A 115,343-nucleotide genomic window follows, 5' to 3' on the forward strand; every position below is an offset into this window, starting at 1 on the left:
CAGTGAGTGCTAAGATCCATTGTCAAAAGGGAAACAGCCCAGACCATCAGCTAAGGTCCCCAAGTGTGTGTTAAGTGGGAAAGGATGTGGAGTTGCACAGACAACCAGGATGTTGGCTTAGAAGCAGCCACCATTGAAAGAGTGCGTAATAGCTCACTGGTCGAGTGACTCTGCGCCGAAAATGTAACGGGGCTAAACACACCACCGAAGCTATGGCTTGATGCTTGCATCAGGGGTAGGGGAGCGTTGTATAAGGGTTGAAGGTGTACCGTAAGGAGCGCTGGACATTATACAAGTGAGAATGCCGGTATGAGTAACGAAAAGATCAGTGAGAATCTGATCCGCCGAAAGCCTAAGGGTTCCTGAGGAAGGCTCGTCCGCTCAGGGTAAGTCGGGACCTAAGGCGAGGCCGAAAGGCGTAGTCGAAGGACAACAGGTCGAAATTCCTGTACCACCGTAAATCGTTACGAGCGATGGGGGGACGCAGTAGGGTAGTGACGCAGGCTGATGGATGCCTGTCCAAGCAGTAAGGCTGATGTGTAGGCAAATCCGCACATCGTAAGGCTGAGCTGTGATGGGGAGTGAAAATTACAGTAGCGAAGGTCATGATCTCACACTGCCAAGAAAAGCCTCTAGCCAGATGAAGGTGCCCGTACCGCAAACCGACACAGGTAGGCGAGAAGAGAATTCTAAGGCGCGCGGAAGAACTCTCGTTAAGGAACTCGGCAAAATGACCCCGTAACTTCGGGAGAAGGGGTGCCCCGGTAGTGTGAATAGCACGAGGGGGCCGCAGTGAAAAGGCCCAAGCGACTGTTTAGCAAAAACACAGGTCTGTGCGAAGCCGTAAGGCGAAGTATACGGGCTGACGCCTGCCCGGTGCTGGAAGGTTAAGGGGAGCGGTTAGGGAGTAATCCCGAAGCTGTGAACCGAAGCCCCAGTAAACGGCGGCCGTAACTATAACGGTCCTAAGGTAGCGAAATTCCTTGTCAGGTAAATTCTGACCCGCACGAATGGCGTAACGACTTGGGCGCTGTCTCAACGAGAGATCCGGTGAAATTTTAATACCTGTGAAGATGCAGGTTACCCGCGACAAGACGGAAAGACCCCATGGAGCTTTACTGCAGCTTGATATTGAATTTGGGTACGATCTGTACAGGATAGGTGGGAGCCTTTGAAGCATGAGCGCCAGCTTGTGTGGAGGCACCGTTGGGATACCACCCTGATCGTATCTAGGTTCTAACCTGGTGCCCTTAGCGGGTACGGGGACAGTGTCAGGTGGGCAGTTTGACTGGGGCGGTCGCCTCCTAAAGAGTAACGGAGGCGCCCAAAGGTTCCCTCAGAATGGTTGGAAATCATTCGAAGAGTGCAAAGGCATAAGGGAGCTTGACTGCGAGACCTACAAGTCGAGCAGGGACGAAAGTCGGGCTTAGTGATCCGGTGGTACCGCATGGAAGGGCCATCGCTCAACGGATAAAAGCTACCCTGGGGATAACAGGCTTATCTCCCCCAAGAGTCCACATCGACGGGGAGGTTTGGCACCTCGATGTCGGCTCATCGCATCCTGGGGCTGAAGTAGGTCCCAAGGGTTGGGCTGTTCGCCCATTAAAGCGGTACGCGAGCTGGGTTCAGAACGTCGTGAGACAGTTCGGTCCCTATCTGTCGTGGGCGTAGGAAATTTGAGAGGAGCTGTCCTTAGTACGAGAGGACCGGGATGGACGTACCGCTGGTGTACCAGTTGTTCCGCCAGGAGCACCGCTGGGTAGCTATGTACGGACGGGATAAGCGCTGAAAGCATCTAAGCGTGAAGCCCCCCTCAAGATGAGATTTCCCAGTATGTAAGACCCCTTGAAGACGACGAGGTAGATAGGCTGGGGGTGGAAGTGCAGTAATGCATGGAGCTGACCAGTACTAATCGGTCGAGGGCTTATCCAAATAGCAGGTTTTGATCGCAAGTTTCGTTTCGGATCTAGTTTTCAGGGAGCAATCCTTGTTATATTGTTTGATTGACTGTTTGGAGAGATACCCAAGTGGCTATAAGGGGACCCTCTGCTAAGGGGTTAGACTGCGTAAGCGGTGCGAGGGTTCGAATCCCTCTCTCTCCGCCATCTTTATCCTAAGATGGACAAGCAATCAGCGTTTATTAATATGGCGGTGTAGCTCAGCTGGCTAGAGCGTACGGTTCATACCCGTGAGGTCGGGGGTTCGATCCCCTCCGCCGCTACCATATTACCCAGGAGGCTTAGCTCAGCTGGGAGAGCATCTGCCTTACAAGCAGAGGGTCGGGGGTTCGAGCCCCTCAGCCTCCACCATATACGCCGGTGTAGCTCAACTGGTAGAGCAACTGACTTGTAATCAGTAGGTTGGGGGTTCAAGTCCTCTCGCCGGCACCATTAATGCCTGGAACCGTGGTGTAGTTGGCCTAACATGCCTGCCTGTCACGCAGGAGATCGCGGGTTCGAATCCCGTCGGTTCCGCCATTAATCTAAAATTTAATAAGGCTCGGTAGCTCAGTCGGTAGAGCAGAGGACTGAAAATCCTCGTGTCGGCGGTTCGATTCCGTCCCGAGCCACCTTTTAATCCTGGAGGATTAGCGAAGTGGCCAAACGCATCAGACTGTAAATCTGCTCCCGTACGGGTTCGGTGGTTCGAATCCATCATCCTCCACCAGTTTTATGAGTCATTAGCTCAGTTGGTAGAGCACCTGACTTTTAATCAGGGTGTCGAAGGTTCGAGCCCTTCATGACTCATCTTGTTAAAAAGAGCGATTAATCATTAATTTGGTTAATCGCTCTTTTTGTATATTTGAAAATTAAACAGCTGATTACAGATCCGAGGCATCGAAGGCGATGTATTAAAAGATATGATAAAATAATAGAAAAAAGCAAAGTGGTGGCGTTCATTATATGAAGCTCATACTTGGTCTTAAACAACAGATTGAATCCATTATCGGCACTAGCTTGGACGAATACGAGATTACCGTAGAAGAATGGAATCAATCTGCAATGCAGTTAATCGGTTGGAAACAGAATCAAAGTGGTTTACTTGAGATGGAAACTTCCGAGGAAGGACAACCTAATCAGGAGTTTGCTTCTGACGCGATAGCCAGTGTGAAAAGTTTAAATACAGAGGAACGTATCTACTTCAAAGTTAAGTTTAAGGAGAATGAAGGAACTTTAGTATGTTGGGGTTGTTCTGCTAGCTCCATAACCATGGAAACAAGACGCTTAATTGAATTGCTGATTACTAACAGTTCAGACAGAATAGCTGAAGAGCTGCCAGTAAAATATGAGAATAATCGGGAACAGGAACTTGCTGAATTGGGGAAATGGCTTCGTCAGAAGATAGAACACCCGGCGGAGCAGGAATCCATTCCGGAGCACTTTTCATTTCGAGATGAGCTGCATTCTGAAAAGATCCCGTTTCTACTGCAATGTGAGACACCAGACGCCCATCGTATTCGTTCAAAGGAATTGAACAAGTTGCTGGGGAGTTATTTTGGTGAGGACATTATGCTGATTCCTCTTGGAGAGCAGGACTGGCTCTTTCTGAGTGATGAGCAGATTGTAACAGGTGAAGCGGAAGAGGATACTCTCGAAGCAAAAAAGGATTTACTAAATGCTTTTTGTTTGGGTCTATATGAGTTGGTGGCGAGTGAATGGGCAGGAGTGTTTCATTTATCTGCGTCCATGCCGTGTATTCCAGTGCAGGAGTTATCGACAATTACTGCTCTGCTTGAAGAGAGTATTCATTTGGGAAGAGCATTTCACGTGGCTGAGCATATTCACTTACCATGGGAACTGCATCTTGAGCGATTGGTGGCGAGTATTCCTGAACAGCAGCGTCTTCGTTTTATCAAGGAGACAGGTAAGGATACGGCGATTTTTGAGGATAGTGAGACACTTGCGACACTGGAGACCTATTTTAGTCTGGACTGCAATGTCAGTGAGACAGCAAAGCGCCTTTTCATCCACCGCAATACGCTCATATACCGTCTGGACAAGATCAAACAGGAAATTGGTTACGATGTAAGAAGCTTTGAAAGTGCTGTTCTGGTGCGGCTTTTGCTGCTTATGTACAAAGTGACGAAAAAGCTCTGATATTTTTGTGCAGTTTGCGAATAGTCAAACATCACATGGATGGGTTAATATAAAACTACAAAATGTATTCGATTACAAAATGATCTCTGAGGAGGCAACAATCATGGCTGGTGTACGTTTAGAGCATATTTTCAAAAAATACCCGGGTTCTGATAAAGCAACAGTAGTTGATATTAACCTGGACATCAAAGATAAAGAATTCTTGGTACTGGTTGGACCGTCCGGTTGTGGTAAATCAACAACACTGCGTATGATCGCAGGCCTTGAGGAAATTTCTGAAGGTAAACTCTATATCGGTGACCGTGTCGTTAATGATGTTGCTCCTAAAGACCGCGATATCGCGATGGTATTCCAATCCTATGCCTTGTATCCGCATATGAGCGTATATCAAAACATGGCGTTTGGTTTGAAACTGCGTAAAGTGAAAAAAGACGAGATCGACAAACGTGTTCGTGAAGCAGCTAAAATCCTGGATATCGAGCATTTGCTTGAGCGTAAACCTAAGGCATTGTCCGGTGGTCAACGTCAGCGTGTCGCTCTGGGACGTGCGATTGTCCGTGATCCACAAGTCTTCTTGATGGATGAGCCTCTTTCCAACTTGGATGCGAAACTTCGTGGTCAGATGCGTGCGGAAATCACAAAGCTTGCTAAACGTTTGGAAACAACAGTTATCTACGTAACGCATGACCAGATCGAAGCCATGACCATGGGTGATCGGATCGTCGTTATGAAAGATGGTATCATTCAACAAGCAGCTTCTCCTGAAGAGCTGTACAACCACCCGGCTAACCTGTTCGTAGCAGGTTTCATCGGTTCCCCGACAATGAACTTTATCTCGGGTAAACTGGCTGAGCAAGGTGCTAACCTGCACTTCGTAGCTCCAGGCGTGGACGTTGAAATCCCGCAAGGTAAAGCACAAGTGCTGAAATCAAGAGGATACATTGGCAAGGAAGTTATTCTGGGTGTTCGTCCAGAAGACATCCACGAAGAGCCAGTATTCCTGGAAGCATCCCCGAACTCTGTATTCTCTACACACGTAGACGTAACAGAGAACCTGGGTCACGAAATGCTCCTCTACTTGAGCGGTGTGGGTAACGATACGACTATCGCACGTGTAGATGGGCGTTCCAATACTCGTGATGGTTCCACAGTTAAAATGGCAATTGACATGAACAAGGTTCATATCTTTGACAAAGAGACTGAAGTGAACGTTCTCCTTCAAGACTAATCATACTGGGATTCCTCGGATCCGATGGAACATCAGTTAACGCAATCATACATTGTATTCAGAGCCCCTTCCGTTGTTGCTGGAAGGGGCTTTTTTGATTAATGGGCGGCTATGGTCCGCGATTGCATTCAACACTGAATTCATTTAAGATTATTTGAAGGCTGGTTTTGTTTTGTAAAGTCTGTAACCTGAAACAAACAAAATGAATGCGCTAATAATGGAATGGAAAAGACGCAAAAATGCTGATGTACATAGAGAGGCAGCGAATGCTGAAAGGAAGAGACAAATGGCGAAAAAAGTGAAAGTATCTGAATTGGTACAGCAGTTCCAGCTTGAGGTCGTTTCCGGATCTCAAGGTTTGAAGAGAGTAATTACTGTAGATGACTTGAACCGTCCTGGCCTCGAAATGGCCGGTTATTTTGAATACCATCCACAAGAACGGGTACAGCTGCTTGGGAGAACAGAGCTGGCCTTTTTTGCAATGTTACCTGAAGCAGAACGTCGTGACCGGATGCAGCGCTTATGCACAGAGGAAACGCCGTGTATCTTGGTGACTCGTGGACTGGAAGTACCACAGGAACTTATCGAGATCAGTGAGGAGCAGAATCTGGCGGTGCTTCGCAGCAACATGGCAACGACAATTCTGTCCAGCCGTATTACCGGATTCCTGGAGCGCAAGCTTGCGCCAACAGCAACAATTCATGGCGTACTGTGTGATGTGAACGGAGTTGGTATGCTGATTACTGGCAGCAGTGGTATTGGTAAGAGTGAAACGGCACTTGAATTGGTGAAGCGCGGACACCGCCTGATTGCCGATGATGCCGTTGAAATCCGACAAACATCAGACTTCCAGCTGCACGGAACCGCACCAGAGCTTATCCGTCACCTGCTTGAGATTCGTGGAGTCGGGATCATCAACGTAATGACACTATTTGGTGCAGGGGCTGTTCGTAACAATAAACGAATTACCCTGGTAGTGCGTCTTGAGGCTTGGCAGCAGGACAAGCAATATGATCGCCTCGGTCTGGATGAGGAAACAACACGAATCATCGATACGGATGTACCGCTGGTAACCATTCCTGTTCGCCCGGGACGAAACTTGGCTGTTATTATTGAAGTAGCGGCGATGAACTATCGTCTCAAGCAAATGGGACTTAACGCCGCACTGCAATTTACGAACAAGCTGACAGCAACGATTTCGGAAGACATGGAAGACATGGACTAGGATTGTAGAAATATCTATTAGAAATGTAGGAACATGAGTTATACGTTTTTAAAATAAAGTCCAAAACTGGCCTGCTCTACTTCTTAGGGAATATGGAGCAGGTCCCATTTGGTCATGCATACAGATGAGTGAATTTATAGGAGTGTGAATGAATGGATACATTATTACTGTTGAACCCCATTGCGTTCTCCATTGGAGCGTTAAAGGTTCACTGGTATGGGCTTATTCTCGGTACCGCAGCACTCGTAGGTCTGCTGCTGGTTATCCGGGAGGGCAAGCGGTACAACATACCGCAGGAAGTATTTATGGATATGGTCCTGCTGGGTGTACCTTCTGCCATTATCGGAGCTCGTATATACTACGTTGCATTCCGATGGGATGATTATAAGGATAATTTCTGGGATGTCTTTAAGATATGGAATGGTGGTATCGCCATATATGGTGCGCTGATTGGCGCAATCATTTGTGCCGTCATTTTCTTCCGACGCAAAGGGTACAATTTTTGGCGCATGGCTGACATTTGCGCACCTGGACTCATTGTTGGTCAGATGATTGGACGCTGGGGGAACTTTGTAAACCAGGAAGCCTACGGCGGACCTGTGGAAGAGTCCTTTTTACGGGACAAGCTGCATTTGCCAGACTTTATCGTCAATCAGATGAATGTGGAAGGTGTATTCCACCATCCTGCATTTTTGTATGAGTCGTTATGGAGCCTTGTTGGCTTGGTTCTGTTGTTAGTTCTTCGTCGGCAGAAGTTTCTGCGTGCTGGTGAGTTGTTCATGTCCTACTTTATCTGGTACTCCATCGGTCGTTTCTTCATTGAAGCTCTGCGTACAGACAGTCTGGGCTTCCAGGCACCACAATGGCTTGCTTCGCTCGTCAACGGTCTATGGTCTCCAATGACTGCACTGGGCTTCGAACAGGGTTATCTGGATCCAGCCTACGGGAACGTAAGAATCTCGCAATTGCTCGCCATTGGCATCATTATTGCAGCTATCATATTTATCGTAGTGAGAAGAGTAACAGGAAAAGCGGATGCACGTTATAGTGATCCAATTGTATCTTCCAAGGTCTCATCTGAACCAACGGATGATATGCCGCAAGCAGGCCCGGTTGCCAGCAAAGAGAGTAAAGCAAGCCCAAGCCCCGCTAAAGAGGAGACGAAGCAAGCTGAGGACAAAAAGGAGTAATGCAGCATGATTGAAACGGTATTATTTGATCTCGACGGAACGATTATTGATACAAATGAGCTGATTATCAGCTCATTCCTGCATGTCATGGAAGGATGGGAGCATTCTTCTCCGTGGACGCGTGAACAGATCATCCCGCACATGGGAGGCACACTGGAGCAGCAGATGCGTACCTTCTCCGGACAGGAAGAGGTGGCCGAGTATGTCAAAGGGTACCGTGCATATAACGATATCCATCATGAAGCGATGGTAAAACCTTTTCCGCATGTAAATGAGGTTGTTGAGGCTCTGCACCAAGCGGGTATTGTGATGGGAGTAGTGACGACCAAGATTCGCCCATCTACGCTTAAAGTGCTGGAACGTTTTGACCTGATGAAATATATGAAATCCATTGTAACGGTGACCGATGTAACCCATCCGAAACCTCATGCTGAACCTGTACTTAAAGCAATGGAGGAGCTGGGTGCAGATCCGGCCAAAACACTGATGGTTGGAGATAGCCCGGTCGATATTCAATCCGCCCAAAATGCAGGTGCACTTGCGGCAGGCGTTGCCTGGTCTCTTAAGGGAGAGGCAGTGCTGAGTGAATATGGCCCGGATTATATACTGCATGACATGAAGGACTTGCTTGCGCTGACCCGTATTGAAACGGGACGTTCATGAGGAAAGTCACCCGCTATCCGGTAGAGGGCCACAATGCACTCTGGCATATCTACAAGACAGTAAGTCCGTGGAAGGGTGTTCGCAACTTTATATGGATTCAGTTGTCTCGGTACTGTCCGATTCTTCCGGTGAAGAACTGGATCTATCGCCACATGCTCGGTATGAAGGTGGGTAAACATACGGCGTTTGGACTAATGGTTATGGTGGATGTATTCTTCCCCGAGAAGATCACAGTCGGCGAAAATTCAGTCATCGGTTATAACACAACAATTCTCGCGCATGAGTACCTCATTAAAGAGTACAGATTGGGAGAAGTCATTATCGGTGAAAATGTGCTAATCGGTGCTAACACGACAATTCTCCCGGGGGTAACCATCGGGGATGGAGCAGTGGTTGCTGCAGGAGCGGTCGTTCACAAGGATGTAGCCCCAGGAGCTTTTGTCGGGGGGAATCCACTTCGTGAACTATCGCGCAGCGTGGATACCAGTGAAGTGGAGCTTCTCGTGAAAATGGATGAGCGTGTCCATTAGGGTGGCACGAAAGAGTGTAGCAGTGGACACCCGATCTAAGTTATGTGGAGTCGTCCAAAATTACATGATATACAGAGGCACAAGGTAAGTGTGCTTCGATGGGATAAGCTGCTGATGGCAGCTTTTTTCGTATACAGAAGTTGCTGAAAGGACTTGTTTGAACAGAAATAAATGATAAGGCAGAGCCGGTAAGCTAGAGGACGGTATTGTTGACGATGAGGAGTCATTCATGTTATCATATCCCATATACTTTAGTTTGTTAGCACTTTACCATATGAAAGCATTATGGAGTAGTAAGAACTTATCATCAATCAAGAACAGATCAAGAATGCATCAAGAAGGCTGCCCGGCAGCATCTGAACACAGTCCCTTATTTAAGGGTAATAGAAGATGGAATCGGGATTTACGATACATAAATCCTACTTAAGATAAAGCTAAAGCCCATAAACCAAACTACTGACTCGGGGTGAATGATACCAATGTCCAAACCAAAAGGCTTCGAAAAACCGACAGGTTTTCGTGACTATACACCACTTGTGGTAAACAAGCTGAGAACGATTGAACGGAACGTATTGGAATGCATGGAACGCTGGGGTTACCGTCAGATTATAACGCCAACGATTGAATATTACGATACGGTGGGAGTGGCGAGTTCGACATCGGATCGAAAATTGTTCAAACTGCTGAATAGCCGGGGAACTACACTTGTACTGAGATCGGATCTGACGGCACCCATTGCGCGAGTAGTATCTTCTCTATTAAAAGATGAACCGCTCCCGCTGCGTCTGTCCTATCATGCGAATGTGTTTCGTTCCATTGAAGAAGAAGCCGGACGTGAGGCTGAATTCTTTCAGACAGGTGTAGAGCTGGTTGGGGATGACTCACCAGAGGCGGATGCCGAAGTGGTTGCACTTGCGATTGCCTCGCTGCAGGCAGCGGGTGTGTCTTCTTTTAAAATAGCAATGGGACATATGGGATTTCTAAACGGTTTACTGGAGGAAGTCATTCCAGGACAGACCGCACAACAGGCCGCACTCAAAGAAGGGTTGCTCGGACGCGACTATGTTGGATATCGTCAGTCAATCGAGGAGCTTAATCTGGAACCCAAACCGAAAGAACAATTGGAAGCCATTCTGCGGTTGCGTGGCGGGAAAGAAGTATGTGCACATGCAGCAGAACTTAGCTCCAGTGCTGAAGCAGCGCAATCGATTGCTCATTTGTGTGCTGTGTTTGAAGTACTGGAAGCCTACGGTGTATCAGAACATGTACTGATTGACCTGACAATGATCGGAGACTTCTCCTACTATACAGGTATGACCTTCGAAGGGTATGCGGCAGAACTGGGATCACCGGTGTGCAGCGGGGGACGATATGACAATCTGCTGCAGCAGTTTGGCCGCTCGCTTCCGGCAACGGGATTTGCGCTGAAAACGAACCGGATCATCGATGGAGTGCACGGCATTACGATGGAAGAGAACAAACCTGTGCTTATCCAGTATGACAAGGCACGCCGAGCTGAAGCACTAGCGGAAGCCGCCCGTTTACGGAGGGCCGGACAAAACGTGGTGACTAGCCTTTTATCGGATCATGAAATAACAGTACCAGCAGCAGAAGTGGTAGCATCATCCGGTGGTAGCTCAGTACGTTCGGCAAGGGACGTCTACGATCAGGTTATCACCTATCAAGCTGAACAAGGAGGACGCTGAGATGTCGGATATTTTGAAGGTAGCCATGCCCAAGGGCCGGATCTATAAAAAAGCTTCCAAGCTCTTCCGTGAAGCGGGCCTCGATATTCCTGTTGATGTGGACGATACACGCAAATTGGTCATTGAAGTACCCGAAGCAGGAATGGAGTTCATCATGGCGAAGCCTGTAGATGTGCCAACGTATGTGGAATACGGTGTAGCGGATATCGGGATTGTTGGTAAGGACGTACTGCTTGAGGAAAATCGGGATGTCTACGAACTGCTGAATCTGGGGATTGCACAGTGCCGCATGTCGGTTATCGGTCTGCCGGATTGGACACCGGGTATTCAGCAGCGTGTGGCGACGAAATACCCAAGAATTGCCTCTCAATATTTCCGCGAACAGGGTCAGCAGGTGGAAGTCATCAAGTTGAACGGCTCCATTGAACTTGCACCTCTGATCGGGCTAGCTGACCGGATTGTGGATCTGGTGGAGACGGGGCAGACACTGCGTGAGAATGGATTGGTTGAGATGACAGGCATTCTGGATATCACGAGCCGCCTTATCGCGAACCGGGTGAGTTATCGGATGAAAAATGGACGGATTCAGGCATTGTGCGATGCATTGCAGCAGGTCATTCCAACGCCTAATGAATTTACCGCAGGAAGCCTTCAGGGATAAAAGATCGGGCAAAAAGGATTAGAGGAATCAATTAATACTTGTGAATGACAGGATATACAGGGCCAGGGAGGTAGAAGGCATGAAAATTGTACCCGCACGGGAATTTGATCTGAAGCGTGAAGTGGATTACGGTACACCTGAGCAAAATGAAACAGTCCGGCGCATTGTTAGTGACATCCGCCGGGAAGGAGATGCGGCCCTGCTGCGCTATACGGAGGAGCTGGACCGTACGAAACTGACTGCTGCGGGACTGCGCGTGCCGCAGGAAGAGCTTCAGGCAGCCTACGCTGCTGTAGAACCTTCCTTCGTGACGGCGATTCGGCAAGCCGCCGCCAACATTCGAGCGTTTCACGTGAAACAGAAACGTAATTCGTGGATGGATTGGCAGCCGGACGGCAGTCTGCTGGGCCAGGTCATCCGGCCGCTGAAGCGGGTCGGAGTGTATGTACCTGGCGGCAAAGCAGCATATCCTTCGTCGGTGCTGATGAATGTCATTCCGGCACAGGTTGCAGGTGTGCCGGAGATTGTTATGGTGACGCCGCCGGCAACCAACGGCGGCGAGGGAATTGACCCGTACATTCTCGTAGCTGCCGCGGAAGCAGGCGTGAACGAGATGTACCGGGTTGGCGGCGCCCAGGCTATCGCCGCCCTGGCTTACGGCACGGAGAGCATTGCCCCGGTCGACAAGATCTGTGGACCGGGTAATATCTACGTGGCGCTCGCGAAGCGCGAGGTCTACGGCGCGGTCGATATCGACAGCATCGCCGGGCCGAGTGAGATTGTGGTGCTCGCCGATGAAACGGCGAACCCGGTGTATGTCGCCGCAGACTTGCTGTCGCAGGCGGAACATGACGAGATGGCATCGGCCATTCTCGTCACGACCTCGGCCGTGCTGGCGGAAGCCGTGCAGGCCGAAGTGCAGCGCCAGCTTGAGGCGCTGCCCCGGAAGGCGATCGCCGCTGCTTCCGTGGAGCAGTATGGCGCGATTATTGTGGTCGATTCCATGGATGAAGGAATCGACGTGGTAAACCGGCTTGCACCAGAGCATCTGGAGATTCTGGTGCAGGAGCCGATGGCTTATGCCGGCCGGATCGAAAATGCAGGCGCGATCTTCCTCGGCCCGTACAGCTCGGAGCCGGTAGGAGATTATTTTGCCGGACCGAATCATATCATTCCGACAAACGGAACTGCACGGTTCAGTTCTCCAGTAGATGTGGATGACTTTATTAAGAAATCAAGCTTGATATACTACAGCAAGGAAGCGCTGCTTCAAAACGGAGCGGCTATCATAGAACTGGCCCGCCATGAAGGGCTTGAAGGGCACGCCCGTGCAATCGCTGTACGGTTAGAACAGGAAGGGAAGGCGGAATCGGACAATGGATAAGCAAAATAACGGAGTAGAGCTTGAAACTAAAGGTGCTGTGCGCCAGGCAGAGGTTGACCGCAAGACGAATGAAACCAATATTCAATTGGCATTTGCCGTAGATGGTACAGGGCAATCGACGATTGAGACGGACGTCCCTTTCCTCAACCATATGCTCGATCTCTTCACGAAGCACGGACAATTCGATCTGAATGTACAGGCGCGTGGTGACATTGATATTGATGATCACCACACCGTTGAGGATATCGGAATCTGTCTGGGGCAGACCCTTCGCGAGGCGCTCGGAGACAAGCGGGGCATCAAGCGTTATGCGAGTGTATTTGTACCGATGGATGAGGCACTTGCTCAGGTTGTCATTGATGTCAGCAACCGACCTCACTTCGAGTATCGTGCGGAGTATCCATCCCAGCAAGTGGGCAGCTTCTCGACGGAGCTGGTGCATGAATTCCTGTGGAAACTGGCGCTGGAGGCACGGATTACGCTGCACGTTATTGTACACTATGGCCAGAACACACATCATATGATTGAGGCCATATTTAAGGCATTGGGACGTGCACTGGATGAAGCAACGATGATCGATCCACGTGTAACGGGTGTTCCTTCCACGAAGGGAGTGCTGTAGACGATGGCGATTGCAATTGTCGATTACGGTATGGGGAACCTGCACAGCGTCGGCAAAGCGGTCGAACGTCTTGGCTATGAAGCGCTGGTGACAGGTGACAGGGAAACAATTTTACAGGCAGACGGGGTCATCCTTCCTGGCGTTGGTGCATTTGGTGATGCCATGGAGCACCTGCGGGAGAGTGGATTGGACGCTGTTGTAAAAGAAGCGGCAGCTGGAACCAAACCGCTGCTTGGGATCTGTCTGGGCATGCAGCTGCTATTCAGTTCCAGTGAGGAGCATGGGGAGCACACCGGATTGGACATCCTGCCAGGGAAAGTGGTGCGTTTTGCAGCAGGAGAGCTAAAGGTACCTCATATGGGCTGGAATCGCCTGGAGTTCCTTCACCCGGAAAATCCTCTCTTTGAAGGGCTTGAAGCCGGACATGTTTATTTTGTTCATTCCTATCATGCACGTACCGAAGTAGAAAGTGATCTGCTGGCAGTAACGGATTACGGACATCCGGTTACAGCCATTGTGGGAAGAGGAAGCAACTTCGGCATGCAGTTTCACCCGGAGAAGAGCGGTGAACTGGGCATGAAGCTGCTCGGAAACTTCCTGAAGTTGACAGGCAAGCCGAATCAGGGGTAAATCGGATTCCCGAGCAGAAGACCCGTTTAGATTAAAGCTAAGCTATCCAGGATAGGCAGCCCCTATCCTACTTTTAATAAGCAGTCATACTCATATAGATGGATAAAATAATAAAGAACAAATCAGGAGGCCTTGTATGTCATCTTTTATCATATATCCGGCAATTGATATCCGGGACGGCAAATGTGTAAGACTGGTGCAGGGGGACTACAATCAGGAGACGGTATATAATGATGACCCTGTACAGGTTGCCCTCTCCTGGGAGAAGCAAGGTGGTACATACGTTCATCTGGTCGATCTGGATGGTGCAAAAGCGGGTCACCCCGTAAATGACGAACTTATTGGTCGCATTGCATCTGCAGTGAACGTGCCTGTTCAGGTAGGCGGCGGGCTGCGTACCGTAGCTGATGTAGAACGTTTGCTGGGTCTTGGTGTGAGCCGGCTCATTATCGGAACAGCAGCTATTGAAGACCGTGCATTTACCGAAGAAGTGTTAGGACGTTATGGAGATAAAGTGGCGATCGGTATCGATGCCCGAAACGGTTATGTGGCTACTCGCGGCTGGCTGGAAACATCTGAGGTGCAAGCTGAAGTACTGGCGAAGGAACTGGCGGCATTTGGTGCCGAGACGTTTATCTTCACCGACATTTCCCGTGATGGAATGATGCAGGGGCCAAATGTGGAAGCCATTGTATCTCTCGCCAAGGCGAGCGGACGTAATGTTATCGCTTCCGGAGGTGTCAGTGTGATGGATGATCTGCTTCGCCTGAGCCGTCATGCGGATGATGGAATCGGAGGAGCAATCGTTGGTAAGGCGCTGTATACCGGCAGTATCGATCTGTCCGAAGCGGTGCGTGCAGTCAACAAGTAAAGGAACTGGATAGAGAGGAAGAGGAGTATGCTGGCAAAAAGAATTATCCCCTGTCTGGACGTTAAGGATGGCCGGGTTGTCAAAGGCGTTAACTTCGTGAATCTCCGCGATGCGGGTGATCCGGTTGAGCTGGCGGCTCTGTATGACCGTGAAGGTGCAGACGAACTGGTATTTCTCGATATTTCCGCTTCTGTCGAAGGTCGCGAAACGATGGAAGAAGTGGTACGGCAGACCGCTGGCGAAATCGCCATCCCCTTTACTGTTGGTGGTGGCATCTCCAAAGTTGAAGACATGAAGCGCATCCTGCGTGCGGGTGCAGACAAAATCGCAGTCAACACGGCTGCTGTACTGAATCCCCAGCTGATTGCCGACGGTGCTCGCCGCTTTGGTTCCCAATGTATTGTAGTGGCCGTAGACGCCAAGTACAATGAAGCCTGGGGAGAGTGGGAGGTCTACACTCACGGGGGACGGAAACCTTCAGGAATCAAGGCGCTCGAATGGGTGAAACAGGCTGAGGAACTGGGAGCCGGCGAAATTCTGCTAACCAGCATGGATGCGGATGGAACCAAAGATGGATTCGACCTGGAGCTGACTGCTGCTGTATCCGAATCAGTACGAATTCCTGTCATTGCATCAGGTGGTGCGGGTAAGGAATCTCATTTCTATGACGTGTTTACTGCTGGGAAAGCAGATGCAGGACTTGCTGCAACGATATTTCATTATAAAGAGATCGCTGTACCGGCGTTAAAACAACATTTGAGAGAACAAGGGGTGGAGATCCGTGAGTAATGTAAGTAACGAGATCAGGGAGCGCTTATCCCTGGAGCAGGTTGTAGAGCATATCCGCTGGAGTGATGGTCTGGTTCCTGCAATCGTGCAGGATGCCGAGACACGCCAAGTGTTAATGATGGCATATATGAACCGGGAATCATTGAAATTGTCACTGGAATCGGGAGAAACCTGGTTCTGGTCCCGTTCACGCCAAGAGCTGTGGCATAAAGGCGCTACGTCCGGGAACGTGCAGACGATTACTTCACTGAAGTATGATTGTGATGGGGATACGCTGCTGGTAGAGGTTAAACCAAACGGTCCTGCCTGCCATACCGGTGAAGTGACCTGTTTCCATAATGAAATTGTAGGACTGCCTCAGAATTCTACAGAACAATCCGGAAATGAAACAAACGCAGACGCTCCGGGATCAAGAGCCGAAGGCCGCTTTGACGTACTTGCTGAGCTTGAATCCGTTATTGCTCAACGTGAAGTGGAACGTCCGGAAGGTGCATATACCACGTATCTGTTTGATAAGGGCGTTGATAAAATATTGAAAAAAATCGGCGAAGAAGCGTCCGAAACGATCATCGCCGCCAAAAATAAAGATAATGACGAGCTTCGACTTGAGGTCAGTGACCTGATGTATCACCTGCTCGTTCTACTGCAAGAGCGCAAACTGCCGCTGGACGACATTATGGCTGAGCTGAGCCGCCGTCATGAACGGCCACGCCGCGATTAGGGGGTGCTCTAATGCGTATTGACTATCACACTCACCATGAGCGCTGCGGTCATGCTGTCGGCAAGCTTGAGGCTTATGTACAGCGGGGCGTGGAGATTGGACTGTCCCAGATTGGACTGTCTGATCACATGCCTTTGCTGCATGTAGATCCAGCGAGTTATTATCCCGAAATGGCCATGCCCATGGAGGAGCTGCCTCGCTATGTGGAAGAATGCTTCTCGCTGAAAGAGCGGTACCGCGGACAGATCGAGGTGCGTGTTGGCCTTGAAGGGGATTATATCGAAGGATGGGAGTCCGAAATCCGGTCAATCATTGAACGTTATCCTTGGGATTACATCATCGGTTCGGTTCATTTCCTTGGGGAATGGGATATCACCGACTTCCGTCAGACCCATCACTGGGAAGGCAAAGATATTTTAGAGGTATACCGTCAATATTATGATGCGGTAAGTAAAGCAGCTGCTACAGGTATGTACGATATTATGGGGCACACTGACGTTATTAAGCGTTTTGGCTTCAATCCTTCACCGGAGCAGACGGAAGAGCGTATTGCACTGGAGAATGCTGCTCTGCAAGCTATTGCGAAGAGTGGCTGTGCTATGGAGCTTAATGCGTCGGGATTGTCGAAGCCTTGTGCTGAGATGTTCCCTAGTCGGCGGATGCTAACAGAAGCCATTAAGCTGGGTATCCCGCTCACCCTTGGTTCTGATGCCCACGACCCACTTAAACTGGGTGAACATTTGCCTGAAGCCGAGCAGCTTCTGCAGGAGCTGGGTTGTACGGAGGTAGCTGTTTTTGAAGGCCGTCGCCGCTCTTTCGTTCCTTTAAATGTATAAGGCAGTGGGGTATAATGAGGTTAGGAAATAACCTTGTTCAATAAGGGATTATATAGGGAATCTAACCCTCGGGAGGGGCATTATGCAACATTCGTTACGTATTTTTTCCGGTTCATCGAACCCCAAGCTGGCAGAACAGGTATGTGACAAGCTGGGTGTACAGTTGGGCAAAATTAAGCTGTCCCGGTTCAAGAGCGGAGAAATATACGTTCATTACGAAGAAACCATCCGTAACTGTGATGTGTTTCTGGTCCAGTCACTGTCTCATCCGATTAACGAGCTGTTTGTCGAACTGCTCGTGATGATTGATGCAGCCAAACGGGCTTCTGCCCGCACAGTGAACATTATCGTTCCCTATTACGGATATGCCCGTCAGGAGCGCAAGTCTGCACCACGTGAGCCGATCTCGGCTAAGATGGTGGCAGATGTCCTGACGACAGCCGGTGCAAACCGGGTAGTTACGATTGATTTGCATGCAGCAGCGATCCAGGGCTTCTTCAACATTCCTGTCGATCATATGACATCGCTTGATCTGATAAGCGAGTACCTGCTCAGCAAAGGCATTGAAAATCCGGTGGTCGTATCCCCGGATGCAGGACGGGCATCCATGGCGGAGAAGCTGGCCAATCGGTTGGACTCACCTTTTGCCATTATGATCAAAAAGCGGCCGAGCCACAATGAATCCATCATTACACATGTGATTGGAGATGTGGAAGGACGCACGCCCATTATTATTGAGGATCTAATTGATACAGGGACGACGATTTTGAATGTGGTGGAAGGCTTGAAAGAACGCGGGTCCAAAAATGTGTATGTGTGTGCGACACACGGTCTATTCTCAGGTAATGCGCTAACCAAGCTTAATCATCCATCCATAGCCGAAGTGGTTGTCACCGATTCCATTGCGTTGCCTGATGACCATCCGGAGTGCTTCAAAGTTCTGCCTGTTGCGCCAATGCTGGCAAGAGCCGTTCGCATTATTGTGGATGGAGGCTCCATGGCGACATTGTTTAAAGATTCGGGAATCTGAAGTGTTCATGGAGATTTGCTGATCCGTGTTTGAGTAGTTAGCTGCTCAGCACGGTTTTTTGTTTTTTATCTAAATTATATATGAACTGCTTGATGCTATAATTCCCTGCTTGGCTGCTCTGAAGCTTGTGCTATAATAACATCAAATTGCATCTATCGAACTTATTTGGAGTTACCCAATTACGCCACAACCAGAGGAAGAACGAATGAAAATGTGATAAATAGGAGAACCACAGCTGATGTACATAGCTCAGTGGAGTGAGGAGTGGGGTCTATTGTCCCGTACTTGGTATTATCGGTTACTCTTTTCGTATTTCCCTATTTTTTTTCTTACCGTGACCATACTCATTTTTATTGCTTTTGTGTTCATTAACGATATCTCCAGAGAAGAAACGAGAAAAGCGGACCGTATATCCGCCAGTTATCTGGTAGATAACCTCGATCGTACTATTCGTGATATTGAACTGTCGGTGACGGAGGCCGTACAGAGTGAGCAGGCGTATAAGCTCTACTTCAATAATCCAGGTCAGGCAAGCAAAGAAACCGTCTATACCATTGCGCAGAGTTTGCGTGAACTGACGAATTCCTCTTCATGGATTCAATCGATTTATTTATATGACAAAAAGAATGATAGCGCTTTAACTTCAAGCGGAGCACGAGAAATAGAAGGTTTTGCAGATCAATACTGGATTGAACAGATCATGTCTGGTTCCCTTGCTCCCGGGTGGCAGCCCGTCCGCGTATATGATGTGGAGTCGGTTCAGCGTACCCCAATCCGGGTGCTCACGGTTAATAAAGACATGCCGTTACCCTTTGGTACCGATGGTGTATTGGTCATTAACATCAAGATGAGCAGTATTGAGCAGAGCATCGACAGCATGGTGAATGGACAACTTTCCTTCATGACTGTTACGGATCAGAAGGGTCAGGTTGTATATAATGCCCACTCCGACAGTGAAGGCGCTCATGGGGGACAACCATTAAATACACTTCACCTCGAAAGGCTTGGTTGGACGCTCCATAGTGGTATTAAGGCAGGCAATCTCTTTGGCTGGGTATCGGTCATTTCTTATGTATGGGTGTTTATTGCTGCCCTGACCGTTGTCTGTGCCATCATCTATATTGTCTATATTACTCGCCGCAATTATAAGCCTATTCAGATTATCATGAACCGAATTGAGGCCCATCAAATTAGAGCATTGGAGCAATCAGGGTCAAGTGTGGACGAAATGAAGCTGATTGATGGCGTGCTGGAAAATCTGATTAATCACATGATGGATTATGACGAGAAAAGCAGGGAAAATGCGCTGCTGCAGCGGAGCAAGCTATTCAACGATCTATTGCAAGGTGACAATCTGGATCGTGTCACGGAACGATTAAAGGAGCTATCACCGTTAACGGATACGGATCAGTCATCACACTTTACCGTTGTACTGGGAGAAATCAATCGATATGAGAAGGGATTCCAGGAACGATATACGCGCGGTGAGCAGAACACGCTAAAATTCGCTCTGATGAACGTCTTGCAGGAGCTCACTCGTAACACAGGAATGCAATGCTGGATGGAGTGGGTGAGTGCGGACCGAATTGCGATCCTGTTCCAGTCCCTGGAACCAAGTGAAGATATGACTGACCGAATCTATGCAGTTGCAGAAGAGTTCAGGTCTTGGGTGGAACAGAATCTCCGTATCTCGCTTAGCTTCGGAATCGGGCCGATCGCCAGGGGCGTAGGAGCCATCCGTGACTCATATACAGCAGCAGAAGCCGTAATGCAGCGCAAGCTCCTGATGAATGGAGATGTGGTTCTGGCCGGGGCTGGTGAAACCTCTCAGCAGTTGCTGGAAACCTACACCTACTTGCAGATGATCGCCGATTTTGTGAAGCGATTCCGAATGTCGAGCGGCCAGTGGCGTGACCTGCTTGAGGAGATTTTTACTGCCTTTGAGCACAACATGCTGCCTGATGACGATATTCTCTCTCTTCTAGAGGCCATGCTGCAGATGCTTCGCCGCGAAGTAGCCATGATGTCAGAGGAGCTACAGGAGAAATTATCCGAAGAGAACTTGCATAAGTGGTTAAAATCGATGCAGGAAGCGAAGACACTTGAGGATGTTAAATCCATGCTGTTTGATGATCTGACCGAACTGTTCCGAACCTATGTATCGGTGACCGAAACCAAGAGTTACAGAGCATTGGTCAATGAGATGAAAACATACATTGAAGAACAGTTTGCGAATCCGGATCTTTCGCTGAAGCATCTGAGTGATCGATTCCAGGTTTCGGGCAAGCATGCAAGTTATTTATTCAAAACAGAGTTTAACATGAAGTTTGTGGATTTCCTGACCGAGCTGCGGATGAAGGAAGTCGAACGACTTCTGGTCCATACCGATCTTTCGTTGCAGGACATTGCTCTGAAAGTTGGGTATGCCAACGGAATTACCCTTGGACGTGTGTTCAAACGGGTAACAGGGATTACACCAGGTGATTATCGCCGTTTGAAGCGTGAGCATCCCGCGGGCAAGCATGAAGGGAAAGAGTCGAGCGGCTGACTACATCAGGACATGTACAGGGCGGAATTCGTGCAGGCGCTCTCCGTCAGGAGAGCATCATGCATGAATTCGCCCTATTGCTGTTGCAGCATAATGATCCGACTGACAGAGGGGGCAGGTTATCGTGTGACGGACTCACATGATTCCGGTTTATTGCGCTCATGCGAATATAGGCAGTGCATGAAAATGGTTTATCGTGTTTTGAAAGCAGGTCGGTTGGGCGGTAATAACACTGTGCAGCATGAATGGAATACATGGGTCAAGGAACCAATGAAAATGGTCAGTGTACGAAAATCGTCGCTGGGATAAACCATTCTCCTTATGTAAGCGTTTGCGAAACGAGTTTGTTGCCAATGTCAGGAATGATGTGGAATACTCTGGGCAGGATTTAACCATTCACACAAGGGCAAAGGAGATGACACAAATGACAGGAAAAGCAACCAAAGGGAGTCTAAAGAAATGGGTAGGACTTGCGCTTACGATGGTAATGGGTGTTTCCTTGCTAGCTGGCTGTTCATCCGCATCAGAACAAGGCGGAGCAGATGGCAATGCGTCAGGTAATGGCGAGCGTGTCACCTTGAAAGTGGAAGTGTTTGATCGCGGTAACAGTCCTTCACCTTACACCATTACGAACAACTACTTATCAAAGCTGGTGCAGGAAAAATTCGGTGACCCGAATAACATTGATGTTCAATTCGTACCAATTCAGCGCTCGGAAGAAGTGACAAAGCTGAATGTTCTCATGGCCAGCAATACCGATGTTCCCGATATTGTTTTTGTATATGACTCAAGTGTGTTTTACCGCTATGCCCAGCAGGGCGGGTTGACCGATGTCGGTGAACTGCTGGATCAGTATGGACCGAACCTGAAGAAGTTCCTGGGCGAGGATACATTAAAGTTTGGACAGCTGGAAGGCCAGCAGTTCGCTATACCGGGTAAACGTGCAATTACAGGGCGGTACAGCTCGTACATTCGTCAGGACTGGCTGGATAAACTGGGATTGCCATTGCCATCAACGACCGATGAGCTGTACACCACTTTGAAGGCGTTTAAAGAGAAGGACCCTGGTCAGCTTGGCAGCAAAAACATTCCAATGGGAATGGCGCTGGCTCCAGCTCAATTTGAAACATTGATCTATTCCTTTATCAAGCCGGTTAGTGGTGATCTGACATACGCTCAGCGTTTTGAGCTGCCACTGCATGAGGGTTTCAAGGATGCCATGAAGTTCATGAACAAGCTGTACAACGAGGGCTTAATCAGCAAAGACTTCAGTCTGGATGAAGATAAAACCCAACTGGCCAAGGACGTGCAGAACGGTAACATCGGCTACTGGTCTGAAGATGTGGATGCCATCTTCTACGCGGATGGAACACTGGACAATCTGCGCAAAAATGTAGAGGGAAGCAACCTGGTTCCAGTCGATGCTTATACCAATGCGAATGTAGACAACAAACATATTAAGTCTCGTTACGGCTCCAACGGTATGTACATTATGATTCCTAAAAGCAGCAAACGCGCTGTGGAAGCCATTAAATATTTGGACTGGATGGCTTCAGACAATAACCTGTCGGATATCCTCAATGGGGTTGAAGGTGAGAACTATGAACTGGTTGATGGACTTCCCGTTGTCAAAGAGGATGCTACGCAGGAAGCCAAGGATCGTCTTTTCAATGCAGGGGATATGGCCATCATTTCGAACGGCAAAAATGTGGGTGACCAGGCCATGAATGAAAAAGCTTGGGTCATGGGATTCCCTCAGAACAATCAGGAAATGTTGAAGCAGTCCATTGATATTGCCAATACGGACACGGTAGGACCTATTATCTTCGATAAACCGATCGAGGCAGAAATGAAGTACGGCACAGCGCTCAAAGATAAGCTCAATGTCATTATCGTCAAAACAGCAATGGCGAAACCGGAAGAATTCGAAGCGGTATACGAACGGGAAATGAATGATTACATGTCACTCGGCGGCGAAGCACTGAAGAAAGAACTTGAACAGGCTGTTCAGGAGCTTGCTGCCAAATAAGAAAAATGATCCTCGCAAGTGGTACAGAGCTTACTGGAGAGAGCGGATAAACTTTGAAGTGACCTGTGCCGTCACCTGAGGCGGCACAGTTTATCTTCACGGATTGGAGGAGACAGACATGACCCCCTACTTGAAGAGGTATTGGCAATTATACGCGTTGATTTCCCTGCCCCTTATTTACTTCGTGATTTTCCGTTACGGACCAATGTATGGCGTACAGATCGCATTTAAGGATTTTAACCTGTTTCAGGGTATTGGCGGCAGCGAATGGATTGGCTTTGATGCCTTCCGCGAGGTATTTGGGATGCGGGACTTCTACACCACGCTGCGAAATACCTTTATGCTCAACTTTCTGGATCTGATTGTATCTTTCCCTGCTCCAATTATCTTGGCAATCATGCTCTATGAAATTCGGTTTAAATGGTTCAAAAAACTGTCGCAGACCATCCTGTATATCCCTCACTTCATTTCATGGGTGATTATCGGGGGGATTGTATACCAGCTGTTTGGCAACCAATCAGGTATGGTAAACGGTGTGCTCGAGAGTATGGGGCTGAACCCCATCCCATTTCTAACGGAGAAGAATCCGTGGCTTGTAACCTACCTGTTTACGGGCGTCTGGCAAAGTGCCGGGTGGGGAACCATCCTGTATCTGGCTGCACTGACGGGTGTGAACAAGGAGTTGTTTGAAGCGGCTGAGATCGATGGCGCAACACGTCTCAAAAAGATCTGGCATATTACATTGCCGAGCATCAAGCCGACCATTGTAACCCTGCTTATTCTGAATCTGGGGCACATGGTCACGATTGGGTTCGATCGTCCTTACATTATCGGGAACACAGCGGTGCGTGAATATTCAGATGTTCTAAGCACCTTCGTATACCGGATGGGTTTGGAATCCGGGCAGTATACACTGGCAACCGTAGTCGGACTGTTCCAGGCCGTCGTGGGTCTTATTTTCGTGCTGGGCTCCAACTACATTTCGAAAAAGGTAACTGGTGAAGGGATTTTGTAAAGGAAAAGAACGTACGCGAGCCTGTTATTCTGTAGACCATCAGTAAAGGAGTTGTGCGCTTATGAGTGACCGCACCTCAAATCGGATTTTTGATATCGTTAATATCTCCTTTGTAACCCTGTTTGTCGTGTTCTGCCTGGCTCCTTTTCTGCACACGATTGCCATATCGTTTAGCTCCAACCGAGCGATAACATCAGGAGAAGTGACGCTGTTTCCGAAGGAGTTTAATTGGGATGCATACGTCCAGGTCTTCTCTGACCATTCCATGCTCTATTCACTTGGTTACACTGCGCTTTTGACGATTGCGACTACGGTATTATGCATGCTGTTTACTGTTGCTGCAGCGTACCCGTTGACCAAGAAAAAAATGAAGGGCCGCAAGCTCTTCATGTACGTCATCATCATTACGATGTTCTTCAGTGGCGGGATCATTCCGGAATACTTGCTGATTCGTGATCTGCATTTGCTGAATTCGGTCTGGGCATTGATATTGCCTGGCTTGGTCAGTCCATTTAACCTGATTATCCTGATCTCCTTCTTCAATGGCATCCCGGAAAGTCTGGAGGAGTCGGCTGAGATCGATGGAAGCTCACATCTTCATACGTTGTTGAAAATTATTCTTCCACTCTCGCTGCCAGTAATGGCAACCCTGTCTCTCTTCTATGCGGTGGGACGCTGGAACGGATTCCAGGATTCCCTGATGTACATTAACGATCCACAGCTGTATCCGCTGCAGCTCAAGCTGTTCCAAATGGTACAGAACAATATGGTGAGTGAACTGACACAGATGGAGGGTGCAAACCGCGCACCGCTCACGCCGGAAAGTCTGAAGGCTGCCACCGTTATATTCGCTACCGTTCCCATCCTGCTTGTCTATCCTTGGCTGCAGAAATATTTCGTTAGTGGTGCCATGCTTGGGGCTGTAAAAGGTTGATTTGAAGCCATACCCATTATATGTGGGAAAAGGTTGCAACAGAGAAAGGAAGAGTGAGCTTATATGCAGCAAAATGACAAGGGTGAGTATTCATTCTCAACATGTTGGAACATCAAGCGTCATCAAGTGGGCGAGGCCATGATCGAGGAGATTCGCGAGCTGGGCTTCCGCCGTGTGGAGCTTAACTACAATGTGACGAAGGAAATGCTGACGTCCATTGAGCCTATGATTGAGGGCGGAGAGATTGGCATTTCCAGTGTGCATAATACGTTTCCTCATGTGCCGGACCCGGATTATGGTACAGACTCGGTATTGCTCGGATTCGAGGACGAAACGAAGCGTCAAAAAGCCATCCAGCTGCTTGTCGGTTCCGCAGAATATGCCCATCGTTACGGTGCTGAGGCTGTTGTTGTACACCCGGGAGAGGTACCTATCCCGGAGAGTGTCAGCAAGGAGCTTGCACAGCTGTATCACGACGAGGGGAAGGATTCACCTAAGTATCGCAGCAAATGGGAGGAATTTGTTGAACGGCGGCAGGCACTGAGCACAGGTTACGTCCAACAGATCATTCGTAGCCTGGATGAAGTCTGCAATCAGGCAGCAGCCAAAGGCCTCCATGTCCGGTTCGGCATCGAAACCCGCTCCAGACCACAGCAGATTCCTACGCTGGCAGAAGCCAAGACAATTATTGAGGCTCTACAAGGGGCTCCGGTTGGCATCTGGTATGATACCGGGCATGCCATCATGATGGATCGCCTGGGGCTCTACGACAGCGTGGGTGAGATGCAAGGGCTGATGGATGATATCGTAGGCGTTCATATTCATGAGACGCTTGGCCTTTCGGACCACTGGTGCCCTTATGTGCACAGTCAAGATATGCTTTTCTATGATGCATACCTCCCGATGATCCGCCGGGCAAGGGTCAAGGTCTATGAACTGAAATCAGCTTGTACACCGGATGAAATTCACGAGAGTCACGAACTGCTTATGAAGAAGATGGATACGGCAAGGGAGGGACGATGATGTTGGAAACAGACCGCGCGCTGGATGATTGCGCTGCGGCTGTTTCTTTGGCAATCCAGCCCAGCCACGAGCAAATACTCAGTTTGGAGGGAATGGCACATGTACAAGCAACTGGTGGATAGCAATGACAAGGCAGTGGAGAGAGGCTTGTCCCGGCAGGTGCTTGATCCAAATAGCCGATACTACGGTGGAACAATCGATCCCTACACAGGTATCGCCTGGGTTAATCATACGACCGGAACCCCTACGGATATGTGTTACTGGGGGGCAGCGCTTGCTAACCCCGATTCAATCTATTATCGGAATGAAGAGCTGTTACATCGCCTTCTACTGGCAACGGAGTTTGTGCTCCGTAACCAGCATGAAGACGGCTCCATATCTCCGGGATGGACCAACTATCATTCACCGCCAGACACAGCATTTGTCATTGTGGGGTATGCTCAGTTGTACCAGCTGCTTCAACAGCAGGAATGGGAGAAGCTCCAGCCTGTGCTGGAAAACATGCGATTGTTTTTGGAACGAACTGTACCCGTCATGCTTACAGGAGGTTGCCATACGCCGAACCATCGCTGGGTGCTATGCGCGGCTCTTGGTTTCCTGCATCAGCTGTTTGATCTGGAAGAGGCAGTGAAGCGTGCAGAGCAGTGGCTCGCTGAAGGAATGGATATAACTCCAGATGGGGAGTGGACAGAACGCAGCAACGGAATCTATAACGCAGTTAGCGACATGATGCTAATCCATGCGGCTCGCTTGTTGAATCGTCCTGAACTGCTTGAGCCCGTCAGACTTAATCTGCGCATGATGGTGTACCTGGTACATCCGACAGGTGAGATTGTTACGGATTACTCGGGTCGTCAGGATCTGGGCAGTATGCATGACTTGTCCCCTTATTACCTGCCATATGCCATTCTTGCCCGGATGGACCATGATCCGCTCTTGGCCAACATGGCGAAATGGGCAGGCGATTCACTAACAGACCCTGGCGTCTGTTCGGTCAATTCGCTCATTCGGTTATTGCTGGAGCCGGAGCTGCAGGAGATATATGAGGTGGAAGACGAACTGCCTAAGCAGTATGAGATCATGTTGAATGAACACTTTGCGCGTGAGGGTTATTTACAACAAATGGCGTCAGCAGGACATTATGGGCATATTTCTCATAGCCGGATGCATACGGACTTTGGTGCGCCTGTTGCCCGTATAAGGGATCATGCGACAAGCATAACCATAATGACGGAAGTGCCGTCCTTTTTCGCTCTTCGTCATGGCTCGGTGCGTCTGCTGGCCGTGCAACTGGCCTCCTACTTCAATCCCGGCTATGTGCCAATGCAGAAGATGGACCGATTGCCCGCAGGATATCGTCTGAGGGGTGAGCAGAAGAAAGGCTATTATGCTCCTATTCCTGCAGATCAGCTGCCCGAGACTGTGAAAACTTCCACTAGCCCATGGTATGTGTTACCTCATCAGAACCGAGAACTTACCCATGAACAGACATTCCGTACGCAGGCGGAGGTTGTACAGACAGAGAAGGGGTGGAAGCTGGAACTGTCAGGCACCGAGCCAGAGGAGATCATGATGCAGTTGTCCTTCGTATTCGGAGATGAGGGAGAGCTGTCTTCCGGCGAACTGCTGGAGACGGATGGAGGTCACTATCTGTGGAAGGGCGGAACGCTTCGCTATTCCTGTGGAGAGGACTGGGTCGAGCTGGCCGGAGGCGAGATGGGCCATCTGGCAGCTACCGTACGCGAGGCGAGGTTACCAGACAGGTGCAAGGTTGTGCTGGTCAACTTCATGACACCGTACAGGAAGACGATCCATATCTCCCTATCGTCATTGATGGTGTGATGAAGTTTTAAACTATCGGATCTTTTTCTGGTACGTATGATTAATGTATAAGGTTAAATATATTTGAAAAAGGGCGTTAACCAGCAGCTTATTCAAATTGAACGTCAAGGAGTGAGCTATATGTACGTTAAAGGGGCATTTGGATGATATGTATTCGAAATATATCGTATAGCGTTCATTGAGAGCGTTAACCCTAAGACCCCAATCGATTCATAACGTGAAAGATTTGACAGTAGAAAACGAGTCTGTGCAGAAAGAGGCTATTCAGAGAATTAAAACAAAGCTTCAGTTCAAGTCATAACTCACTATATGCCGAGCCCTGGAGCTCGGCATAATTTTTTTTATAATGATTTCGGGAAATGTTATGAGAGCTGGCTAACTGGCCTGTTAGAAGAATAGCCATAGTGATACTTAGACTGCTAATAGAAGAGAGAATAACTGAACATTTGAGACGAAAAGTTATATACATCATCGGCTGGTAGGAGGTGAGGGGGATACTATTTAGAGAAAAAGATCTGAATGAGGACAATTTACCTAAGCAAGCCATGTTCAATCTGGATATACAAAATTTTTTAAATTGGTAATTTTTATGTGGGATGTGTTACTAAGAGGTTTTTACTTATTTTCATAATAAAACCATTATTCTGTATTTTTTTGAAACTTTTATGTTTTGTAAGCGTTAATATAGTATATATTCCCAAATTTAGGCTTTTTGGAGGGGCTGACTTGCTGGGAAAATATAAAAATTGGAGGTATTTCTTTGGAAAAAATAAAAAAGTTGTTGATAGTTGTCCCCTTGTGTCTTGCTTTACTAATGGTCCCTTTTTATTCAACTGCGAGTGCTGCCGTTGATACTAGTTCCACATCTAAAAATATTATTCAATGGGGATTAGATGGAGGGCTTTCATTTACTGTGCTTGTCACAGTATCTTCGTCATTAACATACTCATCCACGGTTCAGTCAGGTTCGAAGTTGTATACTTATTCAGAATCAAATGCAAGTGTATCTTCTCCAAGTAGCTACGGTCTAACTGGATGTTCAACAACATTGGCAATAAGAAAGTCAACTAATTTTGGTTCTCAAACAATTAGTCTACCTATTCAAGGGAGCTATGTAGTTTCACCCGGAACAGCTATACTAGGCTACAAATCTAATGGATGGTCATATACTACTGATTCCCCATTTTCGGTGAACGTCGAAAATTACGGTGTTGCAACACCAAATATTGGTAAGTGTACCGGTGGTGGAAGTGTTTCCGATTCATTTAAAATATCACATTAGGAGGTGCTACTTTTGAAAAAAAAGTATATATCAATTATGATGGGTGTATTTGCTGCTTTACTATTGACAGGTTCAGTTATATATTCTCAGTCAGCTATTCCAAAAGAACAAATTAAAGAAGGATTTGATGAGATTCAATTAAGTCTTGAGGAAGGAAAATTAAATCGTAATTTAACAGCTGAAACTCCGTTGGTTGTGGGAGATGGAATCGAAATCACAAGGGATAGATTTGTTTTTTACAAGAAGAGTTCTGAGTTAATCAGTAGTCTTCAAAACAATAATAATCTAATGAAGCAAGCTTCCCAAAGTGATGATGATATTATTAATGAACTTATTAAATCAGAACTGACAGTACAAAATGCTAAGAACCTAGGACTTGAAGCAACAGCTCAAGAGATTACTGATGCTATTGCAGTTGAAAAAGCCGCTTTAAACGATCCAAATCTAGATCCAGAGAATTATTTAGTAAAAGAACTTATGTCGAATCGAATTAGAATAACAGGTTTAACTGAAGATGAGTTTTGGAATAGCGAAGAAACAAGATATGGCTATGAAAAAGCTATTTTAATTGGTAAACTTTATGATCAATTAGTAAAAGAGGGAACGCTTAACAATATTGCTGAATTTAATGAATATCAAACAGGGCTTTTAAACGCTTCCCAAGATAAACTTGAAATAAATTATGCTGCTATCAAGTAGTCACTATGAAATAAACGTCATTGCCCAATAACAGGTCAAATTATTTAGTGAACATTGAAGAAAGTTAGATTGCGAACTGGTGTTAGTACTCTGAACTTGCCTTGTCAAGTAGACAGTATTAAAACTGAAGTCACTAAGCAGCCTTAGTTCTGTATTTCATAGGACTAAGGTTGTTTAGTTTTCGTGGTACCTTCGTGATTTTTCTTGAAATTGATGATAAGCGTTTCTTTTAAATCAAATGATTGAAGGTATAGATATTCTGATTTTAAATGCCCGAAGAAACTCCTTGCAGGTATTATCCAAACAACGGTAGCAAAATTCGGAAGGTTCGAGGGATCTCGCTATATAGAAATTATCAGATAAGATGTGGGCCTTATTTATCATAAAACCATATCATTTTGCGGATTTGTTCCTCATGTGGGAGACGTGGTATGCCTCGGTTTCCCTGAAGGTCTCTAATATCTAGAATTTGAGCTAGCGTCTTATAGAGGTATTTAGAACAACCAACTTATTCGCGGCTTGCTTATATCGGAAAGTCTTGTTCGTGACATCAGAAAAACTATGCTTTTCAATTCCGGTGAAAGTGTCTGTTAATACTGCCCATATAAAATCCCCTCAAAATAAACAGAAAGAGTCAGCCTTATCTGTATACCACAAGGGGATTCATTTGTCTGGACTGAAAGTTTTGTGAGTATGATTATGCTCGTGCACCTGTCATTTAGCGCCTTTTAGGTAGTTTCATAATAGAAAAGGATTCCACTACCTTGTTAAAATGCAAAGCTTTGCATTGCCCAGTATATGTTTGCACTATTGTATCTTCAGTTGCTCTATTGCAGTTTCAATTTTTTCATTTAACAAAGGATTATCTTTGGTTTTACTCCAGTAAACTATGAGAACATTTTCTTTCTCATATAGAACGGGGAACGTTGTATCAGCACTTTCCATTTGTTTATTGAATTCTTTTGCCCCTTTTATACGATCCTTTTCAGAATTAAAGATATAAAAGTGTATAAATTCAGGGTCGTTTTGTTCTTCTATCTGTGGCATCTCTACTGAGTATGCATCAGGTATAACATCTTGTAATTTTAAAGGATACCCAGTTATACCATAGGACACTAAATCTAGTTTTTGTGATTCAAGTACTGTTAATACATCATCTAAAGTGAACTTATTTTCTTTAATTTCTAACTCTTTTGAACATCCAGTAAAGGTAATCAAGCATATTAAGATGAGTAGGAGGGGTTTCACTTTTGTAATTATCATACAACTTCTCCTTAAGATAATAATGTTGGGCTTTTAGACTATGTTGTTTTATACGTTAGCTTAATGATGCACAAAGTGGCTGAGGGTCAGTGCTGGATGAATTGTAAATGAGGTGTGAATGAAAAGCACCAAATTACATATTCATGAAATACATGCTCATCTTACCATAATTAGAGAGAGCCAGCTAGTGGCAGGTGAAGAGTGTTCATGAGTACTCTTGAGAAGGGTAACAGAGCATTTTTTTAAACTGTATTTGTGGTGTGATACTCATGTTTGGTTGTTTTTTCTAAGGATAAGATTTGTTATTGAGTTATAGACCCTCATAACATAGATCTGACATCATAAAGGGTTTGTTGGAAGTAAAAGGATAAAAGATGCCATTTCACCCTTCAAGGAGGATGGAATGGCATCTTTTTTATGTGTAATTATTGCATAAAGCTCTTGAAACTACATGTTGAGAAGACCGCCACCAGATGTGGTATACTGGAGAGTATGAATGAAAGCAAAGAGGAGGTGCCTTGGAAGATGAAGGGCAAGCTAGTGCGGGCAGAAGGACCCCTTGCCAATATTATACCGATTCACTTGGATGCTTCTTTCTTTTTCGAGAGAGCTGTCCGCTCGCTGGACCGTAATCATGTTGACAAGGCATTAAAATATTTTCGTAAAGCTGTTGAATATGAACCGGAAAATCCGGTGAACCATTGCAATATGGCGGGTATATTATCTGAGAAGGGAGATTACGAAGCTTCCAATGCCGTTCTGGCGCATGTGCTGGAGGTGGTAGATCCGTCCATGACGGAATGCTACTTCTATATGGCCAACAATTATGCGAATATGGACCGGTTTGAGGAAGCGGAGAAGGCACTTGTTACGTATTTGGAGGAGGACCCACAGGGGCAGTTCATGACGGAAGCCGAAGAGATGATGGAGCTTCTGTATTATGAGCTGGATCGCCCGGCCAAGCTGAACCGGATCAAATCCCGTAAAGGTGTGGTTGAGCACGATCAGGCAAGAGAGCTGCTGGAAGAGGGGAAATTTGCTCAGGCAGCCGAACTTCTGGAGGGCATGTCACCCGACTACCCTGACTATTTGGCAGCCCGGAACAATCTCGCGCTGGCTTATTACTATATGGGACTGTTCCCCAAGGCGAGAGAGACGATTGCCGAAGTGCTGGAGCAGGAGCCGGGAAACCTGCATGCCTTGTGTAATCTCGCGATCTTCCACCAGAACGAGAATCGGGCAGACCAAGTGCTATTATTGATCAAAAAACTACGTGTCATCGTGCCTTACCAGAAGGAGCAGGTGTATAAATTGGCTACCACGATGGGGATTCTTGGGCAGCATGACTCGGCCTATACCCATTTCCGCCGACTCTTGAAGGATGAAGAGACGGCAGCCGATCCGGCGCTTGCTCATTATGCGGCTGTGGCAGCATATAATACGGAGCGTTACGATGTTGCAGAGCGGCTATGGCGCCATGTGTCCAAGCTTGATCCGGGCTCAGAGGTTTCCAAGTTCTATCTGTCTGGCCTTGATGCAGTTAGGGAAGGGGAGCGTGAGCCCGAGAAGCTCAGCTATCACTACCATCTTCCGTTTGACGAGCAATTCAGACAATGGGAGAACTATGGTAACGGTATACCGGAAGAGATGAAAAATGATCCGCTCATCCGTTCATCGTTCTTCTGGGCGCTGCGCCATGGAGATCGTGCAACCAAGCTTCAGGTCATTCATGCCTTGGCCATGATCGGTGATTATGAGGTGCAGCAAGCCCTGCAATCCTTCGTACAAGAGCCTGATGAAGATCAGGATCTGGTTGCTGCGGCTGAATCTGTGCTGAGCGGACTCCAAATGAAAGAGCAGAATCAGGGCAAGAACCATGATCAACAACCGGTATCCGGGATAACAGACCGTCTTCTCCCTAAGATGCAATCAAGCGTAGTGCACGCCAAGTCGGAAACGACTTCGCACTGGCAAGCCGTTGTGGAGCGTGCTCTGCAGATGACAGAAGCGAAAGCGGAGCTGCAGCAGGAGATGGAGCGGATCTGGACCGATTATGTTTCCAGAGTGCATCCGGATGGTCCGGGGATCAAGCAAATTGAAGGCTGGGCTGCGGGGCTTGAATATCTCGCGGCCAAAATCCACAGTCGTCCCGTTACCTATCAGAGTATAGCGGAACGGTACGGCATATCGGCTTCCACCGTTAGCAAATACGCACGGCAGATTGTTCGGGTGTGCGGAAGCATCCCGCCAACCGTGTAGTATACTCCGGGTTACATGTACCATTTTCTTGTTGGCCGTATAGATGAGCAACATGATGCGCTTGGAGACAGTTTGAGAAAGATCGGAATTTCATGAAGGATACAATTGCCTGCAAAACGGGTAAACTTAACGAATAGGCTTCGTCATATCACTCTAGAAGTTTTCCAGTCAACACACTCTCAACCTTATCAAGGAGGCTGTATCTATATGTCTAAATACAGAACGATTGTGATCGGAACCGGGCCTGCAGGTTTGACGGCAGCGATATATCTGGCTCGTGCCAACCTAAACCCTTTGGTCATAGAAGGTCTGCAACCTGGAGGCCAGCTTACAACCACGACAGAGGTTGAAAACTTTCCTGGATTCCCGCAGGGCATCATGGGGCCGGAATTAATGGATAACATGCGGAAGCAAGCAGAGCGCTTTGGAGCGGAATTCAAGAATGGCTGGGTAGAGGAAGTCGACTTCAGCAAGCCGCCATTCAAGGTGAAAGTCGGAGGCATTGGTGAGCTTGAGGCGGAGTCGATTATTATCTCTACCGGTGCTTCTGCCCGCTATCTCGGCATTCCGGGAGAGCAGGAGAATGTGGGACGCGGCGTAAGTACGTGCGCGACATGTGACGGATTCTTTTTCCGTGGCAAGAAAATCATTGTTGTGGGTGGCGGCGATTCCGCGATGGAGGAAGCCAGCTTCCTGACCCGTTTCGCAACAGACGTGACACTGGTTCACCGCCGGGACGAATTGCGGGCATCGAAGATCATGCAGGACCGGGCACGCAGCAATGAGAAGGTGAAATGGGCCCTGAACCGGACACCGCTCGAAGTTGTACCTGAGGCACTGGGTGTCAAGGGATTGAAGGTGCGCAATAATGAGACAGGTCAAGAGGAGCTGCTCGAAGCAGATGGCGTATTTGTAGCGATTGGCCACACGCCTAATACGGGCTTCCTGGGTAATCAGATTGCTCTGGATGACCACGGTTATGTTGTGGTGAAGCCAGGTACCACCGAAACGAACATTCCGGGTGTATTCGCCTGCGGTGACGTTCAGGATACGAAATATCGCCAAGCCATCACGGCTGCGGGCTCAGGCTGTATGGCGGCCATGGATTGTGAGAAGTACCTTGAAGGCAGTATTATCCACGATTGGAGCGAAACGCTGGATAAGTAAGCATGACCAAGGTAGTGCGCTGCATAAACTATAATAAGAGACAACGGGAAGTCTCATCACGTGAGAGAAGCCGGGAGGCTTCTCTTTTTTTGAAACCAAATGGACATGAGATCGTATACATAATGGGCATATTAGCTGCGAGGTGAAGATTTTGGGGGAAATGATTAAAGAGTGGTTAAAAAATGCAACAGTCAGACGCTTTTTGATTCTGCTGCTGTTTTGTTTGGTCCTGTTCAGCATGGGGAGTATGCTGCACATGATCTTGCTGCTATTTCTAGTGACGTATGTCATGAATCGGTTGCAGCAGTTTATTACGGGGAAACTAAATCGGCTATTTCCGATTAATTATAAAGTCGTCGTCATACTGCTCTATCTGATCGTAATTGCAGCCATTGTGCTGGGTATATCCAGATATTCACCGAGAATTGTCAATCAGGTCATTCAGTTAACCAATGAGATTATGACATTCTTCGATACCGCCGAAGGGGATAATCTGGCAGCCAAAGTGGCAAGCTTCCTTCAATCATACGACATCAAGAACTATGCGAACGATGCATTGAAGTATATATTCGCTCTGAGCAAATGGCTCGAGTTTATTCTGCTGGTCATCATACTCAGTCTGTTTTTCCTGCTGCAGAAGCAGGAGATCGTCAAGTTCACATCCAAGTTCAAAACGAGCAAGATCGGTTGGTTCTACAATGAAGTGGCTTATCTTGGGGACAAATTTGTATCGTCTTTTGGTAAAGTGATTGAGGCTCAGCTGATGATCGCCGTATTCAATACGGCTCTGACCATTCTGGGTCTATGGATACTCGGATTCCCGTATCTATTTGCTCTGACGATTCTCGTATTCCTGCTTAGCCTTGTACCGGTAGCGGGCGTTATTATATCATTGGTGCCTCTGTGTCTGATCGGCTATCAAATGGGCGGAATACAGCTGAGCATTATCGTTATCGTCATGATTGTCATCATTCATGCGCTGGAAACGTATTTCCTTAATCCAAAACTGATGGCGCATAAAACAAAGCTGCCGATGTTTTATACGTTTATCGTACTGATTCTGTCACAGCACTTCCTGGGAATCTGGGGCCTCATTATCGGTATTCCGATCTTTGTCTTCCTGCTTGATATCCTGGATGTCAACAAAATGGAGAAGACCGAAGAACCGGTACGTGTGGAAACCAAGCTATAACGATCGGGTCGATGACTTGTACTAGTGAAGATTATACGGTTGAAAAAGGTTAAAACGCCTCCCGTAAGGGGATGCGTTTTTGTTTTGCGCACGGGCCAGAGGCCACATCTTTATATATATCGTTCGCCCGTGGATCGCGTCACTGGATGACGTAAATCTCATTTACAACCAGCCTTTCTCCTCAGCTACACTGACCGCTTCTATCCGATTTTTTGCCCCAAGCTTGTTAAAGGCATCCGACAGGTAATTACGCACGGTGCCGTACGAAAGATGGAGTGAGGTGGCAATATGATTGGCATTCATGCCGGTTGCCGCCAGTTTAAGTACTTCTTTCTCCCGCTCCGTTAAGGGATTAACTTCCTTGGCTGCGCCAAAGACCAGTTCGGGGGACACTTCCCGTCCGCCATTCATGACACGGCGAATGGCTTCCGCCAAACGGTCACTTGGCTCGTCCTTCAGCAGATACCCTTGCACACCGGCCTGAATGGCTCGTTCCAGGAAGCCCGGCCGGGCAAAGGTCGTAAGGATGATAATGCGGCAGTTCAGGCCAAGCTGTTGTATACGTTCTGCGACCTCAAGACCCGTCATGACAGGCATTTCAATATCCATTAAGCATAGGTCAGGTTTAAGAGAAGAGATCTGCTGAAGTGCTTCTTCTCCGTTACCTGCTTCACCGATGACTTCTAAGTCGTCTTCAAGATCAAGCAGTGACGCAAGTGCACCGCGCAGCATGCGCTGGTCTTCGGCAATCATGATTCGAATCATTATTACACTCCTCCTTGGGGTTCACTGGCAATCAGCGGAAAGGAAAAGACGAGAAGGGTTCCTCTTGAATCAGATGTAATCCGTAGAGAACCATCAATCAGTCCCAGGCGTTCGGACATACCCTTCAGTCCGTTGCCTGGACGTTCGGTGGAAGTCATACCATGACCATTATCCCTTACCGTGATCTGAACGCCATCATGTGTTCGTTCTAGATGGATCGTACTCTGCGAGGCATCACTATGTTTCACAACATTGGTTACGGCTTCTAGCATGCAGAGACTGGCCATGTTCTGGGTCAGATCCGGCACATCGTCATAAGGTCCTGGATCACCTGTTATTTGAAGCTCAATGTCTGCACTCTTTAGCATCTCTTGAGCATCGGCCATCGCCTCAGCTATGCTGATCGCCCGCATGTCAGAGACGAGCTGCCTTACTTCGCGCAGCGCTGCTCGAGAGGTGCGTTCGATCTCACGTGCTTCCTGTATGGCACGTTCGGGATTTTTGGTGATCAATTTGGTGACGAGCTCGCTCTTGAGCGTGATCAAAGAGAGTGTATGTCCCATCGTATCATGTAGATCGCGTGCGATACGCATGCGCTCTTCGCGTTTGATTAACTCCTTGATATGCTGGTTGGCCTCATCCAGCTTCGCTTCCAGTTGCTGACGATCCAGCATGGTTCTGATTCCATAAGGAGATACCAGCATAATCAGGTAAAACGGAGTAAAGAACAGGAGTTGCTCCGCAGTAAATTCCGCAATGTTAACAGCAATGGGGAGGGTTTGGACGATGGCAAGAAGCAATAGAAAACGCCGGAACATCCGTCGATCCGTATACCACCCGATAAAATTGGCCGAGAAAAAGCCTAGAAAAAACATGTTCGTATCAATCACAAGACTCAGTATCAGTACGGCAGCCATCTGCAGACCAAGCCAGTAGGAGAATGCGGAGGTCCCAGACGTCATGTATAGCTGCCGGTAGGTCAGGATAAATAGAATGAATACCGTAACACCGATGTACAAATGCAGTCCATGAGCATTCCATAAATAATAAATCGGCATGGCAAGATAGATCATCCAAATGTATGGATAAATTCCGTACCGCTTAGGGAAAAGCTCAAAACGCTGAAGCATGTAGAAGATTAAGCCTCCTTTTGTTTGCTGCGGATATAGGTGGATATTAACATAAATACCGCCAAGTATGCTGCCAAAAGAAGGATATCCCGCAACTCAGGTGTGCCACCAGTTACAATGATCCAGGCTCCATTGCCGAAACTGTAGGAAGGCAGCCAGTGACCGATTTGTGCAAGCCAGCTCGGCATGACGTCCAGTGGCATCCACATCCCCCCAAGCAAAGCGAGTGAAAGATACAGGGCGTTGCTGAGCCCGGTTGCGGTATCGACGCGGCGGAAGGTGCCAATACACGTACCCAGGGCGAGAAAGGGTAGAGAACCAGCCAAAATCCACAGAGCGGAACCGATCCATTCGGAGGCCGAAAGGGACACACCATTAATCAGATAGCCTGCTGCAAAGATGATGAGAATGGAACACAGATGCATGGCTGTCTGACCGATCATTTTGCCGCCAAAATAAATGGAGTCCGGGAGAGGGGTGACGCGCAGATAGGTGACCCAGCCGTGCACTCGTTCCTGAACGAGCCGGATCCCTAGGGTCATAATGGATGAACCCATAACGCTAAAGCAGGTCATGGACATGAGGTAGTGTGCGTTCCACTCCTTCGCATTTACTGCATCTGTGGTAAAAATGCGGGTGTAGAGAACGTAGAAGATCACAGGCATCAGCAGTGACCAAAATACAAAGTAGACATTGCGGGACATGCGAAGCATTTCTACGCGAGATTGAGCAAACAGCATAGACATATCAGTGTTCCTCCTTCATGGTTTCGAGCAAGGTTACATAAGCATCGTCCAGTTGTCCGGTTTCAATACGAATTTCCCTAACCGGCAGCTGGCGCGTAATGATGACACGAATCAGGGCGTCTGTATCCTGAGTATGAAGAATACAGCGGTCTTTGCGATACTCGATTCTTTCCACTCCAGGCAGCTCTTCAATCTGTGTACGGATGTCCGGCAGAGCAGTATCGGGAGTTATAAGTTCGGTATACAGGTGGCCATCTGGCAGCGAGAAGGAAAGCGTCCGTTTGGCGATTCCGTCTTTGATACGATCAGGCGTACCGTCCGCAATGATGGAACCTCCTGCGAACAGGATAATCCGGTCGGCTGCTTCATCGGCTTCCTGCAGGTAATGTGTTGTGAAGAGTATCGTTTTGCCGTGCTGGGCAAGCTGGCGAATCTGCTTCCAAAAGTATCTTCGGGTCTCGGAGTCCAAGCCAACCGTAGGTTCATCGAAGAAGAGCAAGTCTGGGTCACCTGCCATGGCAAGGGCGAAGTTCAGACTGCGCTTTTGACCACCTGACAGCTTCTCAGCCCTTTTGTTCAGATCCTCAGGCTTTAGACCTGTCAAAGCTTCGATCTTGTCCGCATCCAGCGGGGTAGGATAGTAGCTGCGCACCATACGAATGATTTCCCGAACCGTAAGGCCGTCCATGACACTCACGTCCTGGAGCATGACACCGATGCGCTCGCGAACTTGTCTGTGACCTGGCGGCATCCCCAGGACAGTCACTTCTCCTGAGGAGGGAGTGGACAGGCCAAGCATCATGTTCATGGTGGTTGTTTTGCCTGCGCCGTTTGGGCCAAGGATGGCAATGATTGAGCCGCGGTTAATCTTCAGGGAAATAGGGCTGACGGCCAGCTTGCTGCCGAACCGTTTGCTGACTTGTTCAAGCTGTATGATGGTTGAATCGGTATTCATCTGTATTCACGTCCCTTGTCTGTTCTCTAAGATAATTCCATCTTACCGAACGAACTGTGACGGGATTAGTAAGAGTTGTCATGACTTTCAGGTGACAACTGTCATCTTTTACGCATGGAACGAGTGATCATGAAATATCATGAGTTGAGGCTTCCCTTTCTAGTAGGGAAGCGTGAAAGCTTGCGTTTTGGTAGAAGAGAGGAGAGGTTGTATACGTATACATGAAGTGGGTGTGATGTGGTTCACAATCGCGGCGAAGCGTTCTGTATCAATGGTCTTATCGTCTTGACCCAGGCGTATCCTTCAATTATAGTTGGTACGTAGGATTAAACTATTTTAGATAGATAAAGGTGGCTTGCGGCATGTCTGAGAAAATCTACGTTGGGGTCGATCTCGGCGGAACAGCAATCAAGGTCGGTATATGCAATGAACAAGGTCAGCTTATGCATACGTATGAAGGGCCGACAGAAGTGGATAAGGGCGTAGACACGGTCATCGCCAACATCGAGAAGTATGTCCGTCATATCGTGGCAGAATCGCCATATAGCTGGGAGCAGCTTGAAGGTGTAGGAGCTGGGGTAGCCGGGTTCACGAATGTACGCGAGGGTATTATCGTTCTCGCTCCTAACATCGGATTTCGGAATGTAGCCATTCGTTCGGTTCTGGAAGAGCGTCTGGGCAAGCCAGTCAAAATAGATAACGATGCTAACGTTGCTGCACTCGGTGAGGCTTGGGCAGGTGCCGGCAAGGGCGTGGATAATTGCGTATGCTACACGCTGGGTACAGGTGTTGGCGGAGGCTTGATACTGAACGGCAAAATCTATCAGGGCTTTTCCGGCATGGCGGGAGAACTGGGTCATGTCAGTGTTGTGCCTGATCTGGAAGCCATTCAGTGTGGTTGTGGTAAAATGGGATGTGTAGAAACGGTATCGTCCGCAACGGGCATTATCCGTATGGCTAAGGATGCAGTAGAACGCGGAGATCATACGTCACTTGCGCTTGTGGACAAAATTGCAGCCAAGGAAGTATTCGATGCAGCGAAAGCTGGAGATGAAGTGGCTCTGCGCATCGTAAATCGTGCTGCATTCTATTTGGGTAAATCCATGGCGGCTGTAGCTGCAGTCATAAACCCGGAAATGTTCATCATCGGGGGCGGTGTATCCAAAGCCGGTAATATCCTGTTTGACGAAGTACGTGCTGTATTTGCGAAACTGACACCTGAACCGCTGCAGGAGGGTGTTCAGATCCTGGAAGCAACTCTGGGCAACGATGCGGGAATTGTTGGCGCGGCAGGACTTCTCTTGCGTTCTTAGTAACCTCGGAACCATATGATTAGGCAGCAATATGATAAGGAGGGGACATTTATGCTTGAAGGTGAAGTTTCACCGGGCACAGGCGCCACGCTCATTATCATTACGGGCATGTCCGGAGCAGGCAAAACAATTGCGGTACAGAGCCTGGAGGATCTCGGCTTTTTCTGCGTGGATAATCTGCCACCGGTGTTGATTCCGAAATTTGCGGAACTGATTGAACAATCGAACGGCAAGATCGGTAAGGTAGCCCTCGTAATTGACCTGCGGGGACGGGAATTCTTTACGGCTTTATCCGAGTCTTTGAACTATATAAAAGATCATTTTACCATTCATTGCGAAATTTTATTCCTGGATGCAACTGATTCTGTCCTTGTACAGCGCTACAAGGAGAGCAGACGCAGACATCCACTGGCTCCTGAGGGAATGCCGCTTGACGGCATCCGTCTGGAGCGCAAGATGCTGGAGGAGCTTAAGAATTCGGCTACCCAGGTACTGAACACAAGTACGATGAAGCCGGCGCAGCTTAAAGAGCGGATTATTTCTCGGTTTTCTCATTTGGAAAGTCATATGCTGTCGGTGAATATCACGTCGTTTGGATTTAAATATGGCATTCCAATCGATGCGGATTTGGTGTTTGATGTTCGTTTCCTGCCAAATCCGCATTATATTGATCATTTGCGTCCGAATACGGGGCAGAATAGTGATGTATATGAATATGTCATGAAATGGCCTGAGACACAGTCGTTTTTGACCAAACTGCTCGATATGCTGCACTTCCTGATTCCGCAATATCGTAAGGAAGGCAAAAGTCAGGTGATTATCGGGATTGGATGTACCGGCGGCAAGCATCGTTCGGTAGCCATATCCGAATATTTGGGCAAAATGTTGGGAAGCAGCGAAACTGAAGCTGTTACCGTGAGCCATCGCGACGCTGACCGTGATCGTCATTGAAGAGGGTGAAGGGATGAAAGAAGCCGGACCACGAAGAGAACGTCCGAGAATTGTTGTAATGGGCGGCGGAACCGGGTTATCCGTGATGCTGCGCGGTTTGAAAGAGAAGCCGCTGGACATCACGGCCATCGTCACGGTAGCAGATGACGGTGGAAGTTCAGGCATCCTGCGCAACGAACTGCAAATGCCGCCTCCGGGCGACATTCGTAACGTGCTTACGGCGCTGGCTGATGTTGAGCCATTGCTATCGGATATGCTAAAATATCGTTTTAATACAGGCGCGGGGCTTGCAGGCCACAGCCTGGGTAATTTGATTTTGGCTGCAATGACGGATATTTCAGGCGACTTCGTAACCGCAGTGCGGGAACTTAGCCGCGTGTTTGCCGTTCGCGGTGAGGTTTTGCCGGCAGCCGGGCAGGCGGTTGTGCTGCATGCGGAGATGGAGGATGGCTCAATTGTTACAGGCGAGTCCAAGATCCCTGAAGCAGGCGGGCGCATTAAACGCGTTTTCCTTGAACCGGATCACGTGGAGCCGTTGCCAGAGGCTGTGGAGGCTATTCGCCAGGCAGATGCCATCCTGATTGGGCCAGGCAGCTTGTATACGAGCATTCTGCCTAACTTGTTAGTTCCCAAACTGGCAGAGGCTGTCGTCGAGGCAGAGGCCGTGAAGATGTTTATATGCAATGTGATGACACAGCCTGGAGAGACGGATAACTATACGGTGAGTGACCACCTCAAGGCGGTTCATGAGCACGTAGGGCATCAGCTCTTTGACTATGTTATTGTTAATAATGGTGAAATTCCGCTGCAGGTGCAGAATAGGTATGCGGAAAAAGGAGCCAAACCGGTTGTTTTGGATATGGATGTACTTAAAAGTTCCGGCTATCAGGTGGTTGCGGATACTCTGGTTCTGTTTAGAACCTATCTGCGTCATGATGCTGATAAGCTTAGTCACCACATCTATCAACTGGTACAAAATTGGATGTTACGGAAGAGGTGAAGTCCCATGTCGTTTGCAGCACAGACCAAAAAAGAATTAACCATGATTGAGAGTGAACCGTGCTGCGAAAAGGCGGAACTTTCAGCCCTCATCCGTATGCTAGGTGCGGTGCAGTTATCGAATAAAAAAGTGATCTTAGATATTTCGACGGAGAATGCCGCGATCGCAAGACGGGCATACTCTCTGCTTAAAAAGCATTTTCAAGTGCATACGGAATTGCTTGTCCGCAAAAAAATGCGGCTGAAAAAGAACAATGTATATATTGTTCGTATTCCGTCCATGGTACAGGAGATATTAAAGGATCTGTACATTGTATCGGAAGGCTTTTTGTTTACTCCAGGAATTAATCAGGAGCTGTTACGGAAAAACTGTTGTAAACGGGCTTATCTACGCGGCGCGTTTATGGCGGGTGGCTCGGTCAACAACCCTGAAGGATCCTCGTATCACCTGGAGATCGCATCCATGTATGAAGAGCACTGTCAGGCCCTCGTGGACCTGGCTAATGAATTTCATCTCAATGCCCGGTGTATAGAACGTAAAAAAGGATTCATCCTATACATTAAGGAAGGCGAGAAAATTATTGAGCTGCTCAGCATCATTGGTGCGCATCAAGCCTTGTTCAAGTTTGAGGATGTACGGATTATGCGGGATATGCGTAATTCCGTTAACCGGATCGTCAACTGTGAGACAGCTAATCTGAACAAGACGATCGGAGCTGCAGTAAGACAGATTGATAATATCAAGCTGCTGCAAAAGGAAGTCGGTTTGGAGTCTTTGCCTGAGAAGCTGCGTGAAGTCGCAGAGGTTAGACTGGCGCATCCTGACATTAACCTGAAGGAAGTTGGCGAGCTGTTAAAAGGTACCGTCAGCAAATCGGGTGTCAACCATCGGCTTCGCAAGATTGACGAGTTGGCTGAGAAAGTGCGGAATGAACGTCACGGTTAACGGATTTGGACCTGGTTGAATAGTCAGAATTGTTCTGGTTTTTTTTCTTCTAGTGTCCTGCGCGGGTTAATGGTATAATGTTATAAATATAATTGTGTATTTAATGTCTAGATTTCTAATAGGGGGTAAGTTTCCATGACAAAGCACCCGGTAGTTGTCCGTTTGAAAACGGGTCTCCATGCCAGACCTGCGGCACTGTTCGTTCAAGAAGCGAATAAGTACTCATCTGAAGTGTTCGTCGAGAAGGACGACAAAAAAGTTAATGCAAAAAGTATCATGGGGATCATGAGCCTTGCAATCAGTACTGGTACAGAAATCCAAATTAGTGCTGAAGGCGCGGACGCCGAACAGGCTGTAAACGCTTTAGTGAGTTTGGTGAGCAAGGAAGAACTTGAAAACCAATAAGATATGATTAACATGACATGAAGAAGTCCCGCAAGGGGCTTTTTTGCGTTATGGGCATAATCAAGTGCAACATTTTGGAAAATGTCTCCGTCTGTTAAGGTATCAAAATGCTTTGAGATTGAGATCTTAAATATAAGGAGGCTATGCGTAATGGGTAAACATTGGATGAAACCGCTTGGTGCGGTATTGGTGGCAGGAACATTGCTCGTTGGTGGTACAGCGTGGGTGTCGCCGGGGAATTATGCCTATGCTGCAGAAGTACAAGGGGTACAGCAAAATGTGATAAATGTCGTGGGTAAAGGTGAGATTCAGGTAAAGCCGGATATCGCTTATCTATCGATCGGAGTGAATAGCACGGCTGAGACAGCAGCCTCCGCCCAGAAGGCAAATGCCGCAAAAATTCAAAAGGTATCCAACCTGCTGAAGAATACGTGGAAAATCAGTGCAGACGACATTCAGACCAGTCAATTCTATGTACAGCCAAACTATACGTATAGCGATAAAGAAGGTCAGAAAGTTAAAGGCTATACCGCTCATCATACGCTGACGATTACGTACCGCGAAATGGACAAGATTGGTGAACTGCTGGATGCTGCTTCGCAGGCAGGTGCCAACAATATCGAGAATGTACGCTTTACGGTAGAAAATCCGGAAAACTTCGAAGCACAAGTGATCGAGAAGGCAGTAGCTAATGCAGAGGTGAAAGCAGGAGCGATTGCCAAGGCGGTTAAACGTCAATTGGGTGCTGTGTTGTCTGTAACTCAAGGTGATGCCAATGTGCCTGTGCTCTATGCAACAGAAAGTTCGACGGCCAAGGACATGGCAATGTCTGCTGCGGGTACAGAAATTGAAACAGGTCAGGTTAAAGTAAGCACAACGCTTAACATTACGTATGAAATGAAATAACTGTAGACGTAGATGAAGATATGAAGAGACTGTGTCCAATCGGGCAGGGTCTCTTTTGTTATATAGAGGAGCTTTAAAGGAGTTAGGCATTAACATCCCTACTTTAACGAGAATAATGAGGTTGATTTGATGTCTTTTTTGTATATTTGTTCGTGACAAAACCTTTACCAAATGGATTTGGATTGAACAACATTGTAACTGGTGCTGTAAACCTTTCCTGAATTGGGTTAATTATAATATAGAGGTGAGCGTATGAGATAAGCGATCAGGATACATACGCAATAAACCATAGGCAAATTCGAGAGGAGTTTTATATATGACATCATGGAAAAAGTGGACAAGTGCATTACTCGCGGCAGGAATCATTGTAGGTAGTGGGGCGGTATGGCAGGATAACTCCGTGCAGGCAGCTTCGGTTACTTCCAAAGTTACGGCATCCACAGATGTTACATTGAAGTCTGCAGGCAAAACATTGACACAAAAGGGACTTTTACAAGGTGGATCGACGTGGGTATCCCTCACTGCTGTTAAGGATGTGGCTGGTGGTACGTTAACCTATAACGCAAAAACAAAAGAGTACACACTGACTGCAGCGAATAACACGATGAAAATCAGCCTGGCGGATGGTGAACCGTCGCTAAGAGTAAATAATTATTATCCTAACGTTGAAGCGAAGCTGATCAAAGGACGTCTGTACATTCCATTTTCAGCGATGAGAGATTATTTGGGTGTTCAAGGCAGCTGGGATGGTAAAACCAAAACACTGGCACTGAGCAAAGTGAAGCAAAATAGCGTAAAAGTGAAATCAGCAACTGTGAAAGTCGACATCAAAAATGCTGAGGTAGATATTCAATATCCGCAGGTGAGTGGACTTGCTAGCGATGAAGCCGAAGCGGCTATCAACAAAGTATTGAAAGATGAAGTGGATACATTCGTAGCTGCTTTCAAAAAGCAAACGGCAGAATACGGAACGGCAGCAGCAAACCGTCCATATGCATTTGAGAGCACCTATGTGGTGACGTACAACGAAAACGGCGTGCTGGGATTGGTAACTCAGCGTTATGAGGATTATGCCGGAGCACACGGGATGACTACACGGACAGGTCACACCTTTGCACTGGATACAGGTAAAGAGCTAAGTCTTGATGATGTGCTGCAAAACAACAAGACGATGCGCGATACACTTGGCAAAAAGGTTGGTGAACAGCTTAAGGCTCGCGGTGGTTACCTGGACGGCTATAAAGGGCTGAACAAGGATCAGGACTTCTATGTAACGCCTACAGGCGTAGTCGTGTTCTTCCAACTGTATGAGTACACTGCTTATGCAGAGGGTTTCCCGGAATTCCCGTTTACGTACAAAGAGTTACTTCCTAAAGGCACACAGCCATTCAGTGGAATTGCAGCAGAGTAATTATTCGATATCATTCTAAAAAAAGAGCGCCCCTCGTCATGATCATGACAAGGGGCGCTTCTTCGTAGTATGAACAGGTCAATCGGCCAGTTCATATTCTCAATATACAGTTACCTCGGCTTATACGCCTTGGGAGCCAACGTTTTCGATGACTTTATCAATGATACCGTAATCGGCAGCTTCAGCAGCACTCATGAAGTAGTCACGGTCTGTATCTTTCTCGATGCGCTCCAGTGGTTGACCTGTGCGCTCAGCGATGATGCGGTTCAAGGTATCACGCATTTTCAGAATGCGGCGGGCGCGGATTTCGATATCCGAAGCCTGACCTTGTGCGCCGCCCAGCGGCTGGTGAATCATGATCTCACTGTTAGGCAGTGCAAAACGTTTACCTTTTGCACCTGCATTGAGCAAGAATGCGCCCATCGAAGCTGCCATACCTACACAGATGGTAGATACATCAGGTTTGATAAATTGCATTGTATCGTAAATGGCCATACCGGCTGTAATGGATCCGCCTGGGCTGTTGATGTATAGATGAATGTCTTTCTCCGGATCTTCCGCAGCGAGGAACAACATCTGTGCCATGATGGCATTCGCGACAACGTCATTTACATCGCTGCCTAGAAAGATAATACGATCCTTCAGCAATCTGGAATAGATGTCATAGGCGCGCTCACCGCGGTTGCTCTGTTCAACGACCATAGGAATATAACTCACGTGAAAAACCTCCTCGGAAATGTACATGGAATAGTGTATCTATTTAAACTGTTACCGTATTACCCACATCATAAACAATTTCAAACAAAAAGTCAAAGAAAGTCAAACTAACTTTGAAAAAAAAGAAACCTTTACGGTTCCATTGGTTAAAAGGGTTATGAGCTGCTAATCAAGAATGGCGCGCCCGCCAAGAATCGAACTTGGATCTCAGGCTTCGGAGGCCTACGTCATATCCATTGGACCACGGGCGCACGTTGATGTGACAGCAATAATGATTATAGCTCATGGAGTCCTGAATTGCAAGAGATATGATCAAGCTTATGGTTTGGAATGACCTGAAATTGATCATGATGATGAAGAATGGATAAAGAAAGCATTTAAGTAAATGCTAAGAGAAGTTTTGGACAGGTTGCATGAAGCACGATCCTGGAGTCAATAGAAGCGATATATAGATGAGAAATTTGATTTTCTTCTATATATGGTGTAAATGCGGCTGCACTTTCCGGTGGAAGTCGGAGATTGTGAAAATAAGCGCGTACATTGGCCCAAAACGTTGTGAAATAAGGCTTTTGAAACACTTGCATGTCACGTCAGTTTTAGGTAGAATAGACGTGGGACTTAAAAAGTTAACCCGGGACATTTTAGGGCCATGAAAGAGAGCTTGGAACGAGAAGCTTGCGGGAGTGGAAAGCATGCGAACGATTTTAGAAGTGCAAAAGCAGCTTCTGCCTGATCTCATGGATGTCTTGAAGAAGAGGTATACGATTCTGCACCAGATCATGTTATCGGATGTGATCGGGAGAAGGACGTTAGCCAATTCCATGCAGATGACCGAGCGGGTTCTGAGGGCTGAGACCGATTTGTTAAAGGCTCAGGGACTTATTGAAATTGACAGTGCAGGGATGAAGATCAGTGAGGCAGGGCATGATTTGCTGCAGCAGTTAGAGCCAGTAGCCAAAGAGCTGTTCGGATTATCCGAGCTGGAAGAACGCATCAAGCAAGCCTACGGTCTGCAAAAGGTAGTTGTCGTTCCCGGCGATTCGGACATTTCTCCATTTGCCAAACGGGAACTGGGTAAGGCTGGGGCAAAGGCTCTTAGTCAGGTAATGAATGATAACGACGTTGTTGCCGTAACAGGCGGATCAACAACGGCAGGAGTAGCAGAGCAGCTGACTCCGCCAACATCGCTGAAAGGTGTATGGTTCGTACCGGCACGCGGCGGATTGGGAGAAAGCCTCGAAATTCAGGCCAATACGATTGCATCGACAATGGCAAAACGGGTAGGAGCACAATACAAACTCCTGCATGTACCGGATTTGCTTAGTGATCATGCCTATGAATCGTTAATTCAGGACCCTAGCGTCCAGGAGATTCTTCAGCTGATCCGACAGTCACGCATCGTAATTCACGGAATCGGTGATGCCGTGGAGATGGCGCGAAGACGCAAACTTGCAGCGGAGATCATAGAAGAGCTTCAGGAGCAAGGAGCCGTATCTGAATCCTTCGGTTATTATTTTAACGATCAGGGTGAAGTGGTACATACCATGCTCACTCTGGGCATGCGACTTCAGGATATTGAACGGACCGATGTGGTGATCGGAATTGCGGGTGGCAAAAGTAAGGCGGCTGCCATTCATTCCGTACTGCGATTCGGACAGGAAGATATTCTGATTATTGATGAGGCAGCTGCCGAAGTCATCGTTGCCGAAATGGAATAAAGTTTTTCTTTTACCACAACTCTTGTTGTCTTGACGGACTTCACCGTCTGTCTTGAATATATAGCTTCATAAAAAAAATAAATCAAAACTTGGGAGGAACTTACTCATGATTAAAGTAGGTATTAACGGTTTTGGACGTATTGGTCGCTTGGCATTCCGCCGTATTCAAAATGTAGAGGGCATTGAAGTAGTAGCAATCAACGACTTGACTGACGCTAAAATGCTTGCTCATTTGCTTAAATATGATACAACTCAAGGTCGCTTCGATGGCGATGTTGAAGTACACGACGGCTTCTTCAAAGTGAACGGCAAAGAAGTTAAAGTACTGGCTAACCGTAACCCAGAAGAACTTCCTTGGGGCGACCTGGGCGTAGACATCGTTCTGGAATGTACTGGATTCTTCACAACTAAAGAAGCAGCTGAGAAGCACCTTAAAGGCGGCGCTAAAAAAGTTGTTATCTCCGCACCAGCTACTGGCGACATGAAAACCATCGTTTACAACGTAAACCATGAAATCCTCGACGGTACTGAAACTGTAATCTCCGGCGCATCTTGCACAACAAACTGCCTGGCTCCTATGGCAAAAACACTGCAAGACAAATTCGGAATCGTTCAAGGTTTGATGACTACAATTCACGCTTACACTGGCGACCAAAACACATTGGATGCTCCACACCCTAAAGGTGACTTCCGTCGTGCTCGCGCAGCAGCTGAAAACATCATCCCTAACACAACTGGTGCTGCTAAAGCAATCGGTTTGGTTATCCCTGAACTGCAAGGTAAACTCGACGGTGCAGCTCAACGTGTACCAGTAGCTACTGGTTCCCTGACTGAGCTCGTAACTGTTCTTGGACAAAAAGTAACTGCTGATGAAGTTAATGCAGCAATGAAAGAAGCTTCCGATCCACAAACTTTCGGATACACTGAAGACGAAATCGTATCTTCCGATATCCAAGGTATCACTTTCGGTTCCCTGTTTGATGCAACTCAAACTAAAGTTCTGACTGTGGGCGACCAACAACTGGTTAAAACTGTAGCTTGGTATGACAACGAAATGTCCTACACAGCTCAATTGGTTCGCACTTTGGAGCACTTTGCAAAAATGATTAAGTAATATCTGCAATAACATAGAGCGGAAACAGATGCTATTGTTTCCGCTCTTTATCTATCAACATTTTGCAAATTTCTCAAAAACACCAGGGTTGACAGGGGATTTGGGCTCCTGATCGGTCCACCAAATACATGGGTGCGGAGGAAATACAGATGAACAAAAAAAGTGTACGCGATATCGAATTGACAGGAAAACGGGCTTTTGTCCGTGTAGATTTCAATGTGCCGCTCGAAGATGGTAAAATTACAGATGACAAACGTATTCGTGCAACACTGCCAACGATCAACTTCTTGATCGAAAAAGGTGCGAAAGTCATTCTGGCAAGCCACATGGGTCGTCCAAATGGCGAGGTTGTTGAATCCTTGCGTTTGACTCCGGCGGCTGAGCGTTTGTCCGAGCTGCTTGGTAAAAAAGTGGTTAAAGCTGAAGATTCCATCGGTGAAACCGTTAAAGCGCAAGTTGCTGAACTGAACAACGGTGACGTATTGTTGCTTGAAAACGTTCGTTTCCATGCAGGCGAAGAGAAAAACGATCCAGAACTCGCAAAACAATTTGCTGAACTGGCTGACGTTTTCGTTAACGATGCTTTCGGAGCAGCTCACAGAGCACATGCTTCAACAGAAGGTATCGCTCACTTGCTGCCAGCAGTATCCGGTCTTTTGATGGAGAAAGAACTTGAAGTGCTCGGCAAAGCCATTTCCAACCCTGAGCGTCCGTTCACTGCAATCATTGGCGGATCCAAAGTTAAGGACAAAATCGATGTAATCGACAACCTGCTTAACATTGCAGACAACGTAATCATCGGTGGTGGTCTGTCCTACACATTCATGAAGGCTCAAGGCCACGAAGTAGGCCAATCCCTGTTGGATGAGTCCAAACTGGATGTAGCTCTGGGCTTCATCGAAAAAGCAAAAAAACTGGGTAAAAACTTCTATCTGCCAGTAGATATCGTCATTTCTGATGATTTCAGCGCTAACGCAAACACAAAAGTGGTTGAAGTTGGCGACATTCCTGCAGATTGGGAAGGTATCGACATCGGTCCTAAAACACGTGAGATCTATGCTGACGTTGTTAAAAACTCCAAACTTGTAGTATGGAACGGACCAATGGGCGTATTCGAAATCGAGCCTTTCTCCCACGGTACTCGTGCAGTGGCAGAAGCTTGTGCAACAACGGATGCTTACACAGTAATCGGTGGTGGCGACTCCGCAGCAGCAGCTGAGAAGTTCAAACTGGCTGATAAAATGGACCACATCTCCACAGGTGGCGGTGCATCACTGGAATTCATGGAAGGCAAAGTGCTTCCAGGCGTAGTTGCATTGAACGATAAGTAAGTTTTAAGCTATAGCATGAAGGAGTTGAAAACCATGAGAACACCGATTATCGCAGGTAACTGGAAAATGTTCAAAACGGTTTCCGAATCCAATGACTTCATTCAGGAAGTTAAAGGAAAAGCGGAAGTTGAAGGCGTGGAGACTGTAATCTGTGCGCCGTTTACGAATCTGCCTACATTGGTAGAGGCTGTGAAAGGCACAAACATCAAAATTGGTGCTCAAAATCTTCACTTTGAAGACAACGGTGCATTCACTGGTGAAATCAGCGGCGTAATGCTGAAAGACCTGGGCGTGGATTATGTAATCATTGGTCACTCGGAGCGCCGTCAATATTTTGCGGAAACCGATGAGACTGTCAATAAAAAGCTGCATGCAGCATTCCGTCATGGATTGACTCCGATCTTCTGTCTTGGTGAGACACTTGAAGAGCGTGAAGCGAACCAAACAAAAGACGTATGCAAAGTGCAAACGGAAGCTGCTTTTGCAGGTTTGTCTGCAGATCAAGCGGCACAAGTGGTTATCGCTTATGAACCAATCTGGGCGATTGGTACAGGTAAATCCTCCACATCCCAAGATGCGAATGAAGTTATTGCTTACATCCGCAGCCTGGTGAAGGATCTGTACGACGAGAAGGTTGCAAGTGCAGTTCGTATTCAATACGGCGGCAGTGTTAAACCAGAGAACGTAACAGAATACCTCGGACAAAGCGACATCGACGGCGCGCTTGTTGGCGGTGCCAGCTTGCAGCCGGCTTCGTTCATCGCGCTTGTTGAGGGGGCGAAGTAATGACAGCTCCAAAACCTGTAGCACTGATCATCATGGATGGCTTTGGTCTTCGTAACACGGTGGAAGGCAACGCAGTAGCGCAAGCCAAAAAGCCGAACTACGATCGCTTCATGAGCCAATTCCCACACACAACTCTCACTGCTTGCGGTGAAGCTGTAGGTTTGCCAGAAGGGCAAATGGGGAACTCCGAGGTAGGACACCTGAACATTGGTGCCGGCCGGATCGTATACCAGGATTTGACCCGTATCTCCAAATCGATTCGTGACGGAGAGTTCTTCGACAACGAAACACTTGTCAAAGCTGTGCGCGAAGCGAAACAAAACGGTAAAAAGCTTCACCTGTACGGATTGTTGTCTGATGGCGGCGTACATAGTCACATCGACCACTTGTTTGCCATGCTGGATCTGGCCAAAAAAGAAGAAATGAATGACGTTTATATTCATGCCTTCCTGGATGGCCGTGACGTTATGCCGGATAGCGGTAAAGACTTCATGAAGAAGCTGATCGCCAAAATTGAGGAAGTCGGTGTAGGACAAATCGCAACGGTTCAAGGTCGCTACTACGCGATGGACCGTGACAAACGTTGGGAACGTGTTGAGAAATCATATCGTGCCATCGTTTATGGTGATGGACCAAAATACAACGATCCACTCAGAGCGGTTGAAGAATCGTATGAGAAGTCCGTATTTGACGAATTCGTTGAGCCAACGGTTATCGTTAAAGCGGATGGTGAGCCGGTAGGTTTGGTAGAAAGCGGCGACTCCGTAATCTTCCTGAACTTCCGTCCTGACCGTGCGATTCAGCTGTCGCAAGTATTCACGAACAAGGATTTCCGTGGTTTCGACCGCGGTCCGAAATTCCCAGAAGGCTTGCACTTTGTCTGCCTGACGTTGTTCAGTGAAACGGTTGAAGGTTATGTGGCTTACTCGCCTAAAAACCTCGACAATACACTGGGTGAAGTTCTGGTTCAGAACAACAAGAAACAGCTGCGTATTGCTGAAACCGAGAAATACCCGCATGTTACCTTCTTCTTCAGCGGTGGACGTGATGTTGAGCTTCCAGGCGAAACTCGCGTGCTGATCAACTCACCAAAAGTTGCAACGTACGATCTGCAACCGGAGATGAGCGCTTATGAAGTAGCTGACGCATGTGTTCGCGAGATTGAAGCAGACAAACATGATGCGATCATTCTGAACTTCGCCAACCCGGATATGGTTGGACACTCCGGCATGCTGGAGCCTACCATTAAGGCGGTTGAAGTGACAGATGAGTGCATGGGACGTGTTGTTGATGCAGTGCTTGCCAAAGGCGGCGTTGTTCTCATCACAGCCGACCATGGTAACGCTGATATGGTATTCGATGAGCAAGGACGTCCGTTCACTGCTCATACAACGAACCCGGTTCCATTTATCGTTACAGATCCTAACGTAACCTTGCGTGAAGGTGGAATCCTGGCCGATATCGCGCCAACGATTCTGGACTTGATGCAGTTGCCTAAACCGGAAGAAATGACAGGTACTTCTGTTATCGCTACCCGTAAATAATTCGTTTAAATAGGTTGTTGAATAAGACAAAGTGGAACCTGGAACGAAGCAGGCAGAACCAATCTGAAGAAGCAACGCGTTCGCCTTTATCACATGATTCCAACTTATGAAGATAAGTTCATAGGAATCAGGGGATAACAGCGATCGGAAGATGGTACTGCATGCGGAGTGGTCTGGTGGAACTTAATTATTCTGAACGTATTAAAAATAAATTCAAATTTAAAGGAGATTATCACTCATGACTATTATTTCTGACGTGTACGCTCGCGAAGTCCTCGACTCCCGCGGTAACCCTACAGTTGAAGTTGAAGTATACCTGGAGTCCGGCGCAATCGGACGCGCAATCGTTCCATCTGGTGCATCCACTGGTGCCCACGAAGCTGTTGAGCTTCGCGATGGTGACAAATCCCGCTACCTGGGTAAAGGCGTTCTGCAAGCCGTTAAGAACGTAAACGAAACAATCGCTCCAGAAGTAATCGGTATGGACGCTTTGGATCAACTGGGTATCGACAAAATGATGATCGCTTTGGATGGTACGCCAAACAAAGGTAAACTGGGTGCTAACGCAATCCTGGCTGTATCCATGGCTGTAGCTCGCGCAGCTGCTGACGCTCTGGACCTGCCACTGTATGTTTACCTGGGCGGATTCAACGCTAAAGCATTGCCAGTACCAATGATGAACATCATCAACGGTGGTGAGCATGCTGACAACAACATCGATGTTCAAGAGTTCATGGTTCTTCCTGTTGGAGCACCAACATTCAAAGAAGCTCTTCGCGTAGGCGCAGAAATCTTCCACAACCTGAAATCCGTACTGAGCTCCAAAGGCCTGAACACAGCTGTAGGTGACGAAGGTGGTTTCGCACCGAACCTTGGTTCGAACGAAGAAGCAATCACTACAATCATCGAAGCGATTGAAAAAGCAGGATACAAACCAGGTGTTGACGTATTCCTGGGTATGGACGTAGCTTCCACTGAGTTCTACAAAGATGGTAAATACACACTTGCTGGCGAAGGTAAATCTTACACTTCCGCTGAGTATGTTGACCTTCTGGCTTCATGGGTTGAGAAATACCCAATCATCACAATCGAAGACGGTATGTCCGAAGACGACTGGGATGGTTGGAAATTGCTCACTGAAAAATTGGGTGACAAAGTACAACTCGTTGGTGACGACTTGTTCGTAACGAACACGGAGCGTCTGGAAAAAGGTATCAACGAAGGTATTGGTAACTCCATCCTGATCAAAGTTAACCAAATCGGTACGCTGACTGAAACATTCGATGCAATCGAAATGGCTAAACGTGCAGGATACACAGCTGTAATCTCCCACCGTTCCGGTGAGTCCGAAGACAGCACAATCGCTGACATCGCGGTTGCAACAAACGCAGGACAAATCAAAACAGGTGCACCTTCCCGTACAGACCGTATCGCGAAGTACAACCAATTGCTCCGCATCGAGGATCAACTGGGCGAACTGGCACAATACAATGGTCTTAAAGGATTCTACAACCTTAAAAAATAAGCTGTGTTCACAGCTTCCAGGGCAAGCCGGGTAACCGGCTTGTCTTTTTCATTTCTTCATAACATAGACAGTATCATGGATAAGGTTGTAGATTGGGAATAGCTGTGGTACAATTAAAGTAACTGTTTTTATGGTGAGATGTTATGCCCACATGGGTAGGAGGTGGAAAGAATGGATATTGCTTTGAAATTGCTGCTCGTTGTTTTCTCGATCGGTCTAATCACTGTAGTATTGCTGCAGCACGGGAAAAGCGCTGGTTTGGCGGGTGCCATCTCCGGTGGTGCGGAACATCTTTTCGGTAAAACGAAAGCGCGCGGATTGGATCTTTTCCTGCAACGTGCAACCGTTGTACTGGGTGCAGGATTTATGATCTTGGCTATCATTGTTACAGTCATTTCCAAGTAAGGAATGCTGCTGTTATGATTGGTAGATCAAGCATATATGAATGAACGACCTAAGATGATGAACCTTCGTTTCGTGAAGAAACGGAGGTTTTTTAATACATTGGCGCATGTCCAAAGTTTCCCAACTATCTTTTCAACCCATGTAATCTTCGGTTCCCCACTTCCATTTCGTTTTCCTTCCCGTTCCTTAGCCCAGTTGCCTACTTAGTTATTCAATACGAACGAATTTGCTCAATACATTTCATATTTCATCTTTGAACGTAGTTCTTTAAGGAATTTGTTATCCTAAAATCCATTGAAAACGTGTACCTATGACGTGAAGTGGTGCATTGAGTTGAGGTTTGGATTATTTTGCGGGGTACGGATGCGGTGGATTGAATTCGTGTATACTAGGGTATGAGATAGTGAGGGCATGTGTTACGTGGCATACCAATTGTAAGAATCCCGATACATAAAGACAGGATACAAACCAGATTACACTTTTACGTTTCCCGAGGTGAATATTAATGATAACAGAACAACAATTGCTCGACTTCATGCGGGAAACCGCTTATAAACCGATGACCTATCAGGAGCTGGAACAGCACTTCGAGATTGAAGATGCAGCTGATTTCAAAGCCTTTTTGATCATGCTGAATACACTGGAGGAATCCGGCAAGATTCTGCTTACCCGTAACAACAGATACGGCATGCCTGAACGCATGAACCTCGTTCGCGGAAGACTGCAGGCACATGCGAAGGGATTTGCCTTTCTCATCCCTGAGGATAAAGAGCATCCGGATGTCTACATCCATGCCAATGATATGAAGAGCGCGATGAACGGGGACACGGTCCTTGTTAAAGTGACGTCTCAGGGTCCATCCAACGGACGTTTGGAAGGCGAGATCGTTCGCATCGTTACCCGTGCAGTTACCCAAGTGGTTGGTGTGTTCCAGAGCCATGAGGTATATGGCTTCGTCATTCCGGACGATAAGCGGATTAACCGTGATATTTTCATTCCGCGTACGAATTCTGCCGGGGCTGTAGATGGACAAAAAGTCGTTGCCAAAATCGTGAGCTACCCGGAAGGTCGCGCTGCCGCAGAAGGCGAAATTATTGAGATACTTGGACATAAGGATGATCCAGGCATTGATATATTGTCCGTCATTCGCAAGCATCAGCTGCCGGAAGCATTCCCGGATGAAGTGGTGGAAGAAGCAGAACAAGCTCCGGAATCCATTACGGATGAAGAGATCGTGCAGCAGGGTCGCCGTGACTTGCGTGGATTAAACATCGTAACCATCGATGGCGAAGACGCCAAGGATCTGGACGATGCGGTCAATGTGGAGAAGCTGCCGAACGGGAACTACCGTCTGGGTGTCCATATTGCGGATGTCGGCTACTATGTACGTGAGAACTCCAAACTCGATCAGGAAGCATACAACCGCGGATGCAGTGTGTACTTGGTAGACCGTGTTATTCCGATGCTGCCGCATCGTCTATCGAACGGGATCTGCAGCTTGAATCCACAGGTGGATCGCCTTACGCTGTCCTGTGAAATGGAGTTCAACGACCAGATGAAGGTTGTGAAGCACGACATTTTCACGAGTGTAATCAAAACCAAAGAGCGTATGACGTATGCCAACGTTCGTAAAATTCTTGAAGGTGAAGAGCCAGAATTGCTGGAGCGCTACAAGGATCTGGTGGATGACTTCCATCTGATGAAAGAAATTGCCCTCAAGCTTCGCGCCATGCGTATGCGCCGGGGTGCGGTTGACTTTGATTTTGAAGAATCCAAAATCATCGTGGACGAAGAAGGTAAACCGGTTGATATCGTCAAACGCGAGCGTTCCATTGCAGAGCAAATTATTGAAGAATTCATGCTGGCGGCCAATGAGACGGTGGCAGAGCACTTCCACTGGCTGAAGGTTCCGTTTATCTATCGTGTGCATGAAGATCCCGATCAGGAGAAATTGCAAAACTTCCTCGCTTTTGCAGCGAACTTCGGACATCATGTAAAAGGACGCGGCAACGCGATCCATCCACGTGCGCTTCAATCCCTGCTTGAGGATATCAATGGAACGAAGGAACAAACGGTTATCAGTACGATGATGCTGCGTTCCATGAAGCAGGCGAAGTATGATGCTGAAATGTCGGGTCACTTCGGCCTCGCGGCTGAGTTCTACAGTCACTTCACATCACCAATTCGTCGTTACCCCGATCTGGTTATTCACCGTGTCATTCGGGAAGTGATTGAGAACAAGGGTGCGCTGCCTGAGAATCGTCAGGAATACCTGGCGTCACGCATGTCCGATATTGCGCAGCAATCCTCTGAGCGTGAACGTGTGGCGGTTGAAGCCGAGCGGGATACAGAGAAAATGAAGAAAGCCGAGTACATGCTCGATAAGGTCGGCGAAGAATTCGAAGGCATGATCAGCAGTGTAACCAGCTTCGGCATGTTCATTGAACTCGAGAATACGGTAGAAGGCTTGATCCGATTGAGTGCGCTGACGGACGACTATTACCACTTTGACGATCAGCATATGGCTCTCATTGGTGAGCGAACCTCGAAAGTGTTCCGTATCGGAGATGAGGTGAAGATTCGTGTTGCTCGCGTGAGCATGGAAGAATACACGATTGACTTTGAAATGGTGGATATGAAGCCACGCAGCGAACGGCCAGGCGGTTTTGGTGGCGGCAACCGAGGTGCCAGAGGTGGACGTCCTGCTGGTGGTGGTGGCCGGAGTGGCGCCAAAGGCGGTTCTGGTGGATTCAATGGCTCACGTGGAGGCAAAGGCGGCGGCAGCCGCGGTGGAAGAGCATCGGAAGAGAGCAGCAAGGGTGGACGTGGCAGCTTCAGCGGAAAAGGTGGCGGTAAACCGAAAAGTGAACGTCGCACGGGAGATGCAAGTGCACCAGCTGCTGCTCGCGGCAAAGGTACAGGAGCGGTAAGCTTTGGTTTTGGATCAGGTAAAGGTGGATACAGCTCTGTGCCGTCCAGCCAGGACCGCGGCACTGGAGGCCAAGGAACTGATCTGAACAGCGGTAAAGGCCGTGGCGAAGGCAGCTTCAAATCCGGCAAGGGCGGCGGCAAAGGTGGCGGTGGACGCAAAAAGACGTCACCTAGCGGTATCTTTATCGGCGAAGCAGCTACACCTGGAGGTACGCAGGAAGGCGGAGCTCCGCGCCGTAAACGGAAAAAGAACAAAGGTGCTTCCGCTAATGGGACAGCTGCTTTTGTACGGAAGAAGAAAAAGTAATATTCGTTTCGCACAGCATGAAATGTGTGTAATGAGAAGGGGCGGCATATGCTGCCTCTTTCTTGATTTTAACAGCGGTCCTTGCTACAATTAAGGTCTGGCATAGGGTACCTGAGCATCATCGGGTGCGCGGCTATAGAGCATGGTACCGGCTTATTTTACGGAGAAGGAGTGAGGACATGGGCAAGAATGATGGACAGAGTAAAGTGCTCGCACAGAATAAAAAGGCTTCCCATGACTACTTCATTGAAGATACGTATGAAGCGGGCATGGTGCTTACCGGAACGGAGATCAAATCTCTTCGTAACGGCCGTGCGAATATTGGAGATGCGTTTGCCACCATTCGCAACGGTGAAATTCACATTCATAATATGCATATTAGCCCTTTTGAACAAGGGAACCGACATAATCCGCTTGATCCGACGCGTACGCGCAAGCTGCTGCTGCACAAGTCTCAGATTCACAAGCTGCTTGGATTGTCGAAGCAGGAAGGGTACAGCATTGTGCCGCTGAAGATTTATGTGCGTAACGGCTATGCGAAACTGCTGCTGGGCCTGGGTAAAGGTAAGAAGCAGTATGATAAACGTGAGTCCGCAGCGAAGCGGGATGCACAACGTGATATTCAACGGGCAATGCGCGAGAAGCAGAAGATCGCTCGCTGATTGGAATTGTTTCATTGTCGCACGATATGTCATAAGTTAACACTAGATGCGTTAGTAAATGAGAATCTCAAGTTTGTCCCGTGAACGGGTGGAACTTGGGATTTTTGTTTTAATGTGGGCTGCTGTTTGAACATCATTTGGGGAGAACGTTAAGAATTTAAATCTGTAAGCACAGGGTGGCTAAGATAAAGATAGATTGGTTTAGGTGATGCGATATGACGCAGTTGTGGTATCTAAAGTAGCTGCTCTCTGCGTAGCCTGTACAATATGTGGGTAAAATAAAGGAAGTACAGTTGTTCGCAATCTCATGCTGGTAAACTTTACTTCGACCGAGGGACGCGGTATAATATGTAGACGATTGAGCCTCAGATGGTGCATTGGTTAATCTTGCACTGATGCTCAGCCTGCTGGTATGACTTCCAGTAATCTATACTATATCTGCATTCGGTCCTGTGATATGATTATTCATGTAGCAGACAGGAATGCCGAGTTTGAAAGAGCATCTTTTTACCTTGGAGGAAAAAGATGTGCAGCACCTTTGCTCCGTATTCACGGATTAATCCTGGAGCCCTTCTTATATGAGGGGGCGTTTATGGATTCGACGGGGATAGTTCGAGCATGGGTAGCGGGTAGTGGGGACGCGTCCGCTTCATCAACGCTAAAGCCTATTAAACGGCAAACAACAAAACAACTACGCTTTCGCAGCCTAAGAAACTGTGTGCGTGCTTCTAACCTGCATCGCCCATGTGACAGGATTAGGGGCTAACAAGTAGTGGGATACGCTGTCACATCTCCGCCTGGGGTGTGCTGAAGAAGACAATCAGGCTGACCCAACGTATAGCCGGTTACGGGGCGATACTCGGGTGACATCAAAACTGTGACTACACCCGTAGAAGCTTATGTGTCGTTATCTTCGGACAGGGGTTCGACTCCCCTCGCCTCCATTAGAGCGAAACAAGAAAGCCATCAACTAGTTGTTCTGGTTGGTGGTTTTTTATTTTATATTATATTAACCGAAAATGAATGAAAAGGTGGATGAATTCAAGATGTTTGTAGATCGAAAGCAACTCCAAGAGATACTAAAAAAGGCTAATCAACATGCACGGAAGCAAGCCAAAGAATCGGGTGCTTCTATTTATTATATTAAGAATAACAGACGTATACGTGAAGACGCAGAGGGAAATAAATTTGAAATTATTTTTAATTCAACAGGAGAAAGGCAGGAATTTGAATACCATGAGTGATACAAAGCCAATCATGACGATCCTAGGTAGATCAAGTAGACAATCACGACAGGATTAAGGGAATTTAAAAAGTTCCCTAGAATGTACTAAGGAACTAATTTCTCATAAATCCTTGATAACCTCTACATATCGATCAAACTCGGTTTGACTCATTTGATCACTCATCTGCAAAAGGATATTATCTTGAGCATAGGCATGCGAATTAGGCATTAGCGTTGATTTTCCAGTTTCCTCGTAAAAATCCTTCAGTTTCTCAAGATCCGTTTTATTCTCAAACAAGAATAGATAACCACCCTCACCTTCACCCAAGGCCGGAACTAAAAAGGGTTGCTCGTCTATAAGCCCTAGGTTAGCCAATACATGATCTTCACTGAAAGACTCCGTTGGAGCTTCAATCTCAAGTCCAGCCTCTCGGAACTTGGTGACAATATCATCAAGAGTAATCGCAGACTCACACTCACTCGAAGAACAAGCAGCAGTTATACATAGGATTAGGCCCAATAAGAAAACCAAACCGGTATATTTCCTCAAGTCATTCACCCTCCTGTAAAAATATGAAGTATGTATAGTCTACCATAATTGGATTTTATTATTTAGAAAATGGACTGCATATATCTATATCTACTCTAGATTCTTAACTCCGACAAACTAGCATACCTTTTACAAGTGCCTCTTAACTTGAATTTTGCTTCGCACAGAAGAGTCATTTATAATGAAAAGCTAAACTAGACTGCGTTAGGAGGAAACAATGGATTTTATCAAAAAACAACTAGACGGAACGGGCATGAGTGAACAAACCATTGGCATTCTTTCAAACATGATCATGGTTATTTTTATTGCGGTGGTCTCCATCCTGGCCAATTATATTGCCAAAAAAATCGTGCTGAAGACGGTTCATCATATCGTCAATAACAATCGGTACAAATGGGGCCATATCATTGTGGAGAAAAAGCTGTTCCACAAGCTGTCGCATCTCGTGCCAGCCATTATTATCTATTATTCTGCTTATGTCTTTCCATCCTATCAGGCCCTGATTGAGAAGGCTGCAATGACCTACATGATTGTCATCATGATTACGGTCTTCAATGCCTTACTTAATGTATTTGATGACATCTATCGCACGTATGAAGTCTCCAAGATCAGGCCGATCAAAGGGTATATCCAGGTCGCCAAGATTATTCTGTTCATCATCGGGGGCATTATCGTCATCTCAAGCCTTATCGGTCAGAATCCATTAATCATTCTCAGTGGGCTTGGAGCGTTATCAGCGGTGCTGATGCTGGTCTTCAAGGACTCCATTCTGGGCCTTGTGGCAGGCGTTCAATTATCGTCGAATGACATGGTGCGGGTTGGCGACTGGATTGAGATGCCGAAGTATAATGCAGACGGTGACGTCATCGACATCACACTAAATACGGTAAAGGTTATGAATTTCGATAAAACGATCACGATGATTCCGAGTTATGCCTTGATATCGGACTCGTTCAGGAACTGGAGAGGCATGCAGGTATCCGGCGGCAGAAGGATTAAGCGAAGTGTCTTTATCGATACGAGCAGCATTACCTTTTGCACCGAAGAAATGATTAAGGAATTCCAGAAGATCCACTACCTTACGGATTATATCGATACAAAACTAAATGAGATTAACGAGTACAATATGGAGCATCAGATTAATACGGAGAGCAAAGTAAACGGCAGACAGCTCACGAATGTGGGGGTATTCCGGGAATACATCCATCAGTATCTGAAAAATCATCCGAAGATTCATCAGGATATGACGTTGATCGTGAGACAGCTAGCACCGGGAGACAACGGACTGCCACTCGAGATCTATGCATTCAGCAATGATATCACCTGGGGGGTGTATGAGTCGGTGCAGGCCGATATCTTTGACCACATCTTTGCCGTGGCGCCGACGTTTGGTCTTCGTGCTTTCCAAAACCCAACGGGTCACGATATCGTTCAGCTTAAGGAAAGCCCGCAATTTTCACGTGGCTACTAAAATAGGAGTACCAAAGATACTTAGTTCAGCTCATATGCTTAATGAAGGCCTGTACCGTCTGGGACGAATTGATTCATTCGTGCATGGAGGGGTAGAATAAACGAGAGGGACTAACTATTTTCCATTCGTTTTGTATACCTTTTTAGCAAAGGAGAGTCTTCAGATGAATCATCAAATTCCGGAATATACGTTGAATGATGGCTTGAAAGTACCGGCAATCGGGTTTGGTACCTATAGCTTAAAAGGTGCAGAAGGTGTTAAATCCATCGTATCTGCGCTGGATGTGGGTTACCGATTAATTGATACGGCCTATAACTATGAGAACGAGGCGACAGTCGGAAAGGCCATCAAGCAGAGCTCTGTTGCGAGAGAAGAACTGCTGATCTCTTCCAAACTGCCTGGGCGTTATCACGATTATAAGAAGGCAATCGCAGCCATCGAGGAATCGTTATACAGGGCAGACCTGGATTACTATGACCTATATCTGATTCACTGGCCGAATCCGAAGCAGGATAAGTATGTAGAAGCCTGGCAGGCACTCATTGAGGCGAAGAAACGTGGATATATCCGCTCCATCGGAGTTAGTAACTTCCTGCCTGAACATAATGAGCGTCTGATTAAGGAGACTGGGGTAACCCCAAGTCTGAACCAGATCGAGCTGCATCCGTTTTTTGACCAAGCCGAGCAGCGAAAGAAGGATTCGGAGCATGGTATTGTCAATGAATCCTGGAGTCCTATTGGCCGCGGTAATGATGCTGTGCAGGATGTGGTGAAGGATGAGAAGATCCTCCGCATAGCGGAAGCTCATGGCAAAACGGGAACACAGGTCATTTTGCGCTGGCATACCCAGCTGGGTTCTATTCCAATTCCGAAAGCAGGCTCCCTTCAACACCAGAAGGAAAATATCGATATCTTCGATTTTGAGCTGAGCGAGCAGGAGATGGAAGTGATCTCGTCGTTTAATCGTCAAAATGGACGGTTATGGGGACAGGACCCGAGCGAATACGAAGAATTTTAAAAGGTTATAACGAAGACGCGTGTCTCCCTGTAAGGTGAAGGGAACGTGTATGTTAGAATTTGGCCTCCTATTCTGCAGAGATGCAGGTGGGAGGCTTTTTGGTGTGCGCTGATTAATTCGTTGATCCGATCGAAGGGTCCTTTTTCAGGAAAGTGGACCGTTCATATTTCGATTCGCCATCAATGCTCCAATATGATCTTGATCTTTTGCCTGCATGTGCAAATCCTGTGCCGGATAAGGAAATATCAAATTTTAGATATCTCAGCAAGAATGGAGGATAGCCATAATGGCGGTCAGGCAGTACCTTTATGAAGAGGGCTCAGCACCAAGGGTCCGACATCTTACACGAAACATGGGGGGACGTGAAGCGATGAAACGGTCATGGAGAAAGCGGCTGACGATTGGAATCTTCCTGATGATGGGAATCACTATCCTTGCAGGCTGCACAGGAGACAATGGAAACGCGGGTGGGGCAGAGGGAGACGGCCCTACACCAATATCGATCTGGATGTCGATGAACACGAATGCTTCCATTACGCTTAAGAGTATGAATGAAATCACGGCAATTAAGGAATGGGAGAAGAAGACCAACACCAAAATCGAATTCCAGCATCCTGCGGTGGGTGCCGAGACCGAACAGTTCAATGTCATGATTGCCTCGAATCAGCTGCCTGATGCCATGTTTGTAAATGGAGATTACGCCAAGCTGTTCAATGATGGTACCATCATCCGTCTTAACGAGCTCATTGATGAATACGCTCCCAATTTGAAAAAGATATTGGATGAGAACCCGGAGGTCGCCAAACAGTTAAAAGCAGACAACGGCGATATCTATGCCATTCCGCATCTGCGTCTGGGGGAATACAAAACCTTCGGCGGTACATTCATCCGTCAGGATTGGCTCGATGAGCTAAAGCTGGAGAAACCGGAAACGCTGGAAGAATGGGAAACCGTACTTAAAGCGTTCAAAGAGAAAAAAGGCGTGTCCGCGCCTCTGTTGTTCGGTGCACCGCCTAAAATGACAACGATGGGGCCCGCAGCACCGACCTATCTGGAAGCCTATGGGATAACCAACAATGTATTTATGAGAGATGGCAAAGTAGTCTACGGACCAATTGAGCCGGAATACAAGGAATTCCTGACGATGTTCCATCGCTGGTATCAGGAAGGGCTGATCGATCCCGACTTTGCCACCAATGACCAAAAAACATATGACGCCAAAATTTTGAGTAGTCAGGCAGGTGCCTTTTTCACCTTCATCGGTGGAGGTGTTGGCCGCTACCTGCCCGCTCTGCAGGAAACCGACCCGAACGCCAATCTGACAGCCGTCCAATATCCTGTGTTGAATAAGGGCGATGAACCGATGTTTACCGGACGTTCCTGGGAGTGGAGCAGCAGCGGCGTCGTGATCACCAATAGCAACAAACATCCGGAGGAAACGGTCAAAGCGCTGGATTACTTCTTCAGTGAAGAAGGGCATATGCTGAAAAATTTTGGTGTGGAGGGCCTGACGTATACGATGAAGGACGGTTACCCGACCTATACCGATGAGATTTTGAAAAATCCAGATGGATTGTCGGTTGCCCAAGCGATGGCCAAACATTTTATAGCCAACTATCCCTTCGTGGGTGAAGATGATGACCGGTACAATGAGCAGTACTATCAGCTTCAGCAGCAGAAGGATGCCGCGATTCTCTTCTCCAAATACAGCGAGAATACACTCAAGGTGGGCCTTCCTCCAACCAGTCTGACAACAGAAGAATCCACGGAATACAGCAAGATCATGAGCGATATTGGAACGTACCGGGATGAAATGCTCGTCAAGTTTGTCATCGGGGTCGAGCCGATTGAGAACTTTGACAAGTACGTCGACCAGATCAACAAGTTTAACGTCGACCGGGCCATTGAAATTCAGCAGGCTGCGCTGGACCGCTATAACGCCAGATGACGAAGAGGCTGTCCGTGGGAAAGCCCACTTTTTACCTCACGGATGCTCTCCTTCGAATTGATAAGGAAGGGGATGGAAAAGGTGTCGCACAAGCTTTCCTTGTTATGGCTTAATTACAAAAAGAATAAAGCGATCTATTGGATGGCTCTTCCCGTTGTTTTGTATTTTCTCATCTTCAAATATCTGCCGATGTATGGAGCGATCATTGCATTCAAGGATTATTCGGTGGGCAAAGGCATATGGGGCAGTGATTGGGTGGGACTGCAGCACTTCCGGGACTTCTTTCAGAGTTACTATTTCTGGCGGATTTTGAAAAACACCCTGGTGCTGAGCTTCTATCAACTGTTGTTTGGATTCCCAGCACCGATTCTTCTTGCCCTTCTTCTCAATGAGCTTCGCAACGAAATATTTAAGCGTACCGTGCAGACCGTCTCCTACATTCCGCACTTTATTTCCATCGTGGTCATCTGCGGCATGATTGTGGATTTCTCATCCCGGGATGGACTGTTTAACACCATTATTGAATACTTTGGCGGCCAGAGCAGTGCGCTTCTCAGTGATCCGGCCAATTTCCGTACCATGTATACCGCTTCATCCATCTGGCAGGAGCTTGGCTTCTCCAGCATTATTTATCTGGCTGCGCTTAGTGGAATCAATCCCGAGCTGTATGATGCTGCGAATGTGGATGGGGCAAGTCGCCTTCGCCAAGTCTGGCATATTACGTTGCCCGGCATCATTCCGATGATTCTTATTCTGCTGATTCTCCGTATTGGTGGACTAATGGAGATCGGTTTCGAAAAAATCATTCTGCTCTACAACCCGAACGTCTATGACACGGCGGATGTCATCTCGACATTTGTGTACCGTAAAGGGATTAGCGAAAGTGCTGAGTTCAGCTATACAACCGCGGTAGGGTTATTCCAATCGGTCATTAACTTTACACTGCTCATTGGTGCCAATCGCCTGTCCAAGGCGATATCCAATACCAAGCTATTCTAGTCAGGAATGAGGTGAAGGAGGGGAGTTCAGATGAGAATAAAACGATCGCTTGGGGAGCGACTGTTTGGTGGTGCCAACGCCATCCTGATGACAGGCCTGATTATTGTGACCTTGTATCCGCTGCTGCATGTACTGAACGCATCGTTCAGTGATTCCGATCAGCTAATGGCCCATAGAGGTCTGCTGCTCTTTCCGAAAGGACTGACACTGGAGAGCTACAAGCTGGTTCTCAGCAACCCGAACATTCTGTCCGGGTACCGAAACACCATATTCATCGTCGTGGTGGGTACGGCACTGAATCTGTTATTCACCATTCTGGGAGCGTATACCTTGTCTCGCAAAAGCTTCATGCTTCGCAACCCGATCATGCTGGCGATCGTGTTTACGATGTTTTTTAACGGGGGAATCATTCCATCGTATCTATTGATCAACAACACGCTTCATATGGGGAACAGCCTGTGGGCACTGATTATACCTGGGCTGATCAGCAGTTATAATCTCATTATTATGCGGACTTCGTTTCAGGAAATCTCGGAAAGCCTGCTGGAATCGGCACGTATGGACGGGGCGGGAGAGATGTTAATCCTCTGGCGGATCGTAGTGCCGTTATCCATGCCTGTGATTGCAGTGATGATTCTCTTTTATGGAGTTAGCCATTGGAATTCTTGGTTCGGTGCAATCCTGTACATCCGGGATCGAAATCTGTTTCCGCTTCAGCTGGTACTGCGCGAAATCCTCATCCAGAACAGCACGGACTCCATGACGACAGGGGCGTCAGCCGTGGACAAAGAGGCGATCGGGGAAAGTGTAAAATATGCAACGGTTATGGTTGCTACGCTTCCGATTTTGTTTATCTATCCTTTTCTGCAGAAATACTTTGTCAAAGGTGTTATGATCGGAGCAATCAAGGAATAAATCAGTCGTAGGCCATGCCAAACCACCATGTGAGGAGGAGACTCATGAAGAAGAAAAGCATCCTGCTGTCCTGGAGCATTTCTTACATGGTCATTCTGCTCATCCCGATTGTGATCGGTGCCGCTGTATTTGCCGAGTCTCGCATCTTGCTTGAGGAAGAAGTGAATCGCTCCAACATGGTGCTGCTCTCCCAGGTGCAGGAGACGATCGATAACCAGATTGGGGATATTGGCAGCATCAGCAATCAACTCATGGCCGACTCTCAGTTAACGAGCTTTATTAATCATGCGTCTGAACAGGATGGCCGGTGGCGGTTAATGGGACTTGAACTAATCAAAAATCTGAAGTCTACACGCGTCGGAAACGGTCTAATTAGCGAACTATATATTTATATTAAGGACGCAGATGTTGCCTTGTCCTCTTCTTCACTTATTCAGAAGACCTATCTGTATGACATGTTCTACAAAGGCACGGATGTAACCGAGGAGGCGTGGACCGGACTTATGCACGATACCGACACCAGCAGGTTCAGGAAAATGGCGATTCGGAGTGAGGATCGGCGCATTGAAGATACACTTGTCTACCTGCAGCCGTTCCCCATCCAGAGTGCTGCGGACAGTCCTGCAACCTTCGTGGTCAATCTTGACCCGAATCGGTTCCAACAGGCGATTGATAATGTCCGTTTGGAAAAAGAGAGCACGGTATTCATCCTGGATGATGAGGGGAACACGTTGTTTTCCACAGGAGGTTTTGAAACCCCTTTCAAAATAAATGGAGATCTGAATTCCGGGCAAGATTCAGGAGTCAGCACCGAGACGATCGATTGGAACGGTGAATCCGTCACCATGTCCCAGATCTCTTCCAAGGTCCAGGATTGGAATTATGTATCGATTATACCTACCCGGATCTATGCCAAGAAACTAACGGTCATTCGCAATATTACGATTGGAGGCGTGGCAGCTGGGCTTCTGCTGGGCGGGGTAGCGGCCTGGTGGTTCACCAGGAGGAACTATCGTCCGCTGGGACGGATCATGAACATTATCTCCGATAAGGTCAAATGGAAACTGGAGCAGCCGGACGATGAATATGGCATTTTGCAATCCGTACTGGTCCATGCCTGGGAAGAGCAGGATCAATTCGCGAGCAGGCTTAAGGACCAGCAAAACGTAGTACGGAGCAATGTGCTTGCCAAGCTGATGAAGGGCAGGGTTCAGGCAGGTGATGAGTTTGCATCAACGCTGGAACGGCTTGGTATTCACTTCGAGACTCCATCGTTTGCCGTACTGCTCCTTCACATTGAAAATGTGGATGGGTTGTTCCGGACCAAAGTACGCGAGCAGGACCAGGAGGAGAAAGAACAATTTGTGCAGCTCATTCTGACCAATGTGCTGGAGGAAATGATAGGCCCCATTGGCCAAGTGTTTTCGGCAGATATTGATGGACGGATTGCATTTCTCATCAACATTCGGGCAGATGAGGAGAATATTGGATACCGGCTAATTAGCGCCATTGAGGAAGCCCAGCGTTTTATCGGATCACGGTTTTGCGTGTACTTTTCGGTGGGGGTAAGCGATGTTCATCACGGCATTGCAGCGATTGGAGACAGCTTTCGGGAATCGGAAGAGGCACTGGAATATCGGCTGATATTGGGGATCGGGCAGATCATTGACCAAAACCGGATTCGCAGGCCGAAGGAGGAATTATATTATCCTCTCGATCTGGAGAGACAGCTCATTAATTATATCGCGACAGGCAATTATGCCCGTTCAACCGAAGTGATGAACGAAATTCTCATGACCAATTTTACAGGAGAGCCCTTGTCTGTTGAACTGGCACGCTGCCTGATGTTTGAGTTAATCGGTACCATTCTGAAAGCTACGGAACAGATCAAGTCAGATGACCAGAACGAGATGACGCATCGTAATGATCTGATTCGGCAATTGTTTGCATGCGAGACGTTTGAGGAGATTGAAGCCGAGCTGCTGCGAATACTGGAGACCGTCTGTCAGATGGTGAATGAACGCAAGCGCTCCCGCAACGAAGAGCTGAAAGACCAGCTGATTGAATTCATTGTAGAGAACTATGCAGACGTCAATCTGGGTTTGACCCATTTGTCGGAACGCTTTCGCTTCCATCCAACCTATGTCTCCAAGTATTTTAAGGAGCAGACTGGAATCAACGTGATCGATTATATCAACCAATATCGCATTGAACAATCCAAGAAAATTCTGCAGGCAGAGGAAGGGACCATCCAGGACGTATCCGAGCGTGTAGGGTTTCTCAACAGCAATTCATTCATTCGTGTCTTCAAAAAGTATGAGGGCATTACGCCTGGCCAATATAAGCAAAATAGCAAACTTGTTCAACATGAAGGATGAACAAATAGATTCATAGAGGAGGACTTGTTCCATGTGGAAAAATGCCATTGAAGATGCACTCCAAGTCACGAGAAGCAATATTGACCGGTTTGGGGAGCGATTTCCCCATGTAAGTAACGGGGATGAGCATTATGTGCTTAATGATAACACGGAGTGGACGGCAGGTTTCTGGTCAGGCATCCTTTGGCTGTGCTCAGAATACACGCAGGACCCGCTGTATCGCGAGGCAGCTGTTAGAACCGTCGATAACTTTCGGATGCGCATGGAACGGAAGAGCATTTTTGACCATCATGACATAGGTTTTCTCTACTCGTTGTCCTCCAAGGCCCAATGGATCGTGGAACGTGATCCTGCTGCACGTGACCTTACGCTGGAAGCTGCAGATATGCTGATGAAGCGCTGGCGTGAAGAGTCAGGCCTGATCCAGGCTTGGGGACGCAAGGGCGATGTGAACAACGGAGGTCGTATTATTATCGATTGCCTGCTTAATCTTCCATTATTGTTATGGGCGTATGAACAGACTAATAACGAAGAATATCGGCGAGTCGCCAAACTCCATGCGGAGAAAAGCCGGCGTTTTCTGGTTCGTGGAGATGATTCCAGCTATCATACCTTTTATTTCGATCAGGCGACTGGCGAAGCCATTCGCGGAGGGACCCATCAGGGGTATAATGATGGCTCAACATGGACACGCGGCCAGGCATGGGGGATATATGGTTTTGCGTTATGCAGCCGATATCTGCAAAGTGCAGAGATGTTCGAGACAGCGAGGCGTCTCGCCCGTTACTTCATTGCCCATGTACCGGAGGATCATGTAGCCTATTGGGATTTTGATGCACCACAGACCTCCGAAAACAAGCGTGACAGCTCTGCATCCGCTATTGCTGCGTGCGGGATTCTGGAGATCGCCGAGAGATTGGATCCAACCGATCCGGAGCGTCAGTTCTTCCTGGACGCGGTGCAGAATTCAATGGCGTCCCTGGTACAGAATTACTCCACTCACGGGTCCACAACCGAAGAAGGCTTACTCAAGCATGGTTCCTACTCCGTAAGAGGGGGAGAATCACCGGATGACTATGTCATCTGGGGCGATTATTTCTATCTCGAAGCATTGATGCGTTTGGAACGAGGCATTCCTGGATATTGGTATGACCGGAGATCGAATGGTAGGCAATAATGCAGGGTGTACAAAAGAAAAAGCAGCGATTCTTCCCGACGGGGGAGAGTCGCTGCTTTATTTTGCTTCAATAGTGGAATTCGTATTGAATACGTTCGGTTACATTTACATTTTTGGAGCAAGCTCAATGGCAGAGCGAATGGCTGCCAGCATGCTTTTATCATCGGCAATGTTTTTACCAGCGATATCGAAGGCCGTACCATGATCAACGGAAGTGCGGATGATGCCGCCTTTTAAGCCAACGGTGATATTCACGCCTTCTTCGATGCCCATCACTTTAATCGGTGCATGTCCCTGATCGTGGTAGCAAGCAACTACGATATCGAAGTCACCGCGGCCTGCACGGAAGAACAATGTATCTGCAGGGAGAGGACCAACCACATTAATGCCTTCCTGCTGCGCACGCTCGATACCTGGCTGCAGTTTTTCTTCTTCTTCACCATTGCCGAACAATCCGTTCTCGCCGGCGTGTGGGTTAATGCCGCATACCGCTACACGTGGATTCTCGAAGCCTGCTTTTTTGAGTGTATCGTGAGCAAGCTTAACTACCGTGTAGGTTCTTTCGGGATTGATGCTGGTAATCGCATCGATCAAGCCCATGTGTGTTGTCAGGTGAATAACCCGCAGGTTTGGCGTCGTCAGCATCATGGAGAAATCCTGCGTATCAGTTAGATCGGCCAGAATTTCGGTATGTCCCGGATACAGGTGACCACCTTGGTGCAAGGCCTCCTTGTTCAGAGGAGCAGTGCAGATGGAGTTGATTTGCTGTTTTTTGGCTAGATCAATAGACTTGGCCAGGAATTGAAAGGCTGCGTCTCCCGCTACGGCAGATACTTTTCCATATTCGAGATCGGCAGGAACCAGATCCAGATCAATGACATCCACTGTGCCGAATTCATACTTGGCTTCCGAAGGCTCCTGAATAGCGTTGACTTTCAAGCTTGATCCAATGACGGGCAGAACGCGTTCCAATATTTTTGCATCACCAATAACGAGTGGGTTGCAGTTGTCGTAGACCTCCTGATGGCCTAGTGCCTTCATAATAATCTCGGGTCCGATACCTGCTGCATCGCCCATGGTAATTCCAACTGTGGGTTTCATACTGGAATCCCTCCTTTTAATTTTTCAATCGCATGGATGAAGACTTCTGGTGTGCCGAAGCCTCCTGCTTTGGTAATGACATGTAAGCCTTCTATTCCGATAAACTTGGATATTGGAACACCAATCTCAAGTTCGTCCAGCAGCTCGAAGCCGCTAATATTCCACTTCATGCAAATTTGCTTGGCAGTGTCTCCACCGGTCATGGATACACCCTTGAAATTGCCTTCTTCAAGCAATCTGGCACAAATCTCGCCCATAGCCCGTACGATTTCGTTGCTGACCTCGGTATGATCCAGACCGCGGGCTTCACCCGTGGCACGTGCCAGTTCAATATCAACCTGCTCTGCCGTGGAATACAAGACAACGTCGTGGCCTGCAAGAGACTTGGTTTTTACTTCTTTATACACACGCTCCATTTCCTCTGTCCGATCAGTTGCAGCGGATACGGCTTTGAAGGAGTGGAATGCAACAGAGGAAACGCTGGTCTGTCCCAGCAGTTTCTTCAACTGAGCACGTGAGTTTTTGTTTACACTGCCTACGACAGTTAGAATGGGTCCAGAGTTTCCCGGTATAGTCAGTTCCGTTGATTTACCCTCCAGACTGTAGTGCCCGGGAAGATAATTGGCAATCCCTGCAGAGCCTGCCCATGCAAAGGTGTACTCCAGTGCGCTGGTCATTTGCAAAATTTGCTCCAGATGCAGTTCCTCCGTCGAATCCACAAGCACGTATGGAATGCCATTTTCTTTGAACTGGGTTAACTTCTTCTGTATATGGTCTCTGCCTGCTTCCAGATCGGATACGTTAATCTCACCTATTTCATATTTCGTCTGTAGCTTCAGCAGTTCCGGAAGGTACGAAACAGTTACAGGTGTTTTGGGATCGTTTGAGATCTCAGTGTCTGCCAGTGGAATTCCGTTCAGGTAATGTACTCCACTTTGGATCGTACGATTGTTTTTCGGATAACCTGGTGCGATCATCATGAAATCCGGTTTAATCACGTCGTACAGTGCATCAATCTCAGTTCCAATGTTACCACGCATGGTAGAATCCATTTTTTTAAAGATGGTATCGAATCCGTTTCTCGTCAGAAACTCCGCTGCGTTACGAACACGCTGATAAGCTTCATCCGAGGCAATGGAACGGCTGTCCGTGTCGAAAACAACAGCATCGTAATGACGAATGTTATTCTCGTCCATGTCGAATAGCACACTGGTTTTCAAGCCATGACGGGCAAGCTGGACCCCGCTGTCATTGGCACCAGTCAGATCATCTGCAATAATGGCTAATTTCATGCTGTTCTCGCCTCCTTGAGCAAAAAAAGTGAATTCATGTCCGGTCGTTATAGGGCTACATCCATTTATGTGGTCGGTCTTTGATTGTATTTTTCGACGCCGCCTGATTTCTCCAGCCGTTTGGATAGGAAACCAATGAAGATCGGCAATAGAATAGCGGTGGTTACAACACTTGCTGCAATCTGTACGGTAGCAATTTCAGCAATTGGGGCAAAAGAAGCATTCGCAGCCACGATGGCAGCAGGTGTACCTACAGCGTTACCCGCTGTGGAACCTTCCGAAGCTCCGACGATGGGATTCCAGCCAATGGCTTTGAAGAGCAGGTAGCCAACGCCGCCAGTGATCAATACTGTAATTACACCGAGCATGATGCCGCTTAGTCCACCTTGAATGATAGACGAGAAGTTGATTCCCATACCGAGTGAAAAGGCGAAGAATGGAACGAGCTTGTCACTGCCTTTGTGCAGCCATTCAGCCAAGCTGCGATCCAGGTTACCAATAACCACACCGACGATCAGGGGAAGCAGTACCGCTACAAAAGCCATCGGGGAGAACATGCCATTGGCAAAGCCCATCGCACCGAAAATAGAGAGTGCAACCATGGTAAGAAAAGGTCCATCGCTGAGCGCGAGGAATGGATAAGCAGCCTTGTCATCCTCTTTGCCGTATTGTCCGGCTAGTGCGATGTACAGCCCGCCGTTGGAATTCGTCATCGCAGCAATAATGGCAAGTGGTGCCAGACCAAGGAATAATCCATTGGAATCCGCGAAGAAAATGGCGATCAATCCTAATATTGCACCAACAGCCCACTTGAACACAAGCAGTGTAATACCTTTACCGACAGATGAACCGGCTGTCTTGAACGTGATTTGTGTTCCGGCAATCAGGAGGAACAAAGCGATCAGCGTGCTTGAACTGTTAACGAACAGGGCTTCGGTAAATCCGCCAATCCGCAAGGCATTGGGGAAGAATGTGTTAATCGTTGCACCAAGTAACAGCGGGACAACCATCATACCGCCAGGAATACGATCTAATGTCGCTTTAATGTTCATAGTAGTAGCTCCTTTGAGTGAGTAATCGTTTTCATGAAGCGCTTGCAGGAACTATCTTAACGCAGATTGTTTATTTTAGCAACATTAATTTGCTGTAAATTTTAAGTAATCACTAAAGTGTTTAATAATGCAACACATTGGGTGATAAAAAAAGCACAAACTTAAAGATTATTCTTTAAGTTTGCGCCAAAGTGTGGCTCGGTTAATCCCCAGGCGATCTGCAGCCTTGGATTGATTATTGTTTTCCTCCTGCAGAACGTGTTGAATAATTTCCTTCTCGATCTCTTTCAGCGTACCGTTTAACCTCATCGTGTTTGTTGCGGACTGATGATTAAGCAGGCGGGACAGCGTATCTGTCGAGATCACATAATCCTGCTCATTCAGGGCAGCCTGTTTGATAAGATGCTTCAGCTGGCTGACTGTCATCTGTGGAACCTGCTCCAGAATTAACTGCAGTGCATCCTCTTTGATCTTCACCGCAGCGGTTCCATACTTATGATAATAGTCGGTAAGGAACTGCTGGATCAGTGGAGCCAGATCCTCCAGCCTGTCCGCAAGACTTGGCATCATCATGGTACTGAGCTCGATATCAAGCGTCCAATACGGATTCAAGGGCTCTTCTCCCAGAATGAATACACCAATCTGCCTGTTTAGACAGGTTTGAATGAAGGAGGTCACCTCTTCATCATGGAGCCGCTGTTCGATACGATTCAGCTCCACGTTGCGGACCTTGGAGAGCGGTATTTTATGCAAATGACCGGCAGGTACCTGCGACAGGTCTATTTGCAGCAGCAGTCCACCGCTTGAGTACATCTGATGCATGTGTTTTACCAGAAATGATTTGCCTGAATCCGCATGTCCGAGCAGATAGATGGGTTCGTGATTTTCATATAAAGCCTGAATGTTGTTCAACATCACCTGCATGGCTGGCGATTCGGCAACAATGGGCTCGATGGATATATCCGTGTAGGTGGTTATGCCGAATTGTGCAAACTGGTAGGGCTGTCCTTTTTCAAGTGTGTAGACTTTATAACCCTTATTATTCAGCGTTGTTTCATGGGCCGTTACCGTCAGCTGATAATCGTCGACCATGAACATATGTTGAACCTGGGATTGCTCAAACTCCAGATTGGTGTTAATCAAATGAATGTAATTATCCGTCAGTGGGTTCTGTTCGAAGTCTGTCAGGTTCTCAAATACAATATCATTCCGGTCATCTAAAATAAGCAGATTGGGGTGTTCCTGTCTGACCAGGTTATTCAAAATGACTGAAATGGCTTGGTTCTTGCTCAGATAGCGAAATACCAGCTGGGCATCTTCAAGCGCGCGCAGAATGGCTTCCTTGCCTGACTGGATCAGTAACCCTTCGAGCCCATAGGTTCTGGCGGTATCTACGGTGATCACATCTCCAACAATCTGACGGTATCCGGATGCTTTCAGCTCCAGCAGCAGCCTGGCGACATCTTCGGAACTGCGAATCGTGTATACCTTGAGGGGCAGGTCCATCAGATCAATAATGGACTGTGCACCTGATGTGATATTCGAAAAGCCAACGATGGCCGTTTTGCCGTTAAACTGGCTGGCGAGAGTCAAGGAACGAATCATGTCATATCCCGAGAGCTGTACATCAATGACGGGAATCGTGACGGCTTCCTTAATCAGCTGTGCAGTACCCCCACGGCTAATGATAATTTCCGCCCCGTTTCGTTCGGCTTGTGAAGCCAGTTCGGCCCCCTTCGCCAAGTCGCCCACATCGCATTGAATCGATAATTGAGGAAACTGGGGAATGCATTCTTGTATAATGGTAGTCATGGATTCGTAAGGAGCAATGATATGAACTCGTGTACGCATAATGTTCCTGCCTTTTATAGAAATCTCATTTCATGGTTCCCTTATTATAGCCAACTTACGAGAGATTGGCATCTTTGCTCTAGAAGCTTTAGGTGCAGGATCGCAGAGGAGGGATAAGCCATGCTGTTTGCTGCACTACGACCTTGTGATAATTATCACGGAAGTTCGGAATCCATTTTTTCAAAATGAATACATAAGCATCAACGATGGAAAGGGAAGAAAGGAGCGTCATGCGATGTCAGCATTTCGTGAAGCGGTAGAGCAGGATCATATCATTCAATGCGTGGTTAATGAGTTTACGTGCAGAGTGCTCTGGAGCGAAGGTCGTCCATGTCTGGAGTATCAGCATGAGGAGGACCTGAAGCATATTACGGCATATGTTGAGGAAAACTTTGGTGTAGAACTGCTGGATGTATTCTTTACCGCGGTAGAGAGTCTCCCCGCCTGATCCTGATAGCCTTACCATAAAAAATGGATAGTGCAGATTAAGAGCAACCATCAGCAGGAGCTGATGGTTTTTCATTTGGGAAATACCGACCAATCCAGGGTAATGAAACCTCGTTCTTGGAATTCATGTATTATAGGGTATATGTAAACTTTTCGGAGGAGGATCACAGGAATGGGAATCTTATCGAGGTTTAGGGACGTGATGAAGGCCAATGTGAACAGCTTGCTGGCTCGGGCGGAAGATCCGGAGAAGACCGTGAATGAATATATGCGGAGTCTGAGCAGTGATCTGGGACAGGTAAAGGCAGAGACGGCGGCCGTTCTGTCGGAGGAGAGCAGGGCGAAGCGAGCTTTGGACGAATGCAGCGCTGAAATGAAGAAATTGCAGCGGTATGCAGAGAAGTCGGCAGAATCAGGCGATGAAGATAAGGCCCGGAGTTTTCTGGAGAAGAAAGTGAAGCAGACGGAGAAATGGAACCAATTACAGGCAGCGTATGAGCGTGCCTCCGCGAAAGCCAAAATGATGAAGCATATGAATGAGAAATTGGTAGCAGACCTGGGACAATTGGAAGCCAGACATACCGAGCTGAAAGGCAGAATGGCAGAGGCGAAGGCCCAGCAGCAGGCCAATGAACGGAATGCTTCAGCAGGAAAAGCAAACGCGGCTTTTCAGGCGATGGAAGAGAAGGCCAATCAGGCTTTGAATGAAGCAGAGGCACTTGCCGAGCTCCGGGCAGGGAAGCAGGAAGATGATCTGGATGAACTTATTGCGCAGCTGGAGAGAGAAATGAACGCGGAAGCGGGTAATAGTGACAATACAGCTCTCAGTGCGGAGGAAGAACTCGCAGCAATTCAGGAGAAGCTAAAGAATAATTAGGATGGATCCGATTATATTTCATTAATATTGAGGTGAGCAGATGCCAGTTATTGAATACAAGTGTCCCAACTGTGGCAGTGGTATGGTTTTTGACAGCGCGACAGGTTCATTATCCTGCCCGAGCTGTGGGCGGCAGGACAATATTGAGCAAATCCCTGACCCGCTCAAGAAACAGGTGTTCACGGAAAATGAAGTGAAGCAATATCACTGTAACAGCTGCGGCGCGGATATCGTCACGGAACCGGAGACAAGTGCAACCACGTGCAGCTTCTGCGGGGCAGCTGTTGTGCTGAGCGACCGGCTGACGGGTGATCTGGCACCCGTCATGGTTATTCCTTTTTCCATCAGTAAGGAGCAGGCGAAGCAGGCATTCAAAAAGTGGTGCCGGAACGGTCTGCTGACGCCGAGCGGATTCATGAGCGCAGACCGGATTCAGAATATTACCGGGATGTATGTGCCGTTCTGGTTGTATGAGTTACATAACAAAATCGAAGTTCACGGCCGCGGAACCAAGGTGAGAACCTACACGCAGGGCGACTACCATTATACGGAGACACAGCATTTTGATATTTACCGGAAAATCCGGCTCAACTATGTGAATCTGCCTATTGATGCTTCGGAGAAAATGAAGGATGAGCTGATGGATAAGCTGGAGCCGTTTCCCTATAACCAGCTGAAAGAATTCAAGACCCCGTATCTTGCGGGATACATTGCAGAGAAATACAGCTACACCGATGAAGAGTTATATCCGCGGGCCAAGGAGAAGACCCGATCTTATATTGATTCATTTATCGCTTCAACCGTATCCGGTTATAACAGTGTAAGTTACACGGACAAACAAATCGATACGACACTTAAAAATGCAGACTATGTGCTGCTTCCCGTATGGATGGTCTATTACGATTTCAATCGTGCCCAATATACCTTTGCCATGAATGGTCAAACGGGAAAAGTGGTCGGCAAACCTCCCATTAGCAAAGCCAAAGTGGCCGGATGGTTCGCCGGCGTTTCCGCCGTGTCCTTATTGTCCTTGAAACTGATCTCCTGGATGATGGGAGGTGGGTTCCTGTGAAACAGGTCAAACAGCTTGCAATGGTTACGACCCTGGTAATGATGGCATTTGGTCTGGCATTCTCCTTTTTGACTGTTCAGATTGCCTCGGCAGCCGAGAGTAAAAATCTCATCTATGATGAGGCCAATCTGCTGAGTGAGCAGGAGAAGAGTGAATTGAACGCACTGGCGAATGAGTATGGAGCCGAGAGGCAGACGGATTTTATTATCCTGACAACAAATAATACGGACAATCAAGATGTCGAGCTGCTGACCGAGGACTTTTACGATGAGCAGGGGTTGGGGTTCGATAAAGTTCACGGAAATGCTGTCATATTGACGATGGATATGAATTTCAGAGAAGTGTACCTGGCCGGATTTTATAAAGCAGAAGATTATCTGGACAGTGGACGGCTCGATGCTATCCGCAGCAGGATCACTCCACATTTGTCTAACGGGGATTATAAGCTTGCTTTCGAGAAATATATAAGGCTCTCTTACGAGTACATGGGATACAGACCGGGTGTAAATCCAAATAATATTTTGTTTAACGGTTGGTTCCAACTAGCTGTTGCTGTTGCCATCGGAGGCATTGTAGTCGGAATCATGGCCTATCGATCAGGCGGACGGGTCACCGTCAATCGAGCAACATATGAGGATTCCAGTAATTCGAGTGTAATTGATCGACAGGATCGGTATATCCGTACCACGGTCACCAAACAAAAAATAGAAAGAAACAATAACAACGGCGGTGGAGGCGGTGGTGGTGGAGGTACCACCCGTGGAGGCCACTCGCATAGTGGAAGTAGAGGTTCGTTTTAGTATCTGAGCATTTGGAGCAGGACCAAATAGAAGGGATGGGAACGAATATGGGATTTTTCAAAAATCAATTTTCGAATGTAGTGGAATGGGAAGAATTCAGAGATGATATGATTTTCTGGAAGTGGAGCAACCGGGAGATCAAGAAGGGCAGTAAGCTGATTATCCGTTCGGGTCAGGATGCGATCTTTTTGAACAACGGCAAGGTTGAGGGAATCTTTGAAGATGAAGGCTCATTTAATATTGATTCCGAGATCATTCCGTTTCTTTCTACATTAAAAGGGTTTAAATTCGGGTTCAACAGCGGCATGCGGGTCGAAGTGCTGTTTGTGAATACAAAGGAATTTACCGTTCGGTGGGGAACGCAAAGCCCCGTACTGATTCCGACACCTCAGCTTCCGGGCGGAATGCCGATTCGGGCCAACGGTACGTTCAACTTCAAGGTCAGTGACTACGTCACGCTCATTGATAAAATTGCTGGCATCAAGCAGAGCTATCTGGTCGAGGATGTCAAAATCCGCATGACATCAGTACTGGATCAGCTGCTTATGAAGTGGATTAGCTGTGAGGGCAAGGATATGTTCAACCTGCAGGCGAACGCATCGGAGATTGCAAAAGGCATACAAGAAGACCTGGATATGCAAATGATGGACATCGGGATTGGCATTACCGGATTCCAAGTGATGAGTTTCAATTACCCTCAAGAGATTCAGGACATGATCACGAAGACCGCTTCGCATGAGATGATCGGTAATCTGCAGAAATACCAGCAGGTTAGCATGACGGATGGCATCGCATCCGGCAAGGTGAAAGGCGGCGGCGCAGCATCGGATATGGCGGGCATGATGATGGGTATGAATATGGCTAACGAAATGATGAAGAACATGAACCAGAATCAAGGCCAGAATCAAAATAATAATAACAACAGTTCAGGCCAAAATACGGATCAACCATCCGCGCCCAAGGAAGGATCTTCTTCTGAGGGAGCCAAGAAGCCGAACTTCTGCCCGAACTGTGGTGCCAAAAATGAAGGAGCCAACTTCTGTCCCAACTGTGGTCAAAAGCTGGTTTAACATAGCGGAATTGAAGAAGGGCTCACATCGGAGTGGAAACTCCGTATGGAGCCTTTTTTTCTTTTGCTATTTCATTTTGATAAAAGTGTTGACAATACCTCAAAAATGATTTATCTTTAATTTAAGATATTTAATTCAAAGGAAAAACAACACCAAAGAATAATATCTGAATCCAATTACAAGGAGAGAGATCAAGATGATGATTCCAACATTGACCAGAATAAATGAACTTTCCAGAAAAGCTAAAGAGGCAGAACTGACAGAGATGGAGAAAGCGGAACAAATTCGTCTGCGCCAGGAATACCTGCAAATCTTTCGCGGTTCGATCAATGATATTCTGCTGAATGTCACCATCTATGATCCGAACGGTGATGACGTTACTCCGGACAAATTGAAACAGGAACAAGCAAGCCAAAACAACAACTAAGTTCAATTGGTCATATATCTTAAAATAAAGATAATACAAATTACAATAAATAAAAAAACTAAAACCACCATATCCAAGGAGGAATTTATTATGACACTTCAAACTGCAGGTATCCACCATATTACGGCTTTTGCGGGAGATCCACAGGCCAATGTCGACTTTTACGCTGGGGTTCTGGGACTTCGTCTCGTGAAAAAAACAATCAACTTCGATGCACCCGACGTGTACCATCTGTACTTCGGGGATGAAAAAGGCAGCCCGGGCACCATTATTACCTTCTTCCCATCTGCCGGATCACCTCGAGGCAAAATTGGCGGCGGCCAAGTGGGCATCACCTCTTATGTCATTCCTCCTGGGACTATTGGCTTCTGGCAGGATCGACTGGAACGGTATAACATTGAGGTAGCCAAAACAAGTCGCTTCAATGAAGAGCTTCTTCAATTCGAAGACAGCGAAGGCTTACGGCTTGAGCTTGTTGAACGGGAAGAGGGTGCTGCCAGCACATGGGAGCATGAAGGAATTCCGGCAAACAAAGCGATCAAAGGCTTCGGCGGTGCTGTATTGTTCAGTGTGAATCCGCAGAGAACAATGGATGCACTGGAGAACATTCTGGGATTCGTCAGAGTGGATGAAAATGAAGAGTACGCCCGTTTCCGTTCCAGCGGAGATATCGGCAACGTCGTGGACGTTCCTGTTACCCGCATACCTCTGGGTGTAGGCGGCTCGGGCACAGTACACCACATTGCGTGGCGTGCCAAAGATTTTGAAGAGCATGAGGCATGGAGAGGGGCCGTATACCAATATGGCTACCAACCAACCCCGGTCCGCGACCGTCAATATTTCAATGCCATCTACTTCAGAGAAGCAGGCGGAATCCTGTTTGAGATTGCAACAGATCCACCGGGATTTGCCAAAGATGAACCTGCCGATGCACTCGGAGAAAAATTGATGCTGCCAGAGTGGTTCGAACCATACCGTGAACAAATCGAAGGCAATCTGCAGCCGATTGTGGTAAGAGCGTTGGAACCTGTCGCAACAGCTGCTAAGTAATGGACAATATAAACCATAGCGGCCAGAACGAAGTTCCGGCCGCGAATGGATTAACTTTTACATAAGACAAATAAAGAATTGAACCCAAAGGAGCATCGAAGGATGATGGAGAAAAAGGTTACCTGGCTGGAGCTGTTTTACGATTTGCTCTTCGTCGCAGCCGTATCCAAAGCAGGACATGTCCTGCTGCATGCCGAACACGGCGTTATTTCGTTTGAATATCTAATGAAATTTGTATTAATCTTCATCCCCGTCTGGTGGGCATGGGTAGGACAGACTCTATTCATTAATCGATACGGTCAGGATGTCCTCAGCCATCGTATCTTTCTCATCCTTCAGCTTCTGTCGGTTCTCGTGATGACGGCAAGTCTTTCCACCCACTTTGATCAGTATTATCTGTCATTCTTCGTAGGGTATATCGGTTCAAGGGCATTTACCGCGATTCAGTATCTTACGGTTCACAAGTCCAAAAGCACACATCAACAACAGGCGGCCCGCTATCTCGGGATCTGCTTTATCATCGGTATTCTGATCTCCTCCGGTTCCCTGTTCTTCGATTCCTGGGTGCGTTACGTCGTGCTGTATGCAGGGATTGCCGTAGATATCGTACTTCCGCTGATTGGTCGCAAAAATCTGGTGAAGGTACCGATCCAGACGCATCACCTGCTCGAACGCTTTGCACTCTTTACACTTATCCTGCTCGGTGAGTCGGTAGTTAGTATTATTGCCGTACTGCAGGCAGATCACTGGGATCTGAGATCCATCCTGTTTGCCGCCTTTACTTCCATATTCGTCATTGCAATGTGGTGGCAGTATTTCGATAACGTGGAGAAAAAGGTCAGCAAGGAGATTCAGACGGCGGGGCAAGCGATCATCTATGGCCATCTGTTCATCTACATTTCAATGAGTATGATCGCCGCTTCAATTCAGCTGCTGTACCTGAATCAGCTTAACTATGTATTCATGCTGGGATTTGGCTTCGGATCGGTATTGCTCTACTTCCTGTCGACCTCACTAGTGTTCCATCGTTACCGACATGCACACTTAAGACTTCGTCCGCTTCATCTGGTAACGATGGTTGGCGTGCTGGCTGCATTTGTCATTGTGGATCTGATCTATCAGGTTCCGAACTACGTTATCGTGGGTGAAGATATGTTATTCTTCCTTTTATATGCGAAGCTGACGACTTGAATAGCGGTTTGAAACGAATTTATAAGTCACCGACGGATTGCGTTCGTGGCTTTTTGGTTTGATTTTTCTAAAATGTCATGTCGACAATGTGAAAAAGCGGTTTCGTGAGTTATTTTCTTCTATAGAATCTGTTAATATGGGACTATGTACAAGTGAATCTACCAAATCACTGAATATCTCATTTATAAGAGGGGCTTGATATAACAAGTACAATAGAACGGAGAGGGCAGAAATAACCTGGAGAAGCGAAGCGTTCGCCTTTATCACCGGATTTCTCCCTTAAAAAAGGGAGTCAGGAAATCTGGGGATAAGAGTGATCGGATGGTTGTTCTGCAATCGAAGTGGTCTAATGTAGGTTGTTCTAAGTTCATTTTATACATAGCGATTCATGGATTATGGGGAGAACAATCAGGAGGGAAATCATTGAGTACACATCAAATCGGGGTTCCATTGGAAGGGTTTGCAGAATTTAGCCGCACGGTTGCCGCAGAAGGCGCGGTACTATTGAGAAACGAAGGTCAGGTACTTCCTCTTCGTGACAACGAAAACGTTTCAGTTTTTGGCCGGATTCAAGTTAACTACTATCGCAGCGGCACAGGTTCAGGCGGAAGCGTGCATGTAGCATATACAACGAACCTGCTGGATGGACTTCGCAGCAAGAAGAATATCACCGTTAATGAAGAGCTGGCAGCAGTCTATGAAAAGTGGATTGAGGAAAATCCATTTGATGATGGCGGTAAAGTATGGGCCGCTGAGCCTTGGAACCAGAAGGAAATGCCTCTGACAGATGAATTGGTTGCACAGGCAAGAAGCAAGTCCGGCAAAGCCATCGTGGTCATTGGACGTACTGCAGGGGAAGATCAGGATAATGCCGATGCACCAGGCAGCTACCAGCTGACCGAAGATGAGAAAGCCATGCTGAAGCAGGTTACAGCGCATTTTGAACACACCATTGTGGTGCTGAATGTCTCCAATATTATCGATATGAGCTGGTTGAACGAAACGTATGTACATCCGATTCAGGGCGTCATTTACTCTTGGCATGGTGGTATGGAGGGTGGTAACGCGATTGCTGATGTACTGACGGGTGACGTTACACCGAGCGGTAAACTGACGGATACGATTGCGTATTCCATCGAAGATTACCCTTCAACAAGCAACTATGGCAACGAGTTCAAGAACCTGTATCAAGAAGATATTTATGTGGGTTATCGTTATTTCGAAACGTTTCGACCTGAAAAGGTGCAATTTGAATTCGGTTACGGCCTGTCTTATACGACGTTTGCCATTCAACCGCAAGATGCTCGCACGATTTCCACAGAAGGCCAAACCTTCATTGAGGTCCGTGTAAACGTGACCAACTCGGGCACGACCTATGCGGGCAAAGAGGTTGTACAGGTGTACTACGAAGCACCACAAGGCAAGCTCGGACAACCTGTGAAGGCTTTGGCTGCCTTCGGCAAAACAGGACTGCTCCAGCCTGGAGAATCGGAATTGCTGACGGTAAGCTTCCCGGTACATACCATGGCATCCTACGATGATGCAGGCGTCACAGGATATGCATCTGCTTACGTTCTCGAAGAAGGTACGTATCGATTGCATGTCGGTACCAGTGTAAAACAAGCAGACCCCATCGAAATTGACGGTCAGGATGGGTACATCGTAGAAACGATTGAATTGGTAGAGCAGCTGCAAGAGGCGATGGCCCCAACCGAAGATTTCACTCGGATGAAGCCAGGTGTTCGCAAGGCGGATGGGTCGTACGAGCTCATTTATGTAGACGTACCGAAGCGTCAGGTTTCCATGGCAGACCGGATTGAGCAAAACCTGCCGCAAACGCTGGAGCAAACGGGTAACCAAGGTTACAAATTAAGCGATGTCAAAAACGGAAAAGTTAGTCTGGAAGCCTTCATCGCTCAATTAAGCGATCAGGATCTGGCTGCGATCGTACGAGGCGAAGGTATGAGCAGTCCACTGGTTACCTCCGGTACAGCGTCTGCATTCGGTGGTGTCAGTGACAGCCTGTTTAACTACGGCATTCCTGTAGCCTGCACAGCGGATGGCCCGTCCGGCATTCGTATGGATAGTGGGGAGAAAGCGACACAAGTCTCGATCGGTACGCTGCTGGCAGCAACATGGAATACGGATTTGGTTGAAGAGCTGTACGTCATGGAAGGCCAGGAGCTGCTAAGAAATCAGGTAGATACGCTGCTCGGACCTGGACTCAATATTCGCCGCAGCCCGCTCAACGGTCGTAACTTCGAGTACTTCTCCGAAGACCCGCTGATCTCGGGTGTGTTTGCGGCAGCATGCACCAAAGGTATTATGAAGGGCGGATCCAATGCGACCCTGAAGCACTTTGCCTGCAACAATCAGGAGAAACATCGCAGCAAGGTCGATGCCGTAGTCTCGGAGCGTGCCCTGCGTGAGATTTACCTGAAAGGGTTCGAAATTGCCGTGAAACAAGGCGGCGCCAATTCCATCATGACCTCCTACAACCCGATTAACGGACACTGGGCTGCATCCAACTACGATCTGAACACGACCATTCTTCGCGGAGAGTGGAATTTCGACGGGATCGTTATGACAGACTGGTGGGCCATTATGAACGATGTGGTCGAAGGCGGAGAGGCTGACCGCAAATATACAAACTGGATGATTCGTGCCCAGAACGATCTGTATATGGTCGTGCCGAACTATGGCGCAGAGATTAACGGCTGGGATGATAACACGATTGAGTCCTTGGCAAATGGAACCCTGACACGAGGAGAGCTCCAGCGCTCGGCGATCAATATTTGCAAGTTCATCATGAATGCACCGGTTTCCTCGAGAAAACACGAAATCGTGGAGAACGTGGCTTCCTTCCAGGCCAATGCATCCCTTGCTGCAGACCAGGCCCAGGCTCTGGCTGAGAATGCACAGGTGAAGCCTGCTGTAAGCGAGCCGGTCTACATGAAAGTGGACGAGGCAGGCCAATATCGGATTATCGTACAGATCATGTCCCCTGAGCCGGAACTGGCCCAAAGCGCATGTAATGTGCTTTTGAATGACCAGTTGATGACGACCATTCAGACCAATGGTACAGAAGGCAAATGGATCAGACAGAAGCTTGTAAAAGTAGAACTGGAAGCAGGGCTGTATGAGTTGAAGCTGGACTTCACCAAACCGGGTCTGCAGATCGACTGGATTGAGTTCAAACAGGTCTAGCACAGGCATACAGGCATCCCGTGATGGGCATGTTGTCACTGGACAGGCTGACTGTTATGATGTTGTTAGGAGATCCTGGAATTCTGAACAATCTGGTCAGGAGTGTTGCGAAGGATGAGAAGGTATAATTTTTGGAGTCCAATCCTGCTGATTGCAGTGGCGTTGATTGTAAGAAGCCTGGTAACCAACCTGGGTATGCTGTTCGGCATGTCGCAGGAATCAGCAAGTAGTATTGCCATGATTGCCATGGTGATTGCCGCACTTATTATGTTTAATCGAATGACGAAGGCTCGTCGCAAAAAATAAAAAAGCCAGGATGACCGAAAAGGAAATCAAGGCAAGATAGGCACCCTCCGGGGTGTCTTTTTTTGTATTGACGTGCTGAACCTAACGTTTTAGACTAAACCTAAATCATGATAACGATATGTAAATAACAAAAATAACAATATAAGCAATGGATACAATTTGCACAATTACATGGAAACGCAGAGGACTGAAAAACGGAAGAGGCGAGGAGCTCCCCTTACCCTGGATGTTAAGCTTCAAAGAGTGAGAAAAAGGACCGCAAATGCACAAGTGATGCGCTTTGTCGGTCCTTATGTCATGGGGCGTGGACGGAACTGGTTCGGTGAGAGTCCGGTACCCCGTCTGAATTGCCTGGAGAAGTGGCTGACGGAGTGATAGCCAAGTTCATCTGCGATATCCTCAATGGTCTTATTGGTACTGACGAGCAGCTGTTTTGCATGGTTAAGCTTCTTCTCCGTGACATATTGCCGAGGGGAGATGCCGTATATTTCTTTGAATATTTTAGTGCACTGGCTGCGGCTGAGATTCAGCTCCTCGGCCATCTGTGAGATGGAACCTTCACTCGAAATCATGTTCAGCAGCTGCTCTTCGATGCGATGTGCAGTATCAGCCTTATGCATGGTGACCTCCGGTATGGCGTCCGGGATAGAATTAGCTTCTTCGGATTGCAGCAGGATGATCTCCTGAATGATCAGGAGGATGTAGGCTTGCAGCGCCATTTTCTGAACCGAGGTCAGGGTGATTCTGGTTTCTGAGCCATTTGGAGCTGACAGGGAAGTCGATGACAGACTGTGCTGCATTTCCCGTTCAATTTTGGCTACATGGGCAGGCAGTTCAGTGGCAGCTGCCTTGCTGTGGGGAATCAGGCGATATTCCTGCTGGCTCAGCGTTCTTCGCAGCTCGGAATCATCAATATCGAAGTGAATGTTAAAAAAGTCAAAGCGTGAATGATGGATCGGTTCCATGTCGCCTGTGGACTCGCTGGTATGGGCGTTCTCCATCTGGTGCCTGGCACCTGCACGGATGAAGAACCAGTCTCCTGGACCAAGCAGAATTTCATCCGCACCGATCAGCATTCTGCCTTCTCCGCACTGGCAATACAGAACTTCATATAAATGATGATGGTGCTTTGGATAGACCCAGCCGGGTGATTTCCTGCCAAAATGACAACCCGTAACCTGCAGTGTGCTCGTCATATTGGGAAAGATCACATCCGTATCCATGGAATCACCGCCTTGAACTTGTTGACACAGATTATACCACTCGGCCAGCAGGCACAAAAGGTCAAAAAACCGGACGCTTTGTGAATGGTGAGAAGCCTCAAAGACTTATATATTGGAAGGAACGAAGGGAGTTATCCAATGAAGAGACAGCCCATATTGGAAGTGATTGCAGTAGATGCAGCAGACGCCAGGGCAGCCGAGCGGGGTGGAGCAGATCGAATTGAACTGGTCTCTGCCATGTCTGAAGGAGGCCTTACCCCCAACGTTGGCATTACCCAGCAAGTGGTGTCCCAAGTTTCCATTCCGGTATATGTCATGGTTCGTCCGCATAGCCGCTCGTTCTGCTATAGCGCTGAGGACATCCGTGTTATGACCCAGGAGGTGCGTACAGCTAGAGAACTTGGAGCATCTGGCATTGTGATTGGTGCCTTGTCGGAAGGCGGGGAAGTTGATCTTGCAGCCATGGCGTCATGTCTAGCCGAAGCGCAGGGACTTGGTGTTACATTTCATCGGGCCATGGATGTGAGCGCAAGTCTGATAGGAACACTCCATTCCATCAGCACGCTGGGACCGGTAGAACGTGTACTGACATCTGGAGGAAAACGGACAGCGCCTGAAGCCATTACTGAATTGAAACAGCTCCATGAACTGGGTCAGGCGTTGGATATAACGGTAATGGCAGGCTCAGGGGTAACCTTGGACAGGATTAGGGATTTGGTAAGGCAAACGGGTATCACGGAAATACATATGGGTTCAGGTGTCCAATATGAAGGCAGTTTTCATAAGCCCATTCATCCGCAGATGGTTGAAGAAGCCAAACAACATCTGTTAAGTGCATTCCAATCCACGAATGACGGGAGTGATACACGATGAGTCATGGACTGCAAGCAGCCGATTGGGTCAAGGCTGCAGCACAAGTCAGTCCTTCCAAGCGCCAGCTGGAATGGCAGGAGATGGAGTTCTACGCCTTTATTCATTTTACGGTAAATACATTCACGGATCGCGAATGGGGGACTGGCGAAGAAAGCCCCGCAATCTTCAATCCTTCGGAACTCAGCGCAGAGCAATGGGTAGAGACGTGTAAGGCGGCAGGGATGAAGGGATTGATCCTGACATGCAAGCATCATGACGGATTTTGTCTGTGGCCAAGTCAGTTTACCGAGCATACAGTCGCAGCCAGTCCGTGGAGAAGCGGCACAGGTGATCTGGTAAAAGAAGTGGCCGATGCCTGCCGTGAGGGCGGATTGAAATTTGGCATTTATTTGTCCCCTTGGGATCGTCATGAGGCATCATACGGGGATTCAGAGAGGTATAACGAGTTTTTCCTCCATCAGCTGCACGAACTGCTCACCAATTATGGCGATATCTTCTGTGTGTGGTTTGACGGAGCATGCGGCGAAGGAGCGAATGGCAAAAGGCAGGTCTACGACTGGGACGCTTACTATGAGCTTATCCGGGAACTCCAGCCGGAAGCTGTGATCTCGGTATGCGGCCCGGATGTCCGCTGGTGCGGCAACGAGGCTGGTCATACACGGGATTCGGAATGGAGTGTTGTGCCGGCGCATATGCAGGATAATGAGAAGATTCAGGAGCAATCCCAGCAGGTGGATGATGGGGAGTTTGCCAGAAGGGTCAATACGCAGGACAGTGATTTGGGAAGCAGAGAGGTCATCCGTGACCTAGGTGACCAACTTATCTGGTACCCTGCCGAGGTGAATACATCCATTCGTCCAGGATGGTTCTATCATGCAAGCGAGGATACCCAGGTCAAAACGCTAGAAGAGCTGCTTACCGTTTATTACGGCGCAGTAGGCGGCAACGCCAGTTTTCTGCTCAACCTGCCGCCGGATCCGCGTGGCCTTATTCACGAACGGGATGTGGAACGGCTGCAGGAGCTGGGAGATGTTCTGCGTACCACGTTTCAGGAAAACCTGGCATTGCATGCACAGGCTGAAGCATCAGAGACGATGGATGAACAACATGAAGTCTCGCAATTGCTGAGTGAACAGCGGAATACGTATTGGTGTCCGCGAGAAGGAACGGAGCAGGCGTGGATTGAGGTGGATTTGCTAACGGAGACAACGTTTGACCGGGTTGTGCTGATGGAACATATCCAGATAGGTCAACGGATTGAGCGTTTTACACTGCAAGTTAGCAGGCCAGACGGCACCTGGGATGAGATATATACCGGAACGGTAGTAGGGTACAAACGAATTTGTCGCTTTCCGAGGATCACATCGAGAAGGGTTCGACTAACCATTCATCAATCCAGATGGTACCCGACGTTGTCCAGGCTGGGTATATATCTGAGCGAGCGGGGAGAAGTGTAGCATGGCGGTTTTGACCTATCAAGGTTCACAATTCATGTATGATAACAAGCCTGTTCAAATTTTATCTGGAGCCATCCATTATTTCAGGGTTGTCCCCGAATATTGGGAGGATCGGCTGCTGAAGCTGAAGGCTTGCGGATTGAATACCGTGGAGACATACGTGCCGTGGAATTTTCATGAACCACAGCCGGGACAGTATCGTTTTGAGGGCATGGCGGATCTGGAGCGTTTTATTCAAATTGCAGGAGATATGGGTCTGTATGTGATTGTCCGTCCGAGTCCCTATATATGCGCCGAATGGGAATTCGGAGGATTGCCTTCCTGGCTGCTGGCTGATGATGCCATCCGTCTTCGATGTAATGATGAGCAGTTTCTGGCGAATGTGGACCGTTATTATGATGTGCTTTTGCCCAAATTGCAACCGCTCCTCAGCACTCAAGGTGGACCGATCATCGCGATGCAGATCGAAAACGAATACGGCAGCTTCGGAAATGATGCGAGTTATCTGAAATATTTGCGTGATGGCATGGTGCGGCGTGGTATCGATGTACTGCTCTTTACCTCGGACGGACCGACAGACCACATGCTGCAGGCTGGATCAGTGCCAGGACACCTGGCTACGGTCAATTTTGGCTCAGGGACGCAAGGGGCTTTTGCCAAGCTGCGCACATATCAAGCCGAAGAACCACTGATGTGTATGGAATACTGGAACGGTTGGTTTGATCACTGGGGAGAGTCACATCATACTCGTGATGCAGAGGATGTAGCTGGTGTATTCGAAGAGATGCTGAGAGAAGGTGCTTCAGTTAACTTTTATATGTTCCATGGTGGAACAAGCTTCGGATTCTACAACGGGGCCAATTGTCAGCAAAAGGATCAATACGAGCCTACCATTACAAGTTATGATTACGATTCTCTGCTCAGTGAATCAGGGGAGCCGACAGCAAAATTCCATGCCGTACGTGATCTTATTGCCCGGTACAGCGGCCGCGATATGGGAGAGCTTGTGCTGCCTGAATCAAAGGGTACCTTTGCCTACGGGCGAGTGGAGTTGACGGAACAGGCAGAACTGCTGAGACAGGTGGGCAATATCTCGGTCCCAGTTCAGCGAACCAATCCGGAACCGATGGAAAAGCTCGGTCAGGATTATGGATTTATTTTGTACCAAACCCGAATTTCCGGGCCAAGAGAGCGGCAAGAGCTGGTGGTTCAAGAGGTGCATGACCGTGCACTGGTGTTTGTGGATGGACAATTCCAGGGCGTGCTGGAACGCGGGAACGATGCTTTGTCAGTATCCTTTGAAGTGCCTGAAGAGGGTGCGGACATTTCGATCCTTGTTGAAAACATGGGGCGTATCAACTATGGACCTTACCTGAGAGATCCGAAGGGCATTACAGAGGGAGTACGTCATGGTTTTCAATTTCTGTTCAATTGGACGATTCATTGTCTGCCGCTGACGGATCTATCAGGATTGCAATTCGACGAACGATCTTCTGATATTGAAGGTCCGGCATTTTACCGGGGGAACTTTCAAGTCAACGAAGCGCAGGATACCTTTCTGCGACTGGACCATTGGACCAAGGGCGTTGTTTATGTAAACGGCTTCAATCTGGGGCGATACTGGGATAAGGGGCCGCAAAAAACCTTGTACGTCCCTGCGCCCCTGCTGCGCCAAGGTGTAAATGAAATCATCGTGTTTGAGCTGCATAAGACGACCGATCAGGCAGTAACTTTTGTAAATCAGGCAGATTTGGGCTAGGAAAAGGAAAAAAGCATAGCAAACGATTATTGGGAATTGTCGAGCCATCCGGAAAAAGGTATACGTTGGGTATGGTCATCGACTACATGAGAGGATGAGGTGAAGTATGAAAGTTGGACTTAGTACCTACAGTTTGCAGCAGGCACTTGATCGCAATGAATTGACCGTACCGGATGCCATCCGATTTATCGCTGACCAGGGCGGCGAGCATGTGGAAATTGTACCGATGGGATTCAGTCTGATCGACAATCCGGAGTTGATTGATGAAATTAAACATACTGCAGAAGAGGTCGGAATCGACATTTCCAATTATGCGATTGGCGCAAACTTCGCTGTACAGGAGGACGCCGATGCGCTGGAGCAAGAGATACAGAATGTGATGCGGCATGTGGATGTGGCTGCTGCGCTGGGTGTTAAGCTTATGCGTCATGATGTAGCTTTTCGTCCGGCCGAAGAAGGGACTGTAGCGCAGTTTGAAACGGACCTGCCGGTACTGGTGCAGGCATGCCAGCGAATTGCCGATTATGCAGCAGGCTTCGGAATTACAACGAGTGTAGAGAATCACGGGTACTATGTGCAGTCCAGCGAGCGAATTCAGCGTTTGCTGCATGAAACGGCACGGGAAAATTTCAAGACCACGCTGGATGTCGGTAATTTTCTCTGTGTGGATGAAGATCCGGTGAGTGCTGTGAAAAATAACATTCCATACGCGTCAATTGTGCACGCCAAGGACTTCTACTGGAGATCTTCGTATCGGAATCCTGGTGAAGGCTGGTTCCAAACCTCGCACGGCAATTACCTGCGCGGTGCTATTGTAGGCAATGGCGATATCGACATGCCTGAGGTGTTCCGTGTATTGAAGCAATCCGGGTATGACGGATATATTTCGGTTGAATTCGAGGGCATGGAAAATTGCCAAACTGCCTCACGCATTGCGATGGATAATGTTCGCCGCCTATGGGAAGAGGCATAGGGCTGAGTATTTGTTTTAAATAAAAGTATGAATAGTTACGTATGGATCTAACGGAAAGTTAATTCAGTTAGGAAAAGTAGTGTAGGGGCGAATTCGATTCTGGAGAAGCGGAGCGTGCGCCTTTATCACCGGATTTCACCTTTGAAAGAAAGGGATTAAAGAAATCTGGGGATAAGAGCGATCGGAAGAACGAATCGCAACCGGAACGTCTACTCTGCGGAACGACAATCATTAGATTTTATTTATGGAGGGATCAGCACAATGTCCAAATTGAAAGTCGCCGTTATCGGTGCCGGATCAATATCCGATTGCCACCTGCAAGCCTATGCCAGTAATCCAGACGTTGAAATATACGCCATATGCGACCTGAATGAAGCACGTGCCGCAGACATGGCGAAAAAATATGATGCAACTCATGTATTCACCGATTACAAGGAACTGCTGGCCTTGCCCGAGATTCATTCTGTCAGCATCTGTACATGGAATGATTCTCATGCAGAGATCAGCATTGCTGCACTGGACGCCGGAAAAAACGTGCTGTGTGAGAAGCCGCTATGCCAAACCGTAGAAGATGCCCTCGAAGTAGAGAAAGCCGTTCATCGCAGCGGCAAGCTGCTGCAGGTCGGTTTTGTACGCCGTTATAGCGACAATGCGCAGATTCTGAAGAAGTTCATTGATGCGGGTGAGCTGGGCGAGATCTATTATGCCAAAGCATCCAGCCTGCGTCGCCTCGGTAACCCGGGCGGCTGGTTCTCGGATATCAATCGCTCCGGCGGCGGTCCGCTGATTGATATTGGCGTGCATGTCATTGATATTTGCTGGTACCTGATGGGCAGACCAAAAGTGAAATCCGTTTCTGCCAACGTGTCCAATCGACTCGGCAATCGTGCCCATATCAAGAATCTGTCCTTTTACAAAGCCGCAGACTATGACGCTGATCAGAACACTGTTGAGGACATGGCGAATGCCCTGATTCGTTTCGAAAACGGGGCAAGTCTGCTTGTGGATGTCAGCTTCACACTTCATGCGAAGGCAGATGAAACCTCGGTCAAACTGTACGGCGACAAGGGCGGTGCCGAACTGGAGCCGGAAATCTCGATCATTGGCGAGAAATTCAACACCATTTTGAACATGACCCCGCAGGTGGATTTCAAATCCTTCGATTTTATGGGCTCGTTTCGTAATGAAATCAACCATTTTATCGACAGCACACAGGGCCGGAAGGAGACGCTTAGTCCGGTAGAGGACGGCGTGGAAGTGATGAAAATGCTCTGTGCCATTTACGAGTCAGCACGCGAGGGACGCGAAATTTCACTATAATAATGCCCTTATTTGTTGAACTGAACGTTTAAGCCAAAACGGAGATTGCAGAACCAATCTGTATTACGAAGTAACAGGACTTAATATGTCTTGCTTAGTTGAACTAAACCGTTACACGTTAACGGAGAGGGCAGAACCAATCTGGAGAAGCGAAGCGCTCGCGTTTATCCCCGGATTTCCATCAATTACAAAGTGAATTCAAAAAAATCCGGGGATAACAGCGATCAGAAGATGGTTCTGACCGCGCAGTGGTCCAGTGTACAGCTATTTATTCAGCTTATGACATCTAATCCAAGGGAGATGAACGGGATGAGCGAAACCAAAGACGTGGTGCTGGAACAGGAAGAACAGGTCGTTGAAGCCGGGGTACACCATTTTAGCAAAGAGGAAGAATGGGTCAAACCAGAAGATCCGCTGCTCCTTGAGCGGCTGGAGTGGTTCAAGGACCAGAAGCTGGGGCTGATGATGCACTGGGGCCCCTATTCCCAGCTTGGACTCGTGGAGTCCTGGGCACTGAGCGATGAGGATGGCGATTGGTCGCGTGATGACATCGACTGGACGGACGACATGGAGCATTTCAAGCGGGAATATTTCGATCTGAACAAAACCTTTAATCCGATCCGTTTCCAACCCGAAGAATGGGCACAGATGGCAGCAGACAATGGCTTCAAATACTTCCTGTTCACGACGAAGCACCACGACGGTTTCTGCATGTGGGACACCCATACGACCGATTATCGGATCACGGGCAAGGATACCCCGTTTCATACCCATAAATATGCGGACATCTGTAGAGTACTCTTTGACGCATTCCGGGCCAAAGGGCTGGGGATCTCGGCGTATTTCTCCAAAGCGGACTGGCATACCCCGTATTATTGGGCACCTGGAATGGAGCGCGGAAGCCACATGTGGCGCGGACCATCGTACGATCCCCACAAGTACCCGTGGCTGTGGGAGAAATTCGTGGAGTTCACACATGAGCAGATCATGGAGCTGCTGACCAATTATGGCCGGATCGAATGCCTGTGGCTGGATGCCGGTTGGGTGCGAGAGGGTCGCCACGGCCAGGATATCCGGCTGGGAGAAGTTGTGGAGCGGGCACGTCAGACAACTCAGCCATGGCTTCTGTCAGCAGACCGCACCGTAGGTGGAGCATACGAAAATATTGTTACCCCAGAGCAGACCATCCCGGAACACCCGATGAATATCCCTTGGGAGAGCTGCATCACCGTGGGTAATTCCTTCGCCTTCGGATTTGATGACCAGTATAAATCGGGAAGACAGCTGGCGCATATTTTGCTTGAAGTGGTGTCCAAGGGCGGCAACCTGGCGCTGAATGTTGGACCGCAGCCGGATGGTCGCCTTCCCAAAGGGGCAGTGAGGGGCATCAAGGCACTTGGTGAATGGCTCAACACCCACGGTGAAGGGATCTATGGAACTCGGATCTGCGGACCTTATTTTACGAAGGATTGGGCCTTTACACAGAAGGAAGAGATCAATACCGTGTACGCCTTCCGTTTATACAGAAACGAGAACGAAGCAGTAGAAGCACAAGTCATCATCCCTTATTTGGAAAAAGTAGAGCGAGTCGAACTTGTGGGCACCAATGACGTAATTTCGTATCAGCAGACGGAGAATGGACTCGTTGTCGATCTGCCGCCATCTGCAGTTTCTGGGACAGCACCGATCACGCATACGTTCAAATTGTTAACAAGTGGGTAGATGGCATGTGAATTCCGGGGGAGCAATCAGGGCCTCCGGGATTTTTGTATTCAAGCATATGGAGGTGAGATTCCTAATAATAAAGGCGCATAAATGCTTGTGCCGCAAGGGTTTATGGAATATGGAGAGGTGGGAGAAAATTACGAATTGATCAAAAAACCATGTTCCATGTACTATCGAATTAAGAAAGCGCTACCTGATACTATTACTAACACGGTTAGCGTCAAAACATCAATTTGATCGAAAAACAGGATGTTTTAGTGAATTGAATGTAATGTATTATTACACTTGAGGTGTAGAAGGAGTGACGCAAATGAGTCGAGCTACGGAAAGCATACCCGCCAACCTGGAACTCCAGCAAAGGAATCAGGTGGAGCCCAAAAGGCAGCATCCATTCATCAAAAGCCTCAAGAAGCATTGGGAGCTCTATCTGCTCGTTCTGCCTCCCGTGTTGTATCTGTTGATCTTCAAGTACATCCCCATGGTTGGGGTACAGATTGCCTTTAAGGATTTTAGTGTAGTCAAAGGAATCTGGGGAAGCCCCTGGGTCGGATTCAAACACTTCGAGGCATTCTTCGAATCCCCCAACTTCTGGCTCCTGATCAAAAATACAATCGGCATCAGCTTCTACTCCCTGATCGCCGGATTCCCCATTCCGATCCTGCTTGCGCTGGCGCTGAATGAGATCCGAACGGGTTACTTTAAGAAGACCGTCCAGATGGTCACCTACGCTCCGCATTTTATCTCCACGGTCGTGATGGTATCCATTATTATTCTGATGCTGTCCCCGCATGTGGGCGTGGTAGACAAGCTGTTCACGCTGCTCGGCTTCCCGATGACCAACTTCATGGGCATTCCGGAATATTTCAAATCCATCTATGTCTGGTCCGGTGTATGGCAGGGCATGGGATATTCATCCATCATATACATCGCCGCCCTTGCGGGTGTTGATCCATCGCTGTATGAGGCAGCGAAGATGGACGGGGCTTCAAGACTTCGAAAGATATGGCATATCGATCTTCCAACGCTTGTTCCAGTCACCGTTATCATGCTGATTCTGAGTTTGGGCAGCATTATGGGTGTCGGCTTTGAAAAAATATATCTGATGCAGAATCCGCTCAACACAAGCGCATCGGAGGTCATCTCCACGTATGTGTACAAGGTTGGTCTGATCGGTGCAAATTTCAGCTTCTCCTCGGCAGTAGGGTTGTTCAACTCCATTATCAATCTGATCCTGCTGATCATCGTCAACGGCATTTCCCGCAAAGTATCCCAGAACAGCTTGTGGTAAAGGAGGAGCTCATCCATGTTCAACCTGTTTAATCGTAACCGGATCAAGGATCCGCTCGGTGACCGCATCTTCATGACACTCAACTATATCTTTCTGTTCGCCATACTGTTAACGGTATTTTACCCCCTCTTGTATATCATCAGTTCTTCATTCAGCTCTTCACGAGCCGTTACATCCGGTCAGGTGTGGCTGTTCCCAGTGGACTTTAACATCAAGGCGTACATCTCCATTTTCAAAAGTCAGCAGCTCATGCTCGGTTTCTACAACACGATCATCTACACTGTGGTCGGCACCTTCATTAACGTGGCACTGACCGTCATGCTGGCTTATCCCTTGTCACGCAAGTCGTTCTATGGACGAGGAGCCATTATCATTTTCATGATGATCACGATGTTCTTCGATGGCGGTTTGATTCCAACCTACCTCCTGATGAAGGACCTGCACCTGCTCGATACACGCTGGGCGATGTGGCTGCCAGGGGCGCTCGCGGTGTTCCAGGTCATCGTCGCGAGAACCTTCTTCCAGTCTTCCATCCCGGAAGAACTCGGAGAGGCGGCGGAAATGGACGGCTGCCGGGATATCCGGTATTTGATCAGCGTCGTACTTCCGTTGTCGAAGCCCATCCTGGCTGTCATGACACTCATGTATGCCGTAGGTCACTGGAATGCGTATTTTGATGCCCTGATCTATCTGCGTTCCGAAAAGTTGTTCCCGCTGCAATATGTCCTGCGCAATCTGCTCATCCTGAATGCGGCTGATCCGGCGATGCTCGCCAATACCAGTCAGCAGATGCGGGATCAGGGCTTCGAGCAGGTATTGAAATATGCACTTATCGTTGTTGCAAGTATTCCAATTTTGATCATGTATCCGTTTGTACAGAAGCATTTTGTCAAAGGGGTCATGGTTGGTTCCCTCAAGGGATAATTCACAGGAAATGATGCCCGGCTGGCCTCTTGAAAGGAGGTGGAAGGAACACGCCGGATTCCGGGATCGGTTTTATACGAGTGCAGTAAACGAGTTGTATGCCGTTTTGAACAAAAAGGAGGAGTCAGATTGAGAAAATCTTGGATTTCGATGTTGTTTCTGGTCTTTGCTTCGATGGCTTTGTTGTCCGCATGCGGTTCATCTGAAGAATCGGGTGCAGGTAGCGACGGTAGCGGCGAGAGCGGTGGCCCTGTAACGATGACTTTCTTTGCCCCGCAAGGCAAAGCGTCCATGGAAGAGAATGAGTTTACCCAATTTATCGAAGACAAGTTCGACGTTACCCTGAAATGGGATCTGGCCCCGACAGACGCATTGCAGGACCGCAGACAATTGCTGCTCGCCAGTGGTGATTATCCCGAAGTGTTCCTTCACGGCAAGTTCACCACCTCAGATCTTCAGAACTATGGAAAACAAGGTGTGTTCCTACCGCTGCAGGATCTGATTAAGCAATATGGCCCGAATCTGACCAAGATCATGGAAGAGAAGCCATATTTCAAAGAAGCCATCACAGCTCCGGACGGCAACATCTATGCCCTGCCGATTTTCAACGAATGTTACCACTGTACGTATGCACAGAAGTACTGGATCAACACGGAATGGCTTGATAACCTGGGCCTGAAAATGCCAACAACGACGGATGAATTGTACACAGTATTGAAGGCGTTCAAGGAGCAGGATCCCAACGGTAATGGCAAGGCTGATGAGATTCCTCTCACTGGCGCACCGAACAAGTACGTATGGAACGGCAACATTGATGCCTACCTGATGAACAGCTTTATTTACAACGATAACGACAAATACCTGATCGTGAACGATGGCAAGGTTGATTTTGCAGCAAACAAGGAGGAGTGGAAAAAAGGGCTGGAGTACATGAACAAGCTGTATGCAGAAGGCCTGATCGACCCGGCTTCCTTCACGCAAAACGATCAGGCGATCGGACAGCTGGGAAATAAGGAAGGCGACGAAGTGGTCGGCTCCATTACAACAGCACTGGTCAGCTATCTTGTGAACACCTATGACAAAGATATTGCACGTCACCAGCATTGGGAGATCGTTCCTCCATTGAAAGGACCGGATGGCGTACAAACAACAGGTGCTACACAGAGCGTAGGCGAGTTTGAGTTTGCTATCACGAACAAAGCAACAGAAGCACAGCAGATTGCGGCGATCAAAATTGTGGATTATATGTTCAGTGAAGAAGGTGCCCTGTACGCGGAATATGGCCCGACCGAAGGTAAGGGATGGAAGAAGGCTGATGCAGATGAGAAAAACATTAATGGTGAGCCTGCCAAGTACAGCTACTACAACCTGCCTGAACGTGACCCGAACGTTGTCGTTAACGAAAGCTGGTCGCAGATCGGAGCACATGACTTGTCCAATACGTTCCGTAATCTGTTTGCCGAAGGTCAAAATCCATTAGAGGCAGAAGGCTACGGTACAAGGCTGGCTCAAGCGACCAATGTGTATGAACCATATGCACCAAAAGAAGTATATCCGGCAAATGTATTTATTCGTCCGGAGGATACCGAATCGGCAGCACAGCTTACCACGGCCATCAAGGATTATGTGCAGACCAATATGGCACAGTTCATTATCGGCAGCAAAAGCATCGATAAGGAATGGGATTCATATGTCAAAGGCTTCGATGGACTGGGACTCAGCAATTACCTTGAGATCTACCAGCGTGCAATTGAGAAGGATCAATAATAGTTGAGGAATTCAAGATCGAGACTGTCCCGAAGTCACCAGTGACCGGGACAGTTTTATCCTTTGACAACCCCACTTCCTCCGATATAATACGGATTATTTATAGGTAGTTAACGACCAGAGCGAGTGGTTGTCGTCACATGTATAAACAGTGGTGGGGGGACCTTGGGGATGAACAACAATTGGTTTAGACGTTTGCTGCTTTCGTATCTGCCTGTGTTCTTTATTGTGACTACGATTCTATTTATTATCTTTTTCCAGATTTTCAATGAACAGAACCGCAAGGAAGCACTAAAGGCCAATGAATTTCTGGCTTCACAAGTGACGCAGTATTTGGATAATTCCCTGCGCTCGATCGATTTCAAGGTGCTGCGTGAGATTTTGACCAATCCGAATCTGAAAAATTATTACGCGGTAACCGGAAGTGATGATGTCTACGCGGGCATTCAGGCAGTTCAGGTTATCGACGAATTGAAAATAGAATATCCGTTAATCGACTCCATTTATATGGTCCGTTACAGGGATGATAAGGTATTCAGCAATGGCAAGCCCGTGCCCATCGAGGAGTTCCCGGATGCGGCATTTATAGAAGACAGCCGGGCTGCAGAAACGCAGAAATGGGTCGGCGGAAGAACCTTCAGGGCCTTTCCCACAGAGGAAGGAAAACAAGTCATTACACTGATCCGTGGAGTTGGCAATGGGAGTGGGCTGATTGTGGTAAATGTTGATCTGCAGACGCTGCAGAAGTCCATTATGCAGATGTACGATCCCGAGTTCACCTTCGTCAATATCTACAATCGGTCGGGCGGCAATCTGTGGGACAGCGGTGTGACAGAAGAGCATGCAGTCCAAGCCTCTTCCGGTGAAGTTTTCTCTGAATTCACTTCCAGCTACAGCGGGTGGAAGGTACAGACAGGGCTGAACAATGGCAAAGTCGTCAAATTTGCCCTGAAATTCTACAATATCTGGTTTGTGTTTGCCGTGGCTGTTGTCCTCATTGGTGTGGTGTGGGTGATCTATGTAACGCGCAGGAATTACAAGCCGATTCAGCAGATCGTCACGTTAATTGAGACGGTTGCTTCACAGAAACAGCCAGGCATGGGCCATTCCAAGGAGAACGAATTCCGATTTATCCAAGCCACGCTGGAACAAATGATTGACCAGACGAAGCAGTATCAGGAGGAGTACGAAGAGAATCTGATTTTGAAGAAAAAATACTTCTTTCAGGAACTGCTGGAGGGAACGAGGGAATTTACTGCCGATGAACTCTCGGCCGAGATGAACAGGTTCAGTCTGCCGCAATTGGACGACAGATGGACCGTAATGGTCGTTGAGATAGACCGCTATTCCCGCTTCATTGAAGAATATCATGTGCAGGACCAGTCCCTTCTGAAATTTGTATTGTCCAGCATTTTGCAGGAGAGCGCCCGCAAGGAAGATACCGAGGTATGGGCGGAGTGGATCTCGGACCATCGCCTGTATGCCATCTTATGGTTGCCGGAGACTCCGCAGCCGGAAGAGAGTGAACGCAGACTGTTGGAAGGCTATCTGGATCAGGTCGAGCAGTATCTGAACTTCACGGTAACCATTGGAATTGGGCGGGTGGCTGTTGATCTGCGTGGTCTCAGAGCATCCTTCAAGGAAGCGGTCCATGCGCTCGATTACAAAGCGGTGCTGGGTGTAAACCGAATTATTCCGTACGGTGATGTGCCGGGCTCAACCAATGACGTGTATGAATTCCTGAAGACCATATCGCTGTTGGTACAGGCCATGCGGCTGTCCGATGACGATTGGGACAAGCATTTTGACAGGCTGTTTGAGCAAATTCATGCCTCAATGTTGTCCCGTCAGGAAATCATAAACACGATCCAGCTGCTGTTCCAGCATGTGAACCGGGAATTCGCAGAGCTGCCGCGTGAATACCACGAGCTGTGGGCGGAGGTTATGGGTCATCTGCTTCGCAATCTGGAGGATTGGGAGACCGCTGAAGATCTGCAGGAATTGTGTAAGGATGGCTTCCAAAAACTTGCCGGACAGATGCAGGTGCTCCGTTGTTCCAAAAAACACCGGACACATATTCTGGAGATTCGCAAGTATATCGAAGAGAACTATAACAATCCGGATCTGTCTTTGAATTATTTGAGTGACCTGTTCGATATTAATCCGAAGTATTTAAGCAAGCTTTTCAAGGATGAGATTGGCGAGAAATTTGTGGATTTGCTGATCAGTCAGCGGATTGAGAAGGCCAAACAGTTGATGCAGGAGACGGATAAGGCCATTCAGGAGATCAGCGAGGAAGTCGGATACACGAATTACAACTCCTTCAACCGGGCCTTCAAAAATGTGGTAGGGGTCGCACCGAGCGATTACCGAAAAGCCATTTGATCTTAATTGGAACACAAGCAGCAAGCCAAGCCAAATGCATAAGGAGAATGTGCACATGGATTATAGAGATGCTTCGTTACCGATCCCCGAGCGGGTACAGAATTTGCTTGAACAGATGACTACGGAAGAGAAAATCGGTCAACTGATCCAGCCGATGGGCTGGAAGACATACCGGAAAGAGTCGGATGGCACCGTACAAGTGACGGAGGAATTCAAAGAAAATATCGCGCAAGGTGGGGTTGGTTCTCTCTACGGCGTGCTTCGTGCCGACCCGTGGACCGAGGTAACACTGGAAACCGGGTTGCCCCCCGGCCAGGGAGCGGCTGCCACCAATAAAATTCAGCGCTATGCGATTGAAAACTCACGTCTGGGCATTCCCATTTTGTTCGGGGAGGAATGTTCGCATGGCCATATGGCGATCGGGGCAACCGTATTTCCGGTGCCACTGACCGTAGGAAGCACGTGGAATACGGAATTGTACCGCAAGATGTGTGAGGCCATTGCGGTCGAGACTCGCAGCCAGGGTGGAGCAGCAACCTATTCGCCTGTGCTGGATGTAGTGCGTGATCCAAGATGGGGACGGACCGAGGAGTGTTTTGCCGAAGACCCATTTCTGATTGGTGAATTGGCTGTGGAAGCGATCAGGGGATTACAGGGAGACCGTCTCGATTCGGACCGGACCATTATGGCAACGCTGAAGCATTTTGCGGGATATGGAAGCTCGGAAGGAGGGCGTAATGCCGCTCCTGTGCATATGGGTCTGCGCGAGCTGCACGAGGTAGACCTGCTGCCTTTCAAAAAGGCAGTGGAAGCCGGTGCCTGTTCAGTAATGACAGCGTACAACGAGATTGACGGTGTACCGTGCACCTCCAGCACGTATCTGTTGAATGATCTCCTGCGCGAGCAGTGGGGCTTTGAGGGGTTTGTCATCACCGATTTTGGTGCCATTCAGATGCTGGTCAGCGGACACAACACAGCGGAGAACGGGGAGCAGGCCGTAGCTCAGTCTCTTCAAGCGGGTGTGGACATGGAGATGTCCGGATTCATGTATCGTAAACATCTGGCGAAGGCATTGGAGCAGGGATTGATTCATCATCAGGATCTGGATACAGCGGTATGGCGGATTCTAGAGATGAAGTTTAGATTGGGGCTGTTCGAGCAGCCTTATGTCGACCCAGACTTTGCGGAGCGAGTGATTGGTTGCGAAGAGCATGTGGAGCTGGCAAGGAAGGCAGCCCAGGAAGGGATTGTTTTGCTCAAAAATGAGGAGAATCTCCTTCCGCTCAGCAAGACGAATCCGAAGATCGCGGTACTGGGTCCGAACGCCAATCATACGTATAACCAGCTGGGAGACTACACCTCACCACAACCAAGTGGGCAGATTGTTACGGTGCTGGAAGGTATACGCCGCAAGGTTGGTGCTCATGCGGATCAAATCCTGTACGCGCCCGGCTGCCGGATCAAAGGCGATTCCAGGGAGGGCTTTGCGCAAGCGCTCGCTTGTGCCGAACAGGCCGACGTCATTGTGATGGTTATGGGCGGATCAAGTGCTCGCGACTTCGGGGAAGGCACGATTGATCTGCGGACGGGTGCATCGGTTGTAACGGATAATCCATGGAATGATATGGAGTGTGGTGAAGGTATCGACCGTTCATCGCTGAATCTGATGGGTGTGCAGCTGGAGTTGGTGCAGGAGATATATAAGCTGGGCAAACCCGTGGTTGTCGTATATATCAACGGGCGACCTATTGCAGAGCCTTGGATCGACGAGCATGTGCATGCCATTTTGGAGGCCTGGTACCCCGGGCAGGAGGGCGGCAATGCGGTGGCAGACATTCTGTTTGGAGATGTGAATCCATCCGGGCGTTTGACCATCTCCATCCCCAAACATGTCGGACAGCTCCCCGTGGTTTACAATGCCAGACGTACGCGGGGGAAGAGATATTTGGAGATGGATCTGGAGCCGCAATATCCGTTTGGTTTCGGACTCAGCTATACCGAATTCGAGTATGACCATGTGAGAGTGGTGCCTGAAATGATCGAACCGAATGGTGAGGCTGAGGTTCAGGTGGAGGTCACGAATACAGGTAAGGTAGCTGGAGCTGAAGTTGTGCAATTCTATATAACGGACGAAGCTGCTTCCGTCACCCGGCCGGAAATGTCACTTAAGGGTTTTCGCAAGATCTATCTGGAGCCCGGACAGACCCAAACGGTTACTTTTACCGTGAATGCAGAGCACCTGGAGCTCATGGACTCCCGCTATCAGTGGGTGGTTGAGCCGGGCAAGTTCCGTCTGATGGTTGGCAGCAGCTCTAAGAAGTGGAAGGCATGCGATTTACAAGTGCGAAGTGAGGTGGGACCGGTATGATTCGGATAAGCCGATTTATAGAGGATATGTCACAGCAGCAATGGTTAGCGAAGGTGGAGCTGCCCGAATGGCAGATGCAGAAGGCCAGATATATACGGCCTGGGGAATACCAGATGGAGCAGGAAGAGGCCTCCGTCCAATTTGTAAATCCCCTTCATAGTACACATGGAACGACATATTTTATGAGCAAGCTCATTGAAATCCCTGGCGATTGGGAGGATCATGCCATTGCTTTGACTTTTGAAGCGGGTGGTGAAGGGCTGCTGAAGGTGAACGGCATGCCGTATCACGGACTGGATCGCAATCATTGGCTGGTCCCGCTTCCCCGAAGCCGGGTTGGGGCATCACCCCTGCTGGAGATTGAGCTGTATGATCCCATTCCGGAGCCGCACGATCCACTGAATCGCCAAGCGGTCATACAACCACCGGTCCGGGGCATACATACAGCCCTGGTACATATCAATCGTCCTCTGCAAAGTCTCATGTATAGCGTAACAGTGCTTGCAGAATCGCTAAAGGCATTGCCTGAAAAAGATCTGAAGCGTACCCGGCTGGTTCGGACCATTCACCAAATCATGGATGAGATGTACAACGAGCCGAGGCGGTGGGTTGAGCCAGCGTGGGTGCAGCGCTTCGAACAATTGCTTGCACAGTCCGTGCAGGAGCAGGATCCGGAAGAACAACGGGATGGATTCATGCATCTTGTGGGACAGTCACATATTGATATCGCCTGGCTCTGGCCTGTACGGGAAACCGTGCGCAAATCCAGCCGTACCTTCTCCACGATGTGTACCTTAATGGACGAGCATCCGGGGTTCGTGTATTCACAGAGCCAGCCTCAGCTATATGCCTTCGTGAAGGAGCATTATCCGGATCTGTACGAACGGATCAAAGCTCGCATTGCTGAGGGTCGATGGGAACTCGTCGGTGGCATGTGGGTAGAGCCGGACTTGAATATCCCGAGCGGCGAGTCCCTGGTGAGACAGATTCTGTACGGACAGAACTTCTACCAGGAGGAGTTTGGCAAGCGCTCCAGCATCGAATGGCTGCCGGACACTTTTGGCTACTGTGCGTCCCTGCCGCAAATACTTCAGCTTGCGAATGTTCCCTATTTTATGACCACCAAGCTCAACTGGAATGACACCAATGCGTTTCCTTACGACCTGTTCGACTGGGTAGGCATAGATGGTACCTCAGTGCTGGCATATCTCAATCACGGGGTGAATGAGCATACGCGTCCCAAGGATGTGGATGAACACTGGCAATCCTATAAACAGAAGGATCTGCATCCGGAGCAGATGCTGCTCTATGGACATGGAGACGGTGGGGGCGGGGTCACACATGAGATGGTTGAGTTCGCGGAGCGCGCCCAGTTCATGGTGGGTCAGCCGATCAGCACATTCAGCACGGCTCAGGCCTTTTTTGAAGAGATTTCAGCCAGCAATCCAGCGTTACCGAAATGGCATGGTGACCTGTATCTGGAACTGCATCGCGGAACATATACGACTCATGCGCGAAATAAACGCAGCAATCGCAAGGCTGAGGTGCTGTATCGGGATGCAGAAATCTGGGGGCAGTTTGCAGGGACTGAAGCAGAGCAGATCAAGAGCAACCTGGACGACGGATGGAAACTGATGATGCTGAATCAGTTTCATGATATTATCCCTGGCACATCCATTCCGGAAGCTTACGTTACGTCTGCAGAAGAGTACACGAGGGTGTTTGAGCTAGGCACGTCAGCTCTGAATAATTCACTCGGCAGCCTCGCAGAGCGCATTGCAACGGATGGATGGGAAGGCATACCGTATGTCATATTTAACAGTTTGGGCTGGGAGCGAGGAGAAGTGGTGACCCTTAGCGGGGGTGCTGAACTCAGCGGCATGGCAGCGTTTGACCAGAACGGTAATCGGTTGGATTGTGATCTGGTGGAAAAGGAAGACGTACGGACTCTGTCTGTCGTTATCCCATCCATCCCTGCGTTTGGTTATACGACGATATGGCTTCGCCCAGACAAGTATTCTTCTCCGGCTGCATTGACGGAGGACTCTTTCCCTTCCAGCTGGGAGACCCCATTTTATATGGTTGAATTCAACGAGATCGGCGAGATTACCAGATGGTACGACAAATCTGTGGGTCGGGAGTGGTTGAAGCCAGGGGACAAGGCGAATGAACTGCAATTTTTCCACGACAAACCAACCTACTGGGATGCCTGGGACATTGATCCGAGGTTCGAATCTCAGCCTGCAGGCAAGGTTCAGCTTATCTCGAAGGAGATTGTACAGCGGGGTGCAGCCAAGGATGTACTGCGGTTTCGCTGGAAGTTGAATGAATCTGACATCAGCCAGGATATCGTATTTTATCGTCATCAGCGACGGGTGGATTTCCAGACAAAGGTCAGCTGGAATGAAACTCATAAGCTGCTCAAGGTAGCCTTTCCGGTGGATCTGGTGGCTGCCAAAGCAGCGTATGAAATCCCGTTTGGTGCGCTGGAACGGCCGACACATAACAACACCAGTTGGGAACAGGCACAGTTTGAGGTCTGTGGGCATCGCTGGGCGGATATCTCCGAGGGCAATAGCGGAGTAAGTCTGCTGAATGACTGCAAATATGGATACGACATCAAGGATCGGACAATTCGCCTGTCCCTACTGCGTGCTCCGAAGTGGCCGGATGAACATGCCGATCAGGGCGAACATGAATTTACGTATTCATTATTGCCCCACCAGGGAGATTGGCGGGAAGCTGGGGTCGTACGTCAGGCGATGGAGCTGAATCATCCCGTTCAGGCCGTTGCCGCAAGCAGGCACGCGGGCGTCCTACCTGCGGAGCATGCCTGGATTGATTATCAGAGCAAGCATGTCATCCTGGATACGGTTAAGGCCTCGGAAGATGGCACGGGAACGATACTTCGCTTCTATGAATCGTCAGGTGGCCGGGAGACGGTACAGATCCAGTGGAATGACCGGAATGTGGAGGCATCGATCGTCAACCTGTTGGAGGATGAAATCAATCCGCTTGCTTCTGAGAAAGGCACATTCGAGCTAACATTTAGACCCTATGAGATCAAATCGGTGAAACTTCGTCCTGTTGATTAAGGGGTAGCCAGGCATCGCCTGGACAACAGCTTGGAACCTACATGGTAAATGACGTAAATGGAATAAAAGGTGTTGGATTGATATGTGACGGCGATTCATACTTTAGTTATGATGAGGAAGAGTCGATAAGAGTCACTTCTCTATCATTGACGTTCATATCATCTGATTATCGGCTCAGACAGTATCCTGTTTTGAAAATACCAATTCACGGGAGGGCATGACATGACATTAACGAACAAGATCGGTGTAATCGTGGATAGCTTCGGCGTAGGTGTGCGTGAAGGGTTGAAAAAGGCCAAGGATGTGGGTGCTGAAGGTGTGCAAATCTATGCGGTCAAGGGAGAGATGGATCCGGAAAATCTGTCTCCCGCGGCACGCAAGGAGCTAAAAAGCTATATTGATTCCCTGGGTCTTGAAATTTCAGCCCTGGTCGGCGACCTAGGCGGTCACGGATTTCAGGTGAAGGAAGATAACCTATGGAAAGTCGAGAAGTCCAAGCGAATCGTGGATCTGGCACTTGATCTGGGTACCCATATTGTGACGACCCATATTGGCATTGTCCCGCATGACCCTGTCTCAGAGGTATACGCTACGCTGCACGCAGCATGTGAAGAGCTTGGTCAGTATGCAAAAAGTGCAGGGGCGTACTTTGCAATTGAGACAGGACCGGAGACGGCAGCTGATCTGAAAGGATTTCTGGATACCCTCTCAACAAACGGGGTTTCAGTCAATTTTGACCCGGCTAACATGGTGATGGTAACGGGTGATGACCCGGCTCAGGGTGTGCGTCTGCTGAAGGACTACATCGTACATACCCATGTGAAGGATGGTGTACGCCTGAAGGAAGTCGATCCAAGGGATGTATACGGTGCAGTGGGCTATGCGCCGATGGATCATGAGAAAATTGCCGAAATGGTATCCTCAGGAACCTTTTTCCGCGAGGTGCCGCTCGGAGAGGGTGGAGTGGATTTTGACAGCTATTTTGCTGCCCTTCAGGAGATTGGTTATACAGGGTACCTGACGATTGAGCGCGAAGTCGGCGATCAGCCTGAACAGGATATCCGCAAGGCGGTTGAATTTATCAAACAATACCGTTAGGGAGCTGAGAAGATGAAAGTGGGCCTGAGTACGTATAGCTTGTTGAACGATTTGAAGTCGGGCGAGATGACGGTTCTGGACGTGATCGACTGGATTGCGGCAAATGGCGGCGAGCATATGGAAATGGTTCCGTACGGCTACACGGTGGAAGATAACCCGGAGCTGGCTGATGCGATTCGGGAGCGTGCTGCTTCCGCAGGCATAGAGCTGTCCAATTACTCGATGCCAGCCAATTTTGTACAGGAGACGGAAGAGGCTTTTGAGGAAGAAATGGCCCGGGTCAAAAGGCATGTCGATGTCGTGCACCGAATGGGTGTCAAACATATGCGTCATGACGTGACGGCCTTTACCTTGCCGAAGGAAAACATGACCATTACCTGGTTTGAGCAGCATCTGCCGCTCATGGTTCGGGGAAGCCAGATTATCGCGGACTATGCCGCACAGTTCGGCATTACAACGACGATTGAGAACCATGGGTTCAGTGTGCAGGCAAGCGATCGGGTGCAACGAGTGCTGCAAGCTGTAGACCGCCCTAATTTCAAAACAACGCTGGACATTGGCAATTTTATGTGTGTGGATGAGCATCCGATAATCGGTGTCATGAAGAACTTGCCATACGCTTCCCTGGTTCATTTCAAGGACTTTTATTTCCGTCCATATGATGAACATCCGGGTGGTGGTGATTGGTTCACCACAACTCATGGCAATTTTCTGCGCGGAGCCATTGTGGGGCATGGAGATATCCCAATCCGGAAAATTGTGAAGCTGATCAAGGAATTCGGATATGATGGCAACATTACGGTGGAATTCGAAGGCATGGAAGAGTGTAAGTCTGCATCCCGAATTGCGATGGACAACCTGCGCCGATTTTGGAAAGAAGCATAAGGCAATCATTTGATTTTATATCTCGGGCCACTTTACTTTAAAGTGGCTTTTTTGGCTCTTTTACACGATTGTATTCGTGCAGACCGATCTGCGAGTGTCCTCTCAGTAAGCTAACATATATTGGTTCTGTGCAAGGACCAAGTTACGATCGTCACAAGTGTGATATACTTAATCTATTCAGCCTGGAAATTTACTGGCTATGGATGGGAGAGATCACTGATCTATGCAGGTATTCGAGGACTGGAATCAAAAGGTGAAAAAAACATTTAATGCGACAAACCCCGCGGTTGTACTGACGGTTTCGGAGGCAGGCAGTCTGCTCGGTTTATCTAAAGATCAAATGAAACTGTATGTGGACAAAAACAAGTTAACCAAGGTGCCCATTATGCGAAGCGTACATCGGTATTTGTTGCTGGAGAGCGAGATTGCCGACATCGTCAAGAAGAATAAATCCATATAGTCCTTACATCAGCCATCTTACCGACATGAGTTCGGAAGGTGGTTGTTTTTGTTTATATACAAGAAAAGGAGGAGAAACATGCTGAACCTGCTATCCAAATGGCTGTATAGTTGGGTGAACTGGAAATGGGTTTTGATCGCGATCCTGATCTTTGCCGGTTTTATTGCCTACATTTTGCCGTGGCAAGCAGAACAGTCTGAGAAAGCAACGGGTGGAGGGGCATCACCGGATTCGTCTTTCTTGTATTCTGCTGATGATCTGTACCAAATGGCCGAACAGTACGGAGAAACAGGCCAGCGTGCTTATGTAGAGGCGCGGTTCACCTTTGATCTCCTCTGGCCTATGGCCTATCTGTTTCTGCTGGTGATGCTTATATCCATGCTCTACCGCGTGCTCCCTGTAGAGAACCACTGGCGCCAAATCAACCTGCTTCCTGTTGGAGGCTGGGCCATGGATATGCTAGAAAATATAGGTGCTTCCATCGTTATGCTTCGTTATCCTGGACCCACACCCGTGATAGCCGAAATAACACCGATCTTTACCCTCTTGAAATGGTGTCTGATCTATGCCAGCTTCGCGGCGCTTGTACCGGGAATATGTATTTTGCTGACCCATTATATCAGGAGAGTCCGGGGATAAGATCTGACCGGAAAGGGTATTGCTTTAAAGAAGGAAATACCTGCTTGTCAAAGGACAACCTGTCCTATATACTCATGTCGCAAGCGGCAGGAATGGTTATCAAAACATGTGCTTAAGGAGATGAAGAACGCATGGCGATTAGTTTGAATGTGTATCTTGTAACGGATGGAAACGGAAAAGAAGCAGTCGCGTTCTACAAAGAGGTTTTTAACGCAGAAGTGTTGGCAATTCAGACATTTGGTGAAGGTCCGTCAAGTCCGGAGCATCCGATTCCGCCAGAAGCCAAGGACCGTATCATGCATGCTTCTCTGCAGATCGGGGGCTCAGTGCTCATGTTGTCGGATACGTTCCCGGGCATGCCTCATATCATTGGTAACAACATTAGTGTTACTGTGAATACGGATACCCCAGAGGAAGCCAAGCACATTTTCAACAGACTCGAAGTTGGTGGAGAGGTGAAAATGCCAATCCAGGAGACATTCTGGAGCCCGGCATACGGCATGGTTACGGACAAGTACGGCGTTCAGTTCCAAATTAGCTGTACACCCGGCCAAGCATAACCTTTTGTCTTCGTTCTATTCATAAAAAAAAGCAAAGACCTCCACTGCCTGATTTTATCACGCGAGCTGGAGGTCTTTTTGGCCTAGACTTGCTTTTGAATCTTGGAAGGATTGTTGATCTTATAGGGCACCGGATTTCGAGTGAGCTTCTTCTTAATGATCTTTGCTTCAAAAGTAAGGACATCTCCGACTTCAAGCCCCTGCTTCTTCATCGTGGCACTATGGCTGGACCAGGCTTCACCAAGTTCAACGTGATCAGGCTCGGTGATGGCCACGCCTTCATAAACGATAACTTCATCATCATTGTCGGAGAAATGGTTTGGAACCGTCGTAAATTCCTTGACGACTGCCGTCATTTTCACTTTGCCTTCAGGCAGGTCAATCTTGACCGATTTCGCCTTGCTTGCCGTCTTCGCCTTCGGTTTCGCTTCACTGCTTGTCCCGCCTTGTGGGCCAACATATTCCTCTACAAGTCCATCCGGGTCACCCTTCAGTCCGGAATGGCTTTCCCCGGCATCGATGTCCATGTCATTCAGATCCGATGGAATACCGTCCGAATCGGATATGGCATCCACGTGGACTGAAGCAGTAACAGCATGAGCTGCGTCCTCTGTCCGGGATACGTCCAATGGCTCACTCGCCTTATCCGTTTCTGCTGCCGTCACGGGTCTTACATTGTAGCTCGACGCTTGCATCTCTTTCAGATAAGAGGGATGAATGCAGTGTTTTTGTTCATTATCCAGTTGGATGACGGCAGCCATGTGATCCACATAACCAATGATGGTACAGGGCGTGTTCAGTCCGTTTCCTTTATAGTAGAACGTTTTGAGCTTGGTTGCTTTACCCGAAAGCAGGCCCCACTCCTTGCACTTTTCAATGAGTTCCTCATCGTTGTCCAGGGGAATGTACTGCTGAGGCTCTATCATAAAAGCATATGTCATTTCGTGATTCCGCCTTTCCCATTGTTTCTCCATTCATCGTTTCCAATTTACAATCAGTGTATCACAAGTATATACCCGAAGATGCATTTTATAAAAGTCGATCCAAGGCATGCCTATGATATAATTTGAGGAGAATACAGGACAGAAAATTGTTATAGAACCTTATTATACATATCCTCTGAAAGGATGATCACTGTGGAGAAAAAAGTGAATCCCCAGGCTCTATGGCTTGGGTTAGGGCTAGCACTGGGAGTGAGTATTGGTACGGCAACGGATCAGCTCGCCCTCGGCATTGCTTTTGGCGTGGCCCTTGGCGTCGTGATTGGATCAGTCGTAAGCAAACGGGCAATTGCCGGAACGGAAGATATGTTGACGGAACATGTCCGTGAACTCCGCAGACAGGAAGACTGGGAAGCGGCACTTCAATCTTCGGAAGATCATCCCGTACTCATCCTGAAGCACAGCACCACCTGCCCGATCAGCGCGAGAGCATACCGAGAATTTATGGCATTTGTGGGCTCCAACGCTTCCGATCCCAGACAGCAGATGGACTATCATATCGTCAAAGTCATCGAGAATCGCCCGCTCTCCCGCCGGATTGCGGAGGAAACAGAGGTACATCATGAATCACCACAGGTGCTGCTCCTGGATCAAGGGCAGGTCATCAAGCACACATCCCACGGCAAAATCACGAAAAAGAGACTGCTGCAATGGGCACAGAATCCGTTTGGATAAAGATCAAATCACTGATAGACCCGTTTTCTTTCAGCCATTGGCGAAGAAACGGGTCTATTTTTACGTTTTTTTTACACCCTGGCAGGGATTTCTTTACCCCCTTTTTACAGCGTTCAGGTATAAGATTTTACACGTAGCAGGTTGAAAGAACGGTAGAGAGAGGGAGGAAGGGCATATGGTCAATGATGCTTCTATGATCGGATTGGTTGTGCTGCTTTTCGTGGTGTTCTGGGGTTTCATTAAGTTCTGCGAGAGAGCCTAGGGCTATAGTCAGAGAGGGGAAGGTGCATATGACCGTTATAGGAATAATTGTGCTGGCACTGATAGTCTATCTGGGCTATGTGCTCGTGAAGCCGGAGAAGTTCTGAATCATTTGGATCGCAGATTAGGGAGGAACTATGGATATGGGTAGCGGTTTATTACAAGTGGCGGTCACGCTGCTGATCATCATCCTGCTGGTGAAACCGGTGGGTAGTTATCTGGTCAAGGTATTCGATGGCAAGCGGACAGGACTGGATCGAATCTTCGGTGGACCTGAACGACTGCTCTATCGATTAATGGGGCTTCGGGAGAATGAGTCGATGGGCTGGAAAAAGTACCTTTCAGCTGTGCTCATTTCCAACTTCGTCATGTTGATTTTGATGTTTCTGGTGCTGCGGCTGCAGCAGTTTCTGCCGCTCAACCCGGATGGCATCAGCAACATGCCTGCAGCGCAGGCGTTTAATACAGCAGCATCCTTCATGACCAACACCAACTGGCAGTCGTATACGGGCGAGAATGCCCTGTCGTATCTGTCACAGATGCTGGCCGTGACGTTCCCGATGTTTACATCAGCGGCAACGGGCTTCGCTGTAGCCATTGCGTTCATCCGCGGACTGGTTGGCCGGAGAGATGAACTGGGGAACTTTTATGTCGACCTGGTGCGGTCGATTACAAGAATTTTTTTGCCGCTGAGCTTCATTGTGGCCTTATTCCTGGTCTTTCAGGGTGTGCCGCAGACGCTTGCAGGGGCGGTGAACGCAACCACGCTGGAAGGCGGAGAGCAGACAATCACCCGCGGATTGGTTGCTTCACTCGAGTCAATTAAGCACATTGGTACGAATGGCGGCGGCTGGTTTGGAACCAATGCAGCACATCCCTTCGAGAATCCAACGGCGCTGGCGAATCTGGTCCACATTGTCTGCATGATGCTGCTGCCCACTGCACTGGTGTATGCATTCGGACTGATGGTAAACAACCGGAAGCAAGGCTGGGCATTGTTTGCAGCGATGAGCTTTCTGTTTCTCGTGATGCTCACGACTGTTTTTGTATCGGAGTACCGCGGTGTACCTGCGCTGGATGCCGCAGGCATTCAAGGGAATATGGAAGGGAAAGAGGTCAGGTTTGGGATAGCCGAATCGGCGTTATTCACGGCAGTGACTACAGCTGCGACAACGGGATCCGTCAACAATATGCATGAGTCGCTCACGCCGCTCGGCGGAATGGTGGCACTTGCTGAAATGATGCTCAATAACGTATTTGGCGGTAAAGGGGTAGGCCTGCTTAACGGATTGCTGTACGTCATTCTGGCCGTGTTTATCTCCGGACTGATGGTAGGACGGACACCTGAATTTCTGGGCAAAAAAATTGAAGGGAAAGAAGTAAAGCTCGCATCGATTGCGCTGCTGATTCATCCCTTGATTATTTTGGCTCCAACTGCACTGGCGCTTATGCGGCCCGAAGCGGTAGCCTCGATTTCAAATTCAGGCATGCATGGCCTGACCGAAGTGCTTTATGCTTTTGCATCGGGTGCTGCCAATAATGGGTCCGCTTTTGCCGGACTGAATGCCAATACCGACTTTTACAATATCGCCATTGGTGTGGTGATGCTTCTGGGAAGGTACATCTCCATGATTGCCATGCTCGCGATTGCAGGATCCCTGGCAACGAAACGAGTAGTTCCGGTAACAACGGGTACACTTCGTACACATACCCCTTTATTCGCAGGGATTCTGGTGATGATGATTGTGGTGGTCGGAGCGCTCACCTTCTTCCCATCACTGGCGCTTGGGCCGATCGCTGAGCATTTGGCGATGCTCCGGTAATGGATGGACGGTCTATGAAGTGGATTACGGAAGTACAGCAAGGATGTTAAGCATGGAGGTGCACGAAATTAATGGGTGCTATAGAGCGAAAGAAGGAACACATGGTGGAAGGAACAAGTAACCAAGCAATTGCAGAAACAGACAACGAAGCATACAGACCAAGCGGAAAGGGTGAGGGAAAGGAGATTAATCCCCGCCAACAAGGTCCAGGCAAAAGGAGATTAAGCGGGGACATCGTACGGCAGGCTTCTCTGGACGCCTTTAAGAAACTTAATCCGATGGTCATGATCAAAAATCCCGTCATGTTTATCGTGGAAGTTGGCACGTTCATTACGCTGCTCTTATGTATCGATCCCG

At 48.1% G+C, this 115,343-nt stretch carries 95 protein-coding genes, 9 tRNA genes, 1 rRNA gene and 1 other RNA gene (2 of these 106 only partly in view); 92 read left to right on the plus strand and 14 right to left on the minus strand.

Going from position 1 to position 115,343, the window contains the following annotated elements; all coding sequences use genetic code 11:
* The 33 genes from AC3RCI_RS00690 to AC3RCI_RS00850 form a co-directional block, all read left to right on the plus strand.
* Positions 1 to 1,932: ribosomal RNA gene (locus AC3RCI_RS00690) — 23S ribosomal RNA — on the plus strand (it extends 995 nt beyond the left edge of the window).
* An 81-nt stretch (positions 1,933 to 2,013) separates the two neighbouring features.
* Positions 2,014 to 2,105: transfer RNA gene (locus AC3RCI_RS00695), tRNA-Ser, on the plus strand.
* A 42-nt stretch (positions 2,106 to 2,147) separates the two neighbouring features.
* Positions 2,148 to 2,224: transfer RNA gene (locus AC3RCI_RS00700), tRNA-Met, on the plus strand.
* Between the two features lie 9 nt (positions 2,225 to 2,233).
* A tRNA-Val gene (locus tag AC3RCI_RS00705) sits at positions 2,234 to 2,309 on the plus strand.
* A gap of 5 nt (positions 2,310 to 2,314) precedes the next feature.
* Positions 2,315 to 2,390, plus strand: a tRNA-Thr gene (locus AC3RCI_RS00710).
* A gap of 9 nt (positions 2,391 to 2,399) precedes the next feature.
* Positions 2,400 to 2,477: transfer RNA gene (locus tag AC3RCI_RS00715), tRNA-Asp, on the plus strand.
* Between the two features lie 19 nt (positions 2,478 to 2,496).
* Positions 2,497 to 2,569, plus strand: a tRNA-Phe gene (locus AC3RCI_RS00720).
* A 12-nt stretch (positions 2,570 to 2,581) separates the two neighbouring features.
* Positions 2,582 to 2,667, plus strand: a tRNA-Tyr gene (locus tag AC3RCI_RS00725).
* Between the two features lie 7 nt (positions 2,668 to 2,674).
* Positions 2,675 to 2,747 (plus strand) — tRNA-Lys (locus AC3RCI_RS00730).
* Between the two features lie 156 nt (positions 2,748 to 2,903).
* Positions 2,904 to 4,097, plus strand: coding sequence for a PucR family transcriptional regulator (locus AC3RCI_RS00735; protein WP_492527285.1), 1,194 nt, complete (start codon positions 2,904 to 2,906; stop codon positions 4,095 to 4,097).
* 103 nt (positions 4,098 to 4,200) lie between these two features.
* Entirely contained in the window at positions 4,201 to 5,325 is a 1,125-nt protein-coding gene (locus AC3RCI_RS00740) for an ABC transporter ATP-binding protein (protein WP_095292957.1), read from the plus strand.
* A gap of 286 nt (positions 5,326 to 5,611) precedes the next feature.
* Positions 5,612 to 6,550: an HPr(Ser) kinase/phosphatase gene (gene hprK, locus AC3RCI_RS00745; RefSeq protein ID WP_095292959.1), complete on the plus strand. Its 939-nt coding sequence runs from the start codon at positions 5,612 to 5,614 to the stop codon at positions 6,548 to 6,550.
* 152 nt (positions 6,551 to 6,702) lie between these two features.
* Complete coding sequence (gene lgt / locus AC3RCI_RS00750; protein ID WP_154896751.1) at positions 6,703 to 7,740, plus strand: prolipoprotein diacylglyceryl transferase; 1,038 nt, start codon at positions 6,703 to 6,705, stop codon at positions 7,738 to 7,740.
* A 6-nt stretch (positions 7,741 to 7,746) separates the two neighbouring features.
* Positions 7,747 to 8,403, plus strand: coding sequence for a pyrophosphatase PpaX (ppaX, locus tag AC3RCI_RS00755; protein WP_430199906.1), 657 nt, complete (start codon positions 7,747 to 7,749; stop codon positions 8,401 to 8,403).
* Positions 8,400 to 8,933, plus strand: a complete 534-nt coding sequence (locus AC3RCI_RS00760; protein WP_127540632.1) for an acyltransferase — start codon at positions 8,400 to 8,402, stop codon at positions 8,931 to 8,933. Before ppaX ends, AC3RCI_RS00760 begins: the two co-directional genes overlap by 4 nt.
* Positions 8,934 to 9,412: 479 nt before the next feature.
* On the plus strand, positions 9,413 to 10,639 hold the full coding sequence (locus tag AC3RCI_RS00765) for an ATP phosphoribosyltransferase regulatory subunit (RefSeq protein ID WP_492527286.1): 1,227 nt from the start codon (positions 9,413 to 9,415) through the stop codon (positions 10,637 to 10,639).
* Between the two features lies 1 nt (position 10,640).
* Complete coding sequence (hisG, locus tag AC3RCI_RS00770; protein ID WP_154896755.1) at positions 10,641 to 11,300, plus strand: ATP phosphoribosyltransferase; 660 nt, start codon at positions 10,641 to 10,643, stop codon at positions 11,298 to 11,300.
* A gap of 79 nt (positions 11,301 to 11,379) precedes the next feature.
* Positions 11,380 to 12,684, plus strand: coding sequence for a histidinol dehydrogenase (gene hisD / locus AC3RCI_RS00775; RefSeq protein WP_221805453.1), 1,305 nt, complete (start codon positions 11,380 to 11,382; stop codon positions 12,682 to 12,684).
* On the plus strand, positions 12,677 to 13,306 hold the full coding sequence (gene hisB, locus AC3RCI_RS00780) for an imidazoleglycerol-phosphate dehydratase HisB (protein WP_110821845.1): 630 nt from the start codon (positions 12,677 to 12,679) through the stop codon (positions 13,304 to 13,306). The genes hisD and hisB overlap by 8 nt, the downstream gene beginning before the upstream one ends.
* Positions 13,307 to 13,309: 3 nt before the next feature.
* Positions 13,310 to 13,936: an imidazole glycerol phosphate synthase subunit HisH gene (gene hisH / locus AC3RCI_RS00785; RefSeq protein WP_251643539.1), complete on the plus strand. Its 627-nt coding sequence runs from the start codon at positions 13,310 to 13,312 to the stop codon at positions 13,934 to 13,936.
* Between the two features lie 136 nt (positions 13,937 to 14,072).
* On the plus strand, positions 14,073 to 14,807 hold the full coding sequence (hisA, locus tag AC3RCI_RS00790) for a 1-(5-phosphoribosyl)-5-[(5-phosphoribosylamino)methylideneamino]imidazole-4-carboxamide isomerase (RefSeq protein WP_095292978.1): 735 nt from the start codon (positions 14,073 to 14,075) through the stop codon (positions 14,805 to 14,807).
* Between the two features lie 27 nt (positions 14,808 to 14,834).
* Entirely contained in the window at positions 14,835 to 15,596 is a 762-nt protein-coding gene (gene hisF, locus AC3RCI_RS00795) for an imidazole glycerol phosphate synthase subunit HisF (RefSeq protein ID WP_336784251.1), read from the plus strand.
* Positions 15,589 to 16,317, plus strand: coding sequence for a bifunctional phosphoribosyl-AMP cyclohydrolase/phosphoribosyl-ATP diphosphatase HisIE (hisIE, locus tag AC3RCI_RS00800; protein ID WP_336784250.1), 729 nt, complete (start codon positions 15,589 to 15,591; stop codon positions 16,315 to 16,317). The genes hisF and hisIE overlap by 8 nt, the downstream gene beginning before the upstream one ends.
* A gap of 11 nt (positions 16,318 to 16,328) precedes the next feature.
* Positions 16,329 to 17,153 carry a histidinol-phosphatase HisJ gene (hisJ, locus tag AC3RCI_RS00805; RefSeq protein ID WP_336784249.1) on the plus strand — a complete coding sequence of 275 codons (825 nt, stop codon included), beginning with the start codon at positions 16,329 to 16,331 and terminating at the stop codon, positions 17,151 to 17,153.
* An 82-nt stretch (positions 17,154 to 17,235) separates the two neighbouring features.
* Positions 17,236 to 18,183: a ribose-phosphate diphosphokinase gene (locus tag AC3RCI_RS00810; RefSeq protein WP_154896761.1), complete on the plus strand. Its 948-nt coding sequence runs from the start codon at positions 17,236 to 17,238 to the stop codon at positions 18,181 to 18,183.
* Positions 18,184 to 18,421: 238 nt separating this feature from the next.
* Positions 18,422 to 20,731 carry a helix-turn-helix domain-containing protein gene (locus AC3RCI_RS00815; RefSeq protein ID WP_492527287.1) on the plus strand — a complete coding sequence of 770 codons (2,310 nt, stop codon included), beginning with the start codon at positions 18,422 to 18,424 and terminating at the stop codon, positions 20,729 to 20,731.
* A 424-nt stretch (positions 20,732 to 21,155) separates the two neighbouring features.
* Complete coding sequence (locus AC3RCI_RS00820; RefSeq protein WP_154896762.1) at positions 21,156 to 22,760, plus strand: extracellular solute-binding protein; 1,605 nt, start codon at positions 21,156 to 21,158, stop codon at positions 22,758 to 22,760.
* A 118-nt stretch (positions 22,761 to 22,878) separates the two neighbouring features.
* A complete protein-coding gene (locus AC3RCI_RS00825; RefSeq protein WP_095292991.1) occupies positions 22,879 to 23,775 on the plus strand; it encodes an ABC transporter permease in 897 nt (298 codons plus the stop codon).
* A 61-nt stretch (positions 23,776 to 23,836) separates the two neighbouring features.
* Positions 23,837 to 24,709, plus strand: a complete 873-nt coding sequence (locus AC3RCI_RS00830; protein WP_492527288.1) for a carbohydrate ABC transporter permease — start codon at positions 23,837 to 23,839, stop codon at positions 24,707 to 24,709.
* 63 nt (positions 24,710 to 24,772) lie between these two features.
* Complete coding sequence (locus AC3RCI_RS00835; protein ID WP_492527289.1) at positions 24,773 to 25,732, plus strand: sugar phosphate isomerase/epimerase family protein; 960 nt, start codon at positions 24,773 to 24,775, stop codon at positions 25,730 to 25,732.
* Positions 25,733 to 25,831: 99 nt separating this feature from the next.
* Positions 25,832 to 27,574: a hypothetical protein gene (locus tag AC3RCI_RS00840; RefSeq protein ID WP_492527290.1), complete on the plus strand. Its 1,743-nt coding sequence runs from the start codon at positions 25,832 to 25,834 to the stop codon at positions 27,572 to 27,574.
* 760 nt (positions 27,575 to 28,334) lie between these two features.
* Positions 28,335 to 28,856 carry a hypothetical protein gene (locus AC3RCI_RS00845; RefSeq protein ID WP_492527291.1) on the plus strand — a complete coding sequence of 174 codons (522 nt, stop codon included), beginning with the start codon at positions 28,335 to 28,337 and terminating at the stop codon, positions 28,854 to 28,856.
* Between the two features lie 12 nt (positions 28,857 to 28,868).
* Positions 28,869 to 29,555 (plus strand): SurA N-terminal domain-containing protein, encoded by a 687-nt coding sequence (locus AC3RCI_RS00850; RefSeq protein WP_492527292.1) that lies wholly within the window; start codon positions 28,869 to 28,871, stop codon positions 29,553 to 29,555.
* 807 nt (positions 29,556 to 30,362) lie between these two features.
* Here the strand turns inward: AC3RCI_RS00850 and AC3RCI_RS00855 are convergent.
* Entirely contained in the window at positions 30,363 to 30,818 is a 456-nt protein-coding gene (locus AC3RCI_RS00855) for a hypothetical protein (protein ID WP_492527293.1), read from the minus strand.
* Positions 30,819 to 31,343: 525 nt separating this feature from the next.
* On the opposite strand from AC3RCI_RS00855, the gene AC3RCI_RS00860 reads away from it, so the two are divergent.
* The 3 genes from AC3RCI_RS00860 (at position 31,344) to AC3RCI_RS00870 (ending at position 35,436) form a co-directional block, all read left to right on the plus strand.
* A complete protein-coding gene (locus AC3RCI_RS00860) occupies positions 31,344 to 33,077 on the plus strand; it encodes a tetratricopeptide repeat protein (RefSeq protein WP_492527294.1) in 1,734 nt (577 codons plus the stop codon).
* Positions 33,078 to 33,284: 207 nt separating this feature from the next.
* Complete coding sequence (trxB, locus tag AC3RCI_RS00865) at positions 33,285 to 34,244, plus strand: thioredoxin-disulfide reductase (RefSeq protein ID WP_095293000.1); 960 nt, start codon at positions 33,285 to 33,287, stop codon at positions 34,242 to 34,244.
* A 160-nt stretch (positions 34,245 to 34,404) separates the two neighbouring features.
* The gene (locus tag AC3RCI_RS00870; protein ID WP_095362072.1) at positions 34,405 to 35,436 is read left to right on the plus strand and encodes an AI-2E family transporter; all 1,032 of its coding nucleotides are present in this window, start codon (positions 34,405 to 34,407) and stop codon (positions 35,434 to 35,436) included.
* 162 nt (positions 35,437 to 35,598) lie between these two features.
* On the opposite strand, the gene AC3RCI_RS00875 is transcribed toward AC3RCI_RS00870, so the two are convergent.
* Genes AC3RCI_RS00875 through AC3RCI_RS00890 form a run of 4 tightly spaced genes read right to left on the minus strand, consistent with a single transcriptional unit; the run spans position 35,599 to position 39,032 of the window.
* Entirely contained in the window at positions 35,599 to 36,201 is a 603-nt protein-coding gene (locus AC3RCI_RS00875) for a response regulator transcription factor (protein WP_492527295.1), read from the minus strand.
* Between the two features lie 2 nt (positions 36,202 to 36,203).
* On the minus strand, positions 36,204 to 37,331 hold the full coding sequence (locus AC3RCI_RS00880; RefSeq protein WP_492527296.1) for a sensor histidine kinase: 1,128 nt from the start codon (positions 37,329 to 37,331) through the stop codon (positions 36,204 to 36,206).
* Between the two features lie 8 nt (positions 37,332 to 37,339).
* On the minus strand, positions 37,340 to 38,077 hold the full coding sequence (locus AC3RCI_RS00885; protein WP_492527297.1) for an ABC transporter permease: 738 nt from the start codon (positions 38,075 to 38,077) through the stop codon (positions 37,340 to 37,342).
* 1 nt (position 38,078) lies between these two features.
* Positions 38,079 to 39,032 carry an ABC transporter ATP-binding protein gene (locus AC3RCI_RS00890; protein ID WP_492527298.1) on the minus strand — a complete coding sequence of 318 codons (954 nt, stop codon included), beginning with the start codon at positions 39,030 to 39,032 and terminating at the stop codon, positions 38,079 to 38,081.
* A 362-nt stretch (positions 39,033 to 39,394) separates the two neighbouring features.
* Between AC3RCI_RS00890 and AC3RCI_RS00895 the strand changes: the two genes are divergently transcribed.
* The 7 genes from AC3RCI_RS00895 to AC3RCI_RS00925 all read left to right on the plus strand — a co-directional run bounded on the left by AC3RCI_RS00895 (position 39,395) and on the right by AC3RCI_RS00925 (position 45,963).
* A complete protein-coding gene (locus AC3RCI_RS00895; RefSeq protein ID WP_127540603.1) occupies positions 39,395 to 40,345 on the plus strand; it encodes an ROK family glucokinase in 951 nt (316 codons plus the stop codon).
* Between the two features lie 51 nt (positions 40,346 to 40,396).
* Entirely contained in the window at positions 40,397 to 41,296 is a 900-nt protein-coding gene (rapZ, locus tag AC3RCI_RS00900) for an RNase adapter RapZ (protein WP_095293011.1), read from the plus strand.
* A 13-nt stretch (positions 41,297 to 41,309) separates the two neighbouring features.
* Positions 41,310 to 42,296: a gluconeogenesis factor YvcK family protein gene (locus AC3RCI_RS00905; protein WP_095293013.1), complete on the plus strand. Its 987-nt coding sequence runs from the start codon at positions 41,310 to 41,312 to the stop codon at positions 42,294 to 42,296.
* Between the two features lie 6 nt (positions 42,297 to 42,302).
* Positions 42,303 to 43,241, plus strand: a complete 939-nt coding sequence (gene whiA, locus AC3RCI_RS00910) for a DNA-binding protein WhiA (protein WP_095293015.1) — start codon at positions 42,303 to 42,305, stop codon at positions 43,239 to 43,241.
* Positions 43,242 to 43,376: 135 nt separating this feature from the next.
* The gene (locus AC3RCI_RS00915) at positions 43,377 to 43,646 is read left to right on the plus strand and encodes an HPr family phosphocarrier protein (protein WP_017691248.1); all 270 of its coding nucleotides are present in this window, start codon (positions 43,377 to 43,379) and stop codon (positions 43,644 to 43,646) included.
* A 150-nt stretch (positions 43,647 to 43,796) separates the two neighbouring features.
* Positions 43,797 to 44,552 (plus strand): SIMPL domain-containing protein, encoded by a 756-nt coding sequence (locus AC3RCI_RS00920; protein WP_492527299.1) that lies wholly within the window; start codon positions 43,797 to 43,799, stop codon positions 44,550 to 44,552.
* Between the two features lie 316 nt (positions 44,553 to 44,868).
* Positions 44,869 to 45,963, plus strand: a complete 1,095-nt coding sequence (locus AC3RCI_RS00925; protein ID WP_492473457.1) for a PdaC/SigV domain-containing protein — start codon at positions 44,869 to 44,871, stop codon at positions 45,961 to 45,963.
* 120 nt (positions 45,964 to 46,083) lie between these two features.
* On the opposite strand, the gene clpP is transcribed toward AC3RCI_RS00925, so the two are convergent.
* Positions 46,084 to 46,680 (minus strand): ATP-dependent Clp endopeptidase proteolytic subunit ClpP, encoded by a 597-nt coding sequence (gene clpP / locus AC3RCI_RS00930; RefSeq protein WP_095362036.1) that lies wholly within the window; start codon positions 46,678 to 46,680, stop codon positions 46,084 to 46,086.
* Between the two features lie 176 nt (positions 46,681 to 46,856).
* Positions 46,857 to 46,931, minus strand: a tRNA-Arg gene (locus tag AC3RCI_RS00935).
* 441 nt (positions 46,932 to 47,372) lie between these two features.
* Here AC3RCI_RS00935 and AC3RCI_RS00940 point away from each other — a divergent pair.
* From AC3RCI_RS00940 to AC3RCI_RS00990, 11 genes are all read left to right on the plus strand, one after another.
* Positions 47,373 to 48,398, plus strand: coding sequence for a sugar-binding domain-containing protein (locus AC3RCI_RS00940; RefSeq protein WP_183526475.1), 1,026 nt, complete (start codon positions 47,373 to 47,375; stop codon positions 48,396 to 48,398).
* Positions 48,399 to 48,504: 106 nt separating this feature from the next.
* Positions 48,505 to 49,512, plus strand: coding sequence for a type I glyceraldehyde-3-phosphate dehydrogenase (gap, locus tag AC3RCI_RS00945; protein WP_095293026.1), 1,008 nt, complete (start codon positions 48,505 to 48,507; stop codon positions 49,510 to 49,512).
* A gap of 149 nt (positions 49,513 to 49,661) precedes the next feature.
* Entirely contained in the window at positions 49,662 to 50,843 is a 1,182-nt protein-coding gene (locus AC3RCI_RS00950; protein WP_492527300.1) for a phosphoglycerate kinase, read from the plus strand.
* 33 nt (positions 50,844 to 50,876) lie between these two features.
* Entirely contained in the window at positions 50,877 to 51,629 is a 753-nt protein-coding gene (tpiA, locus tag AC3RCI_RS00955; RefSeq protein WP_095293028.1) for a triose-phosphate isomerase, read from the plus strand.
* Positions 51,629 to 53,173 (plus strand): 2,3-bisphosphoglycerate-independent phosphoglycerate mutase, encoded by a 1,545-nt coding sequence (gene gpmI, locus AC3RCI_RS00960; RefSeq protein WP_095293030.1) that lies wholly within the window; start codon positions 51,629 to 51,631, stop codon positions 53,171 to 53,173. Before tpiA ends, gpmI begins: the two co-directional genes overlap by 1 nt.
* A 238-nt stretch (positions 53,174 to 53,411) precedes the next feature.
* Positions 53,412 to 54,698 carry a phosphopyruvate hydratase gene (gene eno / locus AC3RCI_RS00965; RefSeq protein WP_095293032.1) on the plus strand — a complete coding sequence of 429 codons (1,287 nt, stop codon included), beginning with the start codon at positions 53,412 to 53,414 and terminating at the stop codon, positions 54,696 to 54,698.
* Between the two features lie 171 nt (positions 54,699 to 54,869).
* A complete protein-coding gene (gene secG, locus AC3RCI_RS00970; protein ID WP_095293034.1) occupies positions 54,870 to 55,103 on the plus strand; it encodes a preprotein translocase subunit SecG in 234 nt (77 codons plus the stop codon).
* Positions 55,104 to 55,608: 505 nt separating this feature from the next.
* Positions 55,609 to 58,341 (plus strand): ribonuclease R, encoded by a 2,733-nt coding sequence (rnr, locus tag AC3RCI_RS00975; protein WP_492527301.1) that lies wholly within the window; start codon positions 55,609 to 55,611, stop codon positions 58,339 to 58,341.
* A gap of 179 nt (positions 58,342 to 58,520) precedes the next feature.
* Complete coding sequence (gene smpB / locus AC3RCI_RS00980; protein WP_413037400.1) at positions 58,521 to 59,003, plus strand: SsrA-binding protein SmpB; 483 nt, start codon at positions 58,521 to 58,523, stop codon at positions 59,001 to 59,003.
* Positions 59,004 to 59,585: 582 nt separating this feature from the next.
* Positions 59,586 to 59,950, plus strand: a transfer-messenger RNA (tmRNA) gene (ssrA, locus tag AC3RCI_RS00985).
* A gap of 99 nt (positions 59,951 to 60,049) precedes the next feature.
* Positions 60,050 to 60,247 (plus strand): hypothetical protein, encoded by a 198-nt coding sequence (locus AC3RCI_RS00990; protein ID WP_154896773.1) that lies wholly within the window; start codon positions 60,050 to 60,052, stop codon positions 60,245 to 60,247.
* Positions 60,248 to 60,349: 102 nt separating this feature from the next.
* Here the strand turns inward: AC3RCI_RS00990 and AC3RCI_RS00995 are convergent, their stop codons facing one another.
* Positions 60,350 to 60,778 (minus strand): stress protein, encoded by a 429-nt coding sequence (locus AC3RCI_RS00995; protein WP_492527302.1) that lies wholly within the window; start codon positions 60,776 to 60,778, stop codon positions 60,350 to 60,352.
* A 217-nt stretch (positions 60,779 to 60,995) separates the two neighbouring features.
* Between AC3RCI_RS00995 and AC3RCI_RS01000 the strand changes: the two genes are divergently transcribed.
* The 7 genes from AC3RCI_RS01000 (at position 60,996) to AC3RCI_RS01030 (ending at position 70,684) form a co-directional block, all read left to right on the plus strand.
* Positions 60,996 to 62,249, plus strand: coding sequence for a mechanosensitive ion channel family protein (locus AC3RCI_RS01000; RefSeq protein ID WP_492527303.1), 1,254 nt, complete (start codon positions 60,996 to 60,998; stop codon positions 62,247 to 62,249).
* A gap of 163 nt (positions 62,250 to 62,412) precedes the next feature.
* A complete protein-coding gene (locus tag AC3RCI_RS01005) occupies positions 62,413 to 63,267 on the plus strand; it encodes an aldo/keto reductase (protein WP_492527304.1) in 855 nt (284 codons plus the stop codon).
* 370 nt (positions 63,268 to 63,637) lie between these two features.
* Entirely contained in the window at positions 63,638 to 65,215 is a 1,578-nt protein-coding gene (locus AC3RCI_RS01010) for an extracellular solute-binding protein (RefSeq protein ID WP_492527305.1), read from the plus strand.
* Between the two features lie 72 nt (positions 65,216 to 65,287).
* A complete protein-coding gene (locus AC3RCI_RS01015) occupies positions 65,288 to 66,214 on the plus strand; it encodes an ABC transporter permease (RefSeq protein WP_227779990.1) in 927 nt (308 codons plus the stop codon).
* Between the two features lie 30 nt (positions 66,215 to 66,244).
* On the plus strand, positions 66,245 to 67,129 hold the full coding sequence (locus AC3RCI_RS01020; RefSeq protein WP_492527306.1) for a carbohydrate ABC transporter permease: 885 nt from the start codon (positions 66,245 to 66,247) through the stop codon (positions 67,127 to 67,129).
* A 44-nt stretch (positions 67,130 to 67,173) separates the two neighbouring features.
* The gene (locus AC3RCI_RS01025) at positions 67,174 to 69,507 is read left to right on the plus strand and encodes a helix-turn-helix domain-containing protein (RefSeq protein WP_492527307.1); all 2,334 of its coding nucleotides are present in this window, start codon (positions 67,174 to 67,176) and stop codon (positions 69,505 to 69,507) included.
* Between the two features lie 31 nt (positions 69,508 to 69,538).
* A complete protein-coding gene (locus AC3RCI_RS01030) occupies positions 69,539 to 70,684 on the plus strand; it encodes a glycoside hydrolase family 88 protein (protein ID WP_492527308.1) in 1,146 nt (381 codons plus the stop codon).
* A 105-nt stretch (positions 70,685 to 70,789) separates the two neighbouring features.
* On the opposite strand, the gene pdxA is transcribed toward AC3RCI_RS01030, so the two are convergent.
* The 4 genes from pdxA to AC3RCI_RS01050 all read right to left on the minus strand — a co-directional run bounded on the left by pdxA (position 70,790) and on the right by AC3RCI_RS01050 (position 75,980).
* Entirely contained in the window at positions 70,790 to 71,785 is a 996-nt protein-coding gene (gene pdxA, locus AC3RCI_RS01035) for a 4-hydroxythreonine-4-phosphate dehydrogenase PdxA (protein ID WP_492527309.1), read from the minus strand.
* The gene (locus AC3RCI_RS01040; protein WP_492473468.1) at positions 71,782 to 73,077 is read right to left on the minus strand and encodes a four-carbon acid sugar kinase family protein; all 1,296 of its coding nucleotides are present in this window, start codon (positions 73,075 to 73,077) and stop codon (positions 71,782 to 71,784) included. Before AC3RCI_RS01040 ends, pdxA begins: the two co-directional genes overlap by 4 nt.
* 65 nt (positions 73,078 to 73,142) lie before the next feature.
* Positions 73,143 to 74,129 carry a 2-keto-3-deoxygluconate permease gene (locus tag AC3RCI_RS01045; RefSeq protein ID WP_095293059.1) on the minus strand — a complete coding sequence of 329 codons (987 nt, stop codon included), beginning with the start codon at positions 74,127 to 74,129 and terminating at the stop codon, positions 73,143 to 73,145.
* A gap of 168 nt (positions 74,130 to 74,297) precedes the next feature.
* Positions 74,298 to 75,980 carry a PrpR N-terminal domain-containing protein gene (locus AC3RCI_RS01050; protein WP_492527310.1) on the minus strand — a complete coding sequence of 561 codons (1,683 nt, stop codon included), beginning with the start codon at positions 75,978 to 75,980 and terminating at the stop codon, positions 74,298 to 74,300.
* A 235-nt stretch (positions 75,981 to 76,215) separates the two neighbouring features.
* Between AC3RCI_RS01050 and AC3RCI_RS01055 the strand changes: the two genes are divergently transcribed.
* From AC3RCI_RS01055 to AC3RCI_RS01100, 10 genes are all read left to right on the plus strand, one after another.
* Entirely contained in the window at positions 76,216 to 76,428 is a 213-nt protein-coding gene (locus AC3RCI_RS01055) for a hypothetical protein (RefSeq protein ID WP_193724462.1), read from the plus strand.
* Between the two features lie 171 nt (positions 76,429 to 76,599).
* Complete coding sequence (locus AC3RCI_RS01060; RefSeq protein WP_492527311.1) at positions 76,600 to 77,304, plus strand: PspA/IM30 family protein; 705 nt, start codon at positions 76,600 to 76,602, stop codon at positions 77,302 to 77,304.
* Between the two features lie 40 nt (positions 77,305 to 77,344).
* The gene (locus AC3RCI_RS01065) at positions 77,345 to 78,376 is read left to right on the plus strand and encodes a TFIIB-type zinc ribbon-containing protein (protein ID WP_492527312.1); all 1,032 of its coding nucleotides are present in this window, start codon (positions 77,345 to 77,347) and stop codon (positions 78,374 to 78,376) included.
* Between the two features lie 38 nt (positions 78,377 to 78,414).
* Positions 78,415 to 79,176 (plus strand): TPM domain-containing protein, encoded by a 762-nt coding sequence (locus AC3RCI_RS01070; protein WP_492529765.1) that lies wholly within the window; start codon positions 78,415 to 78,417, stop codon positions 79,174 to 79,176.
* 47 nt (positions 79,177 to 79,223) lie between these two features.
* Positions 79,224 to 80,246 (plus strand): SPFH domain-containing protein, encoded by a 1,023-nt coding sequence (locus AC3RCI_RS01075; RefSeq protein ID WP_492527313.1) that lies wholly within the window; start codon positions 79,224 to 79,226, stop codon positions 80,244 to 80,246.
* A gap of 199 nt (positions 80,247 to 80,445) precedes the next feature.
* A complete protein-coding gene (locus AC3RCI_RS01080) occupies positions 80,446 to 80,673 on the plus strand; it encodes a DUF896 domain-containing protein (RefSeq protein ID WP_095293145.1) in 228 nt (75 codons plus the stop codon).
* A gap of 90 nt (positions 80,674 to 80,763) precedes the next feature.
* Positions 80,764 to 81,723 (plus strand): ring-cleaving dioxygenase, encoded by a 960-nt coding sequence (locus tag AC3RCI_RS01085; protein WP_492527314.1) that lies wholly within the window; start codon positions 80,764 to 80,766, stop codon positions 81,721 to 81,723.
* Between the two features lie 102 nt (positions 81,724 to 81,825).
* Positions 81,826 to 82,914 carry a low temperature requirement protein A gene (locus tag AC3RCI_RS01090; protein WP_336784220.1) on the plus strand — a complete coding sequence of 363 codons (1,089 nt, stop codon included), beginning with the start codon at positions 81,826 to 81,828 and terminating at the stop codon, positions 82,912 to 82,914.
* Between the two features lie 423 nt (positions 82,915 to 83,337).
* Positions 83,338 to 86,121 (plus strand): glycoside hydrolase family 3 C-terminal domain-containing protein, encoded by a 2,784-nt coding sequence (locus AC3RCI_RS01095; protein WP_492473476.1) that lies wholly within the window; start codon positions 83,338 to 83,340, stop codon positions 86,119 to 86,121.
* Positions 86,122 to 86,235: 114 nt separating this feature from the next.
* A complete protein-coding gene (locus AC3RCI_RS01100) occupies positions 86,236 to 86,427 on the plus strand; it encodes a hypothetical protein (protein WP_095362005.1) in 192 nt (63 codons plus the stop codon).
* A 290-nt stretch (positions 86,428 to 86,717) separates the two neighbouring features.
* Here AC3RCI_RS01100 and AC3RCI_RS01105 read toward each other — a convergent pair whose 3' ends face one another.
* On the minus strand, positions 86,718 to 87,650 hold the full coding sequence (locus AC3RCI_RS01105; RefSeq protein ID WP_492473477.1) for a helix-turn-helix domain-containing protein: 933 nt from the start codon (positions 87,648 to 87,650) through the stop codon (positions 86,718 to 86,720).
* Between the two features lie 138 nt (positions 87,651 to 87,788).
* Here AC3RCI_RS01105 and AC3RCI_RS01110 point away from each other — a divergent pair, with 138 nt between their 5' ends.
* The 17 genes from AC3RCI_RS01110 to AC3RCI_RS01190 all read left to right on the plus strand — a co-directional run bounded on the left by AC3RCI_RS01110 (position 87,789) and on the right by AC3RCI_RS01190 (position 111,226).
* Positions 87,789 to 88,523: a copper homeostasis protein CutC gene (locus AC3RCI_RS01110; RefSeq protein WP_492527315.1), complete on the plus strand. Its 735-nt coding sequence runs from the start codon at positions 87,789 to 87,791 to the stop codon at positions 88,521 to 88,523.
* Entirely contained in the window at positions 88,520 to 89,980 is a 1,461-nt protein-coding gene (locus tag AC3RCI_RS01115; RefSeq protein ID WP_492527316.1) for an alpha-L-fucosidase, read from the plus strand. Before AC3RCI_RS01110 ends, AC3RCI_RS01115 begins: the two co-directional genes overlap by 4 nt.
* Before the next feature lies 1 nt (position 89,981).
* Positions 89,982 to 91,739: a glycoside hydrolase family 35 protein gene (locus AC3RCI_RS01120; protein ID WP_492527317.1), complete on the plus strand. Its 1,758-nt coding sequence runs from the start codon at positions 89,982 to 89,984 to the stop codon at positions 91,737 to 91,739.
* Positions 91,740 to 91,845: 106 nt separating this feature from the next.
* Positions 91,846 to 92,712, plus strand: coding sequence for a sugar phosphate isomerase/epimerase family protein (locus tag AC3RCI_RS01125; RefSeq protein ID WP_492527318.1), 867 nt, complete (start codon positions 91,846 to 91,848; stop codon positions 92,710 to 92,712).
* Between the two features lie 261 nt (positions 92,713 to 92,973).
* Positions 92,974 to 94,032 (plus strand): Gfo/Idh/MocA family protein, encoded by a 1,059-nt coding sequence (locus tag AC3RCI_RS01130; RefSeq protein ID WP_110821807.1) that lies wholly within the window; start codon positions 92,974 to 92,976, stop codon positions 94,030 to 94,032.
* Positions 94,033 to 94,341: 309 nt separating this feature from the next.
* The gene (locus tag AC3RCI_RS01135; protein ID WP_492527319.1) at positions 94,342 to 95,754 is read left to right on the plus strand and encodes an alpha-L-fucosidase; all 1,413 of its coding nucleotides are present in this window, start codon (positions 94,342 to 94,344) and stop codon (positions 95,752 to 95,754) included.
* A gap of 313 nt (positions 95,755 to 96,067) precedes the next feature.
* A complete protein-coding gene (locus AC3RCI_RS01140) occupies positions 96,068 to 97,045 on the plus strand; it encodes an ABC transporter permease (protein ID WP_153976529.1) in 978 nt (325 codons plus the stop codon).
* A 15-nt stretch (positions 97,046 to 97,060) separates the two neighbouring features.
* Positions 97,061 to 97,969, plus strand: a complete 909-nt coding sequence (locus AC3RCI_RS01145) for a carbohydrate ABC transporter permease (protein ID WP_095293099.1) — start codon at positions 97,061 to 97,063, stop codon at positions 97,967 to 97,969.
* A 129-nt stretch (positions 97,970 to 98,098) separates the two neighbouring features.
* Positions 98,099 to 99,736, plus strand: coding sequence for a type 2 periplasmic-binding domain-containing protein (locus AC3RCI_RS01150; RefSeq protein WP_492527320.1), 1,638 nt, complete (start codon positions 98,099 to 98,101; stop codon positions 99,734 to 99,736).
* A gap of 171 nt (positions 99,737 to 99,907) precedes the next feature.
* On the plus strand, positions 99,908 to 102,121 hold the full coding sequence (locus AC3RCI_RS01155) for a helix-turn-helix domain-containing protein (RefSeq protein ID WP_492527321.1): 2,214 nt from the start codon (positions 99,908 to 99,910) through the stop codon (positions 102,119 to 102,121).
* Between the two features lie 55 nt (positions 102,122 to 102,176).
* Complete coding sequence (locus tag AC3RCI_RS01160; protein WP_492527322.1) at positions 102,177 to 104,489, plus strand: glycoside hydrolase family 3 N-terminal domain-containing protein; 2,313 nt, start codon at positions 102,177 to 102,179, stop codon at positions 104,487 to 104,489.
* Positions 104,486 to 107,584, plus strand: a complete 3,099-nt coding sequence (locus AC3RCI_RS01165) for an alpha-mannosidase (protein ID WP_492527323.1) — start codon at positions 104,486 to 104,488, stop codon at positions 107,582 to 107,584. The genes AC3RCI_RS01160 and AC3RCI_RS01165 overlap by 4 nt, the downstream gene beginning before the upstream one ends.
* A gap of 222 nt (positions 107,585 to 107,806) precedes the next feature.
* Positions 107,807 to 108,682 (plus strand): sugar phosphate isomerase/epimerase family protein, encoded by an 876-nt coding sequence (locus AC3RCI_RS01170; protein ID WP_492527324.1) that lies wholly within the window; start codon positions 107,807 to 107,809, stop codon positions 108,680 to 108,682.
* 12 nt (positions 108,683 to 108,694) lie between these two features.
* Positions 108,695 to 109,567, plus strand: coding sequence for a sugar phosphate isomerase/epimerase family protein (locus AC3RCI_RS01175; RefSeq protein ID WP_354480153.1), 873 nt, complete (start codon positions 108,695 to 108,697; stop codon positions 109,565 to 109,567).
* Between the two features lie 223 nt (positions 109,568 to 109,790).
* A complete protein-coding gene (locus tag AC3RCI_RS01180) occupies positions 109,791 to 110,027 on the plus strand; it encodes a MerR family transcriptional regulator (RefSeq protein WP_154896801.1) in 237 nt (78 codons plus the stop codon).
* A 78-nt stretch (positions 110,028 to 110,105) separates the two neighbouring features.
* Complete coding sequence (locus tag AC3RCI_RS01185) at positions 110,106 to 110,666, plus strand: hypothetical protein (protein ID WP_492527325.1); 561 nt, start codon at positions 110,106 to 110,108, stop codon at positions 110,664 to 110,666.
* A 131-nt stretch (positions 110,667 to 110,797) separates the two neighbouring features.
* Positions 110,798 to 111,226: a VOC family protein gene (locus AC3RCI_RS01190; RefSeq protein WP_492527326.1), complete on the plus strand. Its 429-nt coding sequence runs from the start codon at positions 110,798 to 110,800 to the stop codon at positions 111,224 to 111,226.
* Between the two features lie 83 nt (positions 111,227 to 111,309).
* Here the strand turns inward: AC3RCI_RS01190 and AC3RCI_RS01195 are convergent, their stop codons facing one another.
* Complete coding sequence (locus AC3RCI_RS01195) at positions 111,310 to 112,167, minus strand: hypothetical protein (protein ID WP_492527327.1); 858 nt, start codon at positions 112,165 to 112,167, stop codon at positions 111,310 to 111,312.
* 195 nt (positions 112,168 to 112,362) lie between these two features.
* On the opposite strand from AC3RCI_RS01195, the gene ytxJ reads away from it, so the two are divergent.
* The 4 genes from ytxJ to kdpB all read left to right on the plus strand — a co-directional run.
* Positions 112,363 to 112,902 (plus strand): bacillithiol system redox-active protein YtxJ, encoded by a 540-nt coding sequence (ytxJ, locus tag AC3RCI_RS01200; RefSeq protein WP_390586888.1) that lies wholly within the window; start codon positions 112,363 to 112,365, stop codon positions 112,900 to 112,902.
* A gap of 290 nt (positions 112,903 to 113,192) precedes the next feature.
* A complete protein-coding gene (locus tag AC3RCI_RS01205) occupies positions 113,193 to 113,270 on the plus strand; it encodes a potassium-transporting ATPase subunit F (RefSeq protein ID WP_419720073.1) in 78 nt (25 codons plus the stop codon).
* A gap of 36 nt (positions 113,271 to 113,306) precedes the next feature.
* On the plus strand, positions 113,307 to 114,986 hold the full coding sequence (gene kdpA, locus AC3RCI_RS01210; RefSeq protein WP_492527328.1) for a potassium-transporting ATPase subunit KdpA: 1,680 nt from the start codon (positions 113,307 to 113,309) through the stop codon (positions 114,984 to 114,986).
* Between the two features lie 71 nt (positions 114,987 to 115,057).
* Positions 115,058 to 115,343 carry the start of a potassium-transporting ATPase subunit KdpB gene (gene kdpB, locus AC3RCI_RS01215; protein WP_492527329.1) on the plus strand. It continues 1,877 nt past the right edge of the window, so only the first 286 of its 2,163 coding nucleotides appear in the window; it begins with the start codon at positions 115,058 to 115,060; the stop codon falls past the right edge of the window.

The organism is Paenibacillus sp. MT124, from assembly GCF_058792755.1.

Coding starts and splice junctions, on each gene's coding strand:
- AC3RCI_RS00870 (WP_095362072.1), top strand. CDS start 34,405: ATGATTAAAGAGTGGTTAAAAAATGCAACAGTCAGACGCTTTTTGATT.
- AC3RCI_RS00895 (WP_127540603.1), top strand. CDS start 39,395: ATGTCTGAGAAAATCTACGTTGGGGTCGATCTCGGCGGAACAGCAATC.
- smpB (WP_413037400.1), top strand. CDS start 58,521: ATGGGCAAGAATGATGGACAGAGTAAAGTGCTCGCACAGAATAAAAAG.
- AC3RCI_RS00830 (WP_492527288.1), top strand. CDS start 23,837: ATGAGTGACCGCACCTCAAATCGGATTTTTGATATCGTTAATATCTCC.
- AC3RCI_RS01025 (WP_492527307.1), top strand. CDS start 67,174: ATGAAGAAGAAAAGCATCCTGCTGTCCTGGAGCATTTCTTACATGGTC.
- AC3RCI_RS01155 (WP_492527321.1), top strand. CDS start 99,908: ATGAACAACAATTGGTTTAGACGTTTGCTGCTTTCGTATCTGCCTGTG.
- AC3RCI_RS01000 (WP_492527303.1), top strand. CDS start 60,996: ATGGATTTTATCAAAAAACAACTAGACGGAACGGGCATGAGTGAACAA.
- AC3RCI_RS01010 (WP_492527305.1), top strand. CDS start 63,638: ATGAAACGGTCATGGAGAAAGCGGCTGACGATTGGAATCTTCCTGATG.
- tpiA (WP_095293028.1), top strand. CDS start 50,877: ATGAGAACACCGATTATCGCAGGTAACTGGAAAATGTTCAAAACGGTT.
- AC3RCI_RS01170 (WP_492527324.1), top strand. CDS start 107,807: ATGACATTAACGAACAAGATCGGTGTAATCGTGGATAGCTTCGGCGTA.
- AC3RCI_RS01130 (WP_110821807.1), top strand. CDS start 92,974: ATGTCCAAATTGAAAGTCGCCGTTATCGGTGCCGGATCAATATCCGAT.
- AC3RCI_RS00855 (WP_492527293.1), bottom strand. CDS start 30,818: ATGATAATTACAAAAGTGAAACCCCTCCTACTCATCTTAATATGCTTG.
- AC3RCI_RS00925 (WP_492473457.1), top strand. CDS start 44,869: ATGACATCATGGAAAAAGTGGACAAGTGCATTACTCGCGGCAGGAATC.
- AC3RCI_RS01070 (WP_492529765.1), top strand. CDS start 78,415: ATGATGGCATTTGGTCTGGCATTCTCCTTTTTGACTGTTCAGATTGCC.
- kdpA (WP_492527328.1), top strand. CDS start 113,307: ATGGGTAGCGGTTTATTACAAGTGGCGGTCACGCTGCTGATCATCATC.
- AC3RCI_RS01045 (WP_095293059.1), bottom strand. CDS start 74,129: ATGAACATTAAAGCGACATTAGATCGTATTCCTGGCGGTATGATGGTT.
- AC3RCI_RS01205 (WP_419720073.1), top strand. CDS start 113,193: ATGACCGTTATAGGAATAATTGTGCTGGCACTGATAGTCTATCTGGGC.
- AC3RCI_RS00950 (WP_492527300.1), top strand. CDS start 49,662: ATGAACAAAAAAAGTGTACGCGATATCGAATTGACAGGAAAACGGGCT.
- AC3RCI_RS01020 (WP_492527306.1), top strand. CDS start 66,245: ATGAGAATAAAACGATCGCTTGGGGAGCGACTGTTTGGTGGTGCCAAC.
- AC3RCI_RS01190 (WP_492527326.1), top strand. CDS start 110,798: ATGGCGATTAGTTTGAATGTGTATCTTGTAACGGATGGAAACGGAAAA.
- AC3RCI_RS00875 (WP_492527295.1), bottom strand. CDS start 36,201: ATGATTCGAATCATGATTGCCGAAGACCAGCGCATGCTGCGCGGTGCA.
- AC3RCI_RS01110 (WP_492527315.1), top strand. CDS start 87,789: ATGAAGAGACAGCCCATATTGGAAGTGATTGCAGTAGATGCAGCAGAC.
- AC3RCI_RS00905 (WP_095293013.1), top strand. CDS start 41,310: ATGAAAGAAGCCGGACCACGAAGAGAACGTCCGAGAATTGTTGTAATG.
- AC3RCI_RS01065 (WP_492527312.1), top strand. CDS start 77,345: ATGCCAGTTATTGAATACAAGTGTCCCAACTGTGGCAGTGGTATGGTT.
- AC3RCI_RS00890 (WP_492527298.1), bottom strand. CDS start 39,032: ATGAATACCGATTCAACCATCATACAGCTTGAACAAGTCAGCAAACGG.
- AC3RCI_RS00940 (WP_183526475.1), top strand. CDS start 47,373: ATGCGAACGATTTTAGAAGTGCAAAAGCAGCTTCTGCCTGATCTCATG.
- gpmI (WP_095293030.1), top strand. CDS start 51,629: ATGACAGCTCCAAAACCTGTAGCACTGATCATCATGGATGGCTTTGGT.
- hisG (WP_154896755.1), top strand. CDS start 10,641: ATGTCGGATATTTTGAAGGTAGCCATGCCCAAGGGCCGGATCTATAAA.
- trxB (WP_095293000.1), top strand. CDS start 33,285: ATGTCTAAATACAGAACGATTGTGATCGGAACCGGGCCTGCAGGTTTG.
- AC3RCI_RS01075 (WP_492527313.1), top strand. CDS start 79,224: ATGGGATTTTTCAAAAATCAATTTTCGAATGTAGTGGAATGGGAAGAA.
- AC3RCI_RS01040 (WP_492473468.1), bottom strand. CDS start 73,077: ATGAAATTAGCCATTATTGCAGATGATCTGACTGGTGCCAATGACAGC.
- AC3RCI_RS00735 (WP_492527285.1), top strand. CDS start 2,904: ATGAAGCTCATACTTGGTCTTAAACAACAGATTGAATCCATTATCGGC.
- AC3RCI_RS00840 (WP_492527290.1), top strand. CDS start 25,832: ATGTACAAGCAACTGGTGGATAGCAATGACAAGGCAGTGGAGAGAGGC.
- ppaX (WP_430199906.1), top strand. CDS start 7,747: ATGATTGAAACGGTATTATTTGATCTCGACGGAACGATTATTGATACA.
- AC3RCI_RS01140 (WP_153976529.1), top strand. CDS start 96,068: ATGAGTCGAGCTACGGAAAGCATACCCGCCAACCTGGAACTCCAGCAA.
- AC3RCI_RS01080 (WP_095293145.1), top strand. CDS start 80,446: ATGATTCCAACATTGACCAGAATAAATGAACTTTCCAGAAAAGCTAAA.
- AC3RCI_RS01085 (WP_492527314.1), top strand. CDS start 80,764: ATGACACTTCAAACTGCAGGTATCCACCATATTACGGCTTTTGCGGGA.
- AC3RCI_RS00885 (WP_492527297.1), bottom strand. CDS start 38,077: ATGTCTATGCTGTTTGCTCAATCTCGCGTAGAAATGCTTCGCATGTCC.
- AC3RCI_RS01165 (WP_492527323.1), top strand. CDS start 104,486: ATGATTCGGATAAGCCGATTTATAGAGGATATGTCACAGCAGCAATGG.
- AC3RCI_RS01185 (WP_492527325.1), top strand. CDS start 110,106: ATGCTGAACCTGCTATCCAAATGGCTGTATAGTTGGGTGAACTGGAAA.
- AC3RCI_RS00990 (WP_154896773.1), top strand. CDS start 60,050: ATGTTTGTAGATCGAAAGCAACTCCAAGAGATACTAAAAAAGGCTAAT.
- AC3RCI_RS00820 (WP_154896762.1), top strand. CDS start 21,156: ATGACAGGAAAAGCAACCAAAGGGAGTCTAAAGAAATGGGTAGGACTT.
- hisD (WP_221805453.1), top strand. CDS start 11,380: ATGAAAATTGTACCCGCACGGGAATTTGATCTGAAGCGTGAAGTGGAT.
- gap (WP_095293026.1), top strand. CDS start 48,505: ATGATTAAAGTAGGTATTAACGGTTTTGGACGTATTGGTCGCTTGGCA.
- hisH (WP_251643539.1), top strand. CDS start 13,310: ATGGCGATTGCAATTGTCGATTACGGTATGGGGAACCTGCACAGCGTC.
- AC3RCI_RS01175 (WP_354480153.1), top strand. CDS start 108,695: ATGAAAGTGGGCCTGAGTACGTATAGCTTGTTGAACGATTTGAAGTCG.
- AC3RCI_RS01100 (WP_095362005.1), top strand. CDS start 86,236: ATGAGAAGGTATAATTTTTGGAGTCCAATCCTGCTGATTGCAGTGGCG.
- AC3RCI_RS01160 (WP_492527322.1), top strand. CDS start 102,177: ATGGATTATAGAGATGCTTCGTTACCGATCCCCGAGCGGGTACAGAAT.
- AC3RCI_RS01105 (WP_492473477.1), bottom strand. CDS start 87,650: ATGGATACGGATGTGATCTTTCCCAATATGACGAGCACACTGCAGGTT.
- AC3RCI_RS00765 (WP_492527286.1), top strand. CDS start 9,413: ATGTCCAAACCAAAAGGCTTCGAAAAACCGACAGGTTTTCGTGACTAT.
- rnr (WP_492527301.1), top strand. CDS start 55,609: ATGATAACAGAACAACAATTGCTCGACTTCATGCGGGAAACCGCTTAT.
- hisF (WP_336784251.1), top strand. CDS start 14,835: ATGCTGGCAAAAAGAATTATCCCCTGTCTGGACGTTAAGGATGGCCGG.
- hprK (WP_095292959.1), top strand. CDS start 5,612: ATGGCGAAAAAAGTGAAAGTATCTGAATTGGTACAGCAGTTCCAGCTT.
- AC3RCI_RS00860 (WP_492527294.1), top strand. CDS start 31,344: ATGAAGGGCAAGCTAGTGCGGGCAGAAGGACCCCTTGCCAATATTATA.
- AC3RCI_RS00760 (WP_127540632.1), top strand. CDS start 8,400: ATGAGGAAAGTCACCCGCTATCCGGTAGAGGGCCACAATGCACTCTGG.
- AC3RCI_RS01090 (WP_336784220.1), top strand. CDS start 81,826: ATGATGGAGAAAAAGGTTACCTGGCTGGAGCTGTTTTACGATTTGCTC.
- hisA (WP_095292978.1), top strand. CDS start 14,073: ATGTCATCTTTTATCATATATCCGGCAATTGATATCCGGGACGGCAAA.
- AC3RCI_RS00810 (WP_154896761.1), top strand. CDS start 17,236: ATGCAACATTCGTTACGTATTTTTTCCGGTTCATCGAACCCCAAGCTG.
- AC3RCI_RS01015 (WP_227779990.1), top strand. CDS start 65,288: ATGGAAAAGGTGTCGCACAAGCTTTCCTTGTTATGGCTTAATTACAAA.
- AC3RCI_RS01050 (WP_492527310.1), bottom strand. CDS start 75,980: ATGCGTACACGAGTTCATATCATTGCTCCTTACGAATCCATGACTACC.
- AC3RCI_RS00825 (WP_095292991.1), top strand. CDS start 22,879: ATGACCCCCTACTTGAAGAGGTATTGGCAATTATACGCGTTGATTTCC.
- hisB (WP_110821845.1), top strand. CDS start 12,677: ATGGATAAGCAAAATAACGGAGTAGAGCTTGAAACTAAAGGTGCTGTG.
- AC3RCI_RS01125 (WP_492527318.1), top strand. CDS start 91,846: ATGAAAGTTGGACTTAGTACCTACAGTTTGCAGCAGGCACTTGATCGC.
- AC3RCI_RS00920 (WP_492527299.1), top strand. CDS start 43,797: ATGGGTAAACATTGGATGAAACCGCTTGGTGCGGTATTGGTGGCAGGA.
- AC3RCI_RS00740 (WP_095292957.1), top strand. CDS start 4,201: ATGGCTGGTGTACGTTTAGAGCATATTTTCAAAAAATACCCGGGTTCT.
- AC3RCI_RS01120 (WP_492527317.1), top strand. CDS start 89,982: ATGGCGGTTTTGACCTATCAAGGTTCACAATTCATGTATGATAACAAG.
- AC3RCI_RS01060 (WP_492527311.1), top strand. CDS start 76,600: ATGGGAATCTTATCGAGGTTTAGGGACGTGATGAAGGCCAATGTGAAC.
- rapZ (WP_095293011.1), top strand. CDS start 40,397: ATGCTTGAAGGTGAAGTTTCACCGGGCACAGGCGCCACGCTCATTATC.
- whiA (WP_095293015.1), top strand. CDS start 42,303: ATGTCGTTTGCAGCACAGACCAAAAAAGAATTAACCATGATTGAGAGT.
- lgt (WP_154896751.1), top strand. CDS start 6,703: ATGGATACATTATTACTGTTGAACCCCATTGCGTTCTCCATTGGAGCG.
- AC3RCI_RS01055 (WP_193724462.1), top strand. CDS start 76,216: ATGTCAGCATTTCGTGAAGCGGTAGAGCAGGATCATATCATTCAATGC.
- secG (WP_095293034.1), top strand. CDS start 54,870: ATGGATATTGCTTTGAAATTGCTGCTCGTTGTTTTCTCGATCGGTCTA.
- AC3RCI_RS01115 (WP_492527316.1), top strand. CDS start 88,520: ATGAGTCATGGACTGCAAGCAGCCGATTGGGTCAAGGCTGCAGCACAA.
- AC3RCI_RS01180 (WP_154896801.1), top strand. CDS start 109,791: ATGCAGGTATTCGAGGACTGGAATCAAAAGGTGAAAAAAACATTTAAT.
- AC3RCI_RS01135 (WP_492527319.1), top strand. CDS start 94,342: ATGAGCGAAACCAAAGACGTGGTGCTGGAACAGGAAGAACAGGTCGTT.
- hisJ (WP_336784249.1), top strand. CDS start 16,329: ATGCGTATTGACTATCACACTCACCATGAGCGCTGCGGTCATGCTGTC.
- AC3RCI_RS01005 (WP_492527304.1), top strand. CDS start 62,413: ATGAATCATCAAATTCCGGAATATACGTTGAATGATGGCTTGAAAGTA.
- AC3RCI_RS00915 (WP_017691248.1), top strand. CDS start 43,377: ATGACAAAGCACCCGGTAGTTGTCCGTTTGAAAACGGGTCTCCATGCC.
- eno (WP_095293032.1), top strand. CDS start 53,412: ATGACTATTATTTCTGACGTGTACGCTCGCGAAGTCCTCGACTCCCGC.
- AC3RCI_RS00815 (WP_492527287.1), top strand. CDS start 18,422: ATGTACATAGCTCAGTGGAGTGAGGAGTGGGGTCTATTGTCCCGTACT.
- AC3RCI_RS00835 (WP_492527289.1), top strand. CDS start 24,773: ATGCAGCAAAATGACAAGGGTGAGTATTCATTCTCAACATGTTGGAAC.
- AC3RCI_RS00880 (WP_492527296.1), bottom strand. CDS start 37,331: ATGCTTCAGCGTTTTGAGCTTTTCCCTAAGCGGTACGGAATTTATCCA.
- AC3RCI_RS01145 (WP_095293099.1), top strand. CDS start 97,061: ATGTTCAACCTGTTTAATCGTAACCGGATCAAGGATCCGCTCGGTGAC.
- pdxA (WP_492527309.1), bottom strand. CDS start 71,785: ATGAAACCCACAGTTGGAATTACCATGGGCGATGCAGCAGGTATCGGA.
- AC3RCI_RS01195 (WP_492527327.1), bottom strand. CDS start 112,167: ATGACATATGCTTTTATGATAGAGCCTCAGCAGTACATTCCCCTGGAC.
- AC3RCI_RS01030 (WP_492527308.1), top strand. CDS start 69,539: ATGTGGAAAAATGCCATTGAAGATGCACTCCAAGTCACGAGAAGCAAT.